Origin of the sequence: Pseudomonas mosselii, assembly GCF_003205295.1 — a bacterium.
Taxonomy (GTDB): domain Bacteria; phylum Pseudomonadota; class Gammaproteobacteria; order Pseudomonadales; family Pseudomonadaceae; genus Aquipseudomonas; species Aquipseudomonas mosselii_B.
Map to the genome: position 1 here is coordinate 172,177 of NZ_QJRP01000004.1, position 115,343 is coordinate 287,519.

Annotated in this window: 99 protein-coding genes and 1 pseudogene (2 of these 100 only partly in view); 47 read left to right on the forward strand and 53 right to left on the reverse strand. The window is 65.3% G+C overall.

From position 1 onward, the window contains the following. The 8 genes in view from DMX06_RS05670 to tagH are tightly spaced (at most 49 nt apart) and all read right to left on the reverse strand, a layout consistent with a single transcriptional unit that may run on beyond the window. Positions 1-357, reverse strand: partial view of a serine/threonine-protein kinase gene (locus DMX06_RS05670; protein ID WP_110735434.1) — the 5' end (the start) only. 2,640 nt of this gene lie to the left of the window's left edge; 357 of the gene's 2,997 nt are visible here — the first part of the coding sequence; its start codon is at positions 355-357; the stop codon falls past the left edge of the window. 7 nt (positions 358-364) lie between these two features. Continuing rightward, on the reverse strand, positions 365-1,084 hold the full coding sequence (locus tag DMX06_RS05675; protein WP_110735436.1) for a PP2C family protein-serine/threonine phosphatase: 720 nt from the start codon (positions 1,082-1,084) through the stop codon (positions 365-367). After that, positions 1,081-1,737, reverse strand: coding sequence for a type VI secretion system-associated protein TagF (tagF, locus tag DMX06_RS05680; RefSeq protein ID WP_110735438.1), 657 nt, complete (start codon positions 1,735-1,737; stop codon positions 1,081-1,083). Before tagF ends, DMX06_RS05675 begins: the two co-directional genes overlap by 4 nt. Then, positions 1,734-5,240: a type VI secretion system membrane subunit TssM gene (tssM, locus tag DMX06_RS05685; RefSeq protein WP_110735440.1), complete on the reverse strand. Its 3,507-nt coding sequence runs from the start codon at positions 5,238-5,240 to the stop codon at positions 1,734-1,736. The genes tagF and tssM overlap by 4 nt, the downstream gene beginning before the upstream one ends. After that, positions 5,237-6,553 carry a DotU family type VI secretion system protein gene (locus tag DMX06_RS05690; RefSeq protein WP_110735442.1) on the reverse strand — a complete coding sequence of 439 codons (1,317 nt, stop codon included), beginning with the start codon at positions 6,551-6,553 and terminating at the stop codon, positions 5,237-5,239. The genes tssM and DMX06_RS05690 overlap by 4 nt, the downstream gene beginning before the upstream one ends. A gap of 6 nt (positions 6,554-6,559) precedes the next feature. Then, positions 6,560-7,894: a type VI secretion system baseplate subunit TssK gene (gene tssK, locus DMX06_RS05695; protein WP_050703371.1), complete on the reverse strand. Its 1,335-nt coding sequence runs from the start codon at positions 7,892-7,894 to the stop codon at positions 6,560-6,562. 15 nt (positions 7,895-7,909) lie between these two features. Then, positions 7,910-8,410, reverse strand: a complete 501-nt coding sequence (gene tssJ / locus DMX06_RS05700) for a type VI secretion system lipoprotein TssJ (RefSeq protein WP_110735444.1) — start codon at positions 8,408-8,410, stop codon at positions 7,910-7,912. 49 nt (positions 8,411-8,459) lie between these two features. Then, the gene (gene tagH / locus DMX06_RS05705) at positions 8,460-9,833 is read right to left on the reverse strand and encodes a type VI secretion system-associated FHA domain protein TagH (protein ID WP_110735446.1); all 1,374 of its coding nucleotides are present in this window, start codon (positions 9,831-9,833) and stop codon (positions 8,460-8,462) included. 397 nt (positions 9,834-10,230) lie between these two features. Here tagH and tssA point away from each other — a divergent pair, with 397 nt between their 5' ends. From tssA to DMX06_RS05770, 12 genes are all read left to right on the forward strand, one after another. Next, on the forward strand, positions 10,231-11,265 hold the full coding sequence (tssA, locus tag DMX06_RS05710; protein ID WP_110735448.1) for a type VI secretion system protein TssA: 1,035 nt from the start codon (positions 10,231-10,233) through the stop codon (positions 11,263-11,265). Positions 11,266-11,338: 73 nt separating this feature from the next. After that, a complete protein-coding gene (tssB, locus tag DMX06_RS05715; RefSeq protein ID WP_023632506.1) occupies positions 11,339-11,854 on the forward strand; it encodes a type VI secretion system contractile sheath small subunit in 516 nt (171 codons plus the stop codon). A gap of 11 nt (positions 11,855-11,865) precedes the next feature. Then, positions 11,866-13,359 carry a type VI secretion system contractile sheath large subunit gene (gene tssC / locus DMX06_RS05720; protein WP_110735451.1) on the forward strand — a complete coding sequence of 498 codons (1,494 nt, stop codon included), beginning with the start codon at positions 11,866-11,868 and terminating at the stop codon, positions 13,357-13,359. 155 nt (positions 13,360-13,514) lie between these two features. Further along, positions 13,515-14,003, forward strand: a complete 489-nt coding sequence (locus tag DMX06_RS05730) for an Hcp family type VI secretion system effector (RefSeq protein WP_023632508.1) — start codon at positions 13,515-13,517, stop codon at positions 14,001-14,003. Between the two features lie 72 nt (positions 14,004-14,075). Continuing rightward, positions 14,076-14,510, forward strand: coding sequence for a type VI secretion system amidase effector protein Tae4 (locus DMX06_RS05735; protein ID WP_110735455.1), 435 nt, complete (start codon positions 14,076-14,078; stop codon positions 14,508-14,510). Further along, positions 14,507-14,917, forward strand: a complete 411-nt coding sequence (locus DMX06_RS05740; protein WP_110735458.1) for a hypothetical protein — start codon at positions 14,507-14,509, stop codon at positions 14,915-14,917. Before DMX06_RS05735 ends, DMX06_RS05740 begins: the two co-directional genes overlap by 4 nt. Then, positions 14,911-15,426 (forward strand): type VI secretion system baseplate subunit TssE, encoded by a 516-nt coding sequence (gene tssE / locus DMX06_RS05745; RefSeq protein ID WP_038707176.1) that lies wholly within the window; start codon positions 14,911-14,913, stop codon positions 15,424-15,426. The genes DMX06_RS05740 and tssE overlap by 7 nt, the downstream gene beginning before the upstream one ends. Further along, positions 15,423-17,285, forward strand: a complete 1,863-nt coding sequence (gene tssF / locus DMX06_RS05750; RefSeq protein ID WP_110735460.1) for a type VI secretion system baseplate subunit TssF — start codon at positions 15,423-15,425, stop codon at positions 17,283-17,285. The genes tssE and tssF overlap by 4 nt, the downstream gene beginning before the upstream one ends. Beyond that, a complete protein-coding gene (tssG, locus tag DMX06_RS05755) occupies positions 17,249-18,298 on the forward strand; it encodes a type VI secretion system baseplate subunit TssG (RefSeq protein ID WP_110735634.1) in 1,050 nt (349 codons plus the stop codon). Before tssF ends, tssG begins: the two co-directional genes overlap by 37 nt. Beyond that, positions 18,291-20,966: a type VI secretion system ATPase TssH gene (gene tssH, locus DMX06_RS05760; protein WP_110735462.1), complete on the forward strand. Its 2,676-nt coding sequence runs from the start codon at positions 18,291-18,293 to the stop codon at positions 20,964-20,966. Before tssG ends, tssH begins: the two co-directional genes overlap by 8 nt. 11 nt (positions 20,967-20,977) lie before the next feature. Beyond that, entirely contained in the window at positions 20,978-22,906 is a 1,929-nt protein-coding gene (locus tag DMX06_RS05765; RefSeq protein WP_110735464.1) for a type VI secretion system Vgr family protein, read from the forward strand. 205 nt (positions 22,907-23,111) lie between these two features. Next, on the forward strand, positions 23,112-24,782 hold the full coding sequence (locus tag DMX06_RS05770) for an FMN-binding glutamate synthase family protein (RefSeq protein WP_110735466.1): 1,671 nt from the start codon (positions 23,112-23,114) through the stop codon (positions 24,780-24,782). A 30-nt stretch (positions 24,783-24,812) separates the two neighbouring features. On the opposite strand, the gene DMX06_RS05775 is transcribed toward DMX06_RS05770, so the two are convergent. Further along, on the reverse strand, positions 24,813-26,117 hold the full coding sequence (locus DMX06_RS05775) for an OprD family porin (RefSeq protein WP_110735468.1): 1,305 nt from the start codon (positions 26,115-26,117) through the stop codon (positions 24,813-24,815). Positions 26,118-26,705: 588 nt separating this feature from the next. Here DMX06_RS05775 and DMX06_RS05780 point away from each other — a divergent pair. Further along, a complete protein-coding gene (locus DMX06_RS05780; protein ID WP_110735470.1) occupies positions 26,706-28,796 on the forward strand; it encodes a TonB-dependent receptor in 2,091 nt (696 codons plus the stop codon). 617 nt (positions 28,797-29,413) lie between these two features. Here DMX06_RS05780 and aguA read toward each other — a convergent pair. Both aguA and DMX06_RS05800 read right to left on the reverse strand, forming a co-directional pair. Next, the gene (gene aguA / locus DMX06_RS05795; RefSeq protein ID WP_110735474.1) at positions 29,414-30,520 is read right to left on the reverse strand and encodes an agmatine deiminase; all 1,107 of its coding nucleotides are present in this window, start codon (positions 30,518-30,520) and stop codon (positions 29,414-29,416) included. 242 nt (positions 30,521-30,762) lie between these two features. Continuing rightward, positions 30,763-33,663, reverse strand: coding sequence for an aminotransferase (locus tag DMX06_RS05800; RefSeq protein ID WP_110735476.1), 2,901 nt, complete (start codon positions 33,661-33,663; stop codon positions 30,763-30,765). Between the two features lie 187 nt (positions 33,664-33,850). Between DMX06_RS05800 and rfbB the strand changes: the two genes are divergently transcribed. The 6 genes from rfbB to DMX06_RS05830 all read left to right on the forward strand — a co-directional run bounded on the left by rfbB (position 33,851) and on the right by DMX06_RS05830 (position 40,496). Continuing rightward, positions 33,851-34,933, forward strand: coding sequence for a dTDP-glucose 4,6-dehydratase (gene rfbB, locus DMX06_RS05805; protein ID WP_110735478.1), 1,083 nt, complete (start codon positions 33,851-33,853; stop codon positions 34,931-34,933). Next, positions 34,930-35,805, forward strand: a complete 876-nt coding sequence (gene rfbA, locus DMX06_RS05810) for a glucose-1-phosphate thymidylyltransferase RfbA (RefSeq protein ID WP_110735481.1) — start codon at positions 34,930-34,932, stop codon at positions 35,803-35,805. The genes rfbB and rfbA overlap by 4 nt, the downstream gene beginning before the upstream one ends. Before the next feature lie 121 nt (positions 35,806-35,926). Next, the gene (gene rfbD / locus DMX06_RS05815; protein WP_375538083.1) at positions 35,927-36,787 is read left to right on the forward strand and encodes a dTDP-4-dehydrorhamnose reductase; all 861 of its coding nucleotides are present in this window, start codon (positions 35,927-35,929) and stop codon (positions 36,785-36,787) included. Between the two features lie 39 nt (positions 36,788-36,826). After that, entirely contained in the window at positions 36,827-38,641 is a 1,815-nt protein-coding gene (locus DMX06_RS05820) for a sensor histidine kinase (RefSeq protein WP_110735485.1), read from the forward strand. Further along, the gene (locus tag DMX06_RS05825) at positions 38,638-40,044 is read left to right on the forward strand and encodes a sigma-54-dependent transcriptional regulator (protein WP_110735487.1); all 1,407 of its coding nucleotides are present in this window, start codon (positions 38,638-38,640) and stop codon (positions 40,042-40,044) included. Before DMX06_RS05820 ends, DMX06_RS05825 begins: the two co-directional genes overlap by 4 nt. Next, on the forward strand, positions 40,041-40,496 hold the full coding sequence (locus DMX06_RS05830) for a thioesterase domain-containing protein (protein ID WP_110735489.1): 456 nt from the start codon (positions 40,041-40,043) through the stop codon (positions 40,494-40,496). Before DMX06_RS05825 ends, DMX06_RS05830 begins: the two co-directional genes overlap by 4 nt. Before the next feature lie 105 nt (positions 40,497-40,601). Here DMX06_RS05830 and cysQ read toward each other — a convergent pair whose 3' ends face one another. Together cysQ and nudE are read right to left on the reverse strand one after the other, a co-directional pair. After that, positions 40,602-41,435 (reverse strand): 3'(2'),5'-bisphosphate nucleotidase CysQ, encoded by an 834-nt coding sequence (cysQ, locus tag DMX06_RS05835; protein ID WP_110735491.1) that lies wholly within the window; start codon positions 41,433-41,435, stop codon positions 40,602-40,604. Next, positions 41,432-41,998, reverse strand: coding sequence for an ADP compounds hydrolase NudE (nudE, locus tag DMX06_RS05840; protein WP_050703344.1), 567 nt, complete (start codon positions 41,996-41,998; stop codon positions 41,432-41,434). The genes cysQ and nudE overlap by 4 nt, the downstream gene beginning before the upstream one ends. A 64-nt stretch (positions 41,999-42,062) precedes the next feature. Here nudE and yrfG point away from each other — a divergent pair, with 64 nt between their 5' ends. Beyond that, on the forward strand, positions 42,063-42,725 hold the full coding sequence (gene yrfG / locus DMX06_RS05845) for a GMP/IMP nucleotidase (protein WP_110735493.1): 663 nt from the start codon (positions 42,063-42,065) through the stop codon (positions 42,723-42,725). A gap of 112 nt (positions 42,726-42,837) precedes the next feature. Here yrfG and lysM read toward each other — a convergent pair whose 3' ends face one another. Further along, positions 42,838-43,278 (reverse strand): peptidoglycan-binding protein LysM, encoded by a 441-nt coding sequence (gene lysM, locus DMX06_RS05850; RefSeq protein ID WP_028689196.1) that lies wholly within the window; start codon positions 43,276-43,278, stop codon positions 42,838-42,840. Between the two features lie 175 nt (positions 43,279-43,453). Between lysM and fdhD the strand changes: the two genes are divergently transcribed. From fdhD to DMX06_RS05875, 5 genes are all read left to right on the forward strand, one after another. Beyond that, positions 43,454-44,281, forward strand: a complete 828-nt coding sequence (gene fdhD, locus DMX06_RS05855) for a formate dehydrogenase accessory sulfurtransferase FdhD (RefSeq protein ID WP_110735495.1) — start codon at positions 43,454-43,456, stop codon at positions 44,279-44,281. An 8-nt stretch (positions 44,282-44,289) separates the two neighbouring features. Next, positions 44,290-46,635 (forward strand): FdhF/YdeP family oxidoreductase, encoded by a 2,346-nt coding sequence (locus DMX06_RS05860; protein ID WP_110735497.1) that lies wholly within the window; start codon positions 44,290-44,292, stop codon positions 46,633-46,635. Positions 46,636-47,013: 378 nt separating this feature from the next. Further along, complete coding sequence (locus DMX06_RS05865; RefSeq protein WP_110735499.1) at positions 47,014-47,496, forward strand: glycine zipper domain-containing protein; 483 nt, start codon at positions 47,014-47,016, stop codon at positions 47,494-47,496. A 209-nt stretch (positions 47,497-47,705) separates the two neighbouring features. Next, the gene (locus DMX06_RS05870; RefSeq protein ID WP_110735501.1) at positions 47,706-48,515 is read left to right on the forward strand and encodes a CheR family methyltransferase; all 810 of its coding nucleotides are present in this window, start codon (positions 47,706-47,708) and stop codon (positions 48,513-48,515) included. Positions 48,516-48,633: 118 nt separating this feature from the next. Beyond that, positions 48,634-49,290 (forward strand): response regulator, encoded by a 657-nt coding sequence (locus DMX06_RS05875; RefSeq protein WP_110735503.1) that lies wholly within the window; start codon positions 48,634-48,636, stop codon positions 49,288-49,290. On the opposite strand, the gene DMX06_RS05880 is transcribed toward DMX06_RS05875, so the two are convergent. From DMX06_RS05880 to hslO, 3 genes are all read right to left on the reverse strand, one after another. Continuing rightward, the gene (locus DMX06_RS05880; protein ID WP_050703334.1) at positions 49,280-49,714 is read right to left on the reverse strand and encodes an acyl-CoA thioesterase; all 435 of its coding nucleotides are present in this window, start codon (positions 49,712-49,714) and stop codon (positions 49,280-49,282) included. The genes DMX06_RS05875 and DMX06_RS05880 overlap by 11 nt on opposite strands. A gap of 220 nt (positions 49,715-49,934) precedes the next feature. Then, positions 49,935-51,476 (reverse strand): phosphoenolpyruvate carboxykinase, encoded by a 1,542-nt coding sequence (locus DMX06_RS05885; protein WP_110735505.1) that lies wholly within the window; start codon positions 51,474-51,476, stop codon positions 49,935-49,937. A gap of 179 nt (positions 51,477-51,655) precedes the next feature. Beyond that, positions 51,656-52,558 carry an Hsp33 family molecular chaperone HslO gene (hslO, locus tag DMX06_RS05895; protein WP_110735507.1) on the reverse strand — a complete coding sequence of 301 codons (903 nt, stop codon included), beginning with the start codon at positions 52,556-52,558 and terminating at the stop codon, positions 51,656-51,658. A gap of 108 nt (positions 52,559-52,666) precedes the next feature. Between hslO and DMX06_RS05900 the strand changes: the two genes are divergently transcribed. After that, positions 52,667-53,467, forward strand: a complete 801-nt coding sequence (locus DMX06_RS05900; RefSeq protein ID WP_110735509.1) for a phosphatase PAP2 family protein — start codon at positions 52,667-52,669, stop codon at positions 53,465-53,467. A gap of 74 nt (positions 53,468-53,541) precedes the next feature. Here the strand turns inward: DMX06_RS05900 and DMX06_RS05905 are convergent, their stop codons facing one another. After that, a complete protein-coding gene (locus DMX06_RS05905) occupies positions 53,542-53,943 on the reverse strand; it encodes an RNA-binding S4 domain-containing protein (RefSeq protein ID WP_110735511.1) in 402 nt (133 codons plus the stop codon). A gap of 109 nt (positions 53,944-54,052) precedes the next feature. Here DMX06_RS05905 and rimB point away from each other — a divergent pair, with 109 nt between their 5' ends. Both rimB and rimK read left to right on the forward strand, forming a co-directional pair. After that, the gene (gene rimB, locus DMX06_RS05910; protein WP_110735513.1) at positions 54,053-54,535 is read left to right on the forward strand and encodes a retropepsin-like aspartic endopeptidase RimB; all 483 of its coding nucleotides are present in this window, start codon (positions 54,053-54,055) and stop codon (positions 54,533-54,535) included. After that, complete coding sequence (gene rimK / locus DMX06_RS05915; RefSeq protein ID WP_011531656.1) at positions 54,532-55,437, forward strand: 30S ribosomal protein S6--L-glutamate ligase; 906 nt, start codon at positions 54,532-54,534, stop codon at positions 55,435-55,437. The genes rimB and rimK overlap by 4 nt, the downstream gene beginning before the upstream one ends. Before the next feature lie 62 nt (positions 55,438-55,499). Here the strand turns inward: rimK and DMX06_RS05920 are convergent, their stop codons facing one another. Continuing rightward, entirely contained in the window at positions 55,500-56,813 is a 1,314-nt protein-coding gene (locus tag DMX06_RS05920) for an ATP-binding protein (protein WP_110735515.1), read from the reverse strand. Positions 56,814-56,907: 94 nt separating this feature from the next. Further along, a complete protein-coding gene (gene ompR, locus DMX06_RS05925) occupies positions 56,908-57,648 on the reverse strand; it encodes an osmolarity response regulator transcription factor OmpR (RefSeq protein ID WP_110735517.1) in 741 nt (246 codons plus the stop codon). Between the two features lie 228 nt (positions 57,649-57,876). Between ompR and DMX06_RS05930 the strand changes: the two genes are divergently transcribed. The 4 genes from DMX06_RS05930 to DMX06_RS05945 all read left to right on the forward strand — a co-directional run bounded on the left by DMX06_RS05930 (position 57,877) and on the right by DMX06_RS05945 (position 63,035). Beyond that, entirely contained in the window at positions 57,877-60,201 is a 2,325-nt protein-coding gene (locus DMX06_RS05930) for a Tex family protein (RefSeq protein WP_110735519.1), read from the forward strand. Next, the gene (locus tag DMX06_RS05935) at positions 60,201-60,584 is read left to right on the forward strand and encodes a PaaI family thioesterase (protein WP_110735521.1); all 384 of its coding nucleotides are present in this window, start codon (positions 60,201-60,203) and stop codon (positions 60,582-60,584) included. The genes DMX06_RS05930 and DMX06_RS05935 overlap by 1 nt, the downstream gene beginning before the upstream one ends. A 241-nt stretch (positions 60,585-60,825) precedes the next feature. After that, positions 60,826-62,403: a glutamate--cysteine ligase gene (gene gshA / locus DMX06_RS05940; protein ID WP_181427784.1), complete on the forward strand. Its 1,578-nt coding sequence runs from the start codon at positions 60,826-60,828 to the stop codon at positions 62,401-62,403. Further along, complete coding sequence (locus DMX06_RS05945; protein WP_110735526.1) at positions 62,403-63,035, forward strand: TetR/AcrR family transcriptional regulator; 633 nt, start codon at positions 62,403-62,405, stop codon at positions 63,033-63,035. Before gshA ends, DMX06_RS05945 begins: the two co-directional genes overlap by 1 nt. Before the next feature lie 118 nt (positions 63,036-63,153). On the opposite strand, the gene DMX06_RS05950 is transcribed toward DMX06_RS05945, so the two are convergent. The 8 genes from DMX06_RS05950 to DMX06_RS05985 all read right to left on the reverse strand — a co-directional run bounded on the left by DMX06_RS05950 (position 63,154) and on the right by DMX06_RS05985 (position 70,373). After that, positions 63,154-63,369: a TOBE domain-containing protein gene (locus DMX06_RS05950; protein WP_008095172.1), complete on the reverse strand. Its 216-nt coding sequence runs from the start codon at positions 63,367-63,369 to the stop codon at positions 63,154-63,156. A gap of 30 nt (positions 63,370-63,399) precedes the next feature. Then, positions 63,400-64,212 carry an aliphatic sulfonates ABC transporter ATP-binding protein gene (gene ssuB, locus DMX06_RS05955; RefSeq protein WP_110735529.1) on the reverse strand — a complete coding sequence of 271 codons (813 nt, stop codon included), beginning with the start codon at positions 64,210-64,212 and terminating at the stop codon, positions 63,400-63,402. Continuing rightward, positions 64,212-65,009 (reverse strand): aliphatic sulfonate ABC transporter permease SsuC, encoded by a 798-nt coding sequence (gene ssuC / locus DMX06_RS05960; protein ID WP_110735531.1) that lies wholly within the window; start codon positions 65,007-65,009, stop codon positions 64,212-64,214. Before ssuC ends, ssuB begins: the two co-directional genes overlap by 1 nt. Positions 65,010-65,020: 11 nt before the next feature. After that, entirely contained in the window at positions 65,021-66,169 is a 1,149-nt protein-coding gene (gene ssuD / locus DMX06_RS05965) for an FMNH2-dependent alkanesulfonate monooxygenase (RefSeq protein ID WP_110735533.1), read from the reverse strand. 60 nt (positions 66,170-66,229) lie between these two features. After that, complete coding sequence (locus DMX06_RS05970) at positions 66,230-67,195, reverse strand: sulfonate ABC transporter substrate-binding protein (RefSeq protein ID WP_110735535.1); 966 nt, start codon at positions 67,193-67,195, stop codon at positions 66,230-66,232. Positions 67,196-67,290: 95 nt separating this feature from the next. After that, positions 67,291-67,884, reverse strand: a complete 594-nt coding sequence (gene ssuE, locus DMX06_RS05975; protein ID WP_110735537.1) for an NADPH-dependent FMN reductase — start codon at positions 67,882-67,884, stop codon at positions 67,291-67,293. Between the two features lie 357 nt (positions 67,885-68,241). Beyond that, positions 68,242-68,880 carry a peroxiredoxin gene (locus DMX06_RS05980; RefSeq protein ID WP_028689219.1) on the reverse strand — a complete coding sequence of 213 codons (639 nt, stop codon included), beginning with the start codon at positions 68,878-68,880 and terminating at the stop codon, positions 68,242-68,244. A gap of 164 nt (positions 68,881-69,044) precedes the next feature. Continuing rightward, positions 69,045-70,373 carry an OprD family porin gene (locus tag DMX06_RS05985; RefSeq protein WP_110735539.1) on the reverse strand — a complete coding sequence of 443 codons (1,329 nt, stop codon included), beginning with the start codon at positions 70,371-70,373 and terminating at the stop codon, positions 69,045-69,047. 540 nt (positions 70,374-70,913) lie between these two features. Here DMX06_RS05985 and tauA point away from each other — a divergent pair. The 4 genes from tauA to tauD are packed head-to-tail and all read left to right on the forward strand — an operon-like array spanning position 70,914 to position 74,396. Beyond that, positions 70,914-71,885, forward strand: a complete 972-nt coding sequence (gene tauA / locus DMX06_RS05990) for a taurine ABC transporter substrate-binding protein (protein ID WP_110735541.1) — start codon at positions 70,914-70,916, stop codon at positions 71,883-71,885. Between the two features lie 13 nt (positions 71,886-71,898). After that, the gene (gene tauB / locus DMX06_RS05995) at positions 71,899-72,678 is read left to right on the forward strand and encodes a taurine ABC transporter ATP-binding subunit (protein ID WP_062575549.1); all 780 of its coding nucleotides are present in this window, start codon (positions 71,899-71,901) and stop codon (positions 72,676-72,678) included. Further along, a complete protein-coding gene (gene tauC / locus DMX06_RS06000; protein WP_110735543.1) occupies positions 72,675-73,514 on the forward strand; it encodes a taurine ABC transporter permease TauC in 840 nt (279 codons plus the stop codon). The genes tauB and tauC overlap by 4 nt, the downstream gene beginning before the upstream one ends. A 48-nt stretch (positions 73,515-73,562) precedes the next feature. Continuing rightward, positions 73,563-74,396 (forward strand): taurine dioxygenase, encoded by an 834-nt coding sequence (tauD, locus tag DMX06_RS06005; protein ID WP_110735546.1) that lies wholly within the window; start codon positions 73,563-73,565, stop codon positions 74,394-74,396. A 100-nt stretch (positions 74,397-74,496) separates the two neighbouring features. Here the strand turns inward: tauD and betT are convergent, their stop codons facing one another. Beyond that, complete coding sequence (betT, locus tag DMX06_RS06010) at positions 74,497-76,458, reverse strand: choline transporter BetT (protein ID WP_181427788.1); 1,962 nt, start codon at positions 76,456-76,458, stop codon at positions 74,497-74,499. Between the two features lie 317 nt (positions 76,459-76,775). Continuing rightward, positions 76,776-77,708 carry a serine O-acetyltransferase EpsC gene (gene epsC, locus DMX06_RS06015; protein WP_110735550.1) on the reverse strand — a complete coding sequence of 311 codons (933 nt, stop codon included), beginning with the start codon at positions 77,706-77,708 and terminating at the stop codon, positions 76,776-76,778. Positions 77,709-78,054: 346 nt separating this feature from the next. Here epsC and tcyJ point away from each other — a divergent pair, with 346 nt between their 5' ends. The 3 genes from tcyJ to tcyN are packed head-to-tail and all read left to right on the forward strand — an operon-like array spanning position 78,055 to position 80,277. After that, entirely contained in the window at positions 78,055-78,849 is a 795-nt protein-coding gene (gene tcyJ, locus DMX06_RS06025) for a cystine ABC transporter substrate-binding protein (RefSeq protein WP_110735552.1), read from the forward strand. Next, the gene (tcyL, locus tag DMX06_RS06030) at positions 78,846-79,514 is read left to right on the forward strand and encodes a cystine ABC transporter permease (protein ID WP_110735554.1); all 669 of its coding nucleotides are present in this window, start codon (positions 78,846-78,848) and stop codon (positions 79,512-79,514) included. Before tcyJ ends, tcyL begins: the two co-directional genes overlap by 4 nt. 1 nt (position 79,515) lies before the next feature. Next, on the forward strand, positions 79,516-80,277 hold the full coding sequence (tcyN, locus tag DMX06_RS06035) for an L-cystine ABC transporter ATP-binding protein TcyN (RefSeq protein ID WP_110735556.1): 762 nt from the start codon (positions 79,516-79,518) through the stop codon (positions 80,275-80,277). Positions 80,278-80,293: 16 nt separating this feature from the next. Here tcyN and DMX06_RS06040 read toward each other — a convergent pair whose 3' ends face one another. The 5 genes from DMX06_RS06040 to trxA form a co-directional block, all read right to left on the reverse strand. Next, positions 80,294-80,944 (reverse strand): gamma-glutamylcyclotransferase, encoded by a 651-nt coding sequence (locus DMX06_RS06040; RefSeq protein ID WP_110735558.1) that lies wholly within the window; start codon positions 80,942-80,944, stop codon positions 80,294-80,296. Between the two features lie 344 nt (positions 80,945-81,288). Further along, on the reverse strand, positions 81,289-82,257 hold the full coding sequence (locus DMX06_RS06045) for a CDP-6-deoxy-delta-3,4-glucoseen reductase (RefSeq protein ID WP_110735560.1): 969 nt from the start codon (positions 82,255-82,257) through the stop codon (positions 81,289-81,291). Next, positions 82,257-83,723 (reverse strand): 4-hydroxy-3-polyprenylbenzoate decarboxylase, encoded by a 1,467-nt coding sequence (gene ubiD / locus DMX06_RS06050; RefSeq protein WP_110735562.1) that lies wholly within the window; start codon positions 83,721-83,723, stop codon positions 82,257-82,259. Before ubiD ends, DMX06_RS06045 begins: the two co-directional genes overlap by 1 nt. Positions 83,724-83,928: 205 nt before the next feature. Then, entirely contained in the window at positions 83,929-85,188 is a 1,260-nt protein-coding gene (rho, locus tag DMX06_RS06055; RefSeq protein ID WP_011536308.1) for a transcription termination factor Rho, read from the reverse strand. A gap of 309 nt (positions 85,189-85,497) precedes the next feature. Further along, a complete protein-coding gene (gene trxA, locus DMX06_RS06060) occupies positions 85,498-85,824 on the reverse strand; it encodes a thioredoxin TrxA (protein WP_110735564.1) in 327 nt (108 codons plus the stop codon). Positions 85,825-86,069: 245 nt separating this feature from the next. Here trxA and ppx point away from each other — a divergent pair, with 245 nt between their 5' ends. Continuing rightward, positions 86,070-87,572 carry an exopolyphosphatase gene (gene ppx, locus DMX06_RS06065; RefSeq protein WP_110735566.1) on the forward strand — a complete coding sequence of 501 codons (1,503 nt, stop codon included), beginning with the start codon at positions 86,070-86,072 and terminating at the stop codon, positions 87,570-87,572. A 123-nt stretch (positions 87,573-87,695) separates the two neighbouring features. Here the strand turns inward: ppx and ppk1 are convergent, their stop codons facing one another. Continuing rightward, positions 87,696-89,936 (reverse strand): polyphosphate kinase 1, encoded by a 2,241-nt coding sequence (ppk1, locus tag DMX06_RS06070; RefSeq protein ID WP_110735568.1) that lies wholly within the window; start codon positions 89,934-89,936, stop codon positions 87,696-87,698. 19 nt (positions 89,937-89,955) lie between these two features. Beyond that, positions 89,956-90,966, reverse strand: a complete 1,011-nt coding sequence (hemB, locus tag DMX06_RS06075) for a porphobilinogen synthase (RefSeq protein WP_110735570.1) — start codon at positions 90,964-90,966, stop codon at positions 89,956-89,958. 207 nt (positions 90,967-91,173) lie between these two features. On the opposite strand from hemB, the gene DMX06_RS06080 reads away from it, so the two are divergent. Beyond that, the gene (locus DMX06_RS06080; RefSeq protein ID WP_181427785.1) at positions 91,174-91,818 is read left to right on the forward strand and encodes a DedA family protein; all 645 of its coding nucleotides are present in this window, start codon (positions 91,174-91,176) and stop codon (positions 91,816-91,818) included. A 501-nt stretch (positions 91,819-92,319) separates the two neighbouring features. On the opposite strand, the pseudogene DMX06_RS26520 reads toward DMX06_RS06080, so the two are convergent. After that, a pseudogene (locus DMX06_RS26520) lies at positions 92,320-92,946 on the reverse strand (sterol desaturase family protein); the annotation flags it as partial. 113 nt (positions 92,947-93,059) lie between these two features. Here DMX06_RS26520 and elbB point away from each other — a divergent pair. Next, positions 93,060-93,725, forward strand: a complete 666-nt coding sequence (gene elbB, locus DMX06_RS06090) for an isoprenoid biosynthesis glyoxalase ElbB (RefSeq protein ID WP_110735574.1) — start codon at positions 93,060-93,062, stop codon at positions 93,723-93,725. A gap of 240 nt (positions 93,726-93,965) precedes the next feature. Here elbB and DMX06_RS06095 read toward each other — a convergent pair whose 3' ends face one another. Then, positions 93,966-94,418, reverse strand: a complete 453-nt coding sequence (locus tag DMX06_RS06095) for a YaiI/YqxD family protein (protein ID WP_110735576.1) — start codon at positions 94,416-94,418, stop codon at positions 93,966-93,968. A gap of 133 nt (positions 94,419-94,551) precedes the next feature. Beyond that, positions 94,552-96,495 carry a cytochrome c/FTR1 family iron permease gene (locus DMX06_RS06100; RefSeq protein ID WP_110735578.1) on the reverse strand — a complete coding sequence of 648 codons (1,944 nt, stop codon included), beginning with the start codon at positions 96,493-96,495 and terminating at the stop codon, positions 94,552-94,554. Positions 96,496-96,783: 288 nt separating this feature from the next. Here DMX06_RS06100 and DMX06_RS06105 point away from each other — a divergent pair, with 288 nt between their 5' ends. The 4 genes from DMX06_RS06105 to DMX06_RS06120 are packed head-to-tail and all read left to right on the forward strand — an operon-like array spanning position 96,784 to position 99,914. Then, entirely contained in the window at positions 96,784-98,175 is a 1,392-nt protein-coding gene (locus DMX06_RS06105; RefSeq protein ID WP_110735580.1) for a COG3014 family protein, read from the forward strand. Between the two features lie 14 nt (positions 98,176-98,189). Next, a complete protein-coding gene (locus DMX06_RS06110; RefSeq protein ID WP_062575563.1) occupies positions 98,190-98,558 on the forward strand; it encodes a YcfL family protein in 369 nt (122 codons plus the stop codon). Between the two features lie 21 nt (positions 98,559-98,579). Then, positions 98,580-99,167 (forward strand): penicillin-binding protein activator LpoB, encoded by a 588-nt coding sequence (lpoB, locus tag DMX06_RS06115; protein ID WP_110735582.1) that lies wholly within the window; start codon positions 98,580-98,582, stop codon positions 99,165-99,167. Positions 99,168-99,170: 3 nt separating this feature from the next. Continuing rightward, positions 99,171-99,914 (forward strand): penicillin-binding protein activator LpoB, encoded by a 744-nt coding sequence (locus tag DMX06_RS06120; RefSeq protein WP_110735584.1) that lies wholly within the window; start codon positions 99,171-99,173, stop codon positions 99,912-99,914. 155 nt (positions 99,915-100,069) lie between these two features. Here DMX06_RS06120 and DMX06_RS06125 read toward each other — a convergent pair whose 3' ends face one another. The 6 genes from DMX06_RS06125 to DMX06_RS06150 all read right to left on the reverse strand — a co-directional run bounded on the left by DMX06_RS06125 (position 100,070) and on the right by DMX06_RS06150 (position 106,175). Beyond that, positions 100,070-101,488, reverse strand: a complete 1,419-nt coding sequence (locus tag DMX06_RS06125) for an efflux transporter outer membrane subunit (protein WP_110735586.1) — start codon at positions 101,486-101,488, stop codon at positions 100,070-100,072. Continuing rightward, a complete protein-coding gene (locus DMX06_RS06130) occupies positions 101,485-102,360 on the reverse strand; it encodes an efflux RND transporter periplasmic adaptor subunit (RefSeq protein WP_110735588.1) in 876 nt (291 codons plus the stop codon). The genes DMX06_RS06125 and DMX06_RS06130 overlap by 4 nt, the downstream gene beginning before the upstream one ends. After that, on the reverse strand, positions 102,357-102,569 hold the full coding sequence (locus DMX06_RS06135) for a DUF1656 domain-containing protein (RefSeq protein WP_016392395.1): 213 nt from the start codon (positions 102,567-102,569) through the stop codon (positions 102,357-102,359). Before DMX06_RS06135 ends, DMX06_RS06130 begins: the two co-directional genes overlap by 4 nt. Beyond that, entirely contained in the window at positions 102,566-104,653 is a 2,088-nt protein-coding gene (locus tag DMX06_RS06140) for an FUSC family protein (RefSeq protein WP_110735590.1), read from the reverse strand. The genes DMX06_RS06135 and DMX06_RS06140 overlap by 4 nt, the downstream gene beginning before the upstream one ends. Continuing rightward, positions 104,650-105,087, reverse strand: a complete 438-nt coding sequence (locus tag DMX06_RS06145) for a MarR family winged helix-turn-helix transcriptional regulator (RefSeq protein WP_110735636.1) — start codon at positions 105,085-105,087, stop codon at positions 104,650-104,652. The genes DMX06_RS06140 and DMX06_RS06145 overlap by 4 nt, the downstream gene beginning before the upstream one ends. 275 nt (positions 105,088-105,362) lie before the next feature. Continuing rightward, positions 105,363-106,175, reverse strand: coding sequence for a tetratricopeptide repeat protein (locus DMX06_RS06150; protein ID WP_110735592.1), 813 nt, complete (start codon positions 106,173-106,175; stop codon positions 105,363-105,365). 206 nt (positions 106,176-106,381) lie between these two features. On the opposite strand from DMX06_RS06150, the gene DMX06_RS06155 reads away from it, so the two are divergent. After that, positions 106,382-106,939 carry a WYL domain-containing protein gene (locus tag DMX06_RS06155; protein WP_110735594.1) on the forward strand — a complete coding sequence of 186 codons (558 nt, stop codon included), beginning with the start codon at positions 106,382-106,384 and terminating at the stop codon, positions 106,937-106,939. Positions 106,940-107,043: 104 nt separating this feature from the next. On the opposite strand, the gene DMX06_RS06160 is transcribed toward DMX06_RS06155, so the two are convergent. The 7 genes from DMX06_RS06160 to DMX06_RS06190 all read right to left on the reverse strand — a co-directional run. Continuing rightward, a complete protein-coding gene (locus DMX06_RS06160; protein WP_110735596.1) occupies positions 107,044-107,907 on the reverse strand; it encodes an ABC transporter permease in 864 nt (287 codons plus the stop codon). A gap of 13 nt (positions 107,908-107,920) precedes the next feature. Beyond that, positions 107,921-108,784 carry an ABC transporter ATP-binding protein gene (locus tag DMX06_RS06165; RefSeq protein ID WP_110735598.1) on the reverse strand — a complete coding sequence of 288 codons (864 nt, stop codon included), beginning with the start codon at positions 108,782-108,784 and terminating at the stop codon, positions 107,921-107,923. A 6-nt stretch (positions 108,785-108,790) separates the two neighbouring features. Continuing rightward, entirely contained in the window at positions 108,791-109,810 is a 1,020-nt protein-coding gene (locus tag DMX06_RS06170) for an ABC transporter substrate-binding protein (RefSeq protein ID WP_110735600.1), read from the reverse strand. 18 nt (positions 109,811-109,828) lie between these two features. After that, positions 109,829-110,728 (reverse strand): TauD/TfdA dioxygenase family protein, encoded by a 900-nt coding sequence (locus DMX06_RS06175; protein WP_110735602.1) that lies wholly within the window; start codon positions 110,726-110,728, stop codon positions 109,829-109,831. A gap of 341 nt (positions 110,729-111,069) precedes the next feature. After that, on the reverse strand, positions 111,070-112,446 hold the full coding sequence (locus tag DMX06_RS06180; RefSeq protein WP_110735604.1) for an HlyD family type I secretion periplasmic adaptor subunit: 1,377 nt from the start codon (positions 112,444-112,446) through the stop codon (positions 111,070-111,072). Continuing rightward, positions 112,436-114,592, reverse strand: coding sequence for a type I secretion system permease/ATPase (locus DMX06_RS06185; RefSeq protein WP_110735607.1), 2,157 nt, complete (start codon positions 114,590-114,592; stop codon positions 112,436-112,438). The genes DMX06_RS06180 and DMX06_RS06185 overlap by 11 nt, the downstream gene beginning before the upstream one ends. Positions 114,593-114,637: 45 nt before the next feature. Then, positions 114,638-115,343, reverse strand: the 3' portion of a protein-coding gene (locus tag DMX06_RS06190; RefSeq protein ID WP_110735609.1) for a TolC family outer membrane protein. It continues 632 nt past the right edge of the window; only the last 706 of its 1,338 coding nucleotides appear in the window; the start codon falls outside the window, past its right edge; the stop codon is at positions 114,638-114,640.

Genomic DNA, 115,343 nt, shown 5'->3' on the forward strand with positions numbered 1-115,343 from the left:
ATAACCCAGAGCCAGGGCGATCTGGCGCACGTAGGCCAGGCCCTGCTCGGGCGTCAGGCCATCGGCAATGCGCTCCTTGAGCGTGCCGCTGGGCAGGTACTCCATGGCCATGTAGTACAGCTCGCCGACATTGCCGATGTCGTGGATGGTGGCGATGTTCGGGTGCGCCAGCCGCGCCAGGGTGCGCCCTTCGCGCAGGAAGCGCTCGCAGAAGGTCGGGTCGGCGGCCAGGCTCGCCGCCATGATCTTCAGCGCCACCTTGCGCTCCAGGGAACGCTGGGTGGCGAGGTACACGCTGGCCATGGCGCCTTGGCCAAGCTCGCGATCGATATCGAATCCGGGGATCTGCATGTCCATGATGTCTTCAGTTCACCTTGACGACCACTGCGGTGATGTTGTCCGGCGCGCCCCGGGTCAGCCCCAGGTGCACCAGGCTGCGGACCACCTCGTAAGGGTCGGCGTGGCCGAGCACTTCGGCGATCTCATGGTCCTCGGCGGTCTTGTTCAGACCATCGCTGCACAACAGGTAGGTGTCACCGGGCCGCACCTGCAGGGCCACGGCCTGCAGGTCGAGGTCATCCTCGACGCCGATGGCGCGGGTGACGATGTTGCCGCGCGGATGCACCCGCGCCTCGGCCTCGTTGAGCAGGCCGCTGTCCTGCAGCTCCTGGACGTAGCTGTGGTCGTGGCTGAGGCGCTCGATGCGCCCGTCACGCAGGCGGTACAGGCGACTGTCGCCGGCCCACAGGCCGATGGCCTGGTCGCCACGCGCCGCCAGCACCACCACGGTGCTGCCCATCATCGCCACGCCACGGCGCACGGTTTCCTCGCGCACGATGCCGTTGACCCAGGCCAGGCCGTCACGGACCTCGCCGCTGAAGTCGTCGAGCGAGTCGAGCATCGGCAGGCTGCGCAGGCTGTCCATGGCCAGGCTGCTGACATAGTCGCCCGCCGCATGGCCGCCCATGCCGTCGGCCACTGCCCACAGGCCTGCCCAGGTCAACTCCAGGCAGGCGTCCTCATTGATCTTGCGCACCATGCCGACATGGCTGTAGCTGGCCGCTGTGTACTGCAGGTCGGTCATTCGCTACGCGCCTCGCTACCCAGTAGAAACCCGGCGAAATCCTCGCTGCGGGGCAGACCCGCGCAGCGCATCAACCCCGGGGCGATACGTTCGGAACCCCTGCCCCACCACAGGCTCATGCCCTCACAGGCGCATTCAGCCAACGCCAGCGCACGCCCCTGCGGCGTGGTCGCATCCAACCGCTGCACCCCACCGACAGTCACACGCGGTCCCTGTAGGAGCGGCCTCGCGCCGCGAAAAGGCTGCAAAGCAGCCTCAAAACCCTCAAAGGCTGCCCCAGGCTCAAGCGTCGCCAGCAATGCCTCCTCGACCGCCTCGAACCATTCCTCGGCCCCGGCCACCACAGGCGCCAACGGCTGTCCCGGCTCCAGCACCTGGGCCACGGTCAGCGGAAAATACCGCCCGACCCGGTCGATGCTCGGCATCAGCACGCCGATGACCGCCTCGGGCCCGCACAGCCCCGGCGCCAGGGCGAATCGCCACAAGGGGCTGACCAGGTAGGCCTCGAGCCAACGCTCGCCCAGCGCCTGCTGGCTGGCCTGCATCCCCGCCGCCAGCCACTGGTCCCAGGGCTGGATGAAGCTGTTTGGAAGGCCGCGACTGACGAAGTCGCCACGGCTGGCCAGTTTTCCGTAGAAACCCACGTCGTTCACAGGTGCTCCGGCAGGCTGAAACCGCTGAGCACTCGGCTGCGGAACGGGTTGAAGGCGCTGCTGGCGCGCAGCTCATAGGACACGCTGGCGCCATCTACGCGCAGGCGCAGGTTGAAGCGCTCCGGCGAGCTGCCGGCCACCAGGTCGGACTGGTCGAGCAGGCGGAACCAGGCCCAGGGGCCTTCCACGGTCAGGCCGGAACGGCCGGTGGCCGAGGGCGGCGAGATCGACAGGCGCACCACGCCGATGCTGTTGGGATTCGGCCACTGCAACGCCACCGGCCGGCTTGGGCCGTGGTCGTAGCTGACCTGCTGGCCATCGAGGTCGAGCAGGAACTGGGTGATGGTCGCGTCCATCGCCACCGGCTTGAGCTCGAAGCGCACGCCCGGCTGCACGCCGTTGCTGTTGCGGAAGAACGCGTCACGGATGCTCGCCGCGCGCTGGAAGGTGTACAGCACATTGCTGTTGATCCCCAGCTTCTGCGCCGCGCCCGGCTGCCAGCTCCACGGCGTGCTCGAGGTGTTGACGTAGGGTTGCAGGTACTTGCGGAAGTAGTTATCCATCACCCCGCCGACGCCGAAGAACAGGCCGAAGTCCTCCAGAGTGGCGTCCCGCGCGCTGCCGGCCACCAGCGGGTAGCGGCCGCTGAGGGACTGGCGGTAGACGTTCACCACCTCGCTGGTCCAGGCGGCGTTGAGCTGGTTGCGCACGCCGCCCATGACGATGTTGTGTGTCGAGCCGAGCACCGAGCCCACCAGGTTCTGCACCACCTTGGGCTGGCGCGCGGCGCCCAGGGCGACACGCTGCGCGGCGGCCTGGGCCTGGTTCTTGGCCTCGCCCAGCAGCGCGTCGCCGCTGGCGCCGACCATGGCACTGACCTGCACGTAAAGGGCGTTGAGGTCGGTGAGCAGGCCGTCGATGGCCGCAGGCTGTCCTTCGCCGGTTTCCACCAGCGCGGCCAGTTCGGCGAAGTGCGCGGTCACCGGGTCCACCTCACGGGCAGCCGGGTTGTCGCTGGGCAGCGGCGCATCGCCGAGCAGGCCGCCGAGACGCTGGCGCAGCTGATCGACGCCGGCCTGCTCGGCCTTGGCCTGGACCTTGTCGAGGGTGGTCGGCTGCGCCAGGTTGGTCTCCTTGGCGACCGCCTGCAGCAGTTTCTTCATCGGCGAGGTCGGCCCGGACAGCACCCGCAGCACATCGGCGGCCTGGCCGACGCTGGTGATCGGCACGAAGTCCAGGTCCGCCAGCAGCGCATCCCAATGGCGGATGTAGTCCTGGTAGTACAGCTGCAGCACATCGTCGGCCAGGCGCTTGGCATCGCCCGACTCGCTGGCCTCGCGGCCCAGCACCCAGCGCTCCTCGGCCAGGGTCTCGCTGTGGGCCAGGCTGGCGGCGAGGAACGCCTTGCGGTAGCCCTCGACGGTGAAGATGCCCGGCAGCGGCTCGCTCAGCGGCTTGCCGTTCTTGAAGCGGAACACCAGCGCGGCATCGCGCCCGGCGGCGTCGCTGACCCGGAAGTCGCCGACCCCGGCCGGCAGTTTCTGGCGCTTGACCCGGTCGTAGACGCGCTGGGCCACCGGCAGTTGCTGCAGTTGGCGACGGGTGTCGTCGATCAGGCGCTGGTCGAGACGGGCATTGGGCGGGCGCTTGTCGAACAGCGCCGCCAGGTGCTGCTCCAGGGCCTGGCGCAGGTCCGGTGCCAGGTCGCGGGGCAGGCTGCGCTCCCAATCGAGGGTGACCCAGGCCTTGATGAACTCGGCGTCGTAGTGTTCGCCGTCGGCCAGCATCAGGTAGGCTTTGAGCCCCTCGTAGAGGTAGTCGGACGGGCCGCCGGCGTACAACTGCTCTTCGATGCGGGTGACCAGGCGCGGGGCGAAGATGGCAATCAGCAGCTTGCGGTAGACGCTGTCCGACTCGCCTTCGAGCATGTCGCCCTGGTACAGCCCGAGGCCCTCGGCCCAGCCGGGCGGATCCTCGGCCAGACGGCGCACGCCGTTGAGCAACGGCAATACGTCGACCACGTTGCGCTGGGCCGGGCTCAGTTCCTGCACGCTCTTGCCCAGCGGCTTGAGACGGCCATCGACTTCAGCGATGTACTGCTGGTTGGCGCGGTAGCTCAGGGTCCACAAGGTGCCAACCACCAGCACCAGGGCCACGCTCAGGGCCAGGGCACCGCGGGCGATCCACTTGCGCCGCTGCTCGACCTTGGGGTTGCTGCCGACCAGGCCACGCTCGGCGAAGGCCACGGCGCTGAACAGTTTCTCGATAAAGTAGCTGCGCCCGGTGCCGTTCTGCCGCGCCAGGTGGGCACGGTCCAGGCCCATGCTCTGGGCCATGCTGCCGATCAGGCGGTCGATGGGGCTGCCTTCCTGGGTGCCGCTGGTGAAGTACACGCCGCGCAGCAGGGCGCGCGCTTCGAAGGCGTTGGGCTTGAAGATGCCGTCGAGGAAGGTCTTGAGGTTGCCGCGCAAGGCGGCGAACTGCTGGACGAAGCCGTAGACCAGGTCGCGCCGCGCCGGGTCGCGTTCCTGTTGCAGGCGCTCCACCAGACGCTGGTTGAGACGCTGCTCGAGCAGGGCGAACTCGCTGCCGAACTGGGCCAGCGGGCCGTCACCGTGCTGGCCGTCATCCAGGGGGAAGGTCATGCCCCACACCTGGGCACGCTCTTCCTTGCTCAGGTTGTCGAAGAACTCCATGAAGCCCGGCACCAGGTCGAGCTTGGTCAGCATCAGGTAGATCGGAAAACGCACGCCCAGCTGGCTGTACAACTCCTGGATGCGGGTGCGGATCGCCGCCGCGTGGGCGGCGCGCTCGGCGTCGCTGCCCAGCAGCAGGTCGGACAGGCTGATGGCGATGAAGGCGCCGTCGATGGGCCGGCGTGAACGCTGGGTCTTGAGCAGGTCGAGGAAGCCCAGCCAGGCCGCCTTGTCCACCTGGGCATGGCTGTCCTGGGTGGTGTAGCGGCCGGCGGTGTCCAGCAGCACGGCCTGGTCGGTGAACCACCAGTCGCAGTTGCGCGTGCCACCCACGCCACGGATGGCGCCCTCGCCCAGCTGCGCCGCCAGCGGGAAGTGCAGGCCGGAGTTGACCAGCGCGGTGGTCTTGCCCGAGCCGGGCGGACCGATGATCACGTACCACGGCAGCTCGTACAGGTTGCGCCGCTCATCACCGCCCAGGCGCGCCTTCTTCAGCAGCGTCAGGGCTTCATCCATGCGCTGGCGCAGGGTCGCCAGCTCTTCGGCGGTGGCAACGCCGGCAGGGTCCGGCGCGGTCTCTGCGGCCAGGCTCTGCATCACCTTGGCCGCCTGGCGTCGGGCCTGGACGATGCGCCACACGCGGTAGGCGATCCACACCGCGAACAGCAGGACGATCAGCACCAGGCGCGGCGCGACCGGCACCAGCGCATCGAGCAACGGGCCGAGGAACCAGATGATCAGGCTGAGGGCTAGCAGGCCCAGCACCGGGACCACCCAGCGAATGACAAAACTGAAAAACGCCTTCACTCGACGCCCTCCGCCAGAACGGTGATTTCAACCCGGCGATTCTTCGCCCGGCCCTGCGCGCTGTCGTTCGACGCCAGCGGTTCGGTGTCGCTCAGGCCCTGGGCGCTGAAACGCCCGGGCTGGCCGGTACGGGCGGCGAGCAGGTTCTTCACCTCCTCGGCACGGGCCTGGGACAACGCCCAGTTGGATGGGAAGCGCAGCGTGGCGATGCGCTGGTTGTCGCTGTGGCCGGTGACTTTCACGTTGCCCTTGACCTTGGCGACGGCTTCGGCGATGCGCAGCATGAGCGGTTCGAAGTCACCCTTGATGCTGGCGCTGGCCGAGGCGAACAGCTCGTCGCCGCGGATGGTCACTACCGAGCGGTCCACCGCGTCCTCCACGGCGACCCGGCCGGCCTTGATGTCCTCGGCCAGGAAACCGGCCAGGCGCGGGCGCTCGACAGGCTTTGGCTGCACCACCGGGCGGTCCATGGCCTGCACCGGGATCTCGCCCAGGGCATGGATGCCACGGAACACTGGCTCCGCGTCGGCGGCCAGCTTCAGGCGCAGGCCGAACAGCACCAGCAACAGCAACGCCAGGGCCAACGCCAGGCCGACCCAGGGCGGCACGAACTGCGCCAGGCGGTCACGGGCCACGGTGACGCCGCGCCAGTGCGGCGACAGCTCGCGCTCGATATCGCCACGGGCGCTGCGGATGGTCGCGGCGGTGCGCTCGCGCAGGGCCTCGAGCTGGGCTCGGCCACCGTTCATCACCCGGTAGCGGCCTTCGAAACCGAGGCTGGTGCACAGGTACAACAGCTCCAGCAGGTGCAGGCGTTCACGCGGACTCTGCAGGCAGTGCTCCATCAGCTGGAACACCTTCTCGCCGCCCCAGGCCTCGTTGTGCACGGTGATCAGCAGGCTCTGCTTGCCCCAGTCGCTGGCGCTGCCCCACGGCGTGCTGAGCACCGCTTCGTCGAGCGCGGTGCACAGGGCGTAGCGCGCCAGCAGCACCTCGTTGCGCGCGACCCCGGCGGCCTCGGCGCGCTCCTCGAACTGGCGCAGGTAGGCCAGCAGCTGCGCACGCAGGCTGGCCGGCGCCGGGTGGGCGATGGTGTTGCGCAGGCGGGTGAGCAACGCCAGCAGCGGGCCGGCCGCCTGTTCCAGCGGATTCAGGCCCGCCGCCTGGCCCGGCGCCAGCGGTTCGGCCGGCACGTTCAGAGGCGGTGGCGGCGCCGCCTGCGCAGGTCCCGGCGTGGCCGGCTGCGGGCCTCGGCCACCGGGGCGCGGCATGAACTGGGTGCGGTCATTGGCGAGCGGATCGTCCGATTGCATCGCGGCTTATCCTCGAATGGCCCAGAAGGCCAGGTTCAGGCCGGGGAACTCGCCGGCGACGTAGAAGGCGAAACCACCGGAATGCTGCAGCTGCTTCCAGTGTTCGCTGCCCCGGTCGAGTTCGAAGTAGGTGGAGCCGGCATGGAACGGAATCTGCCGCGGCGCCACCGGCAGCGGCAGCAGGCCGATGCCCGGCAACTGCAGGTTGACCAGGTCGCGGATGTGCTCCACCGCGCCGATCTTGCTCTGCTGGCCGAAGCGGCTGCGCAGGGTCTCGCTGGGCACGTCGGCGCGCACCACCAGGACGAAGCTGGCGCTGTCGAGCAGGCTGCGGTCGGCCAGCATGCCGACATGGATGCCGTAGGCCTTCTCGACCAGCGGGATGGCCACGGCCTTGCTGTCGATCAGCATCGACAGGGCCTCGCGCAGGGCGGCCAGCACTGGTGCGAAGGTCGCCGCCAGGTCGTCGTGCTGGTACACCGGATATGCCTCGGGGCGGCGACCTTCGCGGGTAAAGGTGGCGAACTCGCCGGCCAGGGCCACCAGCTCGCTGTACAGCCGCTCGGGGTGCAGCGGCGTCAGCTGGTTGAGGTGCTCGACCAGCGGCTGGGCGCGGTTGACCAGTTGCAGCAGCATGAAATCGGCGATCTCCGAGGCACCGCCGTTGGCCGAGGCCACCACGCGCCCGGCCAGGGCCTCGCCGCGCTGGTGCAGCAGGCCGAGCAGCTCGCCACGGAAGCCTGACAGCAGGTTGCTGGCGGTCACGTCGAGCAGCGGCGGGATGTAGCTGTCATCCAGCACCAGGGCACGGTCGGCGCGCTTTTCCCGGATGCGCACCACGCCCAACGCGGCATAGTCGCTCAGGCCGTCCTCGGCGCGCAGCAGGCGCAGGGCGCGGCTGCCCAGGGCCAGTGGGGCCCGGTTCTCGAACGGGGCGTTGTCGTCGCGGACTTCGCTGATACGGCTGACATAGCGCGCACCATCAGGTATTTCACCGTCATCGACGGTATCGCGGGCACCGGCGCGCTTGAGCGGCAGGCCCAGGTAAATCACCCCATTGCGCAGGTCGTCGGGTATCTCCAGCGGCGCGGGCGGCAGGTCGTCACGCGGGATGTCGAACGGAGTACCGTCCGGCAGCAGGCCACGGGCACTGAGGATCGCCAGCTTGCCCTGGGCCAGCAGGCCTTGGTCGACCAACAGCTCGGAAAAGCCCCAGGCGGCGGCGTGGAGCGGCCGGCTGCGAGCATCGACGAAGTTCTCCAGGTAGCGGTCGTGCTGCTGGAAGTGCTGGGTGGTGATGAACATCCCTTCCGACCAGACCACGCGATTGTTCCAGGACATGGGTTCTCCGATTGCCTAGCGGGCAGGCTCAGGTTGTGGGGTGGCCACGGCGCTGCGCACGGCGCGCACATCGAGGCTGATCTGATAGTCGCGCGGCGGCACCGGCAGCACGCTGCGCCACTGGGCCTGGTCGACCTCGCGGTAGCCGACCACCAGGCCGACCTGGCGCGTGGCCGGGTCGAGCGGGCGCTCCAGGCGCAGTTGCTCGCCGGGCTGGAGCAGGACTTCGTCCTGGTCGATCAGGTCGGCGGCCAGGGTGGCCTGGGCGCGCTCGGCCAGGGCGAAATAGTCGGCGCGGGCGAAGGCGGCGCTGTTCTTCAGCTCGTAGATGCGCACCCGCACCGGCGCGGGCGTGCCGCCGGCGCCGGGGTTGAGCCCGGCCGCGGCGCTGAAGTACAGGGTGATACCCGTGGCCGGTGGCGCCGCGTCGGTAACGGCGGGCTCGACCGGGCTGTCCTTGCTGCAGGCACTGAGCAGCACCATGGCCAGGGCTGCGATCAGTCTCGTTGCACTCATCCTCGTCCTCATGACGTCCTGTGTTCTTCCTGTGCTCCGGGCGTTGGCCTCAGGAGCGTTGAATGCGTTGGCTATGGGCCTCGTAGGCGCGACTGAACTCGCGACCGAACAGGTCCTGGAAGTCGTCTTCGGCTTCCCGGGAAATCTGGCTGTAGAGCTCGGTGAACTGCTGCCAGCAGTGGGCCTGGCGCGAACCGCCGAACAGCTTGGCCAGCCCGGCGGCGGGCGCCAGGCGCTGCTCCAGACGGGCTGGTTCGAAGCGCTCGAGCAGGTGCTTGATGGCCGCCTCGACACCCGCCATCACTGCCAGCTGGTGGGCGCGCAGGTCGTCGAAGCTGTCGCGCACCGCCTGGTCCGGGGCCATGAATGCCTGGTTGCCCTCGCGCAGCAGCAACAGCAGCGCTTCGTCGGCATTGGGGGCGAACTTCAGCGGGTTGTTGCGCACCGGGGCGATGGTGGTCTGCTGCATGCGGAACTCGCCCTTCAGGCTGCTGCGCGCGCGCAATACATCGATCAGGCCTTCGACCATCAGGCGGTAGCTGCGCCCGACCGCCTCCATCTGCGCGGCGGCATCGGCCGCGTCGATGCGCAGGTGCTCGATGCCCGCGCCACGCAGGAAGGCCTGCAGCAAGGCATCGCTGGCGCCAGCCGGGTCGGGCGCAGGTGCCGATACGGCGGTGGGCGGCGGTACAGGCGTGACGACCGGTGCCAACGGCGCTACCGGCTCTGGCAGGGGCGGCGCGATGACAGGCGCAGGCCGGGGAGCAACGGCAGGCGCTTCGTCGAACAGGTTCCAGTCATCGGGGATCATGCCCGGCGCGGCGGGCATGGCGGCCGGCACTGGCGCGGGCGGCGGCGCCACCGGCGTGGGCGGACGGAAATCATGCTGCTGGGCAGGAACATGATCCGGCTGGCTGACCGGAGGCACGCTGGACGGGCCAAGAAAATCGAACAGGTCCGGCAGGGTGTCATGGCTCGAGGCCCCCTGCAGGAATGCGGCGGGCGCGCCGACGATGGGCGCACTCGGGGCAGGCACCTGGTTGGCCATCAGGGCTTCGAAACTGTGGGCCTGCGGCTGCCCTGCGACCGGAATCGACAGGCCGGCATCGATGCGCGCCTGGATCTCGTAATCGCCAATTCGAATAACTTCGCCATCCATCAACGGCTCGCTGTTACCGCGACGCAGGCGAATACCGGCATGCACCAGTTCCACACCGTTGGTGCTGTTATCGGTCAAGTAATAGCGGCCATCCTTGAACTGAATCACACAATGTTTCGAAGAAACAAGGCGTTCCGGATCGGGAAGTACCCAGTCATTATCCGCCGCACGACCCACGCTGATGGCACCGTTTTCCAGCAACTTCTCCGGGCATTGCCCAGGGGTGATCTTGTGATAACTGGTAATGGTCAGGCAAAGTGCCATCACGCCTCCTTGCATATATATGAAACACTCACACATCCATTTGAGTGGATTCGCGAGCCCGACCCCGCTTTCCGGCTAAACCCTTGTAAATACTGGGCATCACACCGAAATTCGCTTCCCGGAAAGGTCGTATTAAACCCTATCGGCAAGGCACTTTGATGGCACCTGACCAATGGACACGAATACCTGCCAACTGGTTCACAGTCGCCCTTCGCGGCGCGTAGCTTACCTTGACAGCAATTTGGAAATAAACCATAAATGCGCAACTTAAGAGTGCCAAAGTGATATCACGGTGATATCAACTTCGCATTCTTTGACAAGTTTGTGCGCCATTTCACATTTGCAACTTGGCGCAAACGACGCCCTCACCAAGGGCCGATATGGAGATCGATTTCTGGTGAACTCACCGCAGCTGCTCGCCGCTGTTTCCGCAGACTTTCCGTGCGGCGACGACCTCGAATACGATGCCGATTTCCTGCAACTGGAACGTGATGCCCAGGGCCGCCCCGAGCGTGTGATGGGCGACGCCGTGCAGCCGGCCGAGCCGCCGCAGTGGCGCGCCATCGAACAGTCCTGCACCGGTCTGCTGCAACGCAGCAAGGACCTGCGCATCACCCACTTCCTGGTCCAGGCCAACCTGGCCCTGCATGGCCTGCCAGGCCTGGCCGCGAGCCTCGAGCTGATCCGCGACCTGCTGGGCGAATACTGGCTGCACCTGCACCCGCAGCTGGACGCCGCCGACGACAACGACCCCACCGTACGGGTCAACGCCCTGGCCGGCCTTACCTGCGACACCAACATCGCCCTGCTGCGCGACGCCGTGCTGGTGCGTTCGCGCACCTTCGGCCCGGTCACCCTGCGCGCCGCCCTGCATGCGGCGGGCGTGCAGCACTTCGCCAGCGAGCAGTTGAGCGCCGAGGAACTGGCCGCCGCCCTGCGCGACGCCGACCCCGAGCAGCTCGCGCAATGCCGCCAGGCCCTGAAACTGGCCCGCGAAGCCCTGGACACCATCGAGAGCCGGGTCAACGACCAGGTCGGCTCGGCCAGCGGCGTCGACCTGTCCGCCCTGCGCCAGCCGCTGCGCCAGGTCCAGCAGGTGCTGACCGACTACAGCCCGGAAGGCTCGGCGCCCGTCGGCGCAAGCATGGACGAAGTGACAGCACTGGGCGCCAATGACGACCCACAGCCTGCCGCCGTCGCCGCGCCACGGCCCACGGCGCGCCCCGGCGAGGTGAACAGCCGCGACGACGTGCTGCAGAGCCTCGAACGCCTGCTCCAGTACTACGCCCGCCACGAGCCCTCCAGCCCGCTGCCGGTGCTGCTGCGCCGGGCGAAGAAGCTGGTCGACGCCGACTTCGCGACCATCGTCCGCGACCTGATCCCCGATGGCATGTCGCAATTCGAGAACCTGCGTGGCCCGGAACACGACTGACGTCATTCCGGCCGCCTAAACACCGACGCCCGCAACAAGCAGAGCCGCCGTACCGGCGACCAGGAGGAACAACGTGGCGAAAGACAGCTCCCAGAAATTCATCGCGCGCAACCGTGCGCCGCGAGTGCAGATCGAATACGACGTCGAGCTGTACGGCGCCGAGAAGAAGGTCCAGCTGCCCTTCGTCATGGGCGTGCTCTCGGACCTCGCCGGCAAGCCCGCCGAGCCGCTGCCGGCGGTGGCCGACCGCAAGTTCCTGGAGATCGACGTCGACAACTTCGACTCGCGCTTGAAGGCCATGAAGCCCCGCGTGGCGTTCAACGTGCCCAACGAGCTGACCGGTGAAGGCAACCTGAGCCTGGACATCACCTTCGAGAGCATGGACGACTTCAGCCCCGCCGCCGTGGCACGCAAGGTCGATGCCCTGAACCAGCTGCTCGAAGCCCGTACCCAGCTGGCCAACCTGCTGACCTACATGGACGGCAAGACCGGCGCCGAGGACATCATCCTCAAGGCCATCAAGGACCCGGCCCTGCTCCAGGCCCTGGCCAGCGCGCCGAAACCTGCCGACACCGAGCCGAAGGCCTGAGGAGACCGACCATGAACGATCCGTTGCGCGACAGCCAGGCCCCCCAGGCGGCCACCCAGGACCCGAGCGAGTTCGCCAGCCTCCTGCTGCAGGAATTCAAGCCCAAGACCGAGCGGGCCAAGGAAGCCGTCGAGAGCGCCGTGCGCACCCTCGCCGAGCAGGCCCTGGCGCAGACCAACCTGGTGTCCAACGATGCCATCGGCTCGATCGAGCAGATCATTGCCGCCATCGACGCCAAGCTCACCGCCCAGGTCAACCAGATCATCCACCACGATGACTTCCAGAAGCTGGAAAGCGCCTGGCGCGGCCTGCACTACCTGGTCAACAACACCGAGAGCGACGAGCAGCTGAAAATCCGCGTGCTCAACATCTCGAAGAACGACCTGCACAAGACCCTGAAGAAATTCAAGGGCACCGCCTGGGACCAGAGCCCGGTGTTCAAGAAGCTCTACGAAGAGGAATACGGCCAGTTCGGTGGCGAGCCCTACGGCTGCCTGGTGGGCGACTACTACTTCGACCAGTCGCCACCCGATGTCGAGCTGCTGGGCGAAGTGTCCAAGGTCTGCGCCTCTATGCATGCGCCGTTCATCTCCGCCGCCTCGCCGACGGTGATGGGCATGGGCTCGTGGCAGGAGCTGTCCAACCCGCGCGACCTGACCAAGATCTTCACCACCCCGGAATACGCCGGCTGGCGCTCGCTGCGCGAATCGGAAGACTCGCGCTACATCGGCCTGACCATGCCGCGCTTCCTGGCGCGCCTGCCCTACGGCGCCAAGACCGACCCGGTGGAGGCCTTCGCCTTCGAGGAAGACACCGACGGCGCCGACAGCAGCAAGTACACCTGGGCCAACGCCGCCTATGCCATGGCGGTGAACATCAACCGCTCGTTCAAGCACTACGGCTGGTGCTCGCGAATCCGCGGCGTGGAATCCGGCGGTGAAGTCGAAGGCCTGCCGGCGCACACCTTCCCCACCGACGACGGTGGCGTGGACATGAAGTGCCCGACCGAGATCGCCATCTCGGATCGCCGCGAGGCGGAGCTGGCCAAGAACGGCTTCATGCCGCTGCTGCACAAGAAAAACACCGACTTCGCCGCCTTCATCGGCGCGCAGTCGCTGCAGAAGCCGGCCGAATACGACGATCCGGACGCCACCGCCAACGCCAACCTGGCCGCGCGCCTGCCGTACCTGTTCGCCACCTGCCGCTTCGCCCATTACCTGAAGTGCATCGTTCGCGACAAGATCGGCTCGTTCAAGGAAAAGGACGAGATGCAGCGCTGGCTGCAGGACTGGATCCTCAACTACGTCGACGGCGACCCGGCGCACTCCACCGAGACCACCAAGGCCCAGCACCCGCTGGCGGCCGCCGAAGTGGTGGTCGAGGAAGTCGAAGGCAACCCGGGTTACTACAACTCGCGCTTCTACCTGCGCCCGCACTACCAGCTCGAAGGGCTGACCGTGTCGCTGCGCCTGGTGTCGAAGCTGCCTTCGGCCAAAGGGGCCTGACAGATCCGAGGCCCTTCTGTGGGAGCGGGTTCACCCGCGAACAAGGGCGAAGCCCTTGCCATGCACCGCGTGGCCTGCTTCGCGGGTAAACCCGCTCCCACAGGACTGCACCGTCCCACTACTACCGCTAACCGACGCGAAATCCCGAGGACATCATGGCTGTAGATATTTTCATCAAGATCGGCGACATCAAGGGTGAGTCCCACGACAAGGCCCACAAGGACGAAATCGACGTGCTCAACTGGAGCTGGGGCATGTCCCAGTCCGGCAACATGCACCTGGGCAGCGGCGGCGGCTCGGGCAAGGTCAACATCCAGGACCTGTCGATCACCAAGTACATCGACAAGTCCAGTCCCAACCTGATGGCCCACTGCTCTAGCGGCAAGCACATCGACAAGGTCAAGCTGACCGTGCGCAAGGCTGGTGGCGAAAGCCAGGTCGAGTACCTGATCATCAACCTCGAAGAGGTCATCATCAGCTCGCTGAGCACCGGCGGCTCGGGCAGCGACGACCGCCTGACCGAGAACGTGACCCTGAACTTCGCCAAGGTCACCGTCGACTATCAGCCGCAGAAAGCCGACGGCACCAAGGAAGGCGGCCCGATCAAGTACGGCTGGAACATCCGCTCCAACGTCAAGATCTGACCGACCGCGCCCGCGCCGCCCCAGGCAGCGCGGGCGCCCTTCCCCACGCCTCACCCGCCCACGGTGAACATCATGGCCAAGCCTTCTTTCATCAACCTGTGGAATGCCTATCCGAAAGTGTCCTCGCCCTGCGATGGTCCGTGGGACAACCAATGCGCCATCCGCATGAGCATCGCGCTCAACGGCGAGATGAGCCTCAAGGTCAACAAATCGACCTATACCGAACCCAAGTGCGCCCATGGCCATGCCCGTGGCGCCGAATCCCTGGCCAACTGGCTGGAGCGCCAGCTGGGACGCCCGCAGCGCATCGGCGGCAGCGCCCAGGAGCGCGACAAGTTCAAGGCCAAGACCGGGATCATCTTCTACAAGGACTGCTTCGCCCGCACTGGGCAAAGCCAGGAAAACCGCACGGGCGACCATATCGACCTGTGGAACCGCGGCCTGACCAAAGGCTTCTCCGATCAGAACTACCAGTCGAAACAGGTCTGGTTCTGGGAGCTGACATGAAGCGCGTGGCCTTGGCCGGCGCCCTGCTGCTGGCCTTGAGCGCCTGCGCCGACGCCGAACTGCTGGACCAGGCGAACCTGGGCGGGCAGTCCGTGAAGCTGACCGAGAACGCCGGCCAATGCGTGCTCGATCGCGGCGAACAGCGTCTGGCGCTGGACATGCCATGGCCCTGCGGCCTGAGCCCCGATCGCGCCGGCAAGGCCCGGGTCGAGCAGTTCGACGGTGTGCCGATCGTGCTGGTGACCCATGTGCAGCCACACCCGACGCTCAAGGGCGAATGCCTGAAGACCTCGCGCGCCGTGCGCCTGACCCCGGACGGCCTGGAAGCCTCCACGCCGGCGCCGAGCGCGTCCTGCGACACCGGTTTCGAAGACCAGAAAATGTTCACAGGGATGTTCCAGTGGTAGCCGAGATCGCCACCCGCGACCGCCTGCAGCCCTCGCTGCTGGATCGCCTGACCGACGACGACCCGGGCAACCCGCAGGAAGCCCCCGACAAGCGCGTGCTCAGCCTGCAGCAGCTCAAGGCCTCGGTGCTGCGCGACCTGGCCTGGCTGCTCAACACCACTTCGTTGCTCGACACCGGCGCCACGCTGAATTCTCCGGCCGGTGCATCGGTGATCAACTACGGCCTGCCGGCCCTGGCCGGCAACAGCGCGTCGAACATCGACCTCAACGCGCTCGAACGCATCATCCACCAGGCCATCGCCACCTACGAGCCGCGCATCCTCGCCCATACCCTGAAGGTGCGCGCCCAGGCCGCGCCCGGCGAGATGAACGCCAACGCCCTGAGCTTCGAGATCGAAGGCGACCTGTGGGCCCAGCCGGCGGCCCTGCCGCTGCTGCTGCAGACCGACGTGGACCTGGAGTCCGGGCACGTGCGCGTGGCCCCCGCCGACCGTCGGAGACGCGCATGAATCCGCGCCTGCTCGAACTGTACAACCAGGAGCTGCAGCACATCCGCGAGGGTGCCGCCGAGTTCGCCAAGGAATACCCGAAGATCGCCGGGCGCCTGACGCTGTCCGGGATCGAATGCGCCGACCCCTATGTCGAGCGCCTGCTGGAAGGCTTCGCCTACCTCACCGCGCGGGTGCAGCTCAAGCTCGACGCCGAGTACCCGACCTTCACCCACAACCTGCTGGAAATTGCCTACCCGCACTACCTGGCGCCGACCCCGTCGATGACCGTGGTGCAACTGCAGACCGACCCCGACGAAGGCTCGCTGGCCGCCGGTTTCCAGTTGCCCCGCGCCAGCGTGCTGCGCGCCAACCTCGGCCGCAACTCGCAGACGCCGTGCGAATTCCGCAGCACCCAGGACGTGACCCTGTGGCCGCTGCAGGTGGCCCGCGCCGAATACTTCGGCAACCCCGGCGCCGTGCTCGGGCGCCTGGCCGCCAGCGAACCGAAGGCCCGCGCCGGCCTGCGCCTGACCTTGCGCAGCGGCGCGGAAATCCCGTTCAACAGCCTGCCGCTGACGCACCTGCCGCTGTACCTCAACGGCGCCGACGAAACCCCGTTCCGCCTGTACGAACAACTGCTGGGCAGCGCCTGCGCGGTGTTCGTGCGCCAGCCGGGGGCCGACTGGGTCGAGCGCATACCGGTCGAGCAGGCCTTGCTGCCGTGCGGCTTCGATGACCGCGAAGCAGCGTTGCCGGTGGTCCCCCAGGCCTTCCAGGGCTATCGCCTGTTGCAGGAGTACTTTGCCCTGCCACAGCGTTTCCTGTTCGTCGACTTCGCCGGGCTGGAGCGTGCGGTCAAGCGCTGCGACGGCCAAGAGCTGGAGCTGCTGGTGCTGTTCGAGCGCTTCGACCCCGCGCTGGAAAGCAGCGTGGGCAGCGCGCAGTTCGTGCCGTTCTGCACCCCGGCGATCAACCTGTTCCCACGCCGGGTCGACCGCATCCACCTGACCGACCGGGTCCACGAACACCACGTGATCGCCGACCGCACCCGGCCCACCGATTTCGAGATCCACTCGCTACAGCAGGTCAGCGGCCACGGCACCGGGCCGGACCAGGCGTTCCTGCCGTTCTACGCCGTGCGCGACCCGTCGCGCTACGGCCGTGACCAGGCCTACTACATCGTCCGCCGCGAACCACGGGTGCTGTCCAGCGAGCAACGACGCAACGGCACGCGCTCCAGCTACATGGGCAGCGAGACCTTCGTCAGCCTGGTCGACGGCCACCAGGCGCCGTACCGCCACGACCTGCGCCAGCTGGGCATCAGCGCGCTGTGCAGCAACCGCGACCTGCCGCTGTTCATGAACGTCGGTGACGGGCGCAGCGACTTCAGCCTGGCCGACAGCGCGCCGGTATCCGCCGTGCGCTGCCTGGCCGGCCCCAGCCGACCGAAGGCCAGCCATGCCCACGACAACCGGGCCTGGCGCCTGATCAGCCAACTGTCGCTGAACTACCTGTCGCTGGCCGAACAGGGCCAGGGCGCCGCCGCCCTGCGCGAACTGCTGCGCCTGTACGGCGACCAGCAGGACAGTGCCCTGCAACTGCAGATCGACGGCCTGCGCGAGGTCAGCTGCAAGCCTTGCACCCGGCGCCTGCCGATGCCCGGCCCGATCGTCTTCGGCCGTGGCCTGGAGATCACCCTGACGTTCGACGAGAACGCCTTCCGCGGCACCGGCGTGTTCCTGCTGGGCGCGGTGTTCGAGCGTTTCCTGACCCGCTACGTGTCGATCAACAGCTTCACCGAAACCGTGCTGCGCACCAGCGAACGTGGCGAGATCATGCGCTGGAAAGCCAAGCCCGGGCGCAGGCCGACCCTGTGAACACGCTACAGACCATGCAGGCGCAGCCCTGGGAGTACGACTTCTTCCAGGCGCTGCGCCGCCTCGAGGCGGAAAACCCCGAGCTGCCGCGCTTCGGCCACTCGCTGCGCCTGGCCGACGAACCGGTGCGCCTGGGCCAGCGCCTGGATTGCGGCTTCGCCCCGGCAACGCTGGCCTCGGTCACGGCCAACGACGATCAGCCGGCGCGCCTGGAGCAGTTCTTCTTCGGCCTCGGCGGCCCCAACGGTCCGCTGCCGCTGCACCTGACCGAGTACATGCGCGAGCGCCAGCGCAACCACGCCGACCCGACCAGCAAGCGCTTCCTCGACATCTTCCACCATCGCCTGCTGAGCCTGTTCTACCGTGCCTGGGCCGAGGCCCGGCCGACCGTCAGCCACGACCGCCCCGGCGACGACTACTGGGCCGCGCGCCTGGCCGCACTCAGTGGCCGCGGCCAGCCGGAACTGCAAGGCCAGGGGCCGCTGGCCGACACCGCCAAGCTGCACTGGTCCGGTCACCTGGCGGCGCAGACCCGCTACCCGGACGGACTGTGCAGCATCCTGTCGAGCTATTTCGGCGTGCCGGTACAACTCGAGGAGTACGTCGGCCAGTGGCTGGAGCTGCCCGAGCGCAGCCAGCTCGGCGTGCGCGCCAACCGCCTGGGCGTGGACCTGTGCCTGGGCCGCTACGTCTGGGACCGCCAGCACAAGTTTCGCCTGTGCCTGGGCCCGCTGACCCTCGACCAGTACCACGCCCTGCTCCCCGGCGGGCAGGCGTTTATCGAGTTGGCGGCCTGGGTCGCCGAGTACCTGGGCCAGGAAATGGACTGGGACCTCAACCTCATCCTCGCGCAGGGCCAGGTGCCTGCGCTGCAACTCAATGCCGGTCAGCGCCTGGGGTTCGACACCTGGCTCGGCCGCCCCTCGCACGATGCACGCGACCTGAAGCTGGCCCGGTACTACGCCGACCAGCCAGTCGCCGCACCCCACACAAGGAGTCAGGACCATGGGTGAAATCAGCCGCGCCGCGCTGTTCGGCAAACTCAACAGCGTCGCCTACAAGGCCATCGAGGCGGCCACGGTGTTCTGCAAGCTGCGGGGCAACCCCTACGTAGAGCTGGCGCACTGGCTGCACCAGTTGCTGCAGCTACAGGACAGCGACCTGCACCGCATCATCCGCCAGTTCAACGTCGAGCCGGCGCGCCTGGCCCGCGACCTGACCGACGCCCTGGACCGCCTGCCGCGCGGCTCGACCTCGATCACCGACCTGTCCTCCCAGGTGGAAGAGGCCGTCGAGCGCGGCTGGGTCTACGGCAGCCTGATGTTCGGCGAAAGCCAGGTGCGCACCGGCTACCTGCTGATCGGCATCCTCAAGACCCCAAGCCTGCGCAACGCGCTGCTGGGGCTGTCCAGCGAGTTCGCCAAGCTGAAGATCGAAGCCCTGAGCGAGCGCTTCGACGAATACGTCGGCGACTCGCCGGAAAACAACCTGGCCGCCAGCGACGGCTTCAGCGCCGCCGCGCCGGGTGAGGCCAGTGGCGCCGTGGCCCCAGCGGCGATGGGCAAGCAGGAAGCGCTCAAGCGCTTCACCGTCGACCTCACCGAGCAGGCCCGCAGCGGCAAGCTCGACCCCATCGTCGGCCGTGACGAGGAGATCCGCCAGCTGGTCGACATCCTCATGCGCCGTCGCCAGAACAACCCGATCCTCACCGGCGAGGCCGGCGTCGGCAAGACCGCCGTGGTCGAAGGCTTCGCCCTGCGCATCGTCGCCGGCGACGTGCCGCCGGCACTGAAGGACGTCGAACTGCGCAGCCTGGACGTCGGCCTGCTGCAAGCCGGCGCCAGCATGAAGGGCGAGTTCGAACAGCGCCTGCGCCAGGTGATCGAGGACGTACAGGCCTCGCCCAAGCCGATCATCCTGTTCATCGACGAAGCCCACACCCTGGTCGGCGCCGGCGGCGCGGCCGGCACCGGTGACGCCGCCAACCTGCTCAAGCCGGCCCTGGCCCGTGGCAGCCTGCGCACCGTGGCCGCGACCACCTGGGCCGAGTACAAGAAGCACATCGAGAAGGACCCGGCCCTGACCCGCCGCTTCCAGGTGGTCCAGGTCGACGAGCCGAGCGAGGCCAAGGCGCTGTTGATGATGCGCGGCGTGGCCTCGACCATGGAGAAGCACCACCAGGTGCAGATTCTCGACGAAGCGCTGGAAGCCGCCGTGAAGCTGTCGCACCGCTACATCCCGGCGCGCCAACTGCCGGACAAGTCGGTAAGCCTGCTCGACACCGCCTGCGCCCGCGTCGCCATCAGCCTGCACGCGGTGCCGGCCGAGGTGGACGACAGCCGTCGGCGCATCGAGGCGCTGGAGGTGGAACTGCAGATCATTGCCCGCGAAGCCGCCATCGGTGTCAGGACCGAACAACGCCAGCACCAGGCCGACAGCCTGCTGGCCGAAGAGCGCGAGCGCCTGACCGCCCTGGAAAGCCGTTGGGCCGAAGAGAAAGCCCTGGTCGATGAACTGCTGGCCACCCGCGCGCAACTGCGCGAGCAGGTCGGCGTGGTCGACCGGGAAGTGGACGCCCAGGGCAGTCATGAGCTGCGTGAAACACTCATCGACCTGCAACAGCGCCTGAGCCAGCTGCAAGGCGAGAGCCCGCTGATCCTGCCGACCGTGGACTACCAGGCGGTGGCCTCGGTGGTCGCCGACTGGACCGGCATCCCGGTGGGCCGCATGGCGCGCAACGAGATCGAGACCGTGCTCAACCTCGACAGCCACCTGGCCAAGCGCATCATCGGCCAGGACCACGCGCTGAAGATGATCGCCAAGCGCATCCAGACCTCCCGAGCAGGCCTGGACAACCCGAACAAACCCATCGGCGTGTTCATGCTTGCCGGCACCTCCGGCGTGGGCAAGACCGAGACCGCGCTGGCCCTGGCCGAGGCCATGTACGGCGGTGAGCAGAACCTGATCACCATCAACATGAGCGAGTTCCAGGAAGCCCACACCGTCTCCACCCTCAAGGGCGCGCCACCCGGCTATGTCGGCTACGGCGAGGGCGGCGTGCTGACCGAGGCCGTGCGCCGTCGCCCGTACAGCGTGGTGTTGCTGGACGAGGTGGAAAAAGCCCACCCCGACGTGCACGAGATCTTCTTCCAGGTGTTCGACAAGGGCGTGATGGAAGACGGCGAAGGCCGCCAGATCGATTTTCGCAACACCCTGATCCTGCTCACCACCAACGCCGGTACCGAGCTGATCGCCAACATCTGCAAGGACCCTCAGGCCCTGCCCGACCCGGAAGCCGTGGCCACCTCGCTGCGCAAGCCGTTGCTGGAGATCTTCCCGCCGGCGCTGCTCGGCCGCCTGGTGACCATTCCCTACTACCCGCTCAGCGACGCCATGCTCAAGGCCATCACCCGCCTGCAGCTGGAGCGCATCCGCAAGCGCGTGGAAGGCACCCACAAGGTCGGCTTCGCCTACGACGACGGCGTGGTCGAGCTGATCGTCTCGCGCTGCACCGAGACCGAAAGCGGTGGCCGCATGATCGACGCCATCCTCACCAACGGCCTGCTGCCGGACATGAGCCGCGAGTTCCTGACCCGCCTGCTCGAGGGCAAGCCGCTGGCCAGCGTCAGCATCAGCCGCCGCGACAACGACCTGCACTATGACTTCGGCGCCGCCGACTGACAGGACCGACCATGCTGTTCAAGCAGTTCACGCGCCTGGCGCAGATCAACAGCCCCCTGGGGCCGGACAAGCTGATCCTTGCAGAGATGGGCGGCAGCGAGGAGCTCGGCCGCCTGTTCGACTACGAGCTGCAGTTGACCAGTGACGACCCGGCCATCGACCTCAACCAACTGCTGGGCAAGCCCATGAGCCTGAGCGTGCAGCAGAGCGTCGGCACATCGCGGCACTTCCACGGCATCGTCGCCCGCTGCAGCCAGTCGGTGGACCAGGGCCAGTTCGCCGCCTACCGGGTCACCCTGCGTCCGTGGCTGTGGCTGCTGACGCGCACCAGCGACTGCCGGATCTTCCAGCACCTGAGCGCGCCGCAGATCATCAAGCAGGTGTTCCGCGACCTGGGTTTCTCGGATTTCGAGGACCTGCTCAGCCGCAATTACCGCGAGCGCGAGTACTGCGTGCAGTACCGCGAGACCAGCTTCGACTTCGTAAGCCGCCTGATGGAGGAAGAAGGCATCTACTACTTCTTCCGCCACGAACAGGAGCGCCACGTGCTGGTGCTGGCCGACGCCTACGGCGCGCACCAGAAGGCACCAGGCTACGAGACCGTGCCCTACTACCCGCCGGACGGCCAGCACCGCGAGCGCGACCATATCAACGACTGGCACCTGGCCCAGGAGGTCCAGCCGGGCTCCCTGGAGCTCAACGACTATGACTTCCAGCGCCCCAGCGCGCGCATCGACGTGCGCTCGGCCATGCCGCGCCCGCACCAGGCCGGCGACTACCCGCTGTACGACTACCCCGGCGCCTACGAACAGACCCAGGACGGCGAGCACTACGCCCGCACCCGCCTGGAGTCGCTGCAGAGCCTGCACGAGCGGGTCGAGCTGCGGGGCAATGCCCGGGGCCTGGGCAGCGGCCACCTGTTCAGCCTGAGCAACTTCAGCCGCCAGGACCAGAACCGCGAGTACCTGATCGTCGCCGCCCGCTACTACGTGCACCAGGAACGCCTGGAAAGCGGTGGCGGCAGCGGCGCGGCGCAGTTCGAGAGCAACCTCAGCTGCATCGACGCGCAGCAGAGCTACCGCCCGGTGGGCAGCACCCTGCGACCGATCGTCAAGGGGCCGCAGACTGCCGTGGTGGTCGGCCCCTCCGGCGAGGAGATCTGGACCGACCAGTATGGCCGGGTCAAGGTGCACTTCCACTGGGACCGCCACGACCAGTCCAACGAGAACAGCTCGTGCTGGATCCGCGTGTCGCAAGCCACGGCGGGCAAGAACTGGGGCTCGATCCAGGTGCCGCGGATCGGCCAGGAGGTGATCGTCAGCTTCCTCGAAGGCGACCCCGACCGGCCGATCATCACCGGGCGGGTGTACAACGCCGAACAGGCGGTGCCCTACGACCTGCCCGGCAGCGCCACGCAAAGCGGCATGAAGAGCCGTTCGAGCAAAGGCGGCAGCCCGGCCAACTTCAATGAAATCCGCATGGAGGACAAGAAGGGCGCCGAGCAGTTGTACGTGCATGCCGAGCGCAACATGGACAGCGTGGTAGAACAGAACCAGACGCTGTCAGTGGGCATCAGCCGGGTCAAGACCGTGGGCATGATCGAGACCGTGACCATCGGCCAGGACCGCCTGCGCTCGGTGCGCCATCGCGACATCCTGCTGGTCGGTGGCGACAAGCGCGACAGTGTGCACGGCAACTATGTGATGGATGCCGGCGACCAGATCCGCCTGGTCTGTGGCGACAGCGTGATCGAGTTGAAGTCCGACGGCACCATCAATATCAGTTGCGCCCAGTTCAATATCCATGCGACGGCGGACGGGATCATCAATACCGATGGCAAGCTCGACCTGAACCTGGGCGGCGGTCCGCAGGCCAAGGCTTCGGGCCAGGGCGACAAGGGCGAAATCGACGGCCGGGTGAAGCAGGTGTTCAAACAGTAACGCCGAGGGCCTCATCGCGGAACAAGCCCGCTGCCACACCATGAGCATCGATACGCGCCTCGTGGGAGCGGGCTTGCCCCGCGATAGGGCCCGAAACCGACAAGCTTTTGGTCCCACCCAGGTAACAGTGTTTTACCAATCACCCTGGTTTTCCGCCGCTGCGCTTTGCCTATCCTAGGCCGGTCACCCTGTCTGCGATGGCCCCATGAAAGACGCGCTCCCCAGCCGCTACGCCTGCCTGGCCCTATGCCTGCTGTTCACCCTCGTCAGCCTACCCTTCCTCGCCCAGCACGACTGGCTCTGGCCCTTCACCGCCATCAGCGCCCTGCTCAGCCTGGTGGGCCTCAACGACCTGCGTCAACGCCACCACGCCGTGCGCCGCAACTATCCGATCCTGGGCAACATCCGCTACCTGATCGAAACCATCCGCCCGGAGATCCGCCAGTACCTGATCGAAGGCGACGACGACAAGCTGCCGTTCTCCCGCGCCCAGCGTTCGCTGGTCTACGCCCGGGCCAAGAACGAAAGTGCCGAGAAAGCCTTCGGCACGCTCAACGACGCCTACAAACCAGGCTTCGAGTTCATCAGCCATTCGATGCTGCCGGTGCCGATGCCCGATCCGGCCTCGTTCCGCATCCGCATCGGCGGCCCGCAATGCAGCCAGCCGTACTCGGCGTCGATCTTCAATATCTCGGCCATGAGCTTCGGCGCCCTCAGTGCCAACGCAATTGCCGCGCTGAACAAGGGCGCGCGCCTGGGCCGCTTCGCCCATGACACCGGCGAGGGCAGCATCAGCCCTTACCACCGCGAACATGGCGGCGACCTGATCTGGGAGATCGGCAGTGGCTATTTCGGCTGCCGTACCGAGGACGGCCGCTTCGACCCCGATCGCTTCGCCGAACAGGCCCGCTCGGCCCAGGTGAAGATGATCGAGATCAAGCTCAGCCAGGGCGCCAAACCGGGCCACGGCGGAATCCTGCCGGGGCACAAGGTCAGCGCCGAGATCGCCGCCACCCGGGGCGTGCGCGAAGGCGAGGATTGCATCTCGCCGGCCGCCCACAGCGCCTTCAGCACGCCGCGGGAGCTGCTGCGGTTCGTCGCCCGGCTGCGCGAGCTGTCCGGCGGCAAGCCGGTGGGTTTCAAGTTCTGCCTGGGCCACCCGTGGGAGTTCATGGGCATCGCCAAGGCCATGCTGGCCACCGGCATCACCCCGGACTTCATCGTCGTCGACGGCAAGGAAGGCGGCACCGGCGCGGCGCCCCGGGAGTTCTCCGACAACATGGGCGTGCCGCTGCGCGACGGCCTGATGTTCGTGCACAACACCCTGGTGGGGCTAAACCTGCGCGAGCGCATCCGCATCGGTGCGGCGGGCAAGCTGGTCAGCGCCTTTGACATCGCCAGCGTGCTGGCCATCGGCGCGGACTGGGTGAACTCGGCGCGGGGCTTCATGTTCGCCATCGGCTGCATCCAGTCGCAGAGCTGCCACACCAACAAGTGCCCTACCGGGGTAGCGACCCAGAACCCGCTGCGCCAGCGTGCGCTGGTGGTGCCGGAGAAGGCCGAGCGGGTCGCCAGCTTCCACCGCAACACCTTGCATGCCCTGGCCGAAATACTTGCCGCCGCCGGCCTGGACCATCCTTCTGAACTCAAGCCCAAGCACCTGGCGCGGCGTATCAGCGCCAGCGAGATCAGCCTGTTTTCCCAACTGCATACCTTCCTCAAGCCGGGCGAATTGCTCAGCGGCGCGATCGACAGCGAATTCTATGCACGGATGTGGCGGATGGCGCGCAGTGACAGCTTCGCGCCGGAGACGGGGGAGATCGAGGTGGCGCCGGTGGCGGTCAGCGTGCGCCGAAATGAAACAGCCCCGGCATAGGCCGGGGCTGCGGGTGACGCTAGATCAGGATCAGAAGATGCTGATCGGGTACTCGACGAATACGCGGACTTCGTTGCCGTCGTCCATGTAGAAGTCGGCGACGTTGCGCGAAGTACGCAGGAAGGAGCTACGCAGCTTGACGGACAGGTCCTTGGCAGGGCCTTCCTGTACTACGTAGCGCAGCTGGTTGAAGATTTCGCGCTCTTTACCTTCGCCATTGCCGTGGGTGTTGATGTTGTCACCACGCACATAGGCAACCTTGTAGGTCAGGCCAGGGACGCCGAATGCGCCAAAGTCCAGGCCGTAGCCGATCTGCCAGGAGCGCTCGTCTTCTGCGTTGAAGTCGGACCAGTAGGAGTTGGCCAGGTAGATGGTGGAACCGCCATCGCCGAAGCCGCCATCACGCTGGTAACCGCCATAGTTGTAGCCGGTATCGCCAGTGCTGCGTTGGTGCGCGATGGTCACCGAGTGAGGACCGAACGCATAGGTAGCCGCCAGGCTCCAGATGGTGTTGTCCTGATCGCCCTCACGCAGGCCCCATTTTTCAATGAACTTCTTGTCGAGCTTGGACTTGTAGCCATTGAAGTCCAAGGTCAGGGACTGGTCCGCCGCGATCGGGTAGACGTAGTTCATGCCCAGGTAGTGCTTTTTCATCACGTCTTCGTTGTCGGCGGTGTACAGCGACGCGGTGAAGTTGTCAGTGAACTTGTAGCTACCGCCCAGTACGTTGATTGCCTTCAGACGACCACTGTCATGGCCTTGGGCGCTCTTTTGCACTTCGCTGGTGAAACGCCCAGCGTTCAGCTCCAGGCCTTTGATCTCTTTGGAATTGATCGAAGTACCGCTGAAGCTTTCTGGCAGCAGGCGCGAATCGTCGTACTGCAGGACCGGCAGGGCCGGCATCTGGTCACCGTACTTGAGTACAGTGTTCGAGACACGGAACTTGACCGCCGCACCGGCACGGGACAAGTCATTGGCCGCGTCGCTGCGCTCACGCTCGTTGAGCGTGTTTTCGCGCTTGAAGAAGTCGATGCCACCACCACCGTTACGGCCCTTGCCACCATCCAGGCGCACAGCGTAAAGCGCGAATGCGTCAACGCCCACACCGACGGTGCCTTGGGTGAAACCGGAGGAGAAGTTACCGATGAAGGCCTGGCCCCACTGGGACTGGTCGTTGATGTCGTGCTTCTTGTCACGGTTGATGAAGGCGTTGCGCAGCAGGACGTTGGCGTGGCTGTCCTCGATGAAGCCCTTGCTTTCGGCCTGCTCATTGGCCTGTGCCTGGGTCGCGGCGATCATCGCCAGGGCGACCAGGCTGATCCTGGTTTTCAACATGTTATTTTCCTTATTTCGTATTCAAAAACGCTCTGCATTAGAACGCCAGGAACCAACGCCCCTTCGTAGGTTCGACGCTATGCGGATCCAAGCCGAAAGGCCCGCCAATGGTCTGCAACGGGCCTTGCAGCCGCATGGCCAGATCATGGCCAGCAGGCGTAGAGCCCGAATCCTAGCCCTGCCTGCTCACACATGTCAAAAAAACGTGAAATGCAGGTTGATATAACCAAAAACAAGGTCGGCGCTGGTGCATTTCCATGCATATCTGCCGTGGGTCAGCGCAAATTTGTCTCTTTTGTGGAAAGCGGGCGAAATCCATGAAAACGTCATACGCCCATGCTCCCGCAGGCATCTCGAAACCCTGTCGGAAAATTGCCCTGAGCAGTGTGGGAGTGGCGGTGCGCCGCTCCCACAAGCCATCCCCAGACGCATCCTTATGAATATCAAGACAATTCAGAATCAATCCAAATGAATAGCAACATCTTGAAACATTTGTAAAGACAACCATTTACAAATGTCGATGCAACAGTAAATAGCAAGCATTACCATTCGCGCCCAATTTCTCACTCCCTTCCTTGGACGCCTTCGATGCTTGCCCCTTGCCGCCTTTCTCCCCTGACCCTGGGCCTGTCGCTGCTGTTCAGCGCCGGCCTGGCCAGTGCCGCCACCACGACCCTGCCGGAAACCTCGGTGACCGCCGACAGCACCCGTGAAGAGGACAACCCGCGGGTCAAGGACGTGACCACCGCGACCCGTACCTCGACCCCGGCACGCTATGTGCCGCAGGCCATCGACTCGGTGAAGACCCGCAACGTGCTGGACTACGGCAGCAGTAACCTGGGCAAGGCACTGGAAGGCATCCCCAACGTCAGCAGCGGCGCCGACACCCGCTTCGACAGCCTGCGCATCCGCGGCTTCGACGCCAGCAACGACTTCTACCTGGACGGTATCCGCGACGACAGCCAGTACACCCGCGACCTGCACAACATCGAGCGGGTCGAGGTGCTCAAGGGCCCGGCGGCGGTGCTCTATGGCCGTGGCAGCCAGGGCGGCATCGTCAACCGGGTGAGCAAGGCGCCGGAGCACGGCCGCCGCTCGAGCATCGAGGCCCAGGGCGGCAGCCAGGACCTGCGCAGCCTGTATGCCGACCTCAGCGCCGACCCCAGCGACACCCTCAGCCTGCGCCTGAACCTGGGCAACGAAGACAAGAACAGCTTCCGCGACGGCATCGACGGCAACCACCGCCAGCTGTTCGCGCCGTCCATGAGCTGGCAGATCACCCCCGAGCTGAACTGGCTGGTGCAGTACGAGTACAGCCGCTATGACCGTACCCCCGATCGTGGCATCCCCGGCAACCCGCTCACCGGGCGCCCCGCCGACGTCAGCCGCAAGACCACCTACGGCGACACCCAGCGCGACTACATCAACGACCGCGCCGAGTCGCTGCGCTCGCGCCTGAACTACGAGCTGAACGACCAGTGGCAACTGCGCCATACCTTCAGCCTGTTCACGCTGGAGAGCGACTTCGACAATACCTACCTGACCGGCTACACCCCGTCGACCGGCCTGGTTGGTCGCCAACGCTGGCAGCAGGACCTGAGCACCCGAAACCTCTACAACACCGTCGAACTGGAAGGCCACGTCGAGACCTTCGGTCTCGAGCACACCCTGCTGGTGGGCCTGGAAATGGGCGAACAGCGCCGCAACTCGCTGCTGCACCAGGGCGTCGGTGTGCCTTCGGTGCCCTTGCTGGGCGCGACGGCCAGCCAGCAACACAACGGCACGATGCGGGTATCGAGCAACAACCACACTGACGTCGAGAGCACCGGGATCTACCTGCAGGACCAGATCCGCCTCAACGACCAGTGGCAACTGCTGGCCGGCGTGCGCTTCGATCAGTTCGAGGTGGACACCACCAACAAGCTGCGCAACATCTCGGAAAAGCAGAAGGACAACAGTTTCAGCCCGCGAATCGGCGTGGTGTACACGCCTTGGAAAGACCATTCCTTCTATGCGTCCTGGAGCAAGACCTACTCTCCGGTCGGTGGTGGCCTGATCGGCATCACCCCAGGCGCTGCCGGCAACACTAACCAGACCGACCCGGAACAGACCCGGCAGAAGGAGATCGGGGTCAAGAGCGAGTGGTTCGACGAGCGCCTGAGCACCACCCTGGCGATCTACGAGCTGGAGCTGTACAACCGCCGTACCCGCGACCCGATCAACCCGGAGCTGATCCAGCTCAGCGGCCTGCAACGTTCGCGCGGCATCGAGCTGACCGCCACCGGCAACGTGGTGGGCAACTGGTACGTGCGCGGCGGCATCGGCCTGCAGGACGCGACCATCGTCAAGGACAACAACGGCCAGCAAGGCAACCGCATCAACGATGTGGCCAAGCGCAACGCCAGCCTGTTCGTGACCTGGAAGCCGGAGCTGGGCTGGTACGCCGAAACCGGCCTGACCCTGGTCGGCGACCGCTACGCCGATAACCAGAACACCGTGATCCTGCCGGGCTATGGCCGCTGGGACGCGCTGGCGGGCTACCGCACCCATGACTGGGATGTACGCGCGGCGCTGAGCAACATCACCGACAAGACCTACTACAGCTCGGCCACCAGTGCAGCGCAGATCCAGGTGGGCGATCCGCGCAGCCTGGTGGTGACCGGGACGTATAGCTTCTGATCACCAGAGGCCATACACGGTCCGTGTAGGAGCGGCCTTGTGTCGCGAAAGGGCTGCGCAGCAGCCCCAGGATTTCAGCGTTCACGCAAAGATCGCCGGGGCCGCTTTGCGGCCCTTTCGCGACGCAAGGCCGCTCCTACAGGGGGAATGCGTATCCCGACCTGGAAACGTCCTCCAAACGAAAACGCCACCGCGTATGCGGTGGCGTTTTTTTCTGCGACGGGGTCCTTCCCGGTCAATGCCAGACAGCCAGCAGAGCTTCGAGCTCTTCCTCGCTGATCAGACCTTGAGGGTATCGCCCATCCAGCAGGCGGCGTGGGTCGGTCGTCCTGACCCGATTGTCTCCATGACGTTTCAACCACTGAGCCAGGATTCTGAGCGATTGGTGACAGGCTGCCGTTGCGGGCAAAGCCGACTCACTTGCTGCGTTCATTTCCTCACGTACTCCCTGGGCCGAGTGAGCGGCTAAGTTACTTCAGACGCGTTACAGAATGGCGTAGGCCCATTCGCCTGAAGTACGAGGAAAAATCAATACAATTGCTGTGCCATGCCGCCTGACCGACTATCGCGAGCATAAAAAAACCCGTCATTCGACGGGTTTTTCATTCATTGGCCGATCAACGTTTTACCGGTGCCGGCTGCTGCTGGGTCAGGCAGTGGATGTTGCCACCGCCAAGCAGCAGCTCACGCCCCGGGATCATCACCACTTCATGATCCGGGAAGACCTTGGCCAGGATCGCCCGGGCCTGGGCATCGGCCGGGTCGTCGAAGCTCGGGGCGATGATGCCGCCGTTGACGATCAGGAAGTTCACGTAGGAACCGGCCAGGCGCACCGAGGGATCGCGCTCCTGGCTGCCCACCACGTGATCGACGCCGTCGCATTCTGCCTGGGTGGCATACAGCGGCCCAGGGATCGGCATCTTGTGCACCACGAACTCGCGCCCTTTGGCGTCACGGGCGTTTTTCAGCACCTCGTAGGCGGCGTGGCAGCGCGCGTAGTTGGGGTCATTGGAATCATCGGTCCAGGCCAGTAACACTTCGCCGGGGCTGACGTAACAGCAGAAGTTGTCGACGTGGCCATCGGTCTCGTCGTTGTACAGGCCGTCCGGCAGCCAGACGATGGTCTCGACCGCCAGGTGCTCGCGCAGGATCTCCTCGATCTGCTCGCGGTTCAGGTGAGGGTTGCGGTTGCGGTTGAGCAGGCACTCCTCGGTGGTGATCAGGGTGCCTTCGCCGTCGACGTGGATCGAGCCGCCCTCGAGCACGAAGCCTTCGGTGTGGTAGCGCTGCACACGCTCCATCTCCATGACCTTGGCGGCCAGCTCCTCGTCGCGGTTCCACGGTGCGTACAGGCCGCCATCGAAGCCGCCCCAGGCATTGAAGCCCCAGTCCACGCCACGCACCTCGCCGTGGTCGTTGATGACGAAGGTCGGCCCGGTATCGCGTACCCAGGCGTCGTCGTTGCTGATCTCGACCACACGGATGTTGGGCAGGTCGAGCTGGCGACGGGCGTTCTCGTACTGGCCGGCGGACACCGCCACGGTGACCGGCTCGAAACGGGCGATGGCCTTGGCCAGGGTCACGTGCGCGGCCTGCGCCGGCTTGCCGCCCAGGCGCCAGTTGTCCGGGCGCTCCGGCCAGACCATCCACACCTGGGTTTGCGGGGCCCATTCGGCGGGCATGTGGAAACCGTCGGCGCGGGGGGTCGAGTTGAGCGTTTTCATCGATGACCTCTAATGGCAACTGTCGGTGGTCCGGGGCCCGCTGCGCGCGCCTTTCGCGACGCAAGGCCGCTCCCACAGGTCGAACGCTATTCCTGTAGGAGCGGCCTTGCGTCGCGAAAGGACCGCAAAGCGGTCCCGGCTGTTTAATGGCGAACACTTATATCCGATAAATATCGGCTTTTAAAGCAAGCCATGAGACCGTTTTCGCATAAGGCGTCATTGAAAATCGATAAGAATCGATTTCATAAGCCCTCCCCTAGAATCCGCTCCACGCTGTCGACGAAGTAGTCCACGCTGGCCCGCGTGGTGCACATCGGCGGCTTGATCTTGAGGATGTTCAGGTAGTCGCCGGTTGGCTGCATGAAGATCCCCAGGTCGCGCAGGCGATCGCACAGGATCATGGTTTCCTCGGTCGCCGGCTCCAGGGTCTGGCGATCGCGCACCAGTTCCAACCCCAGGTAGAACCCGGAACCGTGGGCGGCGCCAGCTAGCGGATATTTATCGACCAACGCCTGCAGGCGGGCCTTGAAATGGCGACCGACGTCACGGGCGTTGTCCCACAGCCCTTCGTCGCGCATCACATCCAGCACTGCCATGCCGATGCGGCAACTGACCGGGCTGCCCCCGGCCGAGGAGAAGAAGTAGCCCTCGGCCTCCAGCGCCTCGGCGATCTCGCGCCGGGTGATCACCGCACCCAGCGGCTGGCCGTTGCCCATGCCCTTGGCCATGGTGATGATGTCCGGCACCACGCCCTGCTCCTCGAAACCCCAGAAATACTCGCCCAGGCGCCCGTAGCCGACCTGCACCTCGTCGGCGATGCACACCCCGCCACGCTGGCGCACCTTGGCATAGGCCTCGCGCAGGTAGCCCGGCGGCAACGAGATGCCCCCGGCGTTGCCGTAAACCGGCTCGCAGATCATCCCGGCCAGCTGGCGGCCACGGGCGTCGAGGTCGGCCAGCTTGGCATCGACATCGCGCAGGTAGTCGGCGGCGCTGTCGGCGCCCCGGTAGCGCCCGCGGAAGGTGTTCGGCGCCTCCACCGGGTGGACCCAGTCCGGGCGGGTTTCCAGGGCCCGGGGGTTGTCGGCGATGGAGGTGGAGATCGCGTCGGTGGCCACCGACCAGCCGTGGTAGGCCTCCAGTACGCTGAGCAGGTCGCGTCCACCGCTATAGGCCCAGGCCAGGCGGATCGCCAGGTCGTTGGCCTCGGTGCCGCTGTTGACCAGGAACACCCGGTCGAAGCCTTCAGGGGCCACGTCCAGCAGGCGTTCGGAGAACTCGGCAATGGCCGCGTAGTGGAAGCGCGAGTTGGTGTTGAGCAGCGACCACTGGCGCGCCGACTCGGCGACCATGCGCGGATGGCCATGGCCGAGCACCGCGACGTTGTTGAGCATGTCCAGGTACGAACGGCCCTGCATGTCGATCAGGTAGTTGCGCCAGCCGCGCTCGATGTGTGGGGGCTGGGCGTAGTAATGCTTCTGCGAGCGGGCGAAGCTGGCATCGCGACGGGCCAGCAGGGCCTGCGGATCGGCCAGTGGATCGGCATCGCAGTCGAAGCCCAGCAAGGCGCGCGGTGACGGGCACAAGGCCAACCAGGCGGCGGCGTGGGACGGGGTGGCGAAAAAGGGTGGCCGGGTATCGGCATCCAGGCACAGTTGCACGCTAAGGAAGCCGCAGGTCGCCCCCAGCGCCTGCCCCTTGAGCAGCACCTGGCCATCGGCCGGCGCCTCTTCCAGGCCAGCGAGCCACAGGTTCCAGTGCGCGGTCCGCAGGCAGCCGCGGCCCTCTCCGGTGCGCTGCCAGACACCAGCCTCGGGGGCTTGCAGCGGGCTGCCGGGCAACAGGTTCAACTCCACGCCCAGGGCACAGGTGGCCGGTTCTTCAGGTCGGTCGATGTGGGTTTGCGACAGGCGGTACTGCCCATGGAGGCTGCTCGCCGGCCCCGGCTGGGCGGCGAGCAGACGCTGGTCGAAGCCAGGTTGCTCCCAGTTGCCCGCCTCGCAGAGGGGGCTGAGCACGCCCAGGTCGACCCGGGCGACCGGCTGCCCGGCAAGGCTCGGCAGCAACGCGGCGCAACCGCTCATGTCCGGCCTCACGGGCACCTGGCCCGCCGCCTGCAGGATCGCGGCCTCCATCAACGCGGCGGGTACGGCGCAGGCAGTATCGAAGATCTCCCATTCATGGGCGATGTTGTCGCGGGTGTACTGGTTGTCCGGATCGACGGCCAGCTGCTGTTCGCTGCTGAGCACCAGCACTGCGGCGCGGTTCAGCACCAGCGGCCACAAGGCACGCAGCTCCGCCTCCTGCAATGGGTTCGCCGCGTGATAGGCGCTGACCGCCGGCAGGATGCGCATGGGGTCGCCCTCGGCGTGGTGCAGGAGGGCCGCGCAGGTCACCGACAGGTCGGCGATGCGCCAGGTGCGCAGCAGATCGCCGAAGTCGATGACCCCCTGCACCTGCCACTGCCGCTGATCGTCGCGGGCCCAGACCACGTTGTCGTCGGTGATGTCCAGGTGGACTGCTTGCACCGGCAATTGCGGGATCAAGGGCTGCAAGTGAGCTGCCGCCACCCGTGCGACCTGTTCGACCTGTGCCCGTCGTTGCCCATCTTGCAACACCGGCATCAAGTGTTGGATCAACACCTGGGCATGCCGTGGGTCCCATTGCAGCGTGCGCTCAAGGCCAGGGTGATCGAAGTCGGCGAGCGCCAGGTCGATCCTGGCGCAAAGCGCGCCCAGTTCGGCAATTACCCGCGACGGCAGGTGCTTGAGGCGCGTCAGTGATTCACCGTCGATGTACTCGAGCAGTCGCACCCGCAGCCCCTGACCATCGATGTCCAGCGTCAGCAGGTCCGTGCCATCGCTGGTTAGGCGCACCGCCGGTACAGGTAGCCCTTGGCGGCGCAGATAGCCCAACGCGGCATGCTGGGCCTCGAGTTCGACCTGAACATAGCCTGCGTGACAAGCCTTGAGCACGTAGCGAGACCCGTTGCAGTCGAAACGCAGGTTCAAGTCCTGCTGGCTACCCATCATCTGCAGGCTTCCCTCCAGAACGTAATGTGTCCGCAGCAGAGCATGAGCCTGGGCCTCTCCAAGCACGGGTGCAGGCAGGCTGGATCGCTGGATCAGGGTTGAGAGGGACATGCAGGAAACCTCGTCTTTTCCTGTATATCGCCATTAGGCAGGCAAATTGGCAAGCTGCCAGCGTACAATTGCAGTTCGTCGCGCGCGATACGCAGCCCAACGTATTCCACTTGCACGCAGCTCAGTCAACCGACAAGCTGGCGGCCTCTAGTTACCGTCATTATTTACAAGGAAAGAGAATCCGAAGATGCGTATTCTCATCACCGGAGGAGCCGGCTTCATTGGCTCGGCACTGGTACGTCACCTCGTCAGCAACACCGATCATCAAGTCCTGAACCTGGACAAGTTGACCTATGCCGGCAACCTGGAGTCCCTTTCCAGTATCGCCAGCAATCCATGCTACGAATTCGTACAGGTCGATATCGTCGACCAGGCGGCCGTCAGTTCCGTGCTCGCCCGGTTCAAGCCGCACGCCATCATGCACCTGGCGGCGGAGTCGCACGTGGACCGCTCCATCGACGGCCCGTCGGACTTCATCCAGACCAACATCGTCGGCACCTACAGCCTGCTGGAGGCCGTGCGCGGCTACTGGAACACGCTGGATGAGGATGAGCGCACCGCCTTCCGTTTCCACCATATCTCCACCGACGAGGTCTACGGTGACCTGCACGGTGTCGACGACCTGTTTACCGAGACCACCCCGTACGCCCCCAGCTCCCCGTACTCGGCGAGCAAAGCGGCTTCGGACCATCTGGTCCGCGCCTGGCACCGCACCTATGGCCTGCCGGTCCTGCTGACAAACTGCTCGAACAACTATGGGCCTTTCCACTTTCCTGAAAAGCTCATCCCGCTGGTCATTCTCAATGCCCTCGAGGGCAAGCCGCTGCCAGTCTACGGCGACGGCCTGCAGGTTCGCGACTGGCTGTTCGTCGAGGACCACGCCCGTGCCTTGTTCAAGGTCGTGACCGAAGGCGAGGTCGGCGAGACCTACAACATTGGTGGTCACAACGAGCAGAAGAACATCGACGTGGTACGCAGTATCTGCACCCTGCTCGAAGAACTTGCTCCGCAGCATCCCGCCGGCGTCAACCAGTACGTCGACCTGATCACCTTCGTCAAGGACCGTCCAGGACACGACCAGCGCTATGCCATTGATGCGAGCAAGATCGAGCGCGACCTGGGCTGGGTGCCGGAGGAAACCTTCGAGAGCGGGCTGCGCAAGACTGTCCAGTGGTACCTGAACAACCTCGAATGGTGCCGCCATGTCCAGGACGGCAGCTATCAGCGTGAACGGCTGGGCCAGAACAGCTACAAGGACTCGATCGCATGACCAAGGGCATCATTCTCGCAGGCGGCTCCGGCACCCGCCTGCACCCCATCACCCTCGGGGTCTCCAAGCAGTTGCTGCCGATCTATGACAAGCCGATGATCTATTATCCGGTCTCGGTGCTGATGCTCGCCGGCATCCGCGATATCTTGCTCATCTCCACCCCCCACGACCTGCCGCAGTACCGTCAGCTGTTTGGTGACGGCAGCCAGTTCGGTATCAACATCAGCTATGCCGAGCAGCCTTCGCCCGACGGCCTGGCCCAGGCCTTCCTGATTGGCGAGGAGTTCATCGGCAGTGATTCCGTGTGCCTGATCCTCGGCGACAACATCTTTCACGGCCAGGGTTTCAGCGAGCAGTTGCATCGGGCGGTCAAGCAACCTGCGGGGGCCACGGTGTTCGGATATTGGGTCAAGGACCCTGAGCGCTTTGGTGTGGTCGAGTTCGATAGCGAGGGCCGAGCGCTGTCGATCGAAGAGAAACCGACCAAGCCCAAATCCAGCTATGCCGTGACCGGCCTGTACTTCTACGACAACGACGTCGTGGAAATTGCCAAAGGCATCAGGCCCTCCCCACGTGGTGAACTGGAAATCACCGATATCAACAATGCCTACCTCAAGCGTGGCGATCTTCGCGTAGAGCGCTTCGGTCGTGGCTTCGCCTGGCTCGATACCGGAACCCACGACAGCCTGCTGGAAGCATCCCAGTATGTGCAGACCATCGAGCATCGCCAAGGTTTGAGGGTTGCCTGTCTTGAAGAGATCGCATACCAGAAGGGCTGGATCTGCCGTGAAAAGCTGCTGGCCAAGGCTGAAGAGCTGAAAAAGACGGGCTACGGCCAGTACCTGAAGACTCTGGTTGCCGGGGCTCGATGAAGATCGCCGGCATCTGCGTGGAATCATCCAAGACCGCGAATTGGCCGGGGCGTTACAACCGTCCGACCAATTCGCGCAACGATGTCAATCTGACCAACGCCGAACTCTATCCATGAAACCCATGAAGATTGTTGTCTGTGGTCGTAATGGCCAGGTCGCCCAAGCGTTACAAGGCTCCTTGGCAGACCTGGGCGATGTGAAGCTGCTTGGCCGTGACAAGCTCGACCAGGCTCGGCCTGAACAAATGCGCGATCTACTGCGCCAGCTAGCCCCCGACCTGATCATCAACGCGGCCGCCCATACCGCCGTCGACCAGGCTGAAAGCGAGCCCGAGCTGGCCTTCGCCATCAACGCCGAGGCCCCACGGGTGCTCGCTGAAGAGGCCGCCCGCCTGGGTGCCCCGCTGATCCACTACTCCACCGACTATGTGTTCGATGGCTGCAAGACCACGCCATACACCGAGGACGACGCGACCAACCCGCTGGGCGTCTACGGTGGCAGTAAACTGGCGGGGGAGCAGGCCATCGCCGCCGTTGACGGCCAGTACTTGATCCTGCGTACCAGCTGGGTTTATTCGCTATACGGCCGTAACTTCCTGCTGACCATGCAGCGCTTGCTGCAGGAACGGCCACAGCTGAAGGTGGTGAGCGACCAGGTCGGTGCGCCAACCTGGGCCGCCAGTATCGCGACCAGTACCCGCGCGCTGATCGAGCGCTGGCACGATGGCAAGGCCGGCCAGTGGGGCACCTACCACCTGACAGCCCAGGGCGAAACCTCATGGTTCGGCTTCGCCCAGGCCATCGGCGAACAGCTCAAGGCCCGCGGTCTGCCCTGTGCCGAACTACTGCCAATCCCTTCCAGCGAGTACCCGACGCCAGCCCGACGCCCGCTCAATTCGCGCCTGGACTGCTCGCGCCTGGCCCGAGAATGGCAGGTGACCCAGCCACACTGGCACGAGGCGCTGATCGACTGCCTGAAGTAGCGCATAATTGCGCCAGACTTTTCTGGCGCAACGATCGCGATGATTCCAAGACCCACGCCCCCACGCCGCCCCCGCTGGCGCAGCCTGGCCCTGCTGGCGCTGTGCCTCGCCCCGCTGCTGTGGCCGCTGCACCACCTGGCCGAGCGCTACTACCAGGACGAACTGGCCTCACAGAACCGCCAGACCCTCGACCTCTACGTCGCCAACCTGCTGGGTACCCTGCACCGTTACGAAACCCTGCCGCAGATCCTCGGCGACCTGCCGGCGCTGCGCGGCGTGCTGGCCGACCCGTTGCGACTCGAGACGGTGACCAACGCCAACCGCCTGCTCAAGCACATCACCCAGCAGACCGGCGCCGAGGTGATGTACCTGATGGACGTCAGCGGCAACACCCTGGCCGCCTCCAACTGGGACAAGCAGGACAGTTTCGTCGGCCGCAACTTCTCGTTCCGCCCCTATTTCATCGAAGCGATGGAGGGCCACCTGGGGCGCTTCTTCGGCCAGGGGACCACCTCGGCCAAGCGCGGCTACTTCTTCGCCGCCGCCGTGCACGACCGCGACAAGGTAATCGGCGTGCTGGTGGTCAAGGTCGACCTCGACCACACCGAAACCCTCTGGGGCCGCACCCCGGAACAACTGCTGCTGACCGACCAGAACGGCGTGGTAGTGCTCACCTCGCGCCCGGACTGGCGGTTTCGCGCCACCCGCGAGCTGACCGCAGCCGAGCGCCAGGCCATCGTCGCCATCCAGCCCTACCCGACCCAGGCGCCGCAGCCGCTGACCCTCGACCAGGCCGCCTGGCTGATCCAGACCCGCGACATCAAGGAAACCGGCTGGCAGGTGAGCATCCTCGCTCCGCGTCTGCTGGTCGACCGCTCGGTGCAGACGGTCATGGCCATCGGCGGCGGCGCGCTGCTGGTGACCATGCTCCTGGCAGGCCTGGTGATGCAGCGCCGCCGTCACTACATCGACCGCATCGACTTCGAGGCCCGTGCCCGCCAGGAGCTTGAAAACCGCGTGGTCGAGCGCACCGCCGACCTCGAGGGTCTCAACACCCGGCTCAAGAGCGCGGTGCTCGAACGCGAAAGCGCCCAGCAGGAGCTGGTGCGCGCCCAGGATGAGCTGGTCCAGGCCGGCAAGCTGTCGGTGCTCGGCACCATGTCAGCGAGCATCAGCCACGAGCTGAACCAGCCGCTGGCGGCCATTCGCAGCTACGCCGAGAACGCCGAGATCCTGCTCGATCATCAGCGCACCGAGGACGTGCGCGGCAACCTCAAGCTGATCGGCGAGCTGACCGGGCGCATGGCCTCGATCATCGCCCACCTGCGTGCCTTCGCCCGCCGCGACCAGCACGCCCCGGAAAGCGTTGCCCTGCAACCGGCCCTTGACGACGCCCTCGCGCTGCTGGCCAAGCGCCGCCGGGCCATGGCCGTGGAACTGGTGCGCGACCTGCCCGAGGCCACCCTGTGGGTGCAGGCCGGCGAGACCCGCCTGCGCCAGGTGCTGGGCAACCTGCTGGCCAACGCCCTCGATGCCCTCACCGAGAAGGCCAACCCACGCAGGCTGTGGCTGAGTGCCGAACGCCAGGATGACTGCGTCTACCTGTACATCCGCGACAATGGCCCCGGTTTCAGCCGCCAGGCCCTGGAGCACGCCAAGGAGCCGTTCTTCACCACCAAGACCCGCACCCAGGGCCTGGGGCTGGGGCTGGCCATCTGCGAAAGCCTGATGCATGCACTGGGCGGTGAGCTGCTGCTGGGCAACCACCCGGAAGGCGGTGCCCTGCTGACGCTGAAACTGCGCGTGGCCAAACCCGGCGCCAACCTGCAATCTTCGGAGGACACCTCGGCATGACCGAGACACTGATCGACAGCCGCGCCCAGGTGCTCCTGGTCGACGACGACCCGCACCTGCGCCAGGCCCTGAGCCAGACCCTGGACCTGGCCGGGCTCAAGGTGGTGGCCCTGGCCGACGCCCAGGGCCTGGCCGGGCGCATCGAGGAAGACTGGCCGGGGGTGGTGGTCAGCGATATCCGCATGCCCGGCATCGACGGCCTGCAACTGCTGGAGCAACTGCATGCCCGCGACAGCGAGCTGCCGGTGCTGCTGATCACCGGCCACGGTGATGTGCCGCTGGCGGTGCAAGCAATGCGCGCCGGGGCCTACGACTTCCTCGAAAAGCCTTTCGCCAGCGACGCTCTGCTCGACAGCGTGCGCCGCGCCCTGGCCCTGCGCCGCCTGGTGCTGGACAACCGCAGCCTGCGCCTGGCCCTGAGCGACCGCCAACAGCTGGCCACGCGCCTGGTCGGCCAGTCGCCGGGCATGCAGCGCCTGCGCGAGCAGATCGGCGCCCTGGCGGGGACCCGCGCCGACGTGCTGATCCTTGGTGAGACCGGCGCCGGCAAGGAGGTGGTGGCCCGCGCCCTGCACGATTTGTCGAGCCGCCGCGACGGCCCGTTCGTGGCGATCAACGCCGGCGCCCTGGCCGAGTCGGTGGTCGAGAGCGAACTGTTCGGCCATGAGCCCGGGGCTTTCACCGGGGCGCAGAAACGCAGGATCGGCAAGTTCGAGTTCGCCAATGGCGGCACACTGTTCCTCGACGAAATCGAGAGCATGAGCCTGGACGTGCAAGTCAAGCTGCTGCGCCTGCTGCAGGAACGGGTGGTCGAACGCCTGGGCGGCAACCAGCTGATCCCGCTGGATATCCGCGTCATCGCCGCGACCAAGGAAGACCTGCGCCAGGCCGCCGACCAGGGCCGCTTCCGCGCCGACCTGTACTACCGCCTGAATGTGGCGCCGCTGCGCATCCCCGCGTTGCGCGAGCGCGGCGACGACATCCTCGTGCTGTTCCAGCACTTTGCCGACGCCGCCAGCGAGCGCCACGGCCTGGCGCCCCACAGCCTGCAACCGGCGCAGCGCGCCGTGCTCCTGCGCCACGACTGGCCGGGCAACGTGCGCGAGCTACAGAACGCCGCCGAACGCTTCGCCCTTGGCCTGGAGCTGGCCCTTGATGGCCAGGTGCCCGCGGCGGCCCATGACATCCAGGTGCCCGTGCCGACCGGCAACCTCAGCGAGCAGGTCGAGCAGTTCGAGCGCTCGCTGATCGCCGCCGAACTGGGCCAACCGCACAACTCGATGCGCAGCCTCGCCGAGGCCCTTGGCATCCCGCGAAAGACCCTGCACGACAAGCTGCGCAAGCACGGCCTGAGCTTCGACGGCGGCGGCGGGCACGACGACCAGGAGGACCACCGTCAATGAGCACCGACAGCCAGTACCTGCAATCCGTACTGCACGGCGACATTCCACTGACCCGCGAGATGGGGATGGAAGTGATCGATTGGCAGCAGCACTGCCTGCGCCTGAAGTTGCCGCTGGCACCCAACGTCAACCACAAGAGCACCATGTTCGGCGGCAGCCTTTACTGCGGCGCGGTGCTGGTGGGCTGGGGCTGGCTGCACCTGCGCCTGCGCGAACTGGGGATCGATGACGGGCATATCGTCATCCAGGAAGGGCAGATCAGCTACCCGCTGCCGGTCACCGGGGCTGCCGTGGCGCGTTGCCCGGCGCCGGACGAGAAGGCCTGGGAGCGATTCCTGACCATGTACCAGCGTCGCGGGCGGTCGCGGCTGACGCTGGAGACGGTGGTGAGCAACGAGGGTAGCGACGAGCCTGCGGTGAAATTCAGTGGGCAGTACGTGTTGCATCGCTGAAAGCTTGGAGGCCCTTCGCGGCACAAGGCCGCTCCTACAGGGAAACGTGATCCCCTGTAGGAGCGGCCTTGTGCCGCGATGGGCTGCAAAGCAGCCCCGGCGGTCTCAAGCCCGGATAGCGCCCGCCAGCTCGACCAACGCCTTCCGCCAACCGGCAGCCTTGGGCAACGCCAGGAAAAACGGATTGAGCAACGAGTCCCGCGCCGGATACCGGAACGCCAACCCATCCAGCCCGATCACCTCACCCCCAGCCCCTTCCAGCACGCCCTGGGCAGCCGCCGTATCCCACTGCGAAGTCGGCGCCAACCGCGGATAACAGTCGGCACTGCCTTCGGCCAGCAGGCAGAATTTCAGCGAACTGCCGATATTGGCCAGCTCCAGCTCACCCACCGCACCACTCAGCCCGGCCAGCAGGGCCTCCTGCTGCGGGCTGGAATGCCGGCGGCTGGCGACGACGGTGAACTTCACCCCCTGCGGTGGCGCGTTACGTACCTGGATCGGCTGCGCGGCACCATCACGCTCCACACGCCAGGCTCCCAGGTCGCGACCGCCGAAATAGCAGCGGCCATTGGTCGGCATCGCCACCACCCCGAACACCACCTCACCGTTTTCGACCAGCGCGATATTGACGGTGAACTCTTCGCTACCGGCAATGAACTCCTTGGTGCCATCCAGCGGATCGACCAGCCACCAGCGCTGCCAGCCTTGGCGGGTGGCCAGAGGAATCTCGCAGTCTTCCTCGGACAGCACCGGAATCTGCGGCGCCAGTGCCTGCAGGCCCTCGGCGATAACCCGATGAGCCGCCAGGTCGGCAGCAGTCACCGGCGAATCGTCAGCCTTGCTGATCACGGCTACATCGGCGCGCCAGAACGGCAGGATCGCCTCGCCAGCCGAACGGGCGAGATTCACCACGTCCTGCATCAATTGCCGATCGTTCATACGCTCAGCACTCCACGCTGGATCAGCAGGTCACGGGCCAGATACAGCGCCGCCAGCGCCCGTCCTTCGGTAAACTGCGGGTGCATGGCCAACGCCGAGAGTTCACGCAGGTTGACCTTGTCGACCCGCATCGGCTCGGGCTCGTCGCCCTCCAGGCGTTCTTCGTACAGGTCGGAGGCCAGCACCACCTGGATCTTTTGGCTCATGTAGCCGGGCGACAGCGACAGCTCGGTCAGGTGCTCCAGCTGGCGTGCGCCAAAACCGGCCTCTTCCTTGAGCTCCCGGTCGGCGGCGGCCAGCACGTCCTCGCCCGGCTCGATCAGGCCCTTGGGCAGGGACAGCTCGTATTCATCGGTGCCGCCGCAATATTCCTCGACCAGCACCGCGTGCTCGGCGTCGAGCATGGCCACGATCATCACCGCGCCATAGCCGTTGCCACGGCCGACCAATCGCTCGTAGGTGCGCTCGGTGCCGTTGGAAAAGCGCAACTGCACGGCTTCGACCCTGAACAGGCGGCTGCTGGCGACGATCTCGCGGCTGAGGACGGTGGGTTTCTGGCGCATGGGGCGGCTCCTTGGCGTGAACGGGTTACTATACCGTGGCTTGCCGACTGATCGAGAATTTCCCATGCCCGTTCTTCCCTGGTCCGCCATCGATACCGTCCTGCTGGACATGGACGGCACCCTGCTCGACCTGCACTACGACAACCGCTTCTGGCTAGACCACCTGCCCCAACGCTACGCCGAGCTGCATGGCGTAAGCCGGGCCATGGCCGAGCTTGAGCTGCGCCCGCTGTTCGAGCAGCATGCCGGTACGCTCAACTGGTACTGCCTGGACTTCTGGAGCCGCGAACTGCGCCTGCCGATCCGCGAGCTGAAACAGGAGATCGCCGACCTCATTGCCCTCAAGCCGGATGCTGACACCTTTCTTGCAGCCATTCGCAAGGCGGGCAAGCGGGTGGTGATGATCACCAATGCGCACCGCGATTCGCTGTCGTTGAAACTGGAGCGGGTGGAGCTGGCACCGTATTTCGAACGGCTGATCAGCTCGCATGACTATGGGTATCCGAAGGAGAGTCCACAGTTCTGGGATGCCTTGCAGGCGGACATCGGTTTTGAACCGGCGCGCAGCCTGTTCATCGATGACACTTTGGCGATTCTGCGCAGTGCCCGGCGATTTGGTGTTGGGCACCTGTTGGCGGTGCGCCAGCCGGATAGCCGGGCGGAACCTCGGGATACCCAGGAGTTTGCGGCGGTCGAGGATTACCGGGAGTTACTGGTTGGCCTGTGACGGCCTCTTCGCGGGTAAACCCGCTCCCACAGAATCTGCACAGTCCTTGAATATGGTGCAGTACCTGTGGGAGCGGGTTTACCCGCGAAAGAGCCGGATCAGGCGATGAAGATTAATCCGGAATACGCAGCACCTGCCCCGGATAGATCTTGTTGGGGTCCTTCAGCATCGGCTTGTTCGCCTCGAAGATCTTCTGGTACTTGTTGGCATCGCCATAGACCCGCTTGGAGATGGCGCTCAGGGTGTCACCTTTCTCGACCTCGACGAACCGGGCCGCCTGGGCCACCGGACCGGTGACGGTGATCTGGTCATCCACCGAAGCCACCCCCGCGATATTGCCGGCAGCCAGGATGATCTTCTCCTTCTCCTCCTGGCTGGCAACCTCGCCCTTGAGAATGACCTTGTCACCCTCTACAGTGGCCGAGATATTCGGGTTGCCCAGACCAACGTCCTGGACGTGTTTCTTCAACTGTTCCTCGGCATTGGCATTGCCCGGCGTCAGCAGGTCGATCAACTTCTCGCCGGCTTCCTTTACGAAACTGAACAGGCTCATGTGGCGCTCCTTTGATGGTGAATCCATGGAAGCAGGAGTCTAGGCCAGGATTACCCATCCCGCCCCGCTGCGACCAATCGACGCGCTCTATCACGGCATAGACGCTAGCGATTAGACGCCATCGGCACAGGGGCCTAGGCTTGTGGGGTCAAACTGCCAGCCGGTATTCGCCCCGATGAACAGCAAGCCACCGGTCTGCGCGGCGTCCACGCCCTTTGCCCTGCCCGCCGCCAGCAACACCTACGATTACGCCCAGCTAACCGATACAGCCCGCGACAGCACGCCGCTGGCCGAGGAAGTGGCCCTGGCCATCGTCTACAACGGCCTGAACCAGGCGGTGATGCTGGTCAGCCCGACCGACCTGGAAGACTTCGCCGTCGGTTTCAGCGTGGGCAGCGGCATCGTCGCCGGTACCGAAGAAATCTACGATGTGAAGCTCTCCGGCAGCGGCTCGGCGCTGTACGCCGACCTGGAGATCTCCAGCCGCGCCTTCTGGAACCTGAAGAACCAGCGCCGCCAGCTGGCCGGCACCAGCGGCTGCGGCCTGTGCGGCGTCGAGGCCCTGGAGCAGGCATTGCCCGAGCTCAACGTGCTGCCCGGCGCGCCCCTGCCGCCCGCGCACTGGCTCAAGGACCTGCGTCAGCGCATCGATGCCTTCCAGCCCCTCGGCCAGCACTGCGGCGCGGTGCACGCGGCACTGTACATGGACCGCGACGGCCGGCTGCTGCTGGGCCGCGAAGACATTGGCCGGCACAACGCCCTGGACAAGCTGATTGGCGCCCTGCTGCGCCAGCGCATCGACACCACCGGCGGCCTGGCCATCGTCACCAGCCGCTGCAGCCTGGAACTGATCCAGAAAGTCCTGCGCGCCGGCATCCAGACGTTGGTCAGCCTCTCGGCGCCGACGGGCCTGGCCCTGCAATGGGCGCGCAAGCACAACCTCAACCTCATTCATCTGCCCAAACACAGCGCACCGCGGGTGTTCAGCCCAGCGGCGGAGTAGCAACAGCCGTGACCTCCTACGAAAAACTGCCAGACAACGCCCCCGCCTCCACCCCTCGCTACAAACCCTACCCCGGCCCCGCCGGCGGCTGGGGCGCGCTACGCAGCGTGGCCAAGGCCTGGGTGGGCAGCGACAATGCCCTGAAGAACATCCGCGCCCTGCTCAAGACCAACCAGAACGGCGGTTTCGACTGCCCCGGCTGCGCCTGGGGCGACTCGCCCGAGAGCGGCATGGTCAAGTTCTGCGAGAACGGCGCCAAGGCGGTCAACTGGGAGGCCACCAAGCGCCGTGTCGATGCGGCGTTCTTCGCCCGCTACAGCGTCAGCGCGCTGCTCGAGCAGAGCGACTACTGGCTTGAGTACCAGGGGCGCCTGACCGAGCCGATGGTCTACGACCCGGTCACCGACCGTTACCGGCCGATCGACTGGGACGCGGCCTTCGCCCTGATCGCCCGCCATCTGAACAACCTGTCCAGCCCTGACCAGGCGGAGTTTTACACCTCCGGCCGGGCCAGCAACGAGGCGGCGTACCTGTACCAGCTGTTCGTGCGCGCCTACGGCACCAACAACTTCCCCGACTGCTCGAACATGTGCCACGAGGCCAGCGGCGTGGCCCTGGGCCAGAGCGTCGGCGTGGGCAAGGGCACGGTCACCTACGACGACTTCGAGCACGCCGACGCGATCTTCGTCTGGGGCCAGAACCCCGGCACCAACCACCCGCGCATGCTCGACCCGCTGCGTGACGCGGTGAAGCGCGGCGCCCAGGTGGTCTGCGTCAACCCGCTCAAGGAACGTGGCCTGGAGCGCTTCCAGCACCCGCAGAACCCACTGGAGATGCTGACCAATACCGATCGCCCGACCAACACGGCATTCTTCCGCCCGGCCCTGGGCGGCGACATGGCGCTGCTGCGCGGCATGGCCAAGTTCCTGCTGCAGTGGGAGCGCGATGCCCAGGCCAAGGGCGAGCCGGCGATCTTCGACCACGCCTTCATTGCCGAGCACGGCCATGGCGTGGACGAGTACCTGGCGGTGGTCGATGCCACCTCGTGGGAGCAGATCGAGGCGCAATCGGGCCTGACCCTGGCCGACATCGAACTGTCGGCGCGCATGTACTGCAAGGGCAAGCGGGTGATCATGTGCTGGGCCATGGGCATCACCCAGCACCGCCATTCGGTGCCGACCATCCAGGAAATCGTCAACCTGATGCTGCTGCGCGGCAACCTCGGCGTGCCGGGCGCCGGCCTGTGCCCGGTGCGCGGCCACAGCAACGTGCAAGGCGACCGCACCATGGGCATCAATGAGCGCCCTCCGGTGTTCCTGCTCGACGCCCTTGAGAAGCGCTTCGGCTTCCCGGTGCCACGCCACAACGGCCACAACACCGTCGAGGCGATCCACGCCATGCTCGACGGCCGGGCCAAGGTGTTCATCGGCCTGGGCGGCAACTTCGCCCAGGCCACGCCAGATACCGAACGCACAGCGCAGGCGTTGCGCAACTGCGAGCTGACCGTGCACATCAGCACCAAGCTCAACCGCAGCCACCTGGTCCACGGCAAGCAGGCGCTGATCCTGCCGTGCCTGGGCCGCACCGATATCGACCTGCAGGGCGAAGGCCCGCAGGCGGTGACGGTGGAGGACTCGTTCAGCATGGTCCACGCCTCCAACGGCCAGCTCAAGCCGCTGTCGCGGCAGATGCGCTCGGAGCCGGCCGTGGTCGCCGGCATCGCCGCCGCTACCCTGGGCCAGCAGCCGGTGGACTGGCACTGGCTGGTGGCCGACTACGACCGCATCCGCGAGCTGATCGCCGACACCATCCCCGGCTTTGCCGACTTCAATGAACGCCTGCGCCTGCCCGGTGGCTTCTACCTGGGCAACAGCGCCGGCAGCCGTCAGTGGAAGACTGCCAGCGGCCGCGCCAACTTCAAGGCCAACCTGCTGCCCGACAGCCTGCTTGACGAGCGCGTGCGCGCCAGCGGCCAGTTGCCGGACCTGATCATGCAGTCGATGCGTTCGCACGATCAGTACAACACCACCATCTATGGCATGGACGACCGCTACCGCGGCGTGCGCGGCCAGCGCGACGTGCTGTTCGCCAACGAAGCCGACATCGTCCGCCTGGGCTTCCAGCCCGGGCAGAAAGTCGACATCGTGTCGCTGTGGGGCGATGAGCATGTGCGCCGGGTGCATGGCTTCACTCTGCTGGCGTTCGACATCCCCGCCGGCCAGGCGGCGGCGTACTATCCGGAGGTGAACCCGCTGGTGCCGCTGGAGAGCATCGGCGACGGCAGCCATACGCCGACGTCGAAGTTCATCGCCATCAAGCTTGAGCGGGCACGGGACGACGGGCGCATAATCTAGCGCGTGCCAGAACGCAAGATTGGGCTATGCGCGATCCCTGTAGGAGCGGCCTTGTGTCGCGAAAGGGGTGCGAAGCGCCCCCACGATTTGTGCATCAAGCAGATTTCGCCGGGGCCGCTACGCGGCCCTTTCGCGACACAAGGCCGCTCCTACAGGGGCAAGCGTAGATTCCGAGCACCCGCCCACAAAAAAGCCCTGTTCCGCAACGGTTCAGGGCTTCGTCATAAATAGCTCAGACAACCGAAAATCGCGAAAGTTTCATACATAATTCAATAACTTAGAGAATTGTGTACAACTCGTGCTACTCGTCGGATTCCGATTGCCAGCCGCCTCGGCGAGCCTCAAATTCCGCTTCGTCATCCCTCTGAGGCTCTCTTGATGAAGAAGTACTCCTCGATTCTGTTGTTGTCTTTTGGTCTGCTCAGCGGCGTTGCCATGGCAGGCGGCACCACCGAAGCCGGCATTGGCGGCGCATTGGGTGGGGTACTGGGCTCCGTGGTGGGCAACTCCATCGGCGGTAGCACGGGCGGTGCCATTGGTGCCGGCCTGGGCGGCGCGGCCGGCGGTGCGCTGGGTGCCGACAAGCGCCAGCGTGGCGAAGCGGCCATCGGTGGCGCACTGGGTGCGGCCGGCGGCAACGTGGTGGGTCGCTCCATGGGCGGCACCACCGGCAGCTACATCGGCGCGGCCGCCGGTGGTGGCGCCGGTGGCGCACTGGGCAACTACATGGGCAACAAGGCCGATGAGGATGAGCGGCGTGATTCGCGTCGCTACCGTCGCGACTATGATGATCGCCGCCACTACGACCGCGGTCACCACTATGGCCATCGCAAGCACAAGCGCCACTGGCGCCATGACTGATCGCCAGGCTTACGCCTGAGACCTAAGGCCCTGCCCTCATCGGCAGGGCCTTTTCGTTTGCATACCCGCCAGAGGATTAGGGGCGGCCCCGATATGGAGGCCACTAGCCACTAGTTATCATCGCTGTTTCGATCAAGCACAGGACGCAGGGAATGCGCACGATCATCACCGCCCCCATCTGTCTGCCACGGGCCAGGAGAGGCTGAAGGATGCCAGGCCGCCGCCCGCCACTGCTCGGCGAAGCCAGCTTTGCGTCGATTCGCCAGCGGGTCGTGCAGGCCACCGGCGTGCAACTGGCCGACGACCGCCGTGCCGTGGTCGCGGCGCGCCTGCACAAGCGCCTCAAGGTCCTGGGCCTTTCGGACTTCGAACGCTACCTCGCCTTGCTCGACAGCCCCCGGGGCGTGGACGAACACGAGCACCTGCTGCGCCTGCTGGTCGCCCGTGACAGCTATTTCTTTCGCGAGCATCGTCACTTCGAATGCCTGGCCCGCTGGCTGGCCGAACTCGACCACCCCGCACGCCTGTGGAGTGCCGCCTGCGCCACCGGCGAGGAGGCCTGGAGCCTGGCCATGGTCGCCGCCGAAAACGCCCGCCATCCCGGCTGGCAGGTGCTGGCGAGCGACTTCGACCCGCAACTGCTGGAAACCGCCGCTGCCGGCATCTACGACATCGCCCAGGCACGCTACTTCCCCGAAGGCTGGCTGGCCCGCCACTGCCTGTGCGGAGTCGGCGAGATGGCCGGGCGGCTGCGGGTCTCGACGGCCCTGCGCGAGCAGGTGCGCTTCGAAGCGCTCAACCTGATCCGGCCCCTGCCCGAACAGCTCGGCAGCTTCGACGTCATCCTGTTGCGCAACCTGTTGTCGAACCTGGCGCCACGGTACAAGAACGAGGTACTCCAGCGGCTGCTGGCACACCTGCGCCCCGGTGGCCTGATGATCATCGGTCACAGCGAGAGCGTCCACGCCCTGGGCCTGCCCCTGCGTCCACTACTGCCGTCGGTGTTCGAACGCCTATGATAAGAGGCACTGCCGCGCCCATCGGCAGACAAGGACTGATCGCGCAACCGCGCGGCAGTGCGCTTTCGGATCGAGCAGGCCTGCCGCCCCCCTTCCCTTGCGAAACAGGCCCTTATCCATGCCCTGCCGAATCCTGCTTGCCGATCACTCGCCGCTCTTCCGCGCCGGCCTGCGTGCCCTGCTTGAACAGAAGAAAGATTTCGTCGTGGTGGGCGACACCGGCGATGCCATGACGGCCGTGAGCCTCGCAGAAAAACTCAAGCCGGACATCGTGGTGCTCGACATGAGCGGCGAGCTGGACAGCCAGCAGGCCCTGCAGGAACTGTTCATCCGCGCCCCCGCCAGCCGGGTGCTGATGTTCTCGCCACGCTCGGAGCTCGAGCATGTGATGAGCTGCCTGCAGCTGGGCGCCCATGGCTTTCTGCTCAAGAACGCCACGGTGAGCGAACTGGAACAGGCCCTGCAGACCCTGCGCGGTGGCGGTCAGTACCTGTCGTCGGCGGTGCTGCCGATGGTCATCGGCCAGGCCCTGAAACACAGCCGCAAGCGCGTCGTCAGCCAGGTCCAGACACCGCCGCTGACCACCCGCCAGCTGGAGATCCTGCGCCTGATCGCCCGTGGCGAGACCACCCGCTCCATCGCCGACGGCCTGGGCCTGAGCATCAAGACCGTCGAGGCCCATCGTTCGCAGATCATGCACCGTCTGCAGATCCACGATGTGCCCGGCCTGGTGCTGTTCGCCGTGCGCGAGGGGATCATTCGCCTCAACGATTGAGCGACAGCCCGGCGAGGATCAGCTGCAGCGTCTCCGGCAGCACCACCGGACGGCCCGAGGCCCGCTCGATGAAGACCTGCACCACGCTCCCCGCCGCGCAGGCCTCGGCCTCGCCCGGACGGAACAGCGCCAGGCGGAACTCCACGGTACTGCCTGCCAGGCGCGTCACGCCCAGGCCCACCTCGAGCACGTCGGGAAAGCCCGGCAAGGCGAAGAAGTCCGCCGCCGAGCTGACGACGAAGCCGGCCAGCTCACCGTCGCGCAGGTCCAGTTCGGCCTGTTCGACCAGGAAGGCCTGGATGGCGGTTTCGAAGAAGGCATGCACGGTGGCGCCGGCGAGGTGACCGTTGTGGTCGTTGTCCTGCGGACGGGTGAGGATGGGGTGGAAATGGGAGAAGGCGGAGCGTTGGGGGGATTCTGTCATGAGGCATCTGCTTTCTGGTGGGTGCCCTGCAAGTGAAACAGATTCTGGCCGTGCTGTATTGATGCAGCAATCCAGCAGACCTTCAGGAACGGCGTGTAAATCCTATAGAAGCTGGCTTTCCCTGCAATAGCCTCAGTAGGTAGACACAGCACCCAAAGCAGGCTTTCAAATACGAAAAAGCCGCCCCGAAGGGCGGCTTTTCGTCCGAACCGGCTGCAGCTTACAGCTGCGGACCAGCGGCCTTGATGGCATCGGAAACGTCGAACTTCTTGAAGTTCTCGGTGAACAGCGTGGCCAGGCCCTTGGCAGCTTCGTCGTAGGCAGCCTTGTCAGCCCAGGTGTTGCGCGGGTTGAGCAGTTCGGTCTCGACGCCTGGAACAGCCTTCGGCACATCCAGGTTGATGATGTCCAGGTGCTCGGTTTCTGCACCGACCAGAGCGCCGCTCTGGATGGCAGCAATCACACCACGGGTGGTCGGGATGCTGAAGCGCTTGCCGACGCCGTAGCCACCACCAGTCCAGCCAGTGTTGACCAGGTAGACCTTGGAACCGAACGCCTTGATACGCTTGATCAGCAGTTCGGCGTAAACACCGGCCGGGCGTGGGAAGAACGGTGCGCCGAAGCAGGTGGAGAAGGTCGACTTGATGCCGCTGCCCGAACCCATTTCGGTGGAACCGACCAGTGCGGTGTAGCCGGACAGGAAGTGGTAGGCCGCCTGCTCGTTGTTCAGGATCGACACCGGAGGCAGTACGCCGGTCAGATCGCAGGTCAGGAAGATGACCGCGTTCGGCTCGCCGCCCAGGTTCTTCTCGGAGACCTTGGCTACGTGGGTCAGCGGGTAGGCTGCGCGGCTGTTCTGGGTCAGGCTCACGTCTGCGTAGTCGGCGTGCTTGGCATCGTCGATGACGACGTTTTCCAGCACTGCGCCGTGCTTGATGGCTTTCCAGATGACCGGCTCGTTCTTCTCGGAGAGGTCGATGCACTTGGCATAGCAACCGCCTTCGATGTTGAAGACCACACCCTCACCCCAGCCGTGCTCGTCGTCACCGATCAGGTAACGGCTTTCGTCGGCCGACAGGGTGGTCTTGCCGGTGCCGGACAGGCCGAAGAACAGGGTGACGTCACCCGCTTCGCCGATGTTGGCGGCGCAGTGCATCGGCAGCACGTCGGCGGCCGGCAGCAGGAAGTTCTGCACCGAGAACATGGCTTTCTTCATTTCACCGGCGTAACGCATGCCGGCGATCAGCACCTTCTTCTGGGCGAAGTTGATGATCACGCAGCCATCGGAGTTGGTGCCGTCACGCTCTGGCACGCACTCGAAGTTGGCGACGTTGAGGATCTGCCACTCGCCACGGCCAGCCGGGTTGTACTGCTCGGGGTTGATGAACAGGCAACGGCCGAACAGGTTCTGCCAGGCGGTCTGGGTGGTCATCTTGACCGGCAGGTAGTGCTCGGCCGCGGCGCCTACGTGAACGTAGGAAACGAAGTGATCCTGGGCGTTGTTGAACGCCTCGACGCGGTCCCACAGGGCATCGAACTTGTCGGCCGGGAACTTGCGGTTGATCGGGCCCCAGCCAATCTGGTCCTGGGTGGAAGGCTCTTCGACGATGAACCGGTCAGCCGGCGAACGGCCGGTGCGGTGACCGGTTTCCACCACCAGCGCGCCAGTATCGGCCAGCACGCCTTCACCGCGGGACAGCGCTTCTTTTACCAGCTCATCGACGCTCAGGTCGGTGTACACGGTGTTGTTGGCTTGCGTCATGAGATACCCCATCCGGCCCGAGGCCGAGTGCTCCAAACGTTTTGTAGTCGTCTCGAAAAAACTACTACAGCGAAAAAAGTGGCCGGATTATGCCAGAAACGCCCAAAAAAAGTAGGCCCCTCCTGTCAGAACTGCGTTTTTGCGCAATTCGACAGGAGATTATCCTGTAGTGAACCGTTTCAGTGCTGAGTTTCTGACGGCGCCTCGGTGCCGCCACCAGCAAACAATTGCGCCACATCGCTTGCATCGAAGAGATAGCGCTCGTTGCAGAACTGGCAATCGATCTCGACCTGGCCGCCGCACTCGGCCACCAGCGCCTTGGCATCCTGCTCGCCGAGGCTGACCAGGGCGTTAGCGGAACGCTCGCGCGAGCAGCTGCAACGGAAGCGTAGTGGCTGGATATCGAACAGGCGAACCGCGTCCTCGTGGTACAGGCGATGCAGTACGGTTTCGTTGTCCAGGCCGAGCAGTTCCTCGACCTTCACGGTGTTGGCCAGGGCCTTGACGTGTGCCCAGCTTTCCTCGCGCTCCTCGCTGTCCTTGTGGATCTCGGCCGGTAGCTGCTGCACCAGCAGGCCACGGGCGCGGGCGCCATCGGCGGCCAGGGAGATGCAGGTGTTCACCTGCTGCGACATGACGAAGTAGTTGGTGAAGCACTCCGACAGGTCCTTGCCGTCCAGCTCGACAGTGCCTTGGTAACGCTGGCCGTTGACCGGAATGATGGTCAACACCAGGTGACCGCCCGGCATCAGGTCGGCAAGGGCGGCATCCGCCTTGATCTGATCGGCCTCGTAGCGCGCCAGGCCACGGATGTCGTGCTCGCTGGTGTACTCGATGGCCAGCAGCGGCACCGGGCCCTGGGACTGCGCCTGGAGCACCAGCAACCCGTCGAACTTCAGGGTGCCGACCAGCAGCGCGGCGGCGGCCATAAGCTCACCCAGCAGGTGCTGCACAGGCTGCGGGTAGTCGTGCTTGGCCAGCACCTCGGCGTAGCTGCGTTCCAGCGCGACCATCTCGCCGCGGGCGTCGCGGTCGTCGAACAGGAAGCGTTGGGTGAAATCGGTATCTGGCAAGTCGCTCATGGTTGTCTGGCTTTCTAAAAATGATTACAAAATAATTACAGGAGACTGAAAGGTCCGTCGCAGAGCGCTCAAAAAGCACTCATAACCCGCTGGATATCGAGGTATTTTATGGATAATCGCCCACTGTTCCAAGCAAGGTGGTCTTGGGGACCGTTGGCAGCCTGCACCCTGTTGCCCATCGCACTACTGTGTTTCTGGTTGTGGCCCGTTGGCCAGATCCTGTGCCTGACTTTCGACGAGTGGCTGTTCCACAGCCTCAATGCACCACTGGCCGACAACCTGGTCTGGCGGTCGATCTGGGCAGTCGGCAGCCTGCGCCCCTTCGACATCCTGGTCGGCCTGATCATGCTGTCGCTGCTGATCCGCGGCGATTGGGTATTCAAGGCTACCCAGGTGCGCCAGGCTTTTTTCGGCTTTTTGGTGACCCTACTCCTCTTAGTGGTGATTCGCGCGCTGTTTTCCAAGTGGGTCAGCGCAATGGGCTGGCAACACAACAGCCCGTCGATGGTGTTCGACAACGCTGTGCACCTGAGCGACTTCTATCCGCACATGGAAGCGAAGTGGGAGCTGAAGGACCGTTCCAGCCAGAGTTTTCCGGGTGACCACGCCTCGGTGCTGCTGATCTGGGCATTGTTCATGAGCCTGTTCAGCCGCCGCCTGGTGCAGCACCTGGTGATCTGGGCACTGGCCTTGCTGTTCATGATGCCTCGCCTCGTAGCCGGCGCCCACTGGGGGCAGGACGACTACATCGGCGGCCTGCTGATGGCAGTGCTGGCCCTGGGCTGGAGCTGCCACACACCCTTGGCGGCCACGGCCAGCGCGGCGCTGGTGCGGTGGACAGCGCCACTGTTCAACCTACTGGGCAAATTGCCGTTGGTCGGGCGAATGAGCGTGATTCGCGTCGCCTGATCCCTTTCATCGCGGGGCAAGCCCGCTCCCACGCTGGTGACGCTTTTGTGGGGAGCGGGCTTGCCCTGCGATGATCACTCGAAACTGCCGTGCAGCTGGTGAATCTGTCGACGCTGCTTCTTGTTCGGTCGCCCATCGGTGGTCACGCCCATTGCCCCCGCCTTGCGCAGCTCGGCGGCCTGCTCACGACGCTTCACACTCTCGGCGGTTTCTTCATACAGCGTCTGCGCCTCCGGCGCGCCGCGCCGCACTACCGCCAACGCCCTCACCACCACCGTGCGCTCGTCGAACCCGGTACGCAGCACGAACTCGTCGCCCACCCGCGGCTCCTTGCCCGGCTTGCAGCGCTCGCCGCGACAGTGCACCTTGCCGCTTTCGATGGCCGCCTTGGCCAGGGCGCGGGTCTTGTAGAAACGCGCTGCCCACAGCCATTTGTCCAGGCGCACCTTGTCGTCGTCTTCCGGCTTTTGTGCCATCGTCTTTCCTCGAATTCTGTCTTTCACGGAACTGTACTACCGTCACTGACGGATGCAAAAAGTCCGTGCCGTCATTACAGTTCACCTCCTTATCCGCAGGGCACGCTTCGTGAAGACATTTGACCACCTGACTGTGATCGGCCTGCGCGAGTGGGTCGCCCTGCCCGGCCTCGGCGTCGCCGGCCTGCGCGCCAAGATCGACACCGGCGCCAGCACCTCCAGCCTGCATGCCACCGAGGTCGAGCCGTTCGAGCGCGATGGCGTGCCGTGGGTACGTTTCACCGCGCACCTGGGCTCGGTGGTGCAACTGCGCCACCGCCGCTGCGAGGCGCCGCTGGTAACCATGAAGACCATCAAGAGCTCCAATGGCCATGCCCAGACCCGCTACGTGATCCGCACGCCCCTGGCGCTCGGTGACCGGGTCTGGGAGGTCGAATTCACCCTGGCCTGCCGCAGGAGCATGCGCTATCGGCTGCTGCTCGGTTCGAAGGCGCTCATCCACGGTCAACTGGTGGTCAACCCCGGCCTCAAGTACGTTCAGGACAAACCGGCCTTTGCGGCCACCCTTTCCCCTGTCACAGGTGCTGCATGAAGATCGCTGTGCTGTCGCGCAATCCGCGTCTGTATTCCACCCGCCGCCTGGTCGAGGCCGGTACTCAGCGGGGCCACGAAGTGGTGGTGATCGACACGCTCCGGGCCTACATGAACATCGCCAGCCACAAGCCGCAGATCCATTACCGCGGCAAACCGCTGGAAGGTTTCGATGCGGTGATCCCGCGCATCGGCGCCTCGGTTACCTTCTATGGCTGCGCGGTGCTGCGCCAGTTCGAGATGATGGGTGTGTACCCGCTCAACGAGTCGGTGGCCATCGCCCGCTCGCGGGACAAGCTACGCTCGCTGCAATTACTGTCTCGACGTGGCATCGGGTTGCCGATCACCGGTTTCGCCCACTCGCCGGACGACATCCCCGACCTGATCCAGATGGTCAACGGCGCGCCGCTGGTGATCAAGGTGCTCGAAGGCACCCAGGGCATCGGCGTGGTGCTGTGCGAGACCACCAAGGCCGCCGAATCGGTGATCGAGGCTTTCATGGGCCTGAAGCAGAACATCATGGTCCAGGAATACATCAAGGAGGCCGGAGGCGCCGACATCCGCTGCTTCGTGGTGGGCGACAAGGTGATTGCCTCAATGAAGCGCCAGGCCAAGCCGGGCGAGTTTCGCTCCAACCTGCACCGCGGTGGCGTGGCCAGCCTGATCAAGATCACCCCCGAGGAGCGCATGACCGCCATTCGTGCGGCGAAGGTCATGGGCCTGAGCGTGGCAGGTGTGGATATCCTGCGTTCCAATCACGGGCCGTTGGTGATGGAGGTGAACTCATCGCCGGGGCTGGAAGGTATCGAGGTGACCACCGGCAAGGACGTGGCCGGGATGATCATCGAGCACCTGGAGAAGAACAGCGGGCCGAATCAGACCCGGACCAAAGGCAAGGGTTAAACACATCGCAGGGCAAGCGCGCTCCCACCTGTCGTGGGAGCGCGCTTGCCCTGCGATTGATTTCACACAGCGTTACGCGGCAACAACAACCCCAGCGGCAACCTCACCCGCGCCTCGATTCCGCCGCCAGAGCGGTTGCGCAACTCCACATTGCCACCATGCTGCGCGGCGATGCGCTTGACGATCGCCAGCCCCAGCCCGGTGCCCTTGCCGCCCCGGGCCCGGTCGCCACGGATGAACGGGTTGAAGATGGTCTCCAGCTCCGACTCGTCGATGCCAGCACCACGGTCCAGCACACTGAGCACCACGTAGGGTGCACTCTGGTCGCCCGACACATAGGCCGCCACCTCCACGCCCTTGCCAGCATGATGCAGGGCGTTGCCGATCAGGTTGCCCAGCATGCGCTTGAGCGACACCCGGCGCAGCGGGAACGGCGGGATCGGCTCAAGACACAGGCGCACCTGCTCCTTGTGCTGGTTGTAGGGCGCAACCACTTCGTAGATCAGGTCGTTGAGGTCGACTTCCTCAACCGGCTCGTCGCGCCCGTCCCGAATGAATGCCAGGAACTGGTCGAGGATCGCGTCCATGTCCTCGATATCGCGGACCATGTCCTCGCTTAGGTCGCTGTCGTTGTCCATCAGCGACAGCGACAGGCGCAGCCGGGTCAGCGGCGTGCGCAGGTCATGGGACACCCCGGCCAGCATGAGCTCGCGCTCGCGTCCGGCCTGCTCGACATCCTCGGCCATCTGGTTGAACGCCCGGTACACCTCGGTCATCTCGCTGGGGGTGTCGCTGATCGGCAGCCGTACGCTGCGTCCCTGGCCCAGCTGGCGGGCGGCGAACACCAGGCGCTTGAGCGGCTGGTTGAGCTGGCGCACGAAGATCCAGGCCGATGCCGTGGACAGCAGGCCGATGGCCAGGAACCAACCGAGCACGTTCCAGATCTTCTGCCCACGCAGCGGGTGCGGATACAGCGGTACCTTGAGCCAGCCCGGGCCCAGACTCGGGGCATTCACCCACAGCGCGGGCGGTGCGTGGATACGCAGGCGCACCTCGGTGTCGTCGCCCAGTTCGGCCTGCATCTGGCGCTGGTAGATCTCGCTGTAGGGCCAATGCTGCTCGCCCTCCGGCACGCCGGCGCCGGTCACCCGGATCAGGCCGGCCGCCTCGGCGATCTGGTCACGGTTCTCTTCATCCGCGGCCCAGTAGGCGCGCAGCGTCAGGGCCACGCCGTGGCTGTACTGGCGGTCGACCAGCACGTCCTCGTTCATCAGCAGGTACACGAGCGTCAGTGCCTTGGAGAACAGCACGACGATCAGCACCAGCCAGAGGGTGCGGGCGAAGAAGCTTTGCGGGAACCAGAGAGGCGTTTTCATCGATCAACTACTGTGCTGAAAAGGCCGGTCGCCATAGACGAAAACAGGGCGACCCGCGTGGGTCGCCCTGCTGCGCCCTGACAAGCCGGCAGGCTCATTTGCCGGCGTTTCCGTCCGGCACGAAGACGTAGCCCACACCCCATACGGTCTGGATGTAGCGTGGCTTGGACGGATCAGGCTCGATCATCCGGCGCAGGCGCGAGATCTGCACATCGATGGAGCGCTCCAGGGCGTCCCACTCACGGCCACGGGCCAAATTCATCAGTTTGTCGCGGGTCAGCGGCTCGCGAGCATGCATCACCAGGGCCTTGAGCACGGCGAACTCGCCGGTGGTGAGCATGTGCGTCTCTTCGCCGCGCTTGAGCTCGCGAGTGGCCAGCGACAGCTCGTAATCGCCAAAGGTAACGGTCTCTTCCTCACTGCCTGGCGCGCCCGGCACGCTCGGGGACTGGCGGCGCAGCACGGCCTTGACCCGGGCCACCAACTCGTCGGGGTTGAACGGCTTGGCCAGGTAGTCGTCGGCGCCCAGCTCCAGGCCCTTGATACGGCTGAGTTCATCGCCTTTGGCGGTGAGCATGATGATCGGGATCTGGTTGTTCGACGCGCGCAGGCGCTTGCACGCGGACAGGCCGTCCTCACCCGGCAGCATCAGGTCGAGGACCACCAGGTTGAATACTTCACGGGCCAGCAGGCGGTCCATCTGTTCGACGTTGGGCACGGTGCGGACACGGAAGCCCTTGCTGGTGAAGAAACGGTCCAGCAGGCTGCTCAGGCCCGGGTCGTCGTCGACGATGAGAATCTTGTCGCCTTCTACGGCGTTTGCGGTGCTGGTCATGAATTACTCCTCTGATATCGCCGCGCATTATGGCGTAGCCACTGCAGCGCGTGCCGTGTGCATTGTTAGCAGATTTTTCCCGGCATGCCACCTTCGCCCCCCGCCGGCTGGTGCCGTGCCATCACCGCAAGCCCGGCGCGATGGGTATAATGCGCGGCTTTCACCCAGCGTCGCCGGGCATGAATGCCCACCCGCGGCCTTGCATTCACTATTTGTCAGGTGGTTTTCATGGACAGCATCAACAGCCGTATCGCCGAGGAACTGGGCGTACGCCCGCAACAGGTCGAAGCGGCCGTGGGCCTGTTGGACGAAGGCTCGACCGTGCCCTTCATCGCCCGTTACCGCAAGGAAGTGACCGGCAGCCTGGATGACACCCAACTGCGCCACCTGGAAGAGCGCCTGCGTTACCTGCGCGAGCTCGACGATCGTCGCGCCAGCATCCTGGCCAGCATCGAGGAGCAGGGCAAGCTGACCCCGGAGCTTGCCCGCGAGATCAAGCTGGCCGACACCAAGACCCGCCTCGAAGACCTGTACCTGCCGTACAAGCAGAAGCGCCGCACCAAGGGCCAGATCGCCCTGGAAGCCGGCCTGGGCGAGCTGGCCGACGGCCTGTTCAACGACCCGCAGCTGAACCCGGAAAGCGAAGCGGCGCGCTTCATCGACGCGGAAAAAGGCGTGGCCGACGTCAAGGCCGCCCTGGAAGGTGCCAAGTACATCCTCATGGAGCGCTTCGCCGAGGACGCCGCCCTGCTCGACAAGCTGCGCAGCTTCCTCAAGCAGGAGGCGGTGCTGACCGCCCGCGTGGTCGCCGGCAAGGAAGAGGAAGGCGCCAAGTTCCGCGACTACTTCGCCCATGACGAACTGCTGCGCACCGCGCCGTCGCACCGTGCCCTGGCAATCTTCCGCGGGCGCAACGAAGGCGTGCTGAGCGCCTCGCTGAAAGTCGGCGAGGAGCTGCCGGGCACCCTGCACCCGTGCGAGCTGATGATCGGCCAGCAGGTCGGCATCGAGAACCGCAACCGCCCGGCCGACAAGTGGCTGGGCGAGGTGGTGCGCTGGACCTGGAAGGTCAAGCTGTACACCCACCTGGAAACCGACCTGTTCGGCGAGCTGCGCGACAACGCCGAAGGCGAGGCGATCAACGTCTTCGCCCACAACCTGCACGACCTGCTGCTGGCCGCCCCGGCCGGTCCGCGCGCAACGCTTGGCTTCGACCCGGGCCTGCGCACCGGCTGCAAGATCGCCGTGGTCGACGCCACCGGCAAGCTACTCGACCACACCACGGTCTACCCGCACGCGCCGAAGAACGACTGGGACCGCACCATTTCCATCATGGCCGCGCTGTGCGCCAAGCACTCGGTCGAGCTGATCGCCATCGGCAACGGCACCGCCAGCCGCGAAAGCGACAAGCTGGTGGCCGAGCTGGTCAAGAAGTACCCGGCCCTGAAGATCACCAAGATCATGGTCTCCGAGGCCGGCGCCTCGGTGTACTCGGCTTCCGAGCTGGCTGCCCGCGAGTTCCCGGACCTGGATGTGTCGATCCGTGGCGCCGTGTCCATCGCCCGCCGCCTGCAGGACCCGCTGGCCGAACTGGTGAAGATCGACCCGAAATCCATCGGTGTCGGCCAGTACCAGCACGACGTGTCGCAGGTGAAGCTGGCCCGCGGCCTGGACGCCGTGGTCGAGGACTGCGTGAACGCCGTAGGCGTCGACGTCAACACCGCTTCCGTGGCCCTGCTGACGCGCATCTCCGGCCTCAACGCGACCCTGGCGCAGAACATCGTCGCCCACCGCGACGCCAACGGCCCGTTCGCCACCCGCGCCGCGCTGAAGAAAGTCAGCCGCCTGGGCGAGAAGACCTTCGAACAGGCCGCCGGCTTCCTGCGCGTGATGAACGGTGACAACCCGCTGGACGCCTCGGCGGTGCACCCGGAAGCCTACCCGCTGGTGCAACGCATCGCCGCCGACACCGACCGCGATATCCGCTCGCTGATCGGCGACAGCGGTTTCCTCAAGCGTCTGGATCCGAAGAAGTTCACTGACGAAAGCTTCGGTCTGCCAACCGTCACCGACATCCTCCAGGAGCTGGACAAGCCGGGCCGGGACCCGCGCCCGGAGTTCAAGACCGCCACCTTCCAGGACGGCGTCGAGGACCTCAAGGACCTGGAGCCGGGGATGATCCTCGAAGGCGTGGTGACCAACGTCACCAACTTCGGCGCCTTCGTCGATATCGGCGTGCACCAGGACGGCCTGGTGCACATCTCGGCGCTGTCCGAGAAGTTCGTCAAGGACCCGCGTGAAGCGGTCAAGGCCGGCGACGTGGTCAAGGTCAAGGTCATGGAAGTGGACATCCCGCGCAAGCGCGTCGGCCTGTCCATGCGCATGAGCGACACCCCGGGCGAGAAGGTCGAGGGCAACCGCGGTGGCAACCGTGGCAACGGCGGCAACCGCCAACAACAGGCACCGCGCCAGCGCGAGACCACCGCCGCCGCACCGGCCAATAACGCCATGGCGTCGCTGTTCGCCAACGCCAAGCAACTGAAGAAGAAGTGATGGACGTACCGAAAGCGTACGTCGAGAGCGCCTTCAGCCAGTTGCTGGGCTGCCGCCTGCAACGCCTGGACACAGGCGTCGCCGAGGTGGCCCTGGCGCTCGAGCCGCACCTGCGCAATCGTGGCCAGAAGCTGCACGGCGGGGCGATCTTCAGCCTGGTGGACATCGCCATGGGCCTGGCCTGCTCGGCCAGCCATGGCTTCGACCAGCAGAGCGTGACCATCGAGTGCAAGATCAACTACATGCGCGCCGTCAGCGAGGGTGAGGTGCTGTGCACCGCCCGGGTGCTGCACGCCGGGCGGCGCACGCTGGTGGTCGACGCCGACGTGCTTCAGGACGACAAGCTGGTGGCCAAGGCCCAGGGAACCTTCGCGGTTCTCTAGCTGACAGGCCCCCATCTGCGGTATTTTCGGCGTATTGCTGTACACCTGATCGCGGGACAAGCCCGCTCCCACGAATGCTCACAGGCTTTGTGGGAGCGGGCTTGTCCCGCGATCAGACGCATACAGGCCAGCGACGGAACCGCGTAAACCAGGCGACAACGCCAGTTCCTTTCCCAACTACCCTTGTAGACCGTCATCCCTACCCCCATATTGGGGCGACTGACGCGTGAAGGAATCCATCTTGAGCGACCTCCTCAACCGCCGCCTGAGCCTGCTCGGCGACAATATCGACCTGCTCAAGCAGTGCCTGCACGGCATTGAGCGCGAATGCCTGCGGGTGACCCACGACGGTCGCCTGGCCCAGACCCCGCACCCCGAGGCCCTGGGTTCGGCGCTGACCAACGAGCAGATCACCACCGACTATTCCGAGTCGCTGCTGGAGTTCATCACCCCGGCCCTGGCCGACCCGGCCAAGGTGCTCGAGAGCCTCGACCAGATCCACCGTTTCGTCTACACCAAGCTGGGCGACGAATACCTGTGGAGCCCGTCGATGCCCTGCGCGCTGCCGGCCGAGGAAGACATCCCGATCGCCGAATACGGCAGCTCGAACATCGGCAAGCTCAAGCACGTCTATCGCAAGGGCCTGGCCCTGCGTTACGGCCGTACCATGCAGTGCATCGCCGGCATCCACTACAACTTCTCCCTGCCCGAAGCGCTGTGGCCGTTGCTGCGCGATGCCGAAGGCGGCGAGCAGGACGACCGCGACTACCAGTCCTCGGCCTATATCGCGCTGATCCGCAACTTCCGCCGCTACAGCTGGCTGCTGATGTACCTGTTCGGCGCGTCCCCGGCTCTGGACAAAGGCTTCCTGCGCGGCCGCCCGCACCAGCTCGAAGAGCTGGATGCCGATACCCTCTACCTGCCCTACGCCACCAGCTTGCGCATGAGCGACCTGGGCTACCAGAGCAACGCCCAGGCAGGCCTGACGCCCTGCTACAACAACCTGGCCAGCTACACCGACAGCCTGCGCAAGGCCGTCGGCACGCCCTACCCGCCCTATGTCGAGGTTGGCACGCACAAGGATGGCGAGTGGGTGCAGCTGAACACCAACATCCTGCAGATCGAGAACGAGTACTACTCGAACATCCGCCCCAAGCGCGTCACCTACACCGGCGAGCGGCCGATCCAGGCCCTGACCTCACGTGGCGTGCAGTACGTGGAAGTGCGCTGCCTGGATATCAACCCGTTCCTGCCGGTGGGTATCGACCTGACCGAGGCGCGCTTCCTCGACGCATTCCTGCTGTTCTGCGCCCTGGAAGAAAGCCCGCAGCTAGACAACGGCGAGTGCGGCCAATGCACCGACAACTTCCTCACCGTGGTCAAGGAGGGCCGTCGCCCAGGCCTGGAACTGCGCCGTGATGGTCAGCCGGTCGCGCTGAAGGAGTGGGCAAGCGAACTGATCGGGCAGATCGGCCAGCTGGCCGGGCTGCTCGACCGTGCCCAGGGCGGCAACGAGCACGCCAAGGCCCTGGAAGCGCAGCAGGCCAAGGTCGACGACCCTGAGCTGACGCCATCGGCCCAGGTGCTGGCGCGCATGACCGAGCACGACGAAAGCTTCGTCCAGTTCTCCCTGCGCCAGAGCCGCCTGCACGCCGAGAACTTCCGCGAGCAATCGCTGCCCGCCGAGCGCCAGCAGGCCTTCGAGACCCTCGCCCGCGAATCCCTGGCCGAGCAGTCGCGCCTGGAGCAGCAGGAAGTGGGTGACTTCGACCTGTTCGTCGGTGCCTACCAGGCCAGCATCCTGGCGATCAGCAACTGATGACCCGCCCCGCCTCTGCGCGCAAGCCACGCGCCAGCAGCCAGGCCAGGATCGAAGCGATCCTGGCCGCGGCCCGCGAGCTGCTGGCCGGGCAAGGGGTGGCGGCGCTGTCGATCTACAGCGTGGCCGAACGGGCGCAGATTCCGCCGTCGTCGGTGTATCACTTCTTCGCCAGCGTGCCGGCCTTGCTGGAGGCGCTGACCGCCGATGTGCATCGGGCTTTTCGCGAGGCCCTGAACGCGCCCATCGACAGCACCGCATTCAGTACCTGGCCGCAACTGTCGCGGCTGATCGAGCAGCGCATGCTCGACATCTACACCGAAGATGCCGCGGCGCGGCAGTTGATCCTGGCCCAGCATGGGCTGAGCGAAGTAGTGCAGGCCGACCGTCAGCACGACCTGGAGCTGGGCGAGCTGATGCACAGGCTGTTCGATCGGCATTTCCAGCTGCCGGCGATGCCTCGGGATGTGGATGTGTTCGCGTTGGCGATGGAACTGAGCGACCGGGTGTATGCCCGCTCGATGCAGTTGCATGAAGCGATCACGCCGCGCATGGCGGAAGAAGGGATGCGGGTGTTCGAGGCGTATCTGGGGCTGTATCTGCCGCCTTATCTGGCCAAGCGTACAGTTTGAGATCCTTGGGGCCGCTGCGCGGCCCAATCGCGACACAAGGCTGCTCCCACAGGAGAACGCGACTTCCGTGGGAGCGGCCTTGTGTCGCGATTGGGGCGCAAAGCGCCCCCCGATACCATCACAACTTGGCGATGGACACCTCGGTCGATTTCACGAAGGCGATCACCTCACTGCCGACCTGCAATTCCAGCTCCTTTACGGAACGGGTGGTGATCACCGAAGTGACGATACCGGAGGCGGTCTGCACGTCGATTTCCGACAGTACCGGGCCTTCGAGGATTTCCTTCACGGTGCCTTTGAACTGGTTGCGAACGTTGATGGCTTTGATGGTCATGGCGTCATTCCTTTTTGCGGCTTCGAGGATTCAATGAGCCCAACGCAACTGCGTGGGCAAGGGGGCTACAGGTTCCGGATCCGGCGGCGTGCCCGGGACGGACAGAACACGGTTGAGCACTTCGCTTTCCAGCGCCGCCAGGCGGTGCGAACCCCGCACCCGTGGCCGTGGCAGGTCGACGACCAGGTCCAGGCCGACGGCGCCGTCTTCGATCAGGATCACCCGGTCGGCCACGGCGACGGCTTCGCTGACGTCGTGGGTGACCAGCAACACGGTGAAGCCGTGCTGGCGCCACAGGCGCTCGATCAGTTGCTGCATTTCGATGCGGGTCAGGGCATCCAGCGCGCCCAATGGCTCGTCCAGCAGCAGCAGGCGCGGCTGGTGGATCAGCGCCCGGGCCAGGGCCACCCGCTGTTTCTGGCCACCGGACAACGCCGCCGGCCATTCGTTGGCGCGATCGACCAGGCCGACCGCCTCCAATGCCTCCAGGGCGCGGGGCCGCCAGTTGCCGGACAAGCCCAGGCCCACGTTGTCGATCACCTTCTTCCAGGGCAGCAGGCGCGCATCCTGGAACATCAGGCGGGTATCCTCGCGGGCCTCGGCCAGCGGCGCGGCCCCCGCCAGCAGTTGACCGGCGCTGGGTTGGTCGAGCCCGGCCAGCAGGCGCAGCAAAGTACTCTTGCCGCAGCCACTGCGACCGACGATGGCGACGAACTGGCCGGCCGGAATGTGCAGGTCGATGCCACGCAGCACTTCACGCTGGCCGAAGGTGCGACGCAGGTCCCGGGCCGCCAGGGGGATGCCACGCAGCAGGCGTGGCGGCTGTTCCTTGAGCACGGTCATCATGCGCCCTCCTTCTTCGCCACCTGGTACGCCGGGTGCCAGCGCAGCCACACCCGCTCCAGGCCCCGGGCGGCCAGGTCGGCCAGCTTGCCGAGCACCGCGTACAGGACGATGGCCAGCACCACAACATCGGTCTGCAGGAACTCGCGGGCGTTCATCGCCAGGTAGCCGATGCCGGCGTTGGCCGAGATGGTCTCGGCGACGATCAGCGTCAGCCACATGAAGCCCAGGGCGAAGCGCACGCCGACCAGGATCGAGGGCAGCGCTCCCGGCAGGATCACCTGGCGGAACAACGCGAAGCCAGACAGCCCGTAGCTGCGCGCCATCTCCACCAGCGCCGGATCGACATTGCGGATCCCGTGGTAGGTGTTCAGGTAGATGGGGAACAGCGTCCCCAGCGCCACCAGGAAGATCTTTGCCGACTCATCGATGCCGAACCACAGGATCACCAGCGGGATCAGCGCCAGGTGCGGCACGTTGCGGATCATCTGCACCGAGCTGTCGAGCAGGCGCTCGCCCCAGTTCGACAGGCCGGTGATGAAGCCCAGCAACAGGCCGAGGCTGCCGCCGATCACGAAGCCCAGGCCGGCACGCCAGCCGCTGATGGCCAGGTGGGTCCAGAGCTGGCCGCTGCGCACCAGCTCGACACCGGCACTGACCACTGCGCTCGGCGCGGGCAGGATGCGGGTCGACAGCCAGCCCGCGCTGACCGCCAGCTGCCATACCGCCAGCAGCAGGACCGGCAGGGCCCAGGGCGCCAAGCGCTTGGACCAGGTGGTTGGGGATGCTCGACTCATGGCCCCGGTCCTCAGCTCTGCGACACGGACTTGGGCAGGATGTCGTTGGCGACCATTTCACCGAACGGGCTCACGTAGCCACCGGTCTTCGGTTGTTCCGGGCGCTGCACGTCCAGGTGCGGGAACAGCAGCTCGGCGACGCGGTACGACTCTTCCAGGTGTGGATAACCGGAGAAGATGAACGTGTCGATGCCAAGATCAGCGTATTCCTTGACCCGCGCCGCGACGGTCGGGCCATCACCCACCAGCGCGGTGCCGGCACCGCCACGCACCAGGCCGACACCGGCCCACAGGTTCGGCGCCACTTCCAGCTTGTCGCGCTTGCCGCCATGCAGGGCGGCCATGCGTTGCTGGCCGACCGAGTCGAAGCGCGCCAGTGAAGCCTGGGCACGGGCGATGGTGTCATCGTCCAGGTGCGAGATGAGCATGTCGGCGGCGGCCCAGGCCTCCTCGTTAGTTTCCCGCACGATCACGTGCAAGCGGATGCCGAAGCGCACTTCACGGCCTTGGGCGGCAGCCTTCTCGCGCACCTGGGCGATCTTCTCGGCGACGGCCGCCGGCGGCTCGCCCCAAGTCAGGTACAGCTCGACCTGCTCGGCGGCCAGGTCCTGTGCGGCCTCGGAGGAGCCACCGAAGTACAGCGGCGGACGCGGCTGCTGGATCGGCGGGTAGAGCAGCTTGGCGCCTTTCACCTGGATGTGCTTGCCGTCGTAGTCAACGGTTTCGCCTTCGAGCACCTTGCGCCAGATACGGGTGAATTCCACCGACGCCTCGTAGCGTTCCTGATGGTTCAGGTGCAGGCCATCACCGGCCAGTTCGTCAGGATCACCGCCGGTCACCAGGTTGAACAGCGCACGCCCGTTGGACAGGCGATCCAGGGTGGCGGCCTGGCGCGCGGCCACGGTCGGCGAAATGATCCCCGGGCGCAGGGCCACCAGGAACTTCAGGCGCTCGGTCACCGGAATCAGCGACGCCGCCACCAGCCAGGAGTCCTCGCAGGAACGTCCGGTGGGGATCAGCACGCCGCCGAAGCCCAGGCGGTCGGCGGCCTGGGCGATCTGGCTCAGGTAGCCGTGGTCGACGGCGCGGGCGCCTTCGCTGGTGCCCAGGTACTTGCCGTCACCGTGGGTGGGGAGGAACCAGAAGATGTTAAGGCTCATTGGAGTTGTCTCCTCAAGGGTGGCTCATGCCGGAGCGGCGCCCCGGCGCAGGCGAATCGTTCAAGGCGCGCTGGCGACCTTGGCCGGGGGTGTCCAGATCACGTCCTTGATGCTCAAGGGCTTGGGAATCAGCTTCAGGGCCTGGAAGGTATCGGCGATCTTCTGCTGCGCGGCGATCACTTCCGGGGTCAGCGGCGCGGCGCCGTAGCCTTGGCGCTTGACCGAGGTCAGGGTGATGTCGGCGGGCAGGCCGAGCAGTGGCGCGACCTGGTCGGTGACCTGCTGCGGGTTGGCCCGGGACCATTCGCCCACGGCGCGCACTTCCTCGACCAGGGTGTTGATCACCGCCGGGTGCTGGGTCGCATAGCTGCGGGTGGCGAGGTAGAACTGGTGGTTGTCGACCAGGTCCTTGCCGTCACGCAGGGTGCGTGCCTGCAGCTGTTGTTCGGCAGCGGCCTGGTACGGATCCCAGATCACCCAGGCGTCGACGCTGCCGCGCTCGAAGGCGGCGCGGGCGTCGGCCGGTGGCAGGTAGACGGGCTGGATATCGGTGTACTTGAGGCCGGCGTCTTCAAGGGCGCGCACCAGCAGGTAGTGCACGTTGGAGCCCTTGTTGAGGGCCACTTTCTTGCCCTTGAGCTCTTTCACCGACTGGATCGTCGACCCCTTCGGCACCAGGATCGCCTCGCTGTGGGGGGCTGGCGGCTCATAGGCGACGTACAGCAGGTCGGCACCCGCGGCCTGGGCGAACACCGGCGGCGTTTCGCCGGTCACGCCGAAATCGATCGAGCCGACGTTGAGGCCTTCGAGCAGTTGCGGCCCGCCGGGGAACTCGGTCCATTGCACGTCGATGCCCTGCTCCTTCAGGCGCTTTTCCAGCGAGCCCTTGGCCTTGAGCAGCACCAGGGTGCCGTATTTCTGGTAACCAATGCGCAGGCTCTCGGCCTGGGCTTGAGTGATGGCGCCGAAGGACACAGCCGCCGCAAACAGGGCGACCAGACCGCGACGCAAGAAGACTGTGCGCATGGCGCTCTCCTGTGCGAATGGGTTCGGGTAGCACCTGCTTGCCTCGTTGACGGGCGAGTAAGGTGGGAAAAACGGTCAAGCGGTGTAGCGAGGGATCAGATGCTCCAACGGGCGCTGATCAGGCGTTCGTTGAGTTCGCCCGGTACCACCGGCCGAGGCCGGCGCGCCAGGGCGCTGTGGAACGTTTCCAGCGAATCCTGCAGGCGCTGCTCCAGGGCAGCGGCCAGTTGCGCGGGCCTGGCGCCTTCGCCGTAGGCGACCTGGCTGTCGTCGGCGAAGATCCCCTGCAGGGTCTCCTGCGCCTTGAGGGCCGACAGCACGGGCTTGAGGGCGTAGTCCACGGCCAGCATGTGGGCGATACTGCCGCCGGTGGCGATCGGCAGGACCACCTTGTGTTCCAGGGCACGCTCGGGCAGCAGGTCGAGCAAGGTCTTCAGGGCGCCGGCGAACGACGCCTTGTACACCGGGGTGGCAACCACCAGGCCATCGGCCTGGGCCACCAGTTCATTGAAGTGACGCACCTGCGGGCTGTCGAAGCGCGCGTGGAGCAGGTCCTCGGCGGGGAATTCCCGCACCTGGAAGGTCACCACCTCGACGCCGCGCTCCTGCAGCCAGTCGCGTGAGCGTTCTAGCAGCACGCCGGAGCGTGAACGAAGACTGGGGCTACCACCGACAGAAACAACCAGCATTGAAAGCGCTTCCTTCGATTCGATTGCAGGGCCGCGAGGGGTTGTCCCCGCTGGATGGAAGTGACATTAACAGTTCGTCATATATATCTATAAATCATATTTTTTCATTTATTTATTCCGTTTAGAGATATTACGTTATTTTCTCTGTAGGAGCGGCCTTGTGTCGCGAAAGGGCCGCGCAGCGGCCCCAGGATCTCAGCAGAAGTGCAGAAAATGCCGGGGCCGCTATGCGGCCCTTTCGCGACACAAGGCCGCTCCTACAGGGGATATGCGTAGCTTTCTGTCAGACATAAAAAAGGGCCGTCGAAACGGCCCGAAGATCCCTGCTTGGCTAAGAGCAATGCAACGAGCAATACCTCATCGATTCGGTTGCGGGGTCAGTCGCAGATAGGGTTTCACCGCCCGGTACCCTTTCGGGAAGCGCCGTTTGATTTCGTCCTCGTCCTTGAGCGAAGGCACGATCACTACCTCGTCGCCGTCCTGCCAGTTGCCTGGCGTGGCGACCTTGTAGTTGTCGGTCAGCTGCAGCGAGTCGATCACCCGCAGGATCTCGTTGAAGTTGCGCCCGGTACTGGCCGGATAGGTGATGGTCAGGCGCACCTTCTTGTTCGGGTCGATGACGAACAGCGAGCGCACGGTCAGGGTGTCGCTGGCGTTGGGGTGGATCAGGTCGTACAGGTCGGAGACCTTGCGGTCGGCATCGGCGATGATCGGGAAGTTGACCACGGTGTTCTGGGTCTCGTTGATGTCATCGATCCACTTGTGGTGCGAGTCGACCGGGTCCACCGACAGGGCGATGGCTTTTACGCCACGCTTGGCGAAGTCTTCCTTGAGCTTGGCGGTCAGGCCCAGCTCGGTGGTGCACACCGGGGTGAAGTCTGCCGGGTGGGAGAACAGCACGCCCCAGCTGTCGCCCAGCCATTCGTGGAAGCGGATCTTGCCGGCGCTGGAATCCTGTTCGAAATCGGGGGCGATATCGCCGAGTTTGAGGCTCATGGAAGCGGCTCCTGTGCTGTGTCTGGCCTTGTGGGTTCAATGTGCCTGCTTCCGAATAAAAATAAAAAGAATAAATATCGATTTATTTATAACCATTAGGCATACGGATTCGCAGACACAAAAAAGCCTCGCACTAGGCGAGGCTTTCTTTGTGCAGCTACGACTTACATGAAGGCGTAAGTGTAGTTGACGATGAAGCGAGTCTGGTCCTGGTCGGCTGCGGAACCCGAACCAGTACCACGGTAGACACCCTGGCGCAGGCTGAAGCCCAGGCCTTTGAGGGCGCCGCTTTGCAGAACGTAATCAACACGTGCGTCACGCTCCCATTCGCTGAAGGTGCCATGGCCATTGGTGGCACGGCCATCTTCACCGCGCAGGTAGGCGACGGAGGCTTTCAGGCCCGGCACACCCAGGCGAGCGAAGTCGTAGGAGTACTGACCGAAGGTGGTGTTTTCACCGGCCTTGGCGAACTGGTTGATCATACTGTCGGTGAACAGATAGAAGCTTGCGCCGCCAGCACCTTCGTCGACCAGGCTGCCTTGGTTCAGCCAGACGAAACCACCATCATCGCTGACCTGCTGGTGGCCCAGCATCAGTGCATGGCCACCGAGGGTGTAAGTGAACATGGCCGACCAGGTCTTGTTGTCGACCTCGCCTGGGTTCTTGGCGTAGCCGTTGTTGTTCTTGAACTCGTAACCGGCTTCACCGTTCTTGCCGTCCTTGCTGCTCTTGAAGTAGCGCAGGTCAGTCTTGAACGACTGGTCGTCAGCGATCTGGAACACGTGAGTCGCGCCCAGGAAGTGCTGCTTGTAGAAGTCTTCCAGGTTCGAGTAGTAGTACTGCAGGGTCAGGTCCTTGGTGACCTTCCAGTCAGCACCGGCGTAGCGGAACTTGTTGCTTTCCTGCGTAGCGCCCTGCACCGACAGACCAGTGCGGTTGCTCGACGAACGACCCATAGCGTGGGTCAGCTGACCGGCATTGAGGGTCAGGTTGTCGATCTCTTTCGAAGAGATGGTGCCACCTTCAAAGGTTTGTGGCAGCAGACGACCATCGTTGGACACGAGGATTGGCAGGTTAGGTGCCAGTGCGCTACCGAAGTGCGCCTCGGTCTTGGAGAAACGAGCCTTTGCATTGGCGCCCAGACGTGCCCACTGCTTCTCGGCAGAGCCGTCGGAGTCACTAGGGAAGAAGCTGCTGCCGTTCTGGTGGTAGCCCTTGCCGCCATCCAGGTGAATACCCCACAGGGCTTGAGCGTCCACACCAAAGCCAACGGTGCCTTCGGTGAAGCCGGAGATGTAGTCAAGCTTGAAACCTTGACCGGACTCACGCACGTCAGGACGTGGCTTGCTACCAGGCGCTTCACGGTTGTCGTTGTTGAAGTACATGGTGCGCGAGCTCAGGGACAGCTTGCTGTCCTCGACGAAACCTGCAGCGCCTGCTTGTTGGGCGAGAACCCCCAGTGCCACGGCCAGGGCCAGGCTGGACTTGTACATGTTTTGCTCCTCTACGTTCTAATTTTTGTGCGTCTCAAGCGGCGGAGTCTGCTGCCCCACTCACCCGGATTGACGATTTAGCACCAATGCGTGACCGCCAAGTCAATCGCTAACGGTCGATCTGCGACTTTGGTCTAACCCGCCGACCTGCGCTACAGGATAATGACAATCCTATAAATCCAAAATGACCGTTTTATGAATCTGTAAGATTTTTACGGAATAACATCGGAACCATTCCTGCAAAACGTTGTATCGACGCCGTCAATCATACCTTTAGGTTATGTGCAAACGTTTGCCGAGCTGTCGACCAGCGGTCCCCCCGCAGGAACCGAACAAGACTAGCCGTCTTGAGCGATTCCGCCAGCTTCGCCCCCGATTGTGGAAGCGACCTTGTCCTGCGATGAAAATGGCCCCTACACCGACACGGGGGTCAGAGCGTTTGGCTTTTAAGCTAAGTCCAAAAAGTTATTTATTTACTGTTTCTTAGATCATCTAGTCTTCTCGCCATCCACCCCAGAATGCCTGACGAGAGGTTCAACCATGATCCCGCATGCTCCGCTGCGCCTGTTCGCCGCCCTGACCCTCGCCAGTGCCAGCTGGCTGGCCCAGGCCGCCGACCTGACCGTCGCCTACCAGACCACCGTAGACCCGGCCAAGGTGGCCCAGGTCGATGGCACCTATGAAAAGGACAGCAAGGCCAGCATCGACTGGCGCAAGTTCGACAATGGCGCCGATGTGATCACCGCCGTCGCCTCGGGCGATGTGCAGATCGGCTACCTCGGCTCCAGCCCGCTGGCCGCCGCGGCCACCCGAAAGCTGCCGGTCGAGACCTTCCTGATCGCCACCCAGATCGGTGCCGGTGAGGCCCTGGTCGCCCGCGACAGCATCAAGACCCCGCAGGACCTGGTGGGCAAGAAAGTCGCCGTGCCGTTCGTTTCCACCGGCCATTACAGCCTGCTGGCCGCATTGAAGAGCTGGAACATCGACCCGTCGAAGGTGCAGATCCTCAACCTCGCGCCGCCGGCGATCATCGCTGCCTGGAAACGCGGCGACATCGACGCCACCTACGTCTGGGACCCGGCCCTGGGCGTGGCCAAGGAGAACGGCAAGGTGCTGATCACCTCGGGCGAGCTGGCCGAGAAAGGCGCGCCGACCTTCGATGCCTGGATCGTGCGCAAGGACTTCTCCGCCAAGCACCCGGAAATCGTCAAGTCGTTCGCCAAGGTCACCCTCGACGCCTACGCCGACTACCGCAAGGACCCGAAAGCCTGGCTGGCCGACAAGGACAACGTCGCCAAGCTGGTCAAGCTGTCCGGCGCCAAGCCTGCCGATATCCCGGTGCTGCTGCAGGGCAACGTCTATCCGCTGGCCGCCGACCAGGCCAGCGCACTGGGCGCACCGACCACCCAGGCGCTGACCGACACCGCCACCTTCCTCAAGCAACAAGGCAAGGTCGACGCCGTGCTGCCCGACTACTCGCCCTACGTCAGCGCCCAGTACCTGCCCAACTGATCCGGAGCCCGTCATGGCCTTGCTCGAACTGGAGCGCATCAGCGCACAGTACCCCGGCGCCGCTACCCCGGTGCTGGCCGACATCAACCTTAGCCTGGGCCCGCGCCAGCTGCTGGTGGCCCTCGGGCCGTCCGGCAGCGGCAAGACCTCGTTGCTCAACCTGATCGCCGGCTTCGTCGCCCCCAGCGGCGGGCGCATCAGCCTCGACGGCGCGCCGGTGCAAGGCCCTGGTGCCGAGCGCGGCGTGGTGTTCCAGGACGATGCCCTGCTGCCCTGGCAGGACGTGCTCGGCAACGTCGCCTTCGGCCTCGAGCTGGCCGGCGTGCCCCGTGCGCAGCGTGAAGCCAAGGCCCGCGAAATGCTGGCGCTGGTCGACCTGGCCGGCTTCGGCGAGCGGCGCATCTGGCAATTGTCCGGCGGGCAGAAACAGCGCGTGGGCCTGGCCCGGGCGCTGGCCGCCGACCCACGGGTGCTGTTGATGGACGAGCCGTTCGGCGCCCTCGACGCCTTTACCCGCGAACAGATGCAGGAGCTGCTGTTGCAGGTCTGGCAGCGCACCGCCAAGCCGGTGTTCCTGATCACCCACGACATCGAGGAAGCCGTGTTCCTCGCCACCGAGCTGGTGCTGCTGGCGCCCAATCCGGGGCGCGTGGTCGAACGCCTGCAGCTGGACTTCGGCCAGCGCTACGCCGCTGGCGAGTCGGCCCGGGCGATCAAGTCCGATCCCCGTTTCATCGAAACCCGCGAGCACGTGCTGGCGCGGGTGTTCTCGCAACGTCAGGAGTCCGCATGAGCAGTATCGAATTGCCGGCCGCTACCAAGCAGGCACAACGCACGCCTCCTGTCGTGAAAACCCGCAAGCCCTTGTCGACCCGCTGGATCAGCGCCCTCACCCTGGCCGCACTGCTGCTGGCGTGGTGGCTGGTAACCGCCGCCGGCTGGATCGAACCCCTGTTCCTGCCCTCGCCCGCCGACATCCTGGCCAAGGGCTGGACCCTGCTCACCCAGGGCTACATGGACGCCAGCCTGTGGCAACACCTGGGCGCGAGCCTGGGCCGTATCGGCCTGGCGCTGGCAGCGGCGACCCTGACCGCCATCCCGGTCGGCCTGGCCATCGGCTACAACCGCGTGGCCCGCGGCATCCTCGACCCGCTGATCGAGTTCTACCGGCCGATCCCGCCACTGGCCTACCTGCCGTTGATCGTCATCTGGTGCGGTATCGGTGAGCTGTCGAAGGTGCTGCTGATCTACCTGGCGATCTTCGCCCCGATCGCCATCGCCACCGCCACCGGCGTGCGCACCGTCGACCCGGCCAAGCTGCGCGCCGCGCAATCGCTGGGAGCCACCCGGGCGCAACTCATCCGCCATGTGATCCTGCCCAGCGCCCTGCCCGACATCCTCACCGGCATCCGCATCGGCCTTGGCGTGGGCTGGTCGACCCTGGTCGCCGCCGAGCTGATCGCCGCCACCAGCGGCCTGGGCTTCATGGTGCAGTCGGCGGCGCAGTTCCTGGTCACCGACGTGGTGGTGCTGGGGATCCTGCTGATCGCCCTGATCGCCTTCGCCCTTGAGATGGGCCTGCGCGCCCTGCAGCGCAAGCTGGTGCCCTGGCATGGCCAGAGCCATTGAGCAACGAATGACCACGCCGGCAACCCGGCACCTGGAACGAGAAAAGACATGAGCCTGACCGTTACCCCCTTGAGCCCGGCCCTTGGCGCGCAGATCAGCGGCGTGGACATCAGCCGCGATATCACCCTCGAACAGCGTGACGCCATCGAGCAGGCACTGCTCGAACACCAGGTACTGTTCTTCCGCGACCAGCCGATCACCCCCGAGCAGCAGGCCCGCTTCGCCGCCCGCTTCGGCGACCTGCACATCCACCCGATCTACCCCAATGTGCCGCAGACGCCGCAGGTGTTGATCCTCGACACCGCGGTCACCGATGTGCGCGACAACGCCGTCTGGCACACCGACGTGACCTTCCTGCCGACCCCGGCGCTGGGCGCGGTGCTCAGTGCCAAGCAGTTGCCGGCCTTCGGTGGTGACACCCTGTGGGCCAGCGGGATCGCCGCGTTCGAGGCGCTGTCGGCGCCGCTGCGCACGATGCTCGACGGCCTGACCGCCACCCACGACTTCACCAAGTCGTTCCCGCTGGAGCGCTTCGGCACCACCCCAGAGGACCTGGCGCGCTGGGAAGCCACCCGGCGCAACAACCCGCCGCTGTCGCACCCGGTGGTACGCACCCACCCGGTGAGCGGGCGCAAGGCGCTGTTCGTCAATGAAGGGTTCACCACACGGATCAACGAACTGAACGAGCAGGAGAGCGAGGCGCTGCTCAAGCTGCTGTTCGCCCATGCGACGCGGCCGGAGTTCAGCATTCGCTGGCGTTGGCAGGAAAACGACGTGGCGTTCTGGGACAACCGCGTGACCCAGCACTTTGCGGTGGATGACTACCGGCCGAACCGGCGGGTGATGCATCGGGCGACCATTCTGGGGGATGCGCCGTTCTGAGGTTTCCTGTGCGGGCCTCTTCGCGGGACAAGCCCGCTCCTACAGGGATCGCGTAACCCTTGTAGGAGCGGGCTTGTCCCGCGAAGAGGCCGGAACAGGCTTACCTGACCAGATGCAGGTACTGCATGTGCCGCTCGTACTGGTCGAGGATGTCGTTGATGATCTGCTCCTTGCTGTAGCCCACCAGATCATAGTTCTGGCTGCCTTCGCTCAAGTGCACCTCCGCCCGGTAGTACCGGCGATTCTTCAACTCCTGCGTCCCCAGCCCACCCAGCGCGAACGACGGCGTGAAGTAGCCACGCATCTGCACCTGGTAGATGAACGGCTGCTCCTCGCCATGGCCGATCTTCAGGCTGACGTTGTCGTGGCTCGGGTCGTCCTGGGTAATCAGCACCAGCCCCTTCTGCTCGAACACCTCGCGCACCTCGGCAATCGCCGGGCGCACCACGTCGTCCATGAAGCGATACACCTCGTCCCGCGACGGGAAGTGCACGGCCTGGCTCAGGCGTTGGCGCCAGCCGCCCCGCCCACGGCGGGACTGGGCGAACGGTGCCAGCGAGTGCATCTGCGCGATCTGTCGCTGGCTTTCCAGGTAGAAGGCCTTGTGCAGCCCCCACATCATGCACAGCAGGATCAGCGAGAACGGCAGCGAGGTCAGCACCACCGCCGACTTCAGCGAATCGATGCTACCGGCGAACAGCAGCGCGCTGGTGATCAGCGCGGTCATCGCGCCCCAGAAGATGCGCAGCCAGTTCGGGCCATCCTCGTCGGCGCCGCCGCCCTTGGCCGACAGCGTCGACAGCACCACCGTGCCGGAGTCGGCCGAGGTGACGAAGAACACGAAGCTGATGAACACCGTCACGGCGATCACCGTCTTGCTCCATGGGTAGGTTTCCAGCAGCAGGTACAAGCTCATCGACGGGTTGTCGATGGCCGACTGGCCGAGGGCGGTCATGCCGTGGTTGATCACCTGGTCCAGGGCGCTGTTGCCGAAGATCGACATCCACGCCAGGGTGAAGCCCAGCGGGATCAGCAACACGCCGAAGACGAACTCGCGGATGGTCCGGCCCCGGGAGATGCGGGCGATGAACAGGCCCACGAACGGCGCCCAGGCAATCCACCAGGCCCAGTAGAACACCGTCCAACCACCCAGCCAGTCGCGCTGTTCACCGTAGGCGTACACATCGAAGCTCTTGCGCGGCAAGGCGCCCAGATAGTCGCCCAGGTTCTGGATCAAGGTGTTGAACAGGTGCTGGGTGGGCCCGGCGAACAGCACGAACAGCAGCAGCGCACAGGCCAGGAACAGGTTGATGTCGCTCATCACCCGCACGCCCTTCTCCACCCCGGCGACCGCCACGGCCACCGCCGCGCCCATCATCAGGGTGATGAGGATCACCTGCACCCACTGGCTGTGGCTGATGCCGAACAGGTAGTCGAGGCCGGCGTTCAGGTGCAGCACGCCAAAGCCCATGTCAGCGCCCAGGCCGAACACCGTGGCGATGATGCCGAAGCCGTCCACTGCATAGCCGATCGGGCCGTTGATACGCTTGCCGATCAGCGGGTACAGCGCCGAGCGCAGGGCCAGCGGCAGGTTGTGCCGGTAGGCGAAGTAGGCCAGCGCCATGCCGACGAAGGCGAACACGCCCCAGCCGTGCAAGCCCCAGTGCAAGAACAGGATCTGCATCGCCTGGCGCCCGGCCTCGGCCGTGCCCGCCTCGCCCTGCGGCGGCTGGAGCATATGGGTCAGCGGCTCGGAGACGCAGAAGAAGAACAGGGTGATGCTGATGCCGGCGGCGAACAGCATGCCGGCCCAGGACAGGTAGCTGAACTCGGGTTCGTCGTGGTCGGCGCCTAGCTTGATCTTGCCGTAGCCGGACAAGGCGGTGACCACCACGAAGACCAGGTACAGGGTCATGGCCAGCATGTAGTACCAGCCGACGGTGTTGGCCGCCCAGTTCTGCGCCGCCAGCAACCAGTCGCCGGCGGCCTGGGGCTGGGCGATGACGATCAGGCCGAATAGGAGGATGAAGCTTGCCGCGAAGTAGAACACGGGGGGGTTCATGCGGATCTTGCCGTGGGCAAGGTCGGGGGTCGGTGCACTCATTGAACGGGCACCTCGTCGAAGGACGTGAGGCTCGGATTGAACGGGTTCAGCAAAGGCGATTCCTCCTTTTGAACACCGGCAATGGACCAGCGTTTTTCGTTGAACAAGCGTTCAAGTTAAACATGGATCGAGTTTCAATGCGACCCGATGACGCTGGACGGGGCATCGGCGGCGGACCCTTCGCGGGTAAACCCGCTCCCACAGGGTCGCGCTGTCAGTCAGTTCAGCGCCGTACCTGTGGGAGCGGGTTTACCCGCGAAAAGGCCGGGGCAGGCTCAGCCCTTGTCCTGGCAATCCAACTGCAGGTTAGCCTGGGTAATATTGCTGTCAGCCGGCACGCTGCGAGTCAGCCAGACGTTGCCGCCGATGGTCGAGCCCTTGCCGATGGTGATCCGCCCGAGGATGGTAGCGCCCGCGTAGATGACGACGTCGTCCTCGACGATCGGGTGGCGTGCCAGGCCCTTGTGCAGGGTGCCCGACTCGTCGCTGGGGAAGCGCTTGGCGCCCAGGGTCACGGCCTGGTAGATACGCACCCGCTCGCCGATGATCGCGGTCTCGCCGATCACCACGCCGGTGCCGTGGTCGATGAAGAAGCTCGGGCCGATCTGCGCGCCGGGGTGGATGTCGATGCCGGTGGCCGAGTGCGCCAGCTCCGAGCTGATCCGCGCCAGCAGCGGCAGGCCGGCCTGGTACAGGTGGTGGGCCAGGCGGTGGTGGATGATCGCCAGGATGCCCGGGTAGCACAGCAGCACCTCGTCGACGCTACGCGCCGCCGGGTCGCCGTGGAAGGCGGCGAGCACGTCGGTGTCCAGCAGCACGCGCAGGGCCGGCAGGGCTGCGGCGAAGTCCTGGATCAGGCGCAGGGCGTGGGCATCGACATCGACCACATCGGTCTTGCCATGGCGCGCCGCATAGCGCAGCTCAAGGCGGGCCTGGGCCAGCAGCGCGGTGAGCGCGGCGTCGAGGGTGTGGCCGACGTAGAAATCTTCGCTCTCTTCACGCAGGTCCACCGGGCCCAGGCGCATGGGGAACAGCGCGCCGCACAGCTGCTCGAGAATCTGGTGCAGCGCCTCGCGCGATGGCAGCTCGCGCCCGCCCTGCTCGCCGCTGCTGCGGCCGTTGTTGCTGCGCCACTGCTCACGGGCGCTGCGCAGGCCACTGACGATGCCTTGCAGTTGCCAGTGCCCGGTTGATGGTTGTTCGCTCACGGTGTTTCTCCTGCCGGATAGGCCAACTGTTTTTATCGCCGGGTAGGGCCCCTTCGCGGGTAAACCCGCTCCCACAGGGACCGTATTGCCCTTGAGGCTTGCGCTGTACCTGTGGGAGCGGGTTTACCCGCGAAGAGGCCAGCATTGGATGGATGCGATCAACGATACGTCAAATCTGCCTCTTGGAAAAAACAACGCTTTATTCCATCCTGAGCTAAGTCGGGCATAAGCGACTGCGAAATGCAGAAACGGGAATAACAACCTGATTTTTTATTATTTCCCGACCTATGAAGCCCACCTCTATAGTCGCCACCTCACTACTTCCACAACAAGCGCGGGGCCTGCCATGACCAAATTCGCCAAACCCCTTCTCAACGCCAGCCTGGCGCTCCTGCTCGGCGCCGGCCTGCTCGGACAGGCCTTCGCCGGCGAGCAGTTGGAGACCATCCAGGAGAAGGGCGTGATCAACGTCGGCCTGGAAGGCACCTACCCACCGTTCAGCTTCCAGGACGAGAACGGCAAGCTGACCGGCTTCGAAGTCGAGCTGTCCGAACTGCTGGCCAAGGAGCTGGGGGTCAAGGCCAAGGTCCAGCCGACCAAGTGGGACGGTATCCTCGCCGCCCTGGAATCGAAGCGCCTGGACGTGGTGATCAACCAGGTGACCATCTCCGAAGAGCGCAAGAAGAAGTATGACTTCTCCGAGCCCTACACCATCTCCGGCATCCAGGCACTGGTCCTGAAGAAGAAGGCCGAGCAGCTGAACATCAAGACCGCGCAAGACCTGGCAGGCAAGAAAGTCGGCGTGGGCCTGGGCACCAACTACGAGCAATGGGTCAAGCAGGATGTACCAAAAGCCGAAGTGCGCACCTATGAAGACGATCCGACCAAGTTCGCCGACCTGCGCAACGGCCGCATCGACGCCATCCTGATCGACCGCCTGGCCGCGCTGGAATACGCGCAGAAAGCCAAGGACACCGAACTTGCCGGCACCCCGTTCTCGCGCCTTGAAAGTGGCGTGGCCCTGCGCAAGGGCGAGCCTGAACTGCTCGCAGCGCTGAACAAGGCCATCGACAAGCTCAAGGCCGACGGCACGCTGGCCAAGCTGTCCGAGAAATACTTTGGTGCCGATGTCACCAAATGATCGCTGAAAGCCTGCAACTCGTTGTCGATTCCGCGCCCTTCCTGCTCAAGGGCGCGGGCTATACCGTGCTGCTCAGTGTCGGCGGCATGTTCTTCGGCCTGGTGCTGGGCTTCGCCCTGGCGCTGATGCGCCTGTCGAAGATCCTGCCGCTGGACTGGATCGCCCGCATCTACGTGTCGTTCTTCCGCGGCACGCCGCTGCTGGTGCAGCTGTTCGTGATCTATTTCGGCCTGCCGCAGATCGGCATCGAGCTCGACCCGATCCCGGCGTCGCTGATCGGCCTGTCGCTGAACATGGCGGCGTACATCTGCGAGATCCTCCGCGCGGCGATCTCCTCGATCGACCGTGGCCAGTGGGAAGCGGCGGCCAGCATCGGCATGACCCGCACCCAGGCCATGCGCCGGGCGATCCTGCCGCAGGCCCTGCGCACCGCCCTGCCGCCACTGGGCAACAGCTTCATCTCGCTGGTCAAGGACACCGCCCTGGCGGCGACCATCCAGGTGCCCGAGCTGTTCCGCCAGGCACAGCTGATCACCGCCCGGACCTTCGAGGTCTTTACCATGTACCTGGCTGTCGCGGTGGTCTACTGGATCCTCTGCAGCATCCTGGCGCACTTCCAGAACCGCATGGAAGCGCGGGTCAACCAGCACGACCAGGAGCACTGAGATGATCGTAGTACAAGGCCTGACCAAGCAGTTCAAGGGCCATACCGTGCTCAACGGCATCGACCTGACCGTACAGCCCGGCGAGGTGGTGGCCATCATCGGCCCCAGCGGCTCGGGCAAGACCACCTTCCTGCGTTGCCTGAACCTGCTGGAAACCCCCGATGCCGGGCGCATCCAGATCGGCGACATCAGCATCGACGCCAATCGCCCGTTGGGCGGCCAGCAAGGTGCGATCCGCCGCCTGCGCCAGCAGGCCGGTTTCGTGTTCCAGAACTTCAACCTGTTCCCCCACCGCACCGCCCTGGAGAACGTCATCGAAGGGCCGGTGATCGTCAAGAAGACGCCCCGCGACAAGGCCATCGAGCTGGCCAGGCGCCTGCTGGCCAAGGTCGGCCTGGCGGGCAAGGAAGACGCCTACCCGCGTCGCCTGTCCGGCGGCCAGCAGCAGCGGGTGGCCATCGCCCGCGCCCTGGCCATGGAACCTGAGGTGATCCTGTTCGACGAACCCACCTCGGCGCTCGACCCGGAGCTGGTGGGCGAGGTGCTGGAGACCATCCGCGGCCTGGCCGAGGAAAAGCGCACCATGATCATCGTCACCCACGAAATGAGCTTCGCCCGCGATGTCGCCAACCGGGTGATCTTCTTCGACAAGGGTGTGATCGTCGAGCAGGGCGAGGCCAAGGCACTGTTCGCCAACCCGAAGCAAGAGCGCACCCGCCAGTTCCTGCGCAAGTTCCTCGGTACCGCCGCCGGCCAGGAATGAGCCCGATGCGCGGGGCTCACACCTCGCGCAGGTTGTGACAACGCCTGAAGCGGGCTTCCAGGTTGCGATCGGGCATCTGGTGGCTGCGCAGGGCGTTGAGGGTCTGCTCCACGTAATCGCGCGTGGTGCCGTAGCGCCCCTTGGCGCTGGCGAGGATCTGGCTGAGCAGGGTGTCCGGGAGGTTGCCCGCGTAGCATGGCAAGTGCCGTTCCAGCACAAAACCCAGGGCCTGGACCTTGCTGCCGTCGCCCAGACGGCAGCTGAGCCAGTGCGGGCGATAGGCCGGAAACGGCATTTCGCGCATCCACAGGGCCATCAGCGAATCGTCAAGGTTGCTTTCATCCAGACGGTAGGCGAAACCGCTGCAGGAGCCCCCACGGTCCAGGCCGAACACCAGGCCCGGACATTCCGGAGTGCCGCGGTGCTCGTGGGACCACAGGTACAGGCCGCGATGGTAGCCATGCACTCGCGCCCGCTGGCGCTCGACCGAGTTGCATTCGGGGCGCCAGATCAGCGAGCCGTAGGCAAATAGCCAGACCGGGCCACCTTCGTGCTGGGACATGGTTTCCTGCATCGAGTGCTGCAGTTGTTCACGGGTCAACTGTTGTCCGAAGTCGAGCGACGGCGGATAGGCTATTTGCCAGGATGAACTTTCAAGTGTCGACATGAGCTGCCGCCATTATTTCCTGTGAACTACAAAGTTGCGTATTCCACTGCTATTGATGCAGAGCCTGACCTACGCCTTCGCGGGTAAACCCGCTCCCACAGGAGGTGTTCAGGGCTTGTGGGAGCGGGTTTACCCGCGAAGGCCCTGGCGCTTAACGTAAGGGATAAGACACTTGCGACTCAAGCCGGAAGACACAATTTCATTCAACCTTCCGCTGAACGGAAACTAATAATCCGAGTATAGCGAAACTTGTTACCCGCACCGGCAACAATCTCCACCATATAATCAAATGGAAAATACTTGGTTATTAAACCCGGCACGCCCTTGCAGCGTGCCGTGTTGTTTCAACCCCGCGGCGCGTAGGCGAACACGTCGGCACGCATGCGGTGGGCATCCATGCCGGCCTCCACCAACGCATCAAGAGTGGCATAGACCATGTTCGGCGAGCCGCTGGCATAGACGTGCACCTGGTTCAGGTCGCCGATGTCCTCGCACACCGCCTCGTGCAACAGCCCGCAGCGCCCTTCCCAGCCACACAGGTCGCTGACCACCTTGTGCAGGAACAGGTTGGGCAGGCGCTCCCACTCGTCCCAGTGCTCGATCTCGTAGAAGTCCTCGGGCCGGCGCACGCCCCAGTACAGGTGCACCGGGTGCTTGAAGCCCCGGGCGCGGCAGTGCTCGACCAGGCTGTGCATCTGCCCCATGCCGGTACCGGCAGCGATCAGCACCAGCGGGCCGTCGGGCAGCTCCGCCAGGTGGGCGTCGCCGAACGGCAATTCGATGCGTGCCAGGCCACTGCGCTGCAACTGCTCGATCAACTGCACGGCGCTGCTTTCCCGGGCCAGCACATGCAGCTCCAGGTCACGGCCACCGTGAGGCGCCGAGGCGAGGGAGAAGGCCGCCTTGTCCATGCCCTCGCGCTCGATCATCAGGTACTGCCCAGCGTGGTAGCGCGGCGGCTTGCCGGCAGGCGCGCGCAGGCGCACGCGCCAGACGTCGCCACCCACCTCGACGCATTCGCTCACGGTACAGGCCAGCTTGCGCACCGGCAGCTCGCCCAGGGCCAGCACACCATCCCACAGCAACACGCAGTCCTCCAGCGGCTCGGCGATACAGGTGAACAGTTCACCGTGATCGCGGACTTGGCCTTCCTGGCGAACACTGCCTTCCACCAGCAGCGCGGCACACACATGGCAGTTGCCGTTGCGGCAGCTGCTTGGGCAGTCGTAGCCCAGGCGCCGCGCGGCATCCAGAATCCTTTCACCCGGTTCGACCGCCAGTACCGCCCCGGAAGGCTGCAAGGTTACCTGCATCAATCTATTCCCAACTGGTCCCACAGCTCATCGATACGGCGGGTGACGGCCTCGTCCTTGACGATGACCCGGCCCCATTCGCGTGTAGTCTCGCCCGGCCACTTGTGAGTGGCGTCCAGGCCCATTTTCGACCCCAGGCCCGACACCGGCGACGCGAAGTCCAGGTAGTCGATCGGGGTGTTGTCGATCATCACCGTATCACGCTTGGGGTCCATGCGCGTGGTGATGGCCCAGATCACATCGTTCCAGTCGCGGGCGTTGATATCGTCGTCGGTGACGATAACGAACTTGGTGTACATGAACTGTCGCAGGAACGACCACACACCCAGCATGACGCGCTTGGCGTGGCCTGGATACTGCTTCTTCATGGTCACCACCGCCATGCGGTACGAGCAGCCTTCCGGCGGCAGGTAGAAGTCGGTGATCTCGGGGAACTGCTTCTGCAGAATCGGCACGAACACTTCGTTCAGCGCCACGCCGAGGATCGCCGGCTCATCCGGCGGCCGGCCGGTGTAAGTGCTGTGGTAGATCGGTTTCTGCCGGTGGGTGATGCGCTCGACGGTGAACACCGGGAAGCTGTCCACTTCGTTGTAGTAACCGGTGTGGTCGCCGTAGGGGCCTTCCGGGGCCATCTCGCCGGGGTGGATCACGCCTTCGAGGATGATTTCCGCGGTGGCCGGCACCTGCAGGTCGTTGCCACGGCATTTGACCAGTTCGGTACGGTTGCCGCGCAACAGGCCGGCAAAGGCATATTCGGAAAGGGTATCGGGGACCGGGGTCACGGCGCCGAGGATGGTCGCCGGGTCCGCGCCCAGGGCCACGGCCACGGGGAACGGCTGACCCGGGTGCTTCTCGCACCATTCGCGGTAGTCCAGCGCGCCGCCACGGTGGCTCAGCCAGCGCATGATCACCTTGTTGCGACCGATCACCTGCTGGCGGTAGATACCCAGGTTCTGGCGGTCCTTGTTCGGCCCGCGGGTGACCGTCAGGCCCCAGGTGATCAGCGGCGCCACATCGCCCGGCCAGCAGTGCTGGATCGGCAACTGGCCCAGGTCGACGTCGTCGCCTTCGACCACGATTTCCTGGCACACCGCTTCCTTCACCACTTTCGGCGCCATGGACACGACCTTCTTGAAGATCGGCAGTTTCGACCAGGCGTCCTTCAGGCCCTTCGGCGGCTCGGGCTCCTTGAGGAACGCCAGCAACTTGCCGATTTCACGCAGTTCCTCGGTCGATTCGGCGCCCATGCCCATGGCCACGCGCTCGGGGGTGCCGAACAGGTTGCCTAGCACCGGGATGTCGAAGCCGGTGGGCTTTTCGAACAGCAACGCCGGGCCCTTGGCGCGCAGGGTGCGGTCGCAGACTTCGGTCATTTCCAGTACAGGGGAGATGGGAACCTGGATGCGCTTGAGTTCACCGCGCTGTTCCAGGCCACGGATGAAGTCGCGCAGATCGCGATACTGCATGCAAGGGCCTCGTGTTGGGCGTATCGGTCGGGGTGCAGAGTGTAGCGTTGTTCACGCCTTGTTTGGGGGCAAAAATAAACTGGGGCCGCTTCGCGCCCCATCGCGACACAAGGCCGCTCCTACAGGGGAATGAGTAATCCTGTAGGAGCGGCCTTGTGTCGCGATGGGCTGCGGAGCAGCCCCAATCAATTCCAGCCTTAAATGCTTACTTGCGCTTCATCGACAGGAAGAACTCATCGTTGGTCTTGGTCTGCTTGAGCTTGTCGACCAGGAACTCGATGGCGGCGATCTCGTCCATCGGGTGCAGCAGCTTGCGCAGGATCCACATGCGCTGCAGTTCGTCGTCGGCGGTCAGCAGCTCTTCACGACGGGTACCGGACTTGTTGATGTTGATGGCCGGGAACACACGCTTCTCGGCGATACGACGGTCCAGGGGCAGCTCCATGTTGCCGGTACCCTTGAACTCTTCGTAGATCACTTCGTCCATCTTCGAGCCGGTCTCGACCAGCGCGGTGGCGATGATGGTCAGCGAACCGCCTTCCTCGATGTTACGCGCGGCACCGAAGAAACGCTTCGGCTTCTCCAGGGCGTGGGCATCGACACCACCGGTCAGTACCTTGCCGGAGCTCGGGATCACGGTGTTGTAGGCGCGGGCCAGACGGGTGATCGAGTCGAGCAGGATGACCACGTCCTTCTTGTGCTCGACCAGGCGCTTGGCCTTCTCGATGACCATTTCGGCGACCTGTACGTGACGGGTCGGCGGCTCGTCGAAGGTCGAGGCGACCACTTCGCCGCGCACGGTGCGCTGCATCTCGGTCACTTCCTCCGGGCGCTCGTCGATCAGCAGGACGATCAGGTGGCACTCGGGGTTGTTACGGGTGATGTTGGCCGCGATGTTCTGCAGCATGATGGTCTTGCCCGCTTTCGGCGGGGCGACGATCAGGCCGCGCTGGCCTTTGCCGATCGGGGCGCACAGGTCGATGACGCGACCGGTGAGGTCTTCGGTGGAACCGTTGCCGGCTTCCATCTTCAGGCGCTTGTTGGGGAACAGCGGCGTCAGGTTCTCGAAGAGAATCTTGTTCTTCGCGTTTTCCGGACGGTCGAAGTTGATGGTGTCGACCTTCAGCAGCGCGAAGTAACGCTCGCCTTCCTTCGGTGGACGGATCTTGCCGACGATGGTGTCGCCGGTGCGCAGGTTGAAGCGACGGATCTGGCTGGGCGAAACGTAGATGTCGTCAGGGCCGGCCAGGTAAGAGGCATCCGCCGAACGCAGGAAACCGAAACCATCCTGGAGAATCTCCAGCACGCCGTCACCCGAGATCTCTTCGCCGCTTTTCGCATGCTTTTTCAGCAGGGCGAAAATCACGTCCTGTTTGCGCGAACGGGCCATGTTTTCGATGCCCATCTGTTCGGCCATTTCCAAAAGATCGGTAATCGGCTTTTGCTTGAGTTCTGTCAGGTTCATAAGGGGAGTGACGTAATCATGTAAGGAAGGGAGAAATTAAGCGTTGGCTTAATGAGGCCGCGCCGCAAGATGGCGACAGGATCGCGTACTGATTCGAATTAGGGATGCTTCGGCGACGGCGTGCAGAGGGCACTGGAGAAGCAGTGCGAGACCGAATGTAACACTTGCTTTTTTCGACGTCTAGGGGTTTTGGCCACCGATTTCCGGGGCTATCCGTCTGGATGGGCGTGATAGCTGGGCCCGCCGGCCCTCGCGGAAAATGCCTACGACAGATAAAGAAAAGCCCCGCATTTGCGGGGCTTCACTACATCACAGGTTGGCGTCGATGAACGCTTGCAGCTGCGATTTGGACAGCGCGCCGACCTTGGTGGCCTCGACGTTGCCGTTCTTGAACAGCATCAGCGTCGGGATGCCGCGCACGCCGTGCTTGGCCGGGGTTTCAGCGTTTTCGTCGATGTTCAGCTTGGCTACGACCAGTTTGCCTGCGTAGTCTTCGGCAATGGCGTCCAGTACCGGAGCGATCATCTTGCATGGACCGCACCATTCAGCCCAGTAGTCGACCAGCACCGCGCCTTCAGCCTTCAGTACGTCGGCTTCGAAGCTGGCGTCGGTGACGTGTTTGATTTTGTCGCTCATGGAAATCTCCAAGGTCGTAAGCAATAAAAAACGTTGCCCATCATAGCGGCACCCTGGCGCGACAGGAAGCCACAGCTGATTGAGTGTAACTATAGTTGTGCAAGACGCCACGAATCGAAACTGTCATGTCACGGTCATAACATTGCTATGACATTGCCATGCATCAAGCCTTGCCGTGCCGCTCGTTGGCGTATGCCCGCGATCGTGGCACGATTGCCGGGTTAACGACCGAGAACCTCCAGACCATGCCGCATACCACCGCGAAGAACCTGTCTCTGATCGCCGCCATCGACCTGGGCTCCAACAGCTTCCACATGGTCGTGGCCAAGGCCCATCACACGGAAATCCGCATCCTCGAAAGGCTTGGAGAAAAGGTTCAGCTCGCCGCCGGCATCGACGATGAGCGCAAGCTCAGCGAAGAAGCCATGCAACGCGGCCTGGAATGCCTCAAGCGCTTCGCCCAGCTGATCAATGGCATGCCTCAGGGCTCGGTGCGCATCGTCGGCACCAACGCCCTGCGCGAAGCGCGCAACCGCAACGAATTCATCCTGCGCGCCGAAGCCATCCTCGGCCACCCGGTCGAGGTCATCTCCGGCCGCGAAGAGGCGCGCCTGATCTACCTGGGCGTGTCCCACACCCTGGCCGACACCCCCGGCAAGCGCCTGGTCGCCGACATCGGCGGCGGCAGCACCGAGTTCATCATCGGCCAGCGTTTCGAGCCGCTGCTGCGCGAAAGCCTGCAGATGGGCTGCGTCAGCTTCACCCAGCGCTACTTCCGCGATGGCAAGATCACCCCGGCGCGCTACGCCCAGGCCTACACCGCCGCGCGCCTGGAGTTGATGAGCATCGAAAACGCCCTGCACCGCCTGACCTGGGACGAGGCCATCGGCTCTTCCGGGACCATCCGCGCCATCGCCGCGGCGATCAAGGCCATCGGCCAAGGCAGCGGCGAGGTCAACGCCGAGGGCCTGGCGGCGGTCAAGCGCAAGCTGTTCAAGCTCGGCGAGACCGACAAGATCGACTTCGAAGGGGTCAAGCCCGATCGGCGGACCATCTTCCCGGCGGGCCTGGCCATCCTCGAGGCGATCTTCGACGCCCTGGAGCTGCAGCGCATGGACCACTGCGACGGCGCCCTGCGCGAAGGCGTGCTGTTCGACCTGCTGGGCCGCCACCACCACGAGGACGTGCGCGAACGCACCCTGAACTCGCTGATGGAGCGCTATCACGTCGACCAGGGCCAGGCCGCGCGCGTGGAGCGCAAAGCGCTGCACGCCTTTGATCAGGTGGCCGCAGCGTGGGATCTGGAGGACGGCAACTGGCGCGATCTTCTGGGATGGGCGGCGAAAATCCACGAAATAGGATTGGATATCGCCCACTACCATTACCACAAGCATGGCGCCTACCTGATCGAGCACTCCGACCTGTCCGGCTTCTCCCGCGAAGACCAGCAGATGATGGCCCTGCTGGTGCGCGGCCACCGTCGCAACATTCCCAAGGACAAGTTCGCCGAACTGGGCGATGAGGGCGTCAAGCTGCTGCGCCTGTGCGTGCTGCTGCGCTTCGCCATCCTGTTCCACCATATCCGTGGCACCCAGCAGATGCCCAAGGTAGAGCTGCAGGCAGGCGACAACAGCCTGGAGGTGGTCTTCCCGAGCAGCTGGCTGGAGCAGAACCAGCTGACCCAGGCCGACTTCGCCAACGAGGCGGAGTGGCTGGCGCGGGTTGGGTTTGTGCTGAGCGTGCGCTAAAGGCCAAAGGGGGGCGCTGCGCGCCCCTTTCGCGACACAAGGCCGCTCCCACAGGTGATCGCATTTCCCTGTGGGAGCGGCCTTGTGTCGCGAAAGGGCCGCAAAGCGGCCCCAGCAATCCATCTAGCGTACGTTCAGCACCGGATTGCTCAGGCGCTCCAGCAGCGTAGCCTGCACACTGCGCGGATTCTGGTTGCCGGTCGGCGTGCTGCGCACGTAGCGCCCGTCCGGCTGCAGGGTCCAGGCCTGGGTGTTGTCGGTCAGGTACCCCTCCAGTTCCTTCTTCACCCGCAGCAGCAGCTTCTTGCCCTCCACCGGGAAGCAGGTCTCGACACGCTTGTCGAGGTTGCGCTCCATCCAGTCGGCGCTGGACAGGTAGATCTGCTCCTCGCCGCCGTTGAGGAAGTAGAACACCCGGGTGTGCTCGAGGAAGCGGCCGATGATCGAGCGCACGTGGATGTTGTGCGACACCCCCGGGATGCCCGGGCGCAGGCAGCACATGCCGCGCACCACCAGGTCGATGCGCACGCCCGACTGGCTGGCCTTGTACAGCGCCTTGATGATCTTGGCGTCGGTCAGTGAGTTGAACTTGGCGATGATGTGCGCCGGCTTGCCTTCCAGGGCGAACTGAGTCTCCCGGGCGATCATGTCGAGCATGCCCTTCTTCAGGGTGAAGGGGGCGTGCAGCAGCTTCTTCATGCGCAGGGTCTTGCCCATGCCGATCAGCTGGCTGAACAGCTTGCCGACGTCCTCGGTGAGGGCGTCGTCGGAGGTCAGCAGGCTGTAGTCGGTGTACAGGCGTGCGTTGCCAGCGTGGTAGTTGCCGGTACCCAGGTGCGCGTAGCGGACGATCTCGCCCTGCTCGCGGCGCAGGATCAGCATCATCTTGGCGTGGGTCTTGAAGCCCACCACGCCGTAGATCACCACCGCGCCGGCAGCCTGCAGGCGGCTGGCCATCTGCAGGTTGGACTCTTCGTCGAAGCGCGCGCGCAGTTCGATCACCGCGGTGACCTCCTTGCCGTTACGCGCCGCGTCCACCAGGGCGTCGACGATCTCCGAGTTGGCGCCCGAGCGGTACAGGGTCTGGCGCACGGCGAGTACGTGCGGGTCCTTGGCGGCCTGGCGCAACAGGTCGATCACCGGGGTGAACGACTCGAACGGGTGCATCAGCAGCACATCCTGCTTGCCGATCACACTGAAGATGTTGTCGGCGTTCTGCAGCAGCTTGGGGATCGCCGGGGTGAACGGCGTGTACTGCAGCTCCGGATGGCTGTCGAGGCCGGTGATGCTGAACAGGCGGGTCAGGTTGACCGGGCCGTTGACTTGGTACAGCTCGCTCTCGCTCAGGCTGAACTGCTTGAGCAGGTAGTCGGAGAGGTGTTTCGGGCAGGTGTCGGCCACCTCGAGACGCACGGCGTCGCCGTAGCGGCGCGAGAACAGCTCGCCGCGCAGGGCGCGGGCCAGGTCGTCGACTTCCTCGGAGTCCAGCGCCAGGTCGGCGTTACGGGTCAGGCGGAACTGGTAGCAGCCCTTGACTTTCATGCCCTGGAACAGGTCGTCGGCGTGAGCGTGGATCATCGACGACAGGAACACATAGTTGTCGCCCGGGCCACCGACCTCTTCCGGCACGCGGATGACCCGCGGCAGCAGGCGCGGCGCCGGGATGATCGCCAGGCCCGAATCGCGGCCAAAGGCATCGACACCCTCGAGCTCGACGATGAAGTTCAGGCTCTTGTTCACCAGCAGCGGGAACGGGTGGGTCGGGTCGAGGCCGATCGGGGTGATGATCGGCGCGATCTCGTCGCGGAAGTAGCGGCGCACCCAGGTCTTGAGCTTGGGTGTCCAGTAGCGCCGGCGGATGAAGCGGATGGCGTGCTTCTCCAGCTCCGGCAGCAGCACGTCGTTGAGGATCGCGTACTGACGGTCCACCTCAAGGTGCACCAGCTCGCTGATGCGCGCCAGCGCCTGGTGCGGCTGCAGACCGTCGGCGCCGGCCTGCTCGCGGGCGAAGTTGATCTGCTTCTTCAGGCCCGCCACGCGGATCTCGAAGAACTCGTCGAGGTTGCTGGAGAAGATCAGCAGGAACTTCAGGCGCTCGAGCAGCGGGTACGATTCGTCCAGCGCCTGCTCCAGCACGCGGATGTTGAACTGCAGCTGCGAGAGCTCGCGATGAATGTACAGGCTGCTGTCGTCCAGGCTCGGCACGGCGATCGCCGGGGCCGGCGCAGGCGCTGGTGCCGGGGCGGCTTCGGCGACCGCTTCCGGCTCCACTACCGCCGGCAGGTCGGGCGGGGTCTGCACCATCTCTTCGGGCACGGCCTGGGCATCCTTGATCTCGACAGGGGTTAGCACTTCGTTATTCATCTGACGTTCCTGGAGGGCGTTACTGCCCTCTCATCAATTGAGCGGCACGCACGGCGAAATAGGTCAGGATGCCATCAGCGCCTGCCCGTTTGAAAGCGGTGAGGGATTCAAGGATCACGGCCTCGCTGAGCCAGCCGTTCTGGATGGCGGCCATGTGCATGGCGTACTCGCCGCTGACCTGATAGGCGAAGGTCGGCACCTTGAACTCGGCCTTCACCCGGTGAACGATGTCCAGGTACGGCATGCCCGGCTTGACCATGACCATGTCGGCGCCTTCGGCGAGGTCGGTGGCCACTTCGTGCAGAGCCTCATCGCTGTTGGCCGGGTCCATCTGATAGGAGGCCTTGTTGGCCTTGCCCAGGTTCAACGCCGAGCCGACCGCGTCGCGGAACGGGCCGTAATAGGCACTGGCGTACTTGGCCGAGTAAGCCATGATGCGCACGTTGACGTAGCCGGCTTCTTCCAGGGCCTGGCGGATCGCGCCGAGACGACCGTCCATCATGTCCGACGGGGCCACCACCTGAGCGCCGGCCTCGGCGTGGGACAGCGCCTGGCGCACCAGGGCCTCGACGGTGATGTCGTTCTGCACGTAACCCTCTTCATCGAGGATGCCGTCCTGACCATGGGTGGTGAACGGGTCCAGGGCCACATCGGTGATCACCCCCAGCTCCGGGAAGCGGGCGCGCAGGGCGCGGGTGGCGCGCTGGGCGATGCCGTCGGGGTTCCAGGCTTCGGCGCCGTCGAGAGACTTCTTCTCGGTCGGGGTCACCGGGAACAGCGCCAGAGCAGGAATGCCCAGCTCCACCCAACCCTGTGCGGCTTCCAACAGCAGGTCGATCGACAGGCGTTCGACGCCCGGCATGGACGGTACTTCTTCGCGACGGCCCTCGCCGTCCAGCACGAATACCGGGAGGATCAGGTCATCGACGGTCAGGGTGTTTTCGCGAACCAGGCGACGGGAGAACTCGTCCCGGCGGTTGCGACGCAGGCGGGTGGCAGGAAACAGACGGTTGGCGGGGGTAAAGCTCACGGCAGACTCCTGAGCCCGCGCGGGCGGGCAGCGCGACAGTTATAAGCGGCCATTATGACGCCTGTGTTACATCCTTAGGCAACCCTGCGACTTGTGGCCGCAGCCATTGTCGTTGCAGGGAATCTTCACGTCGAGACACATTTGGACACTTTCCCCAACGCGCCCGAAGGGGTAGGCTGCGCGTTCATTTCGCCAGCACGCCAGAAAATGCTTCAACAATTCCTGAACGATTTCGGCTACTTTGCCCTTTTTCTCGGCACGTTCTTCGAGGGCGAGACCATCCTGGTGCTCGCGGGCTTTCTTGCGTTCCGCGAATATATGGACATCAAGCTGGTGGTGCTGGTGGCCTTCTGCGGCAGCTACGCCGGCGACCAGTTGTGGTATTTCATGGGCCGCCGCCACGGGCGCAAGATCCTCGCCCGCAAGCCGCGCTGGCAGGCCATGGGTGACCGGGCGCTGGAGCACATCCGCCGCCATCCGGACATCTGGGTGCTGAGTTTCCGCTTCGTCTACGGCTTGCGCACGGTGATGCCGGTGGCTATCGGCCTGTCCGGCTACCCGCCGCGCCGCTACCTGCTGCTCAATGGCATCGGCGCCGCGGTGTGGGCCCTGGCCCTGGGGCTGGCCGCCTACCACTTCGGTGCCATTCTCGAAGGCATGCTCGGCAGCATCAAGAAGTACGAGCTATGGGTGCTCGGCGGCCTGCTGGTGCTGGGCCTGGCGCTCTGGCTGCGCCGACGTTTTCGCAACCTCCGCGCCGAGCGCCGCGCGGCGGCAGAAGGCCAGGCCGCCGAGGCTGAGCAGGCTGTAGCCCAGGAGCAGCCACCAGAACACGGGCGTGACCAGCGCTAAGCCAAGCGCGCCGGCCAGATACAGCGCCGGCGCATTCGACAGCAGTCGCACTATCTCCAGGCGTCCCGTCCAAGGTCGGTCCTCCAGCGCCACCCCCAGCACGAACAGCCCGAACGCCATCACCGTCCAGCCCAATACCAGGGCTGCAGGCGCCACCCGCTCCGCCACCTCCATCAGATAGCTGCCCAGCGCCACATAGACCGCGAACTGCACGGTGACGTACACCTGCCGCGCGCCGCCCAGGGGAATCGCGAACTTGCGAAACGCCGCCAGGTCCTGCTTGGGCTGTGGATAAGCGGCGGCCACATCCGCCGGGCGCCAGCCGGTGGGCATGAACCAGATGCGCAGCTTGTCCCACCAGTTGCTGGCGCGGCGAGCGTCTTGCCAGAGTTGGGCGTAGAACTGCACGTTGGCCCACAGCGGGTTCCAGCTGGCCAGCGGCGTGGTCACGCCGAAGATCACCGGCTCGCGCTCGTCCTCTTCCTGGAAAGTGCCGAACAGCCGATCCCAGATTATGAACACGCCGCCGTAGTTGCGATCCAAGTACAGAGGATTCTGCGCATGGTGGACACGATGGTTGGACGGCGTGATGAAGATCCACTCCAGCCAGCCCAGCTTGGGCACATGGCGGGTGTGCACCCAGAACTGGTACAGCAGGTTCAGCGACGCCACGGTGATGAACACCAGCGGCGGCACGCCCAGCAGCGCCAGCGGCAGGTAGAAGATCCAGGAGAACAGGAAACCGCTGCTGGTCTGACGCAGGGCGGTGGTGAGGTTGTATTCCTCGCTCTGGTGGTGCACAGAGTGCGCGGCCCACAACACATTGCGCTCGTGGCCCAGGCGGTGCAGCCAGTAGTAGCAGAGGTCGTAGAGCACGAAGGCGACCACCCACACCCACCAGGCATCGGCCGGCAGCCGCAACCAGGCCAGGTGCTCCCAGGCCACGGCGTAGGTGATCAAACCCACACCTTTGGTCAGCAGCCCGGTGCTGGTAGACAGCGCGCCGGTGCTCAGGCTGTTGATCGAATCGGCGAGCTGGTAGTTACGCCGCCCGCGCACGCGGTCGGCGATCAGCTCCACCGCGATCAGCACGAAGAAGAACGGCACGGCCAGCAGAATCAGGTCCATGAACGGCCACCTCCAAGGTTGTCCACGAAGATTAGGCCCGCCGAAGGGCAAATCCCATGGCTACATCTGCCAAACTAGAGGACATTTAGCGCCTCGACACTGGAGTATTGAGCATGACGAAAAAAGTTGCGGTGATTCTGTCCGGTTGCGGCGTGTACGACGGCGCCGAGATCCACGAAAGCGTGATCACCCTGCTGCGCCTGGACCAGCGTGGCGCCCAGGTGCAGTGCTTCGCGCCGAACATCGCGCAGATGCATGTGATCGACCACCTGACCAAAGAAGAGATGCCCGAGTCGCGCAATGTGCTGGTGGAATCGGCGCGTATCGCCCGTGGCGAGGTCAAGGACATCCGCAAGGCCAGTGTCGAGGACTTCGACGCCCTCATCGTTCCCGGCGGCTTCGGTGCGGCCAAGAATCTCTCCAACTTTGCCGTCGAAGGCGACAAGTGCAGCGTGCAGCCGGACGTGCTGGCCCTGGCCGAGGCCTTCGCCGAGGCGGGCAAGCCAGTCGGCCTGATCTGCATCTCGCCGGCCCTTGCGGCGAAGATCTACGGCCCAGGCGTGGTCTGCACCATCGGCAAAGACGCCGACACCAGCGCGGCAGTGGTGAAGATGGGCGGCACCCATGAGGAATGCGATGTGCACGACATCGTCGAGGATACCCAGCGCAAGCTGGTGACTACCCCGGCGTACATGCTGGCCAAGTCGATCAGCGAAGCGGCAGGCGGCATCAACAAGCTGGTGGACCGGGTGCTGGAGCTGACCCACGAGAACGACTGATAAACGCTGGTGTAGGGACAACTGTCTTGTGATTACCGGCCTCATCGCCGGCAAGCTGGCTCCTACAGGTAAAGCGCAGACCCATGGCCGCTGCGGTCCCTGTGGGAGCGGCCTTGTGTCGCGATGGGCTGCGTAGCAGCCCCGGCGATTTTGCATGATGCCGAGATCCTGGGGCCGCTACGCGCCCCATCGCGACACAAGGCCGTTCCCACAAGCTTGGCGAATGCTTCCGGGATAGCGTCAGGCTTTGGACAAGCGGGACAGGATCCGGTCCAGCGCATTGGCGAACGCCTGCTTCTCGCGCTCGCCATAAGGCGCCTGGCCGCCGCCGACCTGGCCCTGCTCGCGCAGCTCGGTGAACAGGTTGCGTACCGCCAGGCGATCGCCCATGTTGCGCTCGTCGAACTCACGGCCACGCGGGTCCAGCGCCGCCACGCCCTTCTTGATCAGACGGTCGGCCAGCGGCACGTCGCTGCAGATCACCAGCTCGCCGGGCTCGGCGTTCTCCACCAGGTAGTCATCGGCAGCGTCCATGCCGCTGGGCACCACGATCAGCCGCACGCAGGCGAAGGCCGGCTTGATCTGCGGCTGGCCGGCCACCATCACCACTTCGAGCTTGCGCTTGAGGGCGAACTTGACGATCAGGTCCTTGGCCGCCTTGGGGCAGGCGTCGGCATCGATCCATACACGCATTGCTTTCGTATCCTCGCAAAGCTGGGAGGGCTGCGCCCTCCTTTCGCGACACAAGGCCGCTCCCACAGTGCTGCCAGTATGCCTGTGGAGTGGCCTTGCGTCGCGATGGGCCGCATGACGGCCCTCAAGTTTCTCAGCCGGCCGCTGCCCGGCGCTTCTCGGCCAGCCAGCTGCGCCCGTACAGGACCACGATGGCCAGCAACGCCACCGCCTGCGCGCCCAGCGAATAGGCGTCGGCATGGATCCCCAGCCAGTCGAACTCGAAGAACGCCACCGGCCGCGTACCCAGCACGCCGGCCTCCTGCAGCGCCTTGACGCCATGCCCGGCGAACACCACCGACAGCGCGCATAGCAAAGCGGCGTTGATGCTGAAGAACAACGCCAGCGGCAACTTGGCCGAACCACGCAGGATCACCCAGGCCAGGCCCACCAGCAGCACCAGTGCCGTGGCACCGCCGGCCAGCACCGCCTGGTGCCCGGCAGGACCGGCCTGCAGCCACAGGGTCTCGTAGAACAGGATCACCTCGAACAGCTCACGGTACACCGAGAAGAACGCCAGCATGGCAAAGCCGAAACGCCCGCCGCCACTGACCAGGCTGCTCTTGATGTAGTCCTGCCAGGCAGCGGCATGGCGGCGATCGTGCATCCAAACGCCAAGCCACAACACCATCACCGCGGCGAACAGCGCCGTGCAGCCTTCGAGCAGCTCACGCTGCGCACCGCCGACGTCGATCACGTAGGCCGCCAGGGCCCAGGTGGCAAAACCGGCGACCAGTGCCAGGCCCCAGCCGATATTGACACTGCGTACCGCCGACTGCTGCCCGGTGTTGCGCAGGAAGGCCAGGATCGCCGCCAGCACCAGGATCGCCTCCAGGCCCTCGCGCAGCAGGATCAGCAGGCCGGAGATGTAGCTCAGCGACCAGCTCAGGCCATCGCTGCCCAGCAGCTTGGAGGCCTGCTCCAGCTTGGCCTTGGCCTCGGCCAGGCGCTGTTCGGCCTGGGCCATCGGCAGGCCGTCCTGCAGCGACTGACGGTAGGCCATCAGCGACTTTTCCGTGTCCTTACGGGCCTGGGCGTCGATGTTGTCGAGCGAGCTTTCCACCAGCTCGAAGCCTTCCAGGTAGGCCGCCACCGACAGGTCGTAGGCCTGGTCGTGGTCACCGGCGCGGTAGGCCGCCAGGCTCTTGTCCAGGGTGCTGGAGGTGTATTCGAGCAACTGTGCCGGGCCACGCTTGACCTGCGGCGGCTGCGCGCGCTGGGCGCGGAACGCGGCCACGGCATCCGCGCCTTCGCTGGCGGCGACTTCGGCCGGGGTCTGCCGGGCCAGGTCGGCGATGTTCCAGGTCTTGTCGCCCTTGGCCGCCTGCGGATCGGCGGTGAAGCTGGCGATGTAGGCCGCCACATCCCAGCGCTGGCGCTCGTCGAGCTGGTCGGCGAACGACGGCATCTCGGTGCCTTCGATGCCCAGCCCCAGGGTGTTGTACAGGTCGAACAGACTCAACTGGTCGAGGCGCCCGGCATCGCGCAGGTTGGCCGGCGCAGGCTCCAGGCCGACCCCGGCCGGGCCGTCGCCCAGACCGGTGTCACCGTGGCAGATCGAGCAGTTCTGCGCATACAGCGATGCGCCACGGGCCGGATCGGGGGTGATCACCGGCGCCTGGCTGACCTCGTAGGCCACTGCCAGGCGTGCGCCCAGCTGGCGAGCCTGGCGGGCGACAGCGGCGCCGTCCTGACGCTGGTCGATGGCCTGGCGCAGGCTCTGCACACCTTGCTCCAGAGCGCCGCGCTCGGCATGCACGGGCAGCCCCTTGACCAGCTCGGCCAGCACGCCACTGAACTCCTGCTGCTCGCGGTACTCCCCGTCGTCCACCACCTTGCCGTCGCGCACGGTCGGCGGGTAGTCGGCGCCGATGTAGTCCAGCAGGTGCAATGCCTTGGTCGCATCGGCAGGCGCTTCGGCCAGCGTCGGGAGGCTGCACAGCGCCAGCAATGGGCCAAGCAACAGGGCAGGCAGCCAGGCGAGCAGACGGGAACGGGAAATCATGGCCAATCTCGACGGAAATACGAAAGAGAACATTGTTCACTTCCACTCTCCCCCGCTCAAGGCTCAGGGGCAGATTTCATGAAAAATCTTGAGACAAATTGACGGAACAACCGTTGGGAACGGTTTTTACCGACTGATGGCATCGACCTAAAAATGCGAAGCAATTCGCCATCACCCCGCTACTACTTTGGGTATAATCCCGCGCCGCCGTAATAGCCATTAGCAATCAAGGCGCCTCCATCGAGAGGTTCTGGCGATAAAACAGAGGGATCTGCCGCCCCCGCCCACGCGGCCAACCGTTTCAGGGAAAGAAGAAGTCCGATGGTATCCCGCGCCCTCACCCTGGCGACCCTGGTCGCCGCCGTGCAGCTCACCGGCTGCTCGGTGTTCCGCAGCTACGACAGTGAACTGCAGGAGACCAACAAGCAGTTGGCCGCCGGCAACGTCGACGCCGCCCTCGCCCTGCTGGAAAGCAACAACAAGGGCGAGCAGAAAGACCTGCTCTACTACTTCGAAAAAGGCGAGCTGCTGCGCTCCAAGGGTGACCTCAAAGGCAGCCAGGACGCCTGGCGCTCGGCCGACAGCGTGGTGTTCCAGTGGGAAGAGTCGGTAAAGCTCGACACCGACAAGTACCTGAGCCAGTTCGGCAGCTACCTGGTCAACGACAAGGTCCGCCGCTACGAAGGCTATGACTACGAAAAAGTCATGCTGACCACGCAAATGGCCCTGAACCTGCTGGCACAGAACGATTTCGACGGCGCCCGCACCGAGATCAAGAAGACCCACGAGCGTGAGGCGATCATCGCCGAGTTGCGCGACAAGGAATACCTCAAGCGCGAGGAAGAGGCCGAGAAGGAAGGCATCAAGACCGAGTACAAGGACCTGCAGGGTTACCCGGTCGCCAGCCTCGACGCCCCAGAGGTGGTCGGCCTGAAGAACAGCTACCAGAGCGCTTTCAGCCACTACCTGTCCGGCTATGTCTACGAGGCCCTCGGCGAGAAAGGCCTGGCCGCGCCGGGCTACCGCAAGGCCGCCGAACTGCGCCCGAACACGCCGTTGCTCGACCAGGCGCTGCTCGACCTGGACAAGAACAGCGCCAAGGCCGGTGAAAGTGATGTGCTGATCGTGGTGCAGACCGGCCTGGCCCCGGCCCGCGATTCGATCCGCATCCCCCTGCCGCTGCCGATCCAGGACAACCTGGTGATCACCCCGCTGTCGTTCCCGATCATCAAGGAAGACACCTCGACCGCGCACCTGGGCGAGATCCAGCTCAACGACAAGGCCCTGGCCCTGACCGCGCTCAACAGCACCACGGCGATGTCGCGCCGCGCCCTGCGCGACGACATGCCGGGCATCATCCTGCGCACCAGCGTGCGCGCCATCAGCCGCGGCGTGGCGCAGAAGAACCTGAACAAGACCAACCCGATGGCTGGGCTGGTGGTGGGCATCGCTTCCACCGTGCTGGAAGGTGCGGACACCCGCACCTGGCGCACCCTGCCCGACGAAACCCAGGTGGCCCGGGTGCGCCTCAAACCGGGCGAACACCACCTGAGCCTGCCATCGAGCCTCGGCGGCACCCAGGTCACCGTGAAGGTCGATCGCCCCTACCAGGTGGTCAGCCTGCGCGTGGTCGGCAACCGCGTATTCGCTGGCGGCCCGGCCGTCGTAGTCGCACCGCAGGCTGCAGCCACCGCTGTCGCCAGCCTCAAGTAACCCAAGGATCGAACATGCGCAGAACATGCCTCGCCCTGGCCGCCGTCGCCCTCCTGGCCGGCTGCGCCACCCCGCCCCCTGCCCCCGGCAGCGCCGCCAGCAAGGTGGTGACCATGGGCCAGCTGGATGACATCGAAGTCGGCCAGATGCGCGTCGCCCGCGAGAACGGCTACCTCACCGTCAACGTGGCGCTGACCAACACCAGCCGCAGCAACCAGACGCTCTTCTACCGCTTCGCCTGGCTGGGCAGCGATGGTTTCCCGGTGGCCGACGAGGAGAGCTGGAAAGCCCTGCCGCTGTACGGCAAGCAGGCCAAGTTCCTGCCCGCCATCGCCCCGACCCCCGCTGCCCGCGACTTCCGCCTCGAAGTCCACACCCGGTAATCCCATTCAGGAGCACGTTCCATGTTTGCACGCCTTTCCCTCGCCGCCATCGCCATCGCCCTGGTCAGCGGCTGCAGCACCCCGTCGCCGGTTCTCGGCGGCAAGAACATCAGCTACGGCGACAGCAAGGCCGTCGAGCTGGTGACCAACGAGTTCGGTTCCACCGACCTGCAGATGATCGCCGAGAGCATGACCCGTTCCCTGGCCCAGTCCGGCGTGCTGCACGGCCGCCCGGTGGTGCAGGTGTACGATGTGAAGAACAAGACCAGCGAGTACATCGATACCCGCGAGATCACCACCTCGATCAAGACCCAGCTGATGAAGTCCGGCGCCGCCCGCTTCGCCAGCGACAACACCGAGATGCAGAGCCAGGTCGACCAGCTCAAGCTGCAGAACCAGAGCGGCCTGTACAAGAAGAAGACCGTGGCCAAGACCGGCAACATGATCGCCGCCAAGTACCGCCTGGAAGGTTCGATCAGCTCGATCGTCAAGCGCAGCAGCGACTACAAGGACGTGTTCTACAAGTTCAGCCTGCAGCTGATCGACGTCGAAAGCGGCCTGGCCGAATGGATGGACGAAAAAGAAATCCGCAAGACCACGGAGCGCTGATCGATGCGTGCATGGATGGCAATCATCAGCCTGGCCTGCGCCTTCGGCGCACAGGCGGCCCCCAAGGTGGCGGTGACCGACCTGGCTTATCAGGCGCAGGTGGAGGAGTACATCCACACCATCAACGCCCAGAGCAGCGGCCAGGCCGGCATGTACCACGCCAGCGGCCAGTCGAGCTACAGCGAGTACGAGAGCCTCAACAGCTACATCGAGCAGACCGAACTGCGCAAGTTCGGTGGCGACATCAAGGGTGAGATCCTCAAGACCGGCATGTTCCAGCTGGTCCAGGGCCGCCCCTACACCGCCGACTCGAAGGAAGACGTGTACGACGTGATCCGGCGCATCAAGAACGGCGCGTTCAAGGGCGCCGACTACGTGCTGTTCGGTACCCTGTCGGACATCGACTTCCAGCAGGACATCAACTCGCTGGACCACACCGACAGCTACTCGGCGGTGCTGGGCCTGACCGTAGTCGCCGACTTCAGCCTGATCAACACCCGAACCTACGAGATCACCTCGGCGTTCACCGCCATGGGTGAGGGGCAGGACACCAAGCTGGTGAAGAGCCAGGACCGCCGCGTGACGCTGAACCGTCCGCGGGTTGTGCGGGATGTGTCGAAGGCACTGGGCGAGGATGTGGCGCAGCAGTTGGCCGAGCAGTTGGGCGGCTCAGTACCGGGGCAGCCGAAGCAGCCACGCGGCCGGGACAACCTGCCGCCGGATGAGCCGGCGCAGGTGCTGAACTGAGCCACACGCAATCCCTGTAGGAGCGGCCTTGTGCCGCGAAAGGGCTGCAGAGCAGCCCCAGCGATTTTTGCATCAGTGCTGAAACCCTGGGGCCGCTTCGCGGCCCTTTCCGGCCGGTCCGACGCCTCGGCAAGGCCGCTCCTACAGGGGAGCCATTAAGGTCTGGCACTCCCTTTCCAGCCGCCACCCAAGGCCAGGAATACGCCGATCTGCCCCATCGCCACCTGGCTGTTGGCCGCCGCCAACTGGGCGCGAACATCGGTGTAGGTGCGGGTCGCCTGCAGGTCCGCCAGGAACGACTCACGCCCAACCTGGTAACGCAGGTGGGTCTGGTCCGCAGACTCCTTGGCAGAACGCTCCGCCTCGGCCAACGCATCACGTCGATCCAGCAGCGCGCTGTACTGCGCCAGGCGGGTCTGGGTTTCGCGAATGGCGTTGAGCACCACCCCGTCGAAATGCGCCAACGCCGCCTGGGTCGAGGCCTCGGCCATGCGGATGCGCGCGCGGGTGCCGTTGGTGGGGATGTTCCAGCTGATCTGCGGGCCGAAGCCCCAACGATTGGTGGCCGGCTCGCCGAGGTTCTCGAGGATGCCGATGGTGCCCACCTGGGCGCCGATGCTGATGTCCGGGTAGAGCGCGCCGGTGGCCACGCCGATGCTGGCGGTGGCCGCCGCCAACTGGCGCTCGGCCTGACGCACGTCCGGGCGGCGCTTGAGCAGGGCCGCGCCGTCACCGACCGGCACCAGCTGCGACAGATGGGGCAGTTCGGCGCAATCGGCGGTGCCGGCGGGCAATTGCTCGACCGGCTTGGCCAGTAACGCAGCAAGGGTGTAGAGGCCCGCCTCACGCTCGGCCTTGAAGCGCGGCAGCTCGGCGCGCAGGGACTTGAACTGGGTCTGCGAACGGGTGACCTGGGTCTCGTCGCCACGCCCGGCGTCGCGCAGGCGCTGGGTCAGCTGCACGCTCTGCTGCTGCAGGTCCAGCGATTCGCGGGCGATGTGGTATTCCTCGTTGGCCGAGCACACCTGGGTGTAGGCCTTGACCACATCGGCCACCAGGGTGATGCGCGCGGTGTCGGCGGCGGCCTGAACCGCGTCGGCGTTGGCCTTGGCGGCCTCGGTGCCGCGCTTGAAGGTACCCCACAGGTCGAACTGGTAGCTGGCGCTGATGATCGCTTCACCGATATTGGCCACCGGCACCTTCTCCGGCTGCAGGAAGGCCTCGCCGGACTCTTGCAGGCGCTGGGCGCCCAGTTTGACACCGCCGTTGAAGCCGCCCTGGGATTCGGCCACCTCCACCTGGGCACGAGCCTTGGCGATATTGGCGGCGGCCACGCGCAGTTCGGTGTTGGCGCCCAGGGCCTGGCGCACCAGCTCGTTGAGCCGTTGATCCTGATACAGCTGCCACCAATCCTCGGGCACCGGCGCGGAGACCACGCTATCGGCGTCCTGGCGCAGCGGGCCATTGAGGTCGCCGCGCTGCACGGCGGCGTCCTTGGGCAGCTCGTAGTCAGGGCCGACCATCATGCAGGCGCCCAGGGACAGGCACAGCCCCGCCAGGATCAGCTGTTTCATGGATGCTGGCCCTCGATGATCGACACCGTGGCGGTGCGCCCGGCGATCATGCGGAAGTCCTGCGGCACTTCGTCGAAGGCAATGCGCACCGGAATCCGCTGGGCCAGGCGCACCCAGCTGAACGCTGGGTTGACGTTGGGCAGCAGGTTGGCGCCGCTGCTGCGGTCGCGGTCTTCGATACCGGCGGCCAGGCTCTGCACCCGGCCACGCAGGCGGGTGTTGTCACCCATCACGCGGATTTCCACGGCGTCACCGATATGAATGCCACCGAGCTTGGTCTCCTCGAAGTAGCCATCGACGTGGTACGAGGCGCTGTCGACCACCGACAGCACCGGGCGCCCGGCGCTGACGAACTCGTGGGCGCGCGGGGCGCGGTCGTTGAGGTAGCCGTCCACCGGGCTGCGCACCACCGAGCGGTCGAGGTTGAGCTGGGCCACATCCACCTGCACCTGGGCCTCGTTCACCGCCGAGCGGGCGCGGGCTTCGCGGGACTGGCTCTCTTCAAGCTGCTCGGCCGCCACCAGGTTGCCCAGCTTGCGGTTGCGCTGCGCCTCGCGGGAGGCCTGGGCCAGGGTCTCCTGGCGCTCGGCCAGGGTCGCCTTGGCCTGGCGCAGGGCCAGGGTGAAGCGGTCCTGGTCGATGGTGAACAGCACGTCGCCGCGCTTGATGGTCTGGTTGTCACGCACCTCGACCTTCTGGATCAGCCCGGACACATCCGGGGCGATCTGGATCACGTCGGCGCGGATATGACCGTCGCGGGTCCAGGGGGCGAACATGTAGTACACCACCATCTGCCACACGAGCACGGCGGCGAAGGTCACTACCAGCAAGGTCAGGACCACGCGGCCCAGGGTCAGCAAAGGTTTTTTCATGGCAGCATCAGGCTTCGGCAAAAGTGGTCCACCGCGCCAAGCAGCACGGCATACAGGGCAACGTTGAACAGCGCCCGGTGCCAGACCAGGCGGTAGAAATGCAGGCGCACCAGCACCGCGTGCACCCCGAGGAACAGCAGGTAGGTGCCAAACATCATCACCAGCAGCGTGGGCAGGAACACCCCGCTGATATCCAGTTCTCCGATCACAGGGGCGCTCCGTCGAGCCCGGGGGGCAGTTGCGTTTGCTCGGCAGGCTCGAGCATCACTTCCACGCCCGGCAGCAGCGCCAGGCGCAGGCCGCTCAGGGCATGCAGCAGGTGGGTGCGGGCGTCGCCGCGTTCGTACAGCTCGTCCAGGTTCAGCGCCAGGCGCGCACGCTCCATGTTGCGCAGCAGCGCCGCCGGAGCAGGCAGGCGCTCGCCGGCGCGCAGGCAGGCGGCGTAGTGACTGCCGACCTCCTCGATCACCGTGCGCAGGCGCTCACGGGCCTCGGCACCGGCACGCGGCAGGTAGGCCAGCAGGTCGAGCAGGTTCAGGCCCACGCGCAGGTCGCGCAGGGCCACGCCGCTGTCCTGGCCGGTCTGCGACAGGCGCGGCAGGTGCTGCATCAGCCGGTCGAGCATCTGCACGCCGACCTGGCGGTGCTCGGCCAGGGTGGCCGGCGCGGTCATTTCGACGATGTCGCGCCAGGTGAAGCGGGTCATGCGCTTGGCCGCCAGCTCCACGCCGAACGGGCGCACCACCAGGGTCCAGATGAAAGCGAACAGCAGGCCCACGGGGCCGGCCAGGTTGGCGTTGATGAAGGTGAAGAAGTCGGCGTCGTAGGCGCCCTGGATGCTGATGAAGGTCGAGGTGTTGACGATGGTCAGCAGGGTGCCGAGGTAGAAACGTGGCTGCACGGTCAGGGTGCCGACGCAGATGAACGGCACGGCGAAGGCCAGCACCAGCATCGGGAAGTCGTGCAGGTTGGGCAGCACCAGGAACAGGTACAAGCTGGAGAAGATCACCGACATCAGGGTCCAGAAGAAGAACCGGTAGATCTGCGGCGCCGGGTCGTCCATGGCGGCGAAGAAGCTGCACGACACGGCGGCGAGGATCACCGCGCTGGCGCCGTCGTTCCAGCCCAGGCCGATCCACAGGCCGCAGGCGACGACGATGGCGGTGACGGTGGAGAACACCGAATAGAGCATCAGGCCACGGTCGAAGAACGGCGTCAGCCGACCCAGGCGCCAGTGACGGTAGACCGCGCGCCACGGCGTGGCGTCGTCCTTGCGCAGGGCGTGCTGCAGGGTGCAGCAGTCCTGCCAGAGGTCGGCCCATTCGGTCAGGCGATAGAGGGCATTGGACAATAACAGCTCGGCACGCTGGTCGATGGCGGCGGCGCCGGGCTGCAGACGGTCGATCTGCTCGTGCAGGGCGGTCCAGCGCGCCACCGAGGCGCTCTCGGCAGTGCCCTTGAGCCACTCACGGGCAGCGTCGAGTACCGGCTTCAACTGAGCGAACTGGGCCGGGGCGCGGCCCTCGAGGGCAATCAGGGCGTCGTCCAGGGCATCGATCACCGGCAACAGGTGGATCATGCGGCCACGCAGCTCACGGGCATTTTTCAGGGTGTGCGGGCCGGCGCCTTCGTGGCCGAGCTGGCCGATCATCAATTCCAGCGAATTGAAGGTGGCGACCATCACGCCACGCATGCCGCCGACCTTGTCGGCGCTGGCCTCGCGGGCCAAATAGGTATCGCTGTAGCGGATCGCCTCGGCGAACCAGTTGCCGGTCGCGCCCACCACCACCGGCGCCAGCCGACGCGGCCAGAAGATCGCACCAACCACCGCCGCGCAGACGATACCCAGACAGATCTCCTGGGCGCGGGACGAGGCTACGTCGAACACCGCCAGCGGGTTGTCGACCACCGCCAGGGCGATCATCGGCAGGGTGTAGCCGGCGAGCATCAGCACGTAGTTGTTGGCCGTGCGCAGGTTCAGCGAAAGGAACAGCAGGGTGCCGGTCCACAGGGCGATGGCGATGCTCAACAGCAGCGGCGACTGCACCAGCGGCGGCACCAGGAGAATCGCCCCGCCGGCGCCCAGCAACGTACCCAGGGCCCGGTACAGTGCCTTGGAGGTGGTCGGGCCAAGGAATGGGCTGGAGACGATGTACACCGTGGCCATTGCCCAGTAGGGTCGCGGCAACTGCATGAGCAAGGCGATGTACAGGGCGATCATCGACGCGGCGAAGGTACGCACGCCGTAGAACCAGTCGCGGGCCGGGGGCACCGAGCTGAAGAAGCCGTTCATGGCATCACGCCCGCGGCTTCGAACGCCTGGATCACCCGCAAGGTGGCGTCCAGGTCGGCCTGGTCGATACCGCCGAGCACCTCACGGCGCAGGCGCACCAGCTCGCCCTCGATGGACTCGGCCAGGACGCGGCCCTCGGCGGTCAGGCTCAGGGCCTTGGCGCGGCGGTCCAGAGGATCCTCGCTGCGGCAGACCAGGCCGGCCTTGCACAGCTGGTCGAGCAGGCGCACCAGCGACGGGCTTTCCAGCCCGGCCGCCTGCGCCACCGCCACCTGGTGCACGCCGTCGCCCAGGCGCACGATCATCAGCAGCGGGACGGCGCAGGCTTCGGAAATGCCGTAGCCGGTCAGGGCACCCTGGCACAGGCGACGCCAGTGACGGGCGGCCACGACCATTCCGCTGCTGATTTTCAGGTGCAGTGCGTCAAGGGACATGTGGGAACCGAGGATATTCATAGTTTGCTAACTATCAATATACGCCCTGCCCTACCCCTGTCGTCAACCGGGGGTGACGGAGGGAGTAGATGAAAGGTTGTTCATCTATCCGCTATCCGGCCGGATAACGCGATCCCTGTAGGAGCGGCCTTGTGTCGCGAAAGGGGCGCAAAGCGGCCCCAGCGATCTTCGCATCAACGCTGAAATCCTGGGGCTGCTACGCAGCCCTTTCGCGACACAAGGCCGCTCCTACAGGGATCGCGCTGAACATTGCCTCACGGCTGGATCTGATCTTCCAGCTTCATGGTCAGCGCCAGGGTGCTGCCCATCTGGATCGCCTGGTCACGCCAGCCCAGGTAGCGCGCCGCGTCGCGGCTGCTGAAATGCACCGCCAGCTCCTCGGCCGCCTGCATCACCCCGGTCGCCGCCGCCAGCTCCAGCCAATACAGCCCGGCCTTGGTGTCCGCCTCGACATACAGCCCATGCAACAACCGGTAGCCCACCTCGAAGCGGCAGCGCGTCTCTCCGCGCTGAGCACCGCGCAGGAACCACTGGTAGGCCTCGAGCGGATCGACCTGCCACACCTGGTCGCCCTCGCACACCTCTTCCTCGTACAGGTCGCCCAGCGCGGCGGCGGCATGCACCATGCCCCGTTCGAAGGCATGACGGTAGTATTCGGCCGCGTTGGCGTAGGAGACATCGACACCCTTGCCGAAGTAATGCTGCTGCCCAAGGTTGAACCAGGCCGCGGCATTGCCCTGCAGCGCGGCCATGCGCAGCAGGTGCCCGGCCAGCACGGTATCACCGCGCCAGTACTTGCCATTGAGCCAGATCCAGCCCAGGTCATTGAGCGCCGCGACATTGCCCAGCAATGCCTGGCGGCACAGGTCGTGGTAGACCGCCTGCAGGTCGACCGACTCGTCCAGCCGATCGGCCAGGCCGAAGCGCTCGCCGCTCAGGGCCTGCTGGCTGGGCATGCCGACCCCGGCGAACAGCCTGTGGCGCTGCCCGGGGCGTGCCGGGGCCGGGACGATCCGCTCGGGGAGAAGCCGGGCGAGCAGCGAATGGATATTGCTGGCGGCAGACATGTTCATCCTCATTGAACGACCCACAGCTCCAACCTCCACTGTGGTGAGGCGTGATTCTGCGCGATGCCACGACAAAACCTGTCGCGAACGAATTGATCCCAGGCAACCAAATGCATCTTCCTTGATCTGAGCACGCTGTGGCCAATTGCCATGCCCTACCCGTGCCGCCATCCTATGCCGGCAAGCCTAGACAAGGACGTTTCCTTTTGCCGTTCGCCACCACCCGCGCCACCCTCAGCCGCCAATGGGCCCTGCTCCGCCAGTTGCCCAGCCGCTCCCCCGGGATCACCAGTGCCGAACTGGTGTGGCGCCTGCGTGACGTGGGTTTCACCGTCAGCAAGCGCACGGTCGAGCGCGATCTCAACGAGCTGTCGCTGATCTTCCCGCTGGAGCGCAACGACAAGAGCATCCCGTTCGGCTGGCACTGGTCGGCCAATGCCGGTGGCGAATTGCGCGGAAACTTCGACCTGCAGGGCTACCTGCGCGGCGACATGCTGCAGCCCGGGCAAGGTGAAGGGGTCGAACTGCAGGCGTGGATCAGCGATTTGCTCGCTCGCCGACTGCGTGAGGCGCCGTTGACCGCCGACATGCAACTGACCGCCCTGGAGCAGGGGCACCGGCTGCGGGCGACGGTGGCGGATGGCTGGCCCCTGCGGTTGTGGTTGCTGAGCCAGGGGCAAGGGCTGGTGGTGGAAGCGCCGCAGGCGTTGCGCGAGGAGATAGCGCGGACATTGGCCAGTGCGGCGGCGCAATATCGGGATTGAGTTTTGCGTGATGTTCTTCGCGGGTAAACCCGCTCCCACAGGGTCCATGCATAACCTGTGGGAGCGGGTTTACCCGCGAAGAAGGCAACACCGGCAGCACGAATCTAGCGCTGCATGCCCCAGCGCCGCACGGTCAGCCGCTCCAGGGTGTTGAACACCAGCCCCTCCACCAGCAGGCCAATCAGGATCACCACCGCCAACCCGGCAAACACCTTGTCGGTGTACAGCTCGTTGCGGTTCTGGAAGATGTACCAGCCCAGTCCGCCCTTGCCGCTGCTGGCACCGAACACCAGCTCGGCGGCGATCAGCGTGCGCCAGGCGAAGGCCCAGCCGATCTTCAGCCCCGACAGGATCGACGGCAGGGCCGCCGGCACCAGGATGTGCAGCACCAGGCGCAGGCCGCGCAGCCCATAGTTGCGCCCGGCCATGCGCAGGGTCTCGGACACGCCGAGGAAACCCGCGTAGGTGTTCAGCGCCAGCGCCCACAGCACCGAGTGCACCAGCACGAAGATCAGGCTGTTGTCGCCCAGGCCGAACCAGAGCAGTGCCAGCGGCAGCAGGGCGATGGCCGGCAGCGGGTTGAACATCGAGGTCAACGTGCCCAGCAGGTCGCGCCCCAGCTGCGTCGAGACGGCCAGGCTGGTCAGGCCGAAGGCCAGGACGATACCCAGCACATAGCCTTTGAGCAGCACCACCAGCGATACGCCGACCTTGGCCGGCAGCTCGCCGCTGAGCAACCCGTCCCACAACGCGCTGGCGGTCTGCAGGAAGCTCGGCAGCAGCAGATCGTTGCCGGTGTAACGGGCCACTGCCTCCCAAACCACCGCGAGCAATACCAGGATCACGGCCTTGCGCAGCCAGCCCTGTTGCCACAAGCGTTGCACCGTCGGCAACTCGCGCTCCAGCGGCACACCCGGCAAGGGTTGCAGCTGCACTTCGTATTCCTGGCGTACAGGTGTCGTCGTCATGCCCTGGCTCCCGTCAGTAGGCGATACGGATATCGTTGAAGCCCAGATCGTCCGCTGGTGCCGAGGCATCGGCCTCGTCGAACAGCAGCCGGTGGATACGTCGGGCACTGGCCTGGAAGTCGCTGGCGCCGAGGCTGCCGAGATCGTACTGGTGGCTGTGCACCTCGGCCCGCACCCGCCCGGGGTGCGGCGACAGCAGCAGGATACGATTGCCCACCACCAGCGCCTCTTCGATGGAGTGGGTGACGAACAGCAGGGTAAAGCGCACCTCCTCCCACAGCAGCAACAGCTCTTCCTGCATCTTGCGCCGGGTCAGGGCATCGAGGGCGGCGAACGGCTCGTCCATCAGCAGGATCTTCGGTTGCGTGGCCAGTGCCCGGGCGATGGCCACGCGGGCCTTCATGCCACCGGACAGGGTATGCGGGTAGGCATCGGCGAAGGCGGCCAGGCCGACCTTCTCCAGGTAGTGCAGCGCCCGCTCCTCGGCCTCGGTGCGCTTGAGCTGGCCGGACACCAGCAGCGGGAACATCACGTTCTGCTTCACCGTCTTCCACGGCGGCAGTTGATCAAACTCCTGGAACACCACGATACGGTCCGGCCCTGGGCCGCGCACCGGCTGGCCCTGGAGCAGGATCTGCCCTTCCCGGGGTTCGATGAAGCCGGCCACGGCCTTGAGCAAGGTGGACTTGCCGCAACCGGACGGGCCGAGCAGGACGAAACGGTCGGCGCGGTCGACCTCGAAGCTGACCTGGTGGGTGGCCCGCACCACGCGCTGGGCGGTGCGGTATTCAAGGCTCAGGTTGTCCACCGCCAGCAGCGGTGGGGTGGCGACACGGCTCAGGTTGCTGGCCGTGTGGCCTGGCAATGGGGCGGTCATCGGCGCTCAGCTCCCCTGCAGCGGGCGTTCATCCTGGAAGAAGTAGTCCTTCCACGATTCGGGCTTGTTCTTGATCGCACCGACCCGGTAGAGAAATTCGGCCAGCTTGTAGGTGTTCTTCGGGGTGACGGTGAATTCGTACTGCGGGTTGTCGATCAGCTTGATCAGCGCCTCGCGGTCGATCTTGGCCTTGGTCACTCGGATGTAGGTGTCGGCGGCGGCGGCCTTGTCCTTCTGGGCATAGTCGGCGGCTTCAGCCAGGGCGTCGACGAAGGCCTTGTAGGTCTTGGGGTTGTCCTTGCGGAACTTCTCGGTGGCGAACAGCAGGGTCGGTGAGTTGGGGCCGAGCAGGTCGTAGCTGTTGAGCACCACGTGCACGTTCTTGTTGGCCAGCACCTGGTCCTGGAACGGCGGGTTGGAGAAGTGCCCGTTGAGCTCGGTGCCACCGGCCAGCAAGGCTGCGGTGGCATCGGGGTGCGGCACGGCCAGGGTGTACTTGTCGAGGCGGTTGTATTCCTTGTCGCCCCACTGCCGGGCGGCGGCATATTGCAGGAAGCGCGACTGTACCGACACACCCACCGCCGGGACGGCGATACGGTCCTTGTCGGAGATATCGGCGATGGTCTTCACGTTGGGGTTGCTGCTGACCAGGTAGTACGGGAAGTTGCCCAGCGAGGCCACGGCCTTGACGTTCTGCCGGCCGCGGGTTCTATCCCACACGGTGAGCAGCGGCCCGACGCCGGCACCGGCTATGTCCACCGAGCCGGACAGCAAGGCGTCGTTGATCGCCGCGCCACCGGACAGCTGGGCCCAGTCGACCTTGATGTCGAGGCCCTGCTCCTTGCCGTGCTTCTCGATCAGTTGCTGGTCACGGACCACGTTGAGCAGCAGGTAGACGATGCCGAACTGCTCGGCGATGCGGATCTGCCCTTCGGCGTGGGCCACGGTGGGCGCCGCCAGGCTGCCTAGACCCAAGCTGGCGCCCAGGCCGATACTTGCCGCCAGGCGGCTGATGGATTTGCGCATGGTATGTTTCCTCAGTCGTCAGAACGGGGCATCGCCCTGGATAGTGGTGCGATACAGCTTGCGGCGCAGGTGCGCGGGGCAACCGGTGGCCAGGTGGATCAGCGACCGGTTGTCCCAGAACACCAGGTCGTGGGGCTGCCATTGATGGCGGTAGATGTTCTGCTCGAGCACGCTCAGGGCGTACAGCTGTTGCAGCACGTCGCGGCTTTCGTCATCCGGCAGGCCGACGATGCGGGTGGTGAAGCCCTCGCTGACGAACAGCGCCTTGCGGCCGTTTTCCGGGTGGGTACGCACCACCGGGTGGATGACCTCCTGGACCTGGGCCAGTTGCTCGGCGGTGAGCGTCGGGCGCCAGTTGCCTTCGAATTTGGTCTCGGCGTAACGGGCTGTGTAGGAGTGGGCGGCGCTGCGGCCCTCGACGACCCGGCGCAGGGCCTCGGGCACCGCGTCCCAGGCCTTGTGCATGTCGGCGAACAGGGTATCGCCACCCTCGCTGGGCAGTTCCTGGGCGTGCAGCATCGAACCCAGGCTCGGCAGTTCCTTGTAAGACAGGTCCGAGTGCCAGAACTTGCCGGCATCGCCCAGGCCGACGTTGCGGCCGTCCTCCACGATATTGGACACGATCAGGATCTCGGGATGGCCGGCAAGCAGGAACTGCTTGAGCACATGGATCTGCAGCTCGCCGAAACGGCGGCTGAAGGCGATCTGCTGTTCGGGGGTGATGCGCTGGTCGCGAAACACCAGGACGTGATGGTCCAGGTGGGCGCGGTGGATTCGGGTGAAATCCTCGGCGTTGACCGCACGGGCCAGGTCGAGGCCGACGATCTCGGCGCCGACGGCGCCGGGGAACGGGCGGATGTCGAAGGTTTGCGGCAGGGCGCTGTCGATGGTCGACAAGGCGTTCGAGACGGCTGGCATTGTTCACTCCCACGCAGTGCGCGACTTCAGGGCGCGCAACGATCGGAAACGCACGGGGATTGCCCGTGTGGGTTCGAGTCGTGCGGCGCGCCGATTGGTCGGCGGGTACGCAGTGGGAGTGACTATAAAGTCATAAGAACAGGATTTTAAATACCGTTACGGCATATCCATATGAAGGGGTTGCTTCTCAGGCCATACGCTCACCTGTAGGAGCGGCCTTGCGTCGTGAAAGGGCCGCATAGCGGCCCCGGCAATCTCTGTCTCGACGCAGATCCTGGGGCTGCGTTGCAGCCCTTTCCGACCGGTCCGACGCCTCGGCAAGGCCGCTCCCACAAGAGCGATCAGCGCTCGCGCAGCGCCTCGCTGCGCGCCTTGATAATCGGCTTGAGCAGGTAGCTCATGATGGTCTTCTTGCCGGTCATGATATCCACCGTGGCCACCATCCCCGGGATGATCAGCAACGGCTTCTCCTCCGTGCCCAGGTGACTCTTCTCGGTGCGCAGCTTGATCAGGTAGTAGGTGGTCTTCTTGTCTTCGTCGGTGATGGTGTCGGCGCCGATCTGCTCGAGCTTGGCCTTCATGCCGCCGTAGATGGTGTAGTCATAGGCGGTGAACTTGACCGTGGCTTCCTGGCCCGGGTGCAGGAAGGCGATGTCCTTGGGCAGGATCTTCGCCTCGACCACCAGCGTGTCGTCCAACGGCACGATCTCGATGATGTCGCTGCCCGGCTGGATCACCCCGCCAATGGTGTTGACCAGCAGCTGCTTGACGATGCCGCGCACCGGCGAGATGACCATGGTGCGGTGCACGCGGTCATCCAGCGCCTTGCTGGTGGCGGTGGCCTTGTTCAGCTCGGTGCGGGCCTCGTTGAGCTGGGTCAGCGCCTCGCTGCGGAACTTGCCGCGGGTCTCCTCGATCTTGCTCTCGACTTCCTTGATCGCCGCCTCGGCACGGGGGATGGCCAGGGCGGTGGAATCCATCTGGCCACGGTTCTCGACCTCGGCGCGGCGCAGGCGCAACACCTCGACCTGGGAGATCGCGCCCTGGGCCACCAGCGGCTCGGACATCGCGATTTCCTGGCGCAGCAGCTGCAGGCTGTTGGCGTACTGGGCGCGCTTGGAGTTGAACTCGCGCAGCTCCTGCTGCTTCTGCACCAGCTGCTGTTGCAGGCCGCCGATCTCGTCCTGCAACTGCTGGCGACGGCTCTGGTACAGCGATTGCTCGTTGGCGGCCTGGCTCGGCGCAGCCTTGCGCAGCTCTTCGTCGATCTGCAGCGGCTTGTCCTCGACCTCGGCCGTCAGGCGCTGAACGCGCAGGGCCATGGCCAGACGCGAGGCCTCGGTCTCGTCGACGTTGGAGGCGAAGCGGGTTTCGTCCAGGCGCAGTAGCGGTTGACCGACCTCGACGATCTCCCCTTCCTTGGCGAAGATCTCGGCGACGATGCCGCCCTCGAGGTTCTGGATCTTCTGCACCTTGGACGACGGGATGGCCTTGCCCTCCCCGCGCGTCACCTCGTCGATGGGCGCGACGCTGGCCCAGACGATCAGGAACAGGAAGAACGCGATCACGCCCCAGATGGTCAGGCGCACCACACGCGGCGCGTCCTCGATCAGTGCCTTGTTGACCTCGGGCAGCGGCTGGCCGGCCAGCGACTCGGAACCCTTGAAGTAGCGGCGCAGGTTGTCCTTGAAACGCCCGATATCCAGCTTATGCAACACTGATCTGCCCCTTCTTCAGCGCATCCATGACGGCGGCTTTCGGGCCATCCGCGACGATCTGTCCACGATCGATGACGATCAACCGGTCCACCAGCGACAACAACGAAGCGCGGTGGGTGACCAGCAACACGGTCTTGCCTTCGATGACTGCGGCCAGGCGCTGCTTGAGACGCTCCTCGCCCGTGTTGTCCATGGCGCTGGTGGGTTCATCGAGCAGCAGGATCTGCGGGTTGAGCAGCAGTGCCCGGCCCAGGGCGACGTTCTGCCGCTGGCCGCCGGAGAGGTTCTGGCCACGCTCGCCGACCTGCAGCTCGTAGCCGTCCGGGTGCAGCCGGGCGAACTCATGCACACCGGCCAGTTCCGCGGCCTGGAGGATCAGCTCGTCCTCGATGTAGCGGGCACCGCTGACCAGGTTGTCGCGCAGGGTGCCGGCCAGCAGCTGGATGTCCTGAGGCACGTAGCCGATGTTGTGGCGCAGTTCGCTGACGTCGATCTGGCGGATGTCCACGCCATCGACCAGCAGCGAGCCGTTGTCCGGTTCGTACAGGCCGACGATCAGCTTGGCCAGGGAGCTCTTGCCCGAGCCGCTGCGGCCGATGATGCCGACCTTCTCGCCCGGACGGATGTTCAGGTTGATGCCCTTGAGCGCCTGGTTCTGCTGGTTCGGGTAGGTGAACTCGACGCCACGGAACTCGATGGCGCCCTGCAGCACCTGGCGGCTCAGCGGGCGCTCCTCGAAGTTGCGCTCTTGGGGCAGCTCCATCATCTGGTCGGTGGCGACCATGGTCACCTTGGCTTGCTGGTAGCGGGCCAGCAGGCCGTTCAGCGAGCCCAGCGGGCCAAGGGCGCGACCGCTGAGCATGTAGCAGGCCACCAGGCCGCCCATACTGAGGTTGCCGTCGATGATCAGGTACACGCCCACGCAGATCATCGCCACGCCGGCCAGTTGCTGGATCAGCGCGGTGATGTTCATGGCCAGGCCCGACAGCACCTTCACCCGCAGCTCCAGGCGGCTCAGGGTGCCGAGGGTCTGCTCCCACATGTACTGGCGCTCGCTCTCGGCGTTGTTGACCTTGACCGCATCCAGCCCGGCGAGGGTCTCGATCAGGCTCGACTGGCGCTCGGAGGCCAGGGCCATGGTGCGTTCCATGGTCGCCATCAGCGGCTTCTGCAGGGCGTAGCCAATGCCCAGTGCCAACGGGAAGGCCAGGATCGGAATCCACACCAGGTGCCCACCGATGATGGCGATGACCATGAGGATCAGCAACGTGAACGGCAGGTCGATCAGGCTGGTCAGGGTCAGCGAGGCGAGGAAGTCGCGCAGGCCCTGGAACTCGTGGATATTCTGGGCGAAGCTGCCGACCCGCGCCGGGCGGTACTTCATGGCCATGCCGACGATGCGCTCGAACAGCGTCGCCGAGATGATCAGGTCGGTCTTCTTGCCGGCCAGGTCCAGGCACAGGCTGCGCAAACCCTTGAGGATCAGGTCGAAGACATAGGCGCCGGCGATGCCGACCGCCAGCACCCACAGGGTCGAGGTGGCCTGGTTGGGCACAACGCGGTCGTACACGTTCATCACGAACAGCGGCGCGGCCAGGGCAATCAGGTTGATCACCAGGCTGGCGGCGATGGCATCGATGTACAGCCATTTGCTGCGCAGCAGGGTGTCGCGGAACCACGAGCGCGCGCGCGGGATCAGGTTGCCGTGGTTGACGTCGAACTTGTGCTGCGGCTGGGCGAAGAACACCTTGCCGCTGTAGTCGCCCTGCAACGCTTCACGGGTGACATGCACCTCGCCGCCGTCGCTCTCGCTGAGCAGCAGGCGCGCGGTGTCCTCGTTCTCCCAGCCGAGCAGGACCGCACAGCGACCTTCCTTGAGCAAGAGCATCGCCGGCATGGCGATGCTGGGGATCTGCTCGAGCTTGCGCTGCAGCAGGCGCCCCTGCAGCCCGGCCCGGGCGGCTGCGCGCGGCAGCAGCTCGGGGGTCAGACGCTGCGAGGGCAAGGGTAGCCCGGTGGTCAGCATGGCCCGGCTGGCGGGTTTCTGGTGCAGGACACACAGGGTCAGCAGACTGTCCAGCAGCGGGTCGTCATGCTGACTGCGTGGATCGTGGCTGAGTTGGACTCGACTGACTTCGGATTCCACGCGGCGCTCTCTTCATCCTTGCGGGGGTGATTCAAGGTGCGCCTTTCAGTTCATGCCTGGCAGGTTCACCTTGGGTTTCAGGTCGTTCTGCACAACGGACGCCATCGGTGCTACGACACCCTGGCTCTTGAGCAGCTGACCAATGGTCGCCTTGATTCGATACTGAGTAAACATTTGTGTGTTCTTCACCTCTACCAGACGACGCTGGGCGGTGAAGGTTTCATTCTCGCTGTCGAGCAGGTCGAGCAGGGTTCGCTCGCCCAGGCCGAACTGCTGCTGGTAGGCGCTGCGCACGCGGTTGCTGTGATCGACGTACTGCTGGGCGATCGGCACCTGGGCGTTGGCGTTCTCCAGAGCATTCCATGCCAAGCCTAACTCCTCATTGAGCTGGCGCAAGGCGTTGTTGCGAATGTCCAGGGCCTGGTTGGCCAGGTACGACTTCGATTCCAGGTCGGCCTTGTTGCTGCCACCGGCGTACAGGTTGAAGTTCATGCGCAGCATGGCCTGCCATTCGTTGTTGTGGCCGACGGCACCGTCGAGGTTGTTGTCGGCCGTTCGTCCGAGTTCGGCATCGAATCGCGGATAGAACGTAGACTTTGCCGCTTCGTATTGCTTCTCGGCGGCGGCGATGTCCGACTCGGCCGAACGCAGGATCGGGCTTTCCTCGACCAGCTGGTGGCGGGCCTCGTCGAGAGTGGCCGGCAGCAGGTCGACAAATGGCGCGGGCGTGCTTAACTCGTCGGGCATTTGG

Excerpts from the sequence above, each read along its gene's own strand:
- DMX06_RS05675 (WP_110735436.1), bottom strand. The coding sequence starts at position 1,084 with ATGACCGACCTGCAGTACACAGCGGCCAGCTACAGCCATGTCGGCATG.
- DMX06_RS05690 (WP_110735442.1), bottom strand. The coding sequence starts at position 6,553 with ATGCAATCGGACGATCCGCTCGCCAATGACCGCACCCAGTTCATGCCG.
- tssK (WP_050703371.1), bottom strand. The coding sequence starts at position 7,894 with ATGTCCTGGAACAATCGCGTGGTCTGGTCGGAAGGGATGTTCATCACC.
- tssJ (WP_110735444.1), bottom strand. The coding sequence starts at position 8,410 with ATGAGTGCAACGAGACTGATCGCAGCCCTGGCCATGGTGCTGCTCAGT.
- tagH (WP_110735446.1), bottom strand. The coding sequence starts at position 9,833 with ATGGCACTTTGCCTGACCATTACCAGTTATCACAAGATCACCCCTGGG.
- tssC (WP_110735451.1), top strand. The coding sequence starts at position 11,866 with ATGAACGATCCGTTGCGCGACAGCCAGGCCCCCCAGGCGGCCACCCAG.
- DMX06_RS05730 (WP_023632508.1), top strand. The coding sequence starts at position 13,515 with ATGGCTGTAGATATTTTCATCAAGATCGGCGACATCAAGGGTGAGTCC.
- DMX06_RS05735 (WP_110735455.1), top strand. The coding sequence starts at position 14,076 with ATGGCCAAGCCTTCTTTCATCAACCTGTGGAATGCCTATCCGAAAGTG.
- DMX06_RS05740 (WP_110735458.1), top strand. The coding sequence starts at position 14,507 with ATGAAGCGCGTGGCCTTGGCCGGCGCCCTGCTGCTGGCCTTGAGCGCC.
- tssF (WP_110735460.1), top strand. The coding sequence starts at position 15,423 with ATGAATCCGCGCCTGCTCGAACTGTACAACCAGGAGCTGCAGCACATC.
- tssH (WP_110735462.1), top strand. The coding sequence starts at position 18,291 with ATGGGTGAAATCAGCCGCGCCGCGCTGTTCGGCAAACTCAACAGCGTC.
- DMX06_RS05765 (WP_110735464.1), top strand. The coding sequence starts at position 20,978 with ATGCTGTTCAAGCAGTTCACGCGCCTGGCGCAGATCAACAGCCCCCTG.
- DMX06_RS05770 (WP_110735466.1), top strand. The coding sequence starts at position 23,112 with ATGAAAGACGCGCTCCCCAGCCGCTACGCCTGCCTGGCCCTATGCCTG.
- DMX06_RS05775 (WP_110735468.1), bottom strand. The coding sequence starts at position 26,117 with ATGTTGAAAACCAGGATCAGCCTGGTCGCCCTGGCGATGATCGCCGCG.
- DMX06_RS05780 (WP_110735470.1), top strand. The coding sequence starts at position 26,706 with ATGCTTGCCCCTTGCCGCCTTTCTCCCCTGACCCTGGGCCTGTCGCTG.
- aguA (WP_110735474.1), bottom strand. The coding sequence starts at position 30,520 with ATGAAAACGCTCAACTCGACCCCCCGCGCCGACGGTTTCCACATGCCC.
- DMX06_RS05800 (WP_110735476.1), bottom strand. The coding sequence starts at position 33,663 with ATGTCCCTCTCAACCCTGATCCAGCGATCCAGCCTGCCTGCACCCGTG.
- rfbB (WP_110735478.1), top strand. The coding sequence starts at position 33,851 with ATGCGTATTCTCATCACCGGAGGAGCCGGCTTCATTGGCTCGGCACTG.
- rfbA (WP_110735481.1), top strand. The coding sequence starts at position 34,930 with ATGACCAAGGGCATCATTCTCGCAGGCGGCTCCGGCACCCGCCTGCAC.
- rfbD (WP_375538083.1), top strand. The coding sequence starts at position 35,927 with ATGAAGATTGTTGTCTGTGGTCGTAATGGCCAGGTCGCCCAAGCGTTA.
- DMX06_RS05820 (WP_110735485.1), top strand. The coding sequence starts at position 36,827 with ATGATTCCAAGACCCACGCCCCCACGCCGCCCCCGCTGGCGCAGCCTG.
- DMX06_RS05825 (WP_110735487.1), top strand. The coding sequence starts at position 38,638 with ATGACCGAGACACTGATCGACAGCCGCGCCCAGGTGCTCCTGGTCGAC.
- DMX06_RS05830 (WP_110735489.1), top strand. The coding sequence starts at position 40,041 with ATGAGCACCGACAGCCAGTACCTGCAATCCGTACTGCACGGCGACATT.
- cysQ (WP_110735491.1), bottom strand. The coding sequence starts at position 41,435 with ATGAACGATCGGCAATTGATGCAGGACGTGGTGAATCTCGCCCGTTCG.
- nudE (WP_050703344.1), bottom strand. The coding sequence starts at position 41,998 with ATGCGCCAGAAACCCACCGTCCTCAGCCGCGAGATCGTCGCCAGCAGC.
- yrfG (WP_110735493.1), top strand. The coding sequence starts at position 42,063 with ATGCCCGTTCTTCCCTGGTCCGCCATCGATACCGTCCTGCTGGACATG.
- lysM (WP_028689196.1), bottom strand. The coding sequence starts at position 43,278 with ATGAGCCTGTTCAGTTTCGTAAAGGAAGCCGGCGAGAAGTTGATCGAC.
- fdhD (WP_110735495.1), top strand. The coding sequence starts at position 43,454 with ATGAACAGCAAGCCACCGGTCTGCGCGGCGTCCACGCCCTTTGCCCTG.
- DMX06_RS05865 (WP_110735499.1), top strand. The coding sequence starts at position 47,014 with ATGAAGAAGTACTCCTCGATTCTGTTGTTGTCTTTTGGTCTGCTCAGC.
- DMX06_RS05870 (WP_110735501.1), top strand. The coding sequence starts at position 47,706 with ATGCCAGGCCGCCGCCCGCCACTGCTCGGCGAAGCCAGCTTTGCGTCG.
- DMX06_RS05875 (WP_110735503.1), top strand. The coding sequence starts at position 48,634 with ATGCCCTGCCGAATCCTGCTTGCCGATCACTCGCCGCTCTTCCGCGCC.
- DMX06_RS05880 (WP_050703334.1), bottom strand. The coding sequence starts at position 49,714 with ATGACAGAATCCCCCCAACGCTCCGCCTTCTCCCATTTCCACCCCATC.
- DMX06_RS05885 (WP_110735505.1), bottom strand. The coding sequence starts at position 51,476 with ATGACGCAAGCCAACAACACCGTGTACACCGACCTGAGCGTCGATGAG.
- hslO (WP_110735507.1), bottom strand. The coding sequence starts at position 52,558 with ATGAGCGACTTGCCAGATACCGATTTCACCCAACGCTTCCTGTTCGAC.
- DMX06_RS05900 (WP_110735509.1), top strand. The coding sequence starts at position 52,667 with ATGGATAATCGCCCACTGTTCCAAGCAAGGTGGTCTTGGGGACCGTTG.
- DMX06_RS05905 (WP_110735511.1), bottom strand. The coding sequence starts at position 53,943 with ATGGCACAAAAGCCGGAAGACGACGACAAGGTGCGCCTGGACAAATGG.
- rimK (WP_011531656.1), top strand. The coding sequence starts at position 54,532 with ATGAAGATCGCTGTGCTGTCGCGCAATCCGCGTCTGTATTCCACCCGC.
- DMX06_RS05920 (WP_110735515.1), bottom strand. The coding sequence starts at position 56,813 with ATGAAAACGCCTCTCTGGTTCCCGCAAAGCTTCTTCGCCCGCACCCTC.
- ompR (WP_110735517.1), bottom strand. The coding sequence starts at position 57,648 with ATGACCAGCACCGCAAACGCCGTAGAAGGCGACAAGATTCTCATCGTC.
- DMX06_RS05930 (WP_110735519.1), top strand. The coding sequence starts at position 57,877 with ATGGACAGCATCAACAGCCGTATCGCCGAGGAACTGGGCGTACGCCCG.
- DMX06_RS05935 (WP_110735521.1), top strand. The coding sequence starts at position 60,201 with ATGGACGTACCGAAAGCGTACGTCGAGAGCGCCTTCAGCCAGTTGCTG.
- DMX06_RS05945 (WP_110735526.1), top strand. The coding sequence starts at position 62,403 with ATGACCCGCCCCGCCTCTGCGCGCAAGCCACGCGCCAGCAGCCAGGCC.
- DMX06_RS05950 (WP_008095172.1), bottom strand. The coding sequence starts at position 63,369 with ATGACCATCAAAGCCATCAACGTTCGCAACCAGTTCAAAGGCACCGTG.
- ssuB (WP_110735529.1), bottom strand. The coding sequence starts at position 64,212 with ATGACCGTGCTCAAGGAACAGCCGCCACGCCTGCTGCGTGGCATCCCC.
- ssuC (WP_110735531.1), bottom strand. The coding sequence starts at position 65,009 with ATGAGTCGAGCATCCCCAACCACCTGGTCCAAGCGCTTGGCGCCCTGG.
- ssuD (WP_110735533.1), bottom strand. The coding sequence starts at position 66,169 with ATGAGCCTTAACATCTTCTGGTTCCTCCCCACCCACGGTGACGGCAAG.
- DMX06_RS05970 (WP_110735535.1), bottom strand. The coding sequence starts at position 67,195 with ATGCGCACAGTCTTCTTGCGTCGCGGTCTGGTCGCCCTGTTTGCGGCG.
- ssuE (WP_110735537.1), bottom strand. The coding sequence starts at position 67,884 with ATGCTGGTTGTTTCTGTCGGTGGTAGCCCCAGTCTTCGTTCACGCTCC.
- DMX06_RS05980 (WP_028689219.1), bottom strand. The coding sequence starts at position 68,880 with ATGAGCCTCAAACTCGGCGATATCGCCCCCGATTTCGAACAGGATTCC.
- DMX06_RS05985 (WP_110735539.1), bottom strand. The coding sequence starts at position 70,373 with ATGTACAAGTCCAGCCTGGCCCTGGCCGTGGCACTGGGGGTTCTCGCC.
- tauA (WP_110735541.1), top strand. The coding sequence starts at position 70,914 with ATGATCCCGCATGCTCCGCTGCGCCTGTTCGCCGCCCTGACCCTCGCC.
- tauB (WP_062575549.1), top strand. The coding sequence starts at position 71,899 with ATGGCCTTGCTCGAACTGGAGCGCATCAGCGCACAGTACCCCGGCGCC.
- tauC (WP_110735543.1), top strand. The coding sequence starts at position 72,675 with ATGAGCAGTATCGAATTGCCGGCCGCTACCAAGCAGGCACAACGCACG.
- tauD (WP_110735546.1), top strand. The coding sequence starts at position 73,563 with ATGAGCCTGACCGTTACCCCCTTGAGCCCGGCCCTTGGCGCGCAGATC.
- betT (WP_181427788.1), bottom strand. The coding sequence starts at position 76,458 with ATGAACCCCCCCGTGTTCTACTTCGCGGCAAGCTTCATCCTCCTATTC.
- tcyJ (WP_110735552.1), top strand. The coding sequence starts at position 78,055 with ATGACCAAATTCGCCAAACCCCTTCTCAACGCCAGCCTGGCGCTCCTG.
- tcyL (WP_110735554.1), top strand. The coding sequence starts at position 78,846 with ATGATCGCTGAAAGCCTGCAACTCGTTGTCGATTCCGCGCCCTTCCTG.
- tcyN (WP_110735556.1), top strand. The coding sequence starts at position 79,516 with ATGATCGTAGTACAAGGCCTGACCAAGCAGTTCAAGGGCCATACCGTG.
- DMX06_RS06040 (WP_110735558.1), bottom strand. The coding sequence starts at position 80,944 with ATGTCGACACTTGAAAGTTCATCCTGGCAAATAGCCTATCCGCCGTCG.
- DMX06_RS06045 (WP_110735560.1), bottom strand. The coding sequence starts at position 82,257 with ATGCAGGTAACCTTGCAGCCTTCCGGGGCGGTACTGGCGGTCGAACCG.
- ubiD (WP_110735562.1), bottom strand. The coding sequence starts at position 83,723 with ATGCAGTATCGCGATCTGCGCGACTTCATCCGTGGCCTGGAACAGCGC.
- rho (WP_011536308.1), bottom strand. The coding sequence starts at position 85,188 with ATGAACCTGACAGAACTCAAGCAAAAGCCGATTACCGATCTTTTGGAA.
- trxA (WP_110735564.1), bottom strand. The coding sequence starts at position 85,824 with ATGAGCGACAAAATCAAACACGTCACCGACGCCAGCTTCGAAGCCGAC.
- ppx (WP_110735566.1), top strand. The coding sequence starts at position 86,070 with ATGCCGCATACCACCGCGAAGAACCTGTCTCTGATCGCCGCCATCGAC.
- ppk1 (WP_110735568.1), bottom strand. The coding sequence starts at position 89,936 with ATGAATAACGAAGTGCTAACCCCTGTCGAGATCAAGGATGCCCAGGCC.
- DMX06_RS06080 (WP_181427785.1), top strand. The coding sequence starts at position 91,174 with ATGCTTCAACAATTCCTGAACGATTTCGGCTACTTTGCCCTTTTTCTC.
- elbB (WP_110735574.1), top strand. The coding sequence starts at position 93,060 with ATGACGAAAAAAGTTGCGGTGATTCTGTCCGGTTGCGGCGTGTACGAC.
- DMX06_RS06095 (WP_110735576.1), bottom strand. The coding sequence starts at position 94,418 with ATGCGTGTATGGATCGATGCCGACGCCTGCCCCAAGGCGGCCAAGGAC.
- DMX06_RS06100 (WP_110735578.1), bottom strand. The coding sequence starts at position 96,495 with ATGTTCTCTTTCGTATTTCCGTCGAGATTGGCCATGATTTCCCGTTCC.
- DMX06_RS06105 (WP_110735580.1), top strand. The coding sequence starts at position 96,784 with ATGGTATCCCGCGCCCTCACCCTGGCGACCCTGGTCGCCGCCGTGCAG.
- DMX06_RS06110 (WP_062575563.1), top strand. The coding sequence starts at position 98,190 with ATGCGCAGAACATGCCTCGCCCTGGCCGCCGTCGCCCTCCTGGCCGGC.
- lpoB (WP_110735582.1), top strand. The coding sequence starts at position 98,580 with ATGTTTGCACGCCTTTCCCTCGCCGCCATCGCCATCGCCCTGGTCAGC.
- DMX06_RS06120 (WP_110735584.1), top strand. The coding sequence starts at position 99,171 with ATGCGTGCATGGATGGCAATCATCAGCCTGGCCTGCGCCTTCGGCGCA.
- DMX06_RS06125 (WP_110735586.1), bottom strand. The coding sequence starts at position 101,488 with ATGAAACAGCTGATCCTGGCGGGGCTGTGCCTGTCCCTGGGCGCCTGC.
- DMX06_RS06130 (WP_110735588.1), bottom strand. The coding sequence starts at position 102,360 with ATGAAAAAACCTTTGCTGACCCTGGGCCGCGTGGTCCTGACCTTGCTG.
- DMX06_RS06140 (WP_110735590.1), bottom strand. The coding sequence starts at position 104,653 with ATGAACGGCTTCTTCAGCTCGGTGCCCCCGGCCCGCGACTGGTTCTAC.
- DMX06_RS06145 (WP_110735636.1), bottom strand. The coding sequence starts at position 105,087 with ATGTCCCTTGACGCACTGCACCTGAAAATCAGCAGCGGAATGGTCGTG.
- DMX06_RS06150 (WP_110735592.1), bottom strand. The coding sequence starts at position 106,175 with ATGTCTGCCGCCAGCAATATCCATTCGCTGCTCGCCCGGCTTCTCCCC.
- DMX06_RS06160 (WP_110735596.1), bottom strand. The coding sequence starts at position 107,907 with ATGACGACGACACCTGTACGCCAGGAATACGAAGTGCAGCTGCAACCC.
- DMX06_RS06165 (WP_110735598.1), bottom strand. The coding sequence starts at position 108,784 with ATGACCGCCCCATTGCCAGGCCACACGGCCAGCAACCTGAGCCGTGTC.
- DMX06_RS06170 (WP_110735600.1), bottom strand. The coding sequence starts at position 109,810 with ATGCGCAAATCCATCAGCCGCCTGGCGGCAAGTATCGGCCTGGGCGCC.
- DMX06_RS06175 (WP_110735602.1), bottom strand. The coding sequence starts at position 110,728 with ATGCCAGCCGTCTCGAACGCCTTGTCGACCATCGACAGCGCCCTGCCG.